This is a genomic window from Aeromonas sp. TECH754 (assembly GCF_056279295.1).
Genome location: NZ_JBWBRA010000001.1, coordinates 117,843 through 232,127, shown reverse-complemented (window position 1 = coordinate 232,127; position 114,285 = coordinate 117,843). Strand labels below are relative to the sequence as shown.

General features: G+C 62.3%; 101 protein-coding genes, 4 tRNA genes, 1 pseudogene and 1 other annotated feature (1 of these 107 cut by a window edge). Of the genes and pseudogenes, 48 read left to right on the top strand and 58 right to left on the bottom strand.

Translation table 11 applies throughout. The annotated features are described in order from the left end of the window. Positions 1-153 precede the first annotated feature (153 nt). The 13 genes from galE to ACZ9IL_RS00960 all read right to left on the bottom strand — a co-directional run bounded on the left by galE (position 154) and on the right by ACZ9IL_RS00960 (position 12,299). Complete coding sequence (gene galE, locus ACZ9IL_RS01020) at positions 154-1,179, bottom strand: UDP-glucose 4-epimerase GalE (protein ID WP_476001819.1); 1,026 nt, start codon at positions 1,177-1,179, stop codon at positions 154-156. An 83-nt stretch (positions 1,180-1,262) separates the two neighbouring features. Then, on the bottom strand, positions 1,263-2,258 hold the full coding sequence (locus tag ACZ9IL_RS01015) for an FAD-binding oxidoreductase (protein ID WP_476001818.1): 996 nt from the start codon (positions 2,256-2,258) through the stop codon (positions 1,263-1,265). Positions 2,259-2,392: 134 nt separating this feature from the next. Continuing rightward, positions 2,393-4,042 (bottom strand): hydroxylamine reductase, encoded by a 1,650-nt coding sequence (gene hcp / locus ACZ9IL_RS01010; RefSeq protein WP_476005285.1) that lies wholly within the window; start codon positions 4,040-4,042, stop codon positions 2,393-2,395. Between the two features lie 245 nt (positions 4,043-4,287). Then, positions 4,288-4,755: a Dps family protein gene (locus ACZ9IL_RS01005; RefSeq protein ID WP_021140949.1), complete on the bottom strand. Its 468-nt coding sequence runs from the start codon at positions 4,753-4,755 to the stop codon at positions 4,288-4,290. 231 nt (positions 4,756-4,986) lie between these two features. Next, the gene (locus ACZ9IL_RS01000) at positions 4,987-5,205 is read right to left on the bottom strand and encodes a TIGR02450 family Trp-rich protein (protein ID WP_476001817.1); all 219 of its coding nucleotides are present in this window, start codon (positions 5,203-5,205) and stop codon (positions 4,987-4,989) included. Between the two features lie 123 nt (positions 5,206-5,328). After that, the gene (locus ACZ9IL_RS00995; protein WP_476001816.1) at positions 5,329-5,754 is read right to left on the bottom strand and encodes a nuclear transport factor 2 family protein; all 426 of its coding nucleotides are present in this window, start codon (positions 5,752-5,754) and stop codon (positions 5,329-5,331) included. A 1-nt stretch (position 5,755) separates the two neighbouring features. Beyond that, the gene (gene phrB, locus ACZ9IL_RS00990; protein ID WP_476001815.1) at positions 5,756-7,192 is read right to left on the bottom strand and encodes a deoxyribodipyrimidine photo-lyase; all 1,437 of its coding nucleotides are present in this window, start codon (positions 7,190-7,192) and stop codon (positions 5,756-5,758) included. Then, positions 7,189-8,058, bottom strand: a complete 870-nt coding sequence (locus ACZ9IL_RS00985) for a MerR family transcriptional regulator (protein WP_476001814.1) — start codon at positions 8,056-8,058, stop codon at positions 7,189-7,191. The genes phrB and ACZ9IL_RS00985 overlap by 4 nt, the downstream gene beginning before the upstream one ends. Positions 8,059-8,142: 84 nt before the next feature. Next, a complete protein-coding gene (locus ACZ9IL_RS00980) occupies positions 8,143-9,102 on the bottom strand; it encodes a YbgA family protein (protein WP_476001813.1) in 960 nt (319 codons plus the stop codon). Positions 9,103-9,249: 147 nt separating this feature from the next. Further along, the gene (locus tag ACZ9IL_RS00975) at positions 9,250-9,879 is read right to left on the bottom strand and encodes an outer membrane beta-barrel protein (protein WP_476001812.1); all 630 of its coding nucleotides are present in this window, start codon (positions 9,877-9,879) and stop codon (positions 9,250-9,252) included. A gap of 185 nt (positions 9,880-10,064) precedes the next feature. Next, positions 10,065-10,616 (bottom strand): DUF3157 family protein, encoded by a 552-nt coding sequence (locus tag ACZ9IL_RS00970; RefSeq protein WP_476001811.1) that lies wholly within the window; start codon positions 10,614-10,616, stop codon positions 10,065-10,067. Between the two features lie 90 nt (positions 10,617-10,706). After that, positions 10,707-11,540, bottom strand: coding sequence for an adenine nucleotide alpha hydrolase family protein (locus ACZ9IL_RS00965; protein WP_476001810.1), 834 nt, complete (start codon positions 11,538-11,540; stop codon positions 10,707-10,709). A gap of 159 nt (positions 11,541-11,699) precedes the next feature. Next, the gene (locus ACZ9IL_RS00960) at positions 11,700-12,299 is read right to left on the bottom strand and encodes an HAD family hydrolase (RefSeq protein WP_476001809.1); all 600 of its coding nucleotides are present in this window, start codon (positions 12,297-12,299) and stop codon (positions 11,700-11,702) included. A 168-nt stretch (positions 12,300-12,467) separates the two neighbouring features. After that, positions 12,468-12,590, top strand: a sequence feature (Phe leader region). Positions 12,591-12,628: 38 nt separating this feature from the next. On the opposite strand from ACZ9IL_RS00960, the gene pheA reads away from it, so the two are divergent. Next, complete coding sequence (pheA, locus tag ACZ9IL_RS00955) at positions 12,629-13,801, top strand: prephenate dehydratase (RefSeq protein WP_476001808.1); 1,173 nt, start codon at positions 12,629-12,631, stop codon at positions 13,799-13,801. A gap of 283 nt (positions 13,802-14,084) precedes the next feature. Here the strand turns inward: pheA and ACZ9IL_RS00950 are convergent, their stop codons facing one another. Continuing rightward, complete coding sequence (locus ACZ9IL_RS00950) at positions 14,085-14,510, bottom strand: LPP20 family lipoprotein (RefSeq protein ID WP_476001807.1); 426 nt, start codon at positions 14,508-14,510, stop codon at positions 14,085-14,087. 13 nt (positions 14,511-14,523) lie between these two features. After that, on the bottom strand, positions 14,524-15,144 hold the full coding sequence (locus tag ACZ9IL_RS00945; protein ID WP_476001806.1) for a FlgO family outer membrane protein: 621 nt from the start codon (positions 15,142-15,144) through the stop codon (positions 14,524-14,526). Positions 15,145-15,496: 352 nt separating this feature from the next. Between ACZ9IL_RS00945 and ACZ9IL_RS00940 the strand changes: the two genes are divergently transcribed. Together ACZ9IL_RS00940 and ACZ9IL_RS00935 are read left to right on the top strand one after the other, a co-directional pair. Then, complete coding sequence (locus tag ACZ9IL_RS00940) at positions 15,497-16,651, top strand: flagellar assembly protein FlgT (RefSeq protein WP_476001805.1); 1,155 nt, start codon at positions 15,497-15,499, stop codon at positions 16,649-16,651. 50 nt (positions 16,652-16,701) lie between these two features. Then, a tRNA-Arg gene (locus tag ACZ9IL_RS00935) sits at positions 16,702-16,778 on the top strand. Positions 16,779-16,943: 165 nt separating this feature from the next. On the opposite strand, the gene ACZ9IL_RS00930 is transcribed toward ACZ9IL_RS00935, so the two are convergent. The 6 genes from ACZ9IL_RS00930 to ACZ9IL_RS00905 form a co-directional block, all read right to left on the bottom strand. Then, positions 16,944-17,897 carry a glycoside hydrolase family 43 protein gene (locus tag ACZ9IL_RS00930; RefSeq protein WP_476001804.1) on the bottom strand — a complete coding sequence of 318 codons (954 nt, stop codon included), beginning with the start codon at positions 17,895-17,897 and terminating at the stop codon, positions 16,944-16,946. A gap of 13 nt (positions 17,898-17,910) precedes the next feature. Further along, the gene (locus ACZ9IL_RS00925; protein WP_476001803.1) at positions 17,911-19,299 is read right to left on the bottom strand and encodes a glycoside-pentoside-hexuronide (GPH):cation symporter; all 1,389 of its coding nucleotides are present in this window, start codon (positions 19,297-19,299) and stop codon (positions 17,911-17,913) included. Positions 19,300-19,686: 387 nt separating this feature from the next. Beyond that, on the bottom strand, positions 19,687-20,598 hold the full coding sequence (gene araC, locus ACZ9IL_RS00920) for an arabinose operon transcriptional regulator AraC (protein ID WP_476001802.1): 912 nt from the start codon (positions 20,596-20,598) through the stop codon (positions 19,687-19,689). Positions 20,599-20,731: 133 nt separating this feature from the next. Continuing rightward, complete coding sequence (gene araH, locus ACZ9IL_RS00915; RefSeq protein WP_476001801.1) at positions 20,732-21,733, bottom strand: L-arabinose ABC transporter permease AraH; 1,002 nt, start codon at positions 21,731-21,733, stop codon at positions 20,732-20,734. A 50-nt stretch (positions 21,734-21,783) separates the two neighbouring features. After that, positions 21,784-23,283, bottom strand: a complete 1,500-nt coding sequence (gene araG / locus ACZ9IL_RS00910; protein WP_476001800.1) for an L-arabinose ABC transporter ATP-binding protein AraG — start codon at positions 23,281-23,283, stop codon at positions 21,784-21,786. Positions 23,284-23,355: 72 nt separating this feature from the next. Next, positions 23,356-24,339 carry an arabinose ABC transporter substrate-binding protein gene (locus ACZ9IL_RS00905; protein WP_476001799.1) on the bottom strand — a complete coding sequence of 328 codons (984 nt, stop codon included), beginning with the start codon at positions 24,337-24,339 and terminating at the stop codon, positions 23,356-23,358. A gap of 385 nt (positions 24,340-24,724) precedes the next feature. On the opposite strand from ACZ9IL_RS00905, the gene ACZ9IL_RS00900 reads away from it, so the two are divergent. The 4 genes from ACZ9IL_RS00900 to tal all read left to right on the top strand — a co-directional run bounded on the left by ACZ9IL_RS00900 (position 24,725) and on the right by tal (position 29,626). Beyond that, complete coding sequence (locus ACZ9IL_RS00900; protein WP_476001798.1) at positions 24,725-26,401, top strand: ribulokinase; 1,677 nt, start codon at positions 24,725-24,727, stop codon at positions 26,399-26,401. Beyond that, positions 26,398-27,096 carry an L-ribulose-5-phosphate 4-epimerase gene (locus ACZ9IL_RS00895; protein WP_476001797.1) on the top strand — a complete coding sequence of 233 codons (699 nt, stop codon included), beginning with the start codon at positions 26,398-26,400 and terminating at the stop codon, positions 27,094-27,096. The genes ACZ9IL_RS00900 and ACZ9IL_RS00895 overlap by 4 nt, the downstream gene beginning before the upstream one ends. A 15-nt stretch (positions 27,097-27,111) precedes the next feature. Beyond that, positions 27,112-28,611: an L-arabinose isomerase gene (gene araA / locus ACZ9IL_RS00890; RefSeq protein ID WP_476001796.1), complete on the top strand. Its 1,500-nt coding sequence runs from the start codon at positions 27,112-27,114 to the stop codon at positions 28,609-28,611. Positions 28,612-28,672: 61 nt separating this feature from the next. Then, positions 28,673-29,626, top strand: a complete 954-nt coding sequence (tal, locus tag ACZ9IL_RS00885) for a transaldolase (protein ID WP_476001795.1) — start codon at positions 28,673-28,675, stop codon at positions 29,624-29,626. Between the two features lie 591 nt (positions 29,627-30,217). On the opposite strand, the gene ACZ9IL_RS00880 is transcribed toward tal, so the two are convergent. Next, positions 30,218-31,501 (bottom strand): carbohydrate porin, encoded by a 1,284-nt coding sequence (locus tag ACZ9IL_RS00880; protein WP_476001794.1) that lies wholly within the window; start codon positions 31,499-31,501, stop codon positions 30,218-30,220. A gap of 1,131 nt (positions 31,502-32,632) precedes the next feature. On the opposite strand from ACZ9IL_RS00880, the gene ppk2 reads away from it, so the two are divergent. Next, positions 32,633-33,457, top strand: coding sequence for a polyphosphate kinase 2 (gene ppk2, locus ACZ9IL_RS00875; RefSeq protein ID WP_476001793.1), 825 nt, complete (start codon positions 32,633-32,635; stop codon positions 33,455-33,457). 163 nt (positions 33,458-33,620) lie between these two features. Here ppk2 and ACZ9IL_RS00870 read toward each other — a convergent pair whose 3' ends face one another. From ACZ9IL_RS00870 to rhaB, 5 genes are all read right to left on the bottom strand, one after another. Further along, positions 33,621-35,261: a SulP family inorganic anion transporter gene (locus ACZ9IL_RS00870; protein WP_476001792.1), complete on the bottom strand. Its 1,641-nt coding sequence runs from the start codon at positions 35,259-35,261 to the stop codon at positions 33,621-33,623. Between the two features lie 332 nt (positions 35,262-35,593). Further along, on the bottom strand, positions 35,594-35,908 hold the full coding sequence (rhaM, locus tag ACZ9IL_RS00865) for an L-rhamnose mutarotase (protein ID WP_476001791.1): 315 nt from the start codon (positions 35,906-35,908) through the stop codon (positions 35,594-35,596). Between the two features lie 11 nt (positions 35,909-35,919). Then, positions 35,920-36,948 carry an L-rhamnose/proton symporter RhaT gene (gene rhaT, locus ACZ9IL_RS00860; RefSeq protein WP_476001790.1) on the bottom strand — a complete coding sequence of 343 codons (1,029 nt, stop codon included), beginning with the start codon at positions 36,946-36,948 and terminating at the stop codon, positions 35,920-35,922. 133 nt (positions 36,949-37,081) lie between these two features. Continuing rightward, on the bottom strand, positions 37,082-38,341 hold the full coding sequence (locus tag ACZ9IL_RS00855) for an L-rhamnose isomerase (protein WP_476001789.1): 1,260 nt from the start codon (positions 38,339-38,341) through the stop codon (positions 37,082-37,084). Then, positions 38,338-39,822: a rhamnulokinase gene (gene rhaB, locus ACZ9IL_RS00850; RefSeq protein WP_476001788.1), complete on the bottom strand. Its 1,485-nt coding sequence runs from the start codon at positions 39,820-39,822 to the stop codon at positions 38,338-38,340. Before rhaB ends, ACZ9IL_RS00855 begins: the two co-directional genes overlap by 4 nt. Positions 39,823-40,116: 294 nt before the next feature. Here rhaB and ACZ9IL_RS00845 point away from each other — a divergent pair, with 294 nt between their 5' ends. The 9 genes from ACZ9IL_RS00845 (at position 40,117) to ACZ9IL_RS00805 (ending at position 50,751) form a co-directional block, all read left to right on the top strand. Next, positions 40,117-40,947 carry a helix-turn-helix domain-containing protein gene (locus ACZ9IL_RS00845; protein WP_476001787.1) on the top strand — a complete coding sequence of 277 codons (831 nt, stop codon included), beginning with the start codon at positions 40,117-40,119 and terminating at the stop codon, positions 40,945-40,947. Positions 40,948-41,057: 110 nt separating this feature from the next. Continuing rightward, entirely contained in the window at positions 41,058-42,209 is a 1,152-nt protein-coding gene (locus tag ACZ9IL_RS00840; protein ID WP_476001786.1) for an iron-containing alcohol dehydrogenase, read from the top strand. A gap of 194 nt (positions 42,210-42,403) precedes the next feature. Next, positions 42,404-43,234: a rhamnulose-1-phosphate aldolase gene (gene rhaD / locus ACZ9IL_RS00835; RefSeq protein ID WP_476001785.1), complete on the top strand. Its 831-nt coding sequence runs from the start codon at positions 42,404-42,406 to the stop codon at positions 43,232-43,234. A 127-nt stretch (positions 43,235-43,361) separates the two neighbouring features. After that, a complete protein-coding gene (locus ACZ9IL_RS00830; RefSeq protein ID WP_476001784.1) occupies positions 43,362-44,423 on the top strand; it encodes a PQQ-dependent sugar dehydrogenase in 1,062 nt (353 codons plus the stop codon). Between the two features lie 41 nt (positions 44,424-44,464). After that, positions 44,465-44,608 (top strand): entericidin A/B family lipoprotein, encoded by a 144-nt coding sequence (locus ACZ9IL_RS00825; RefSeq protein WP_476001783.1) that lies wholly within the window; start codon positions 44,465-44,467, stop codon positions 44,606-44,608. A gap of 134 nt (positions 44,609-44,742) precedes the next feature. Further along, a complete protein-coding gene (locus ACZ9IL_RS00820) occupies positions 44,743-45,633 on the top strand; it encodes a DMT family transporter (RefSeq protein ID WP_476001782.1) in 891 nt (296 codons plus the stop codon). Between the two features lie 61 nt (positions 45,634-45,694). Beyond that, on the top strand, positions 45,695-47,629 hold the full coding sequence (locus tag ACZ9IL_RS00815) for a methyl-accepting chemotaxis protein (protein ID WP_476001781.1): 1,935 nt from the start codon (positions 45,695-45,697) through the stop codon (positions 47,627-47,629). 784 nt (positions 47,630-48,413) lie between these two features. Further along, the gene (locus ACZ9IL_RS00810; RefSeq protein WP_476001780.1) at positions 48,414-49,814 is read left to right on the top strand and encodes an OprD family outer membrane porin; all 1,401 of its coding nucleotides are present in this window, start codon (positions 48,414-48,416) and stop codon (positions 49,812-49,814) included. A gap of 106 nt (positions 49,815-49,920) precedes the next feature. Further along, positions 49,921-50,751, top strand: coding sequence for an SDR family oxidoreductase (locus tag ACZ9IL_RS00805; RefSeq protein WP_476001779.1), 831 nt, complete (start codon positions 49,921-49,923; stop codon positions 50,749-50,751). 64 nt (positions 50,752-50,815) lie between these two features. Here the strand turns inward: ACZ9IL_RS00805 and ACZ9IL_RS00800 are convergent, their stop codons facing one another. Further along, positions 50,816-51,148: a DUF1904 family protein gene (locus ACZ9IL_RS00800; RefSeq protein WP_476001778.1), complete on the bottom strand. Its 333-nt coding sequence runs from the start codon at positions 51,146-51,148 to the stop codon at positions 50,816-50,818. Between the two features lie 70 nt (positions 51,149-51,218). On the opposite strand from ACZ9IL_RS00800, the gene ACZ9IL_RS00795 reads away from it, so the two are divergent. From ACZ9IL_RS00795 to ACZ9IL_RS00770, 6 genes are all read left to right on the top strand, one after another. Further along, positions 51,219-52,106 (top strand): TraB/GumN family protein, encoded by an 888-nt coding sequence (locus ACZ9IL_RS00795; protein WP_476001777.1) that lies wholly within the window; start codon positions 51,219-51,221, stop codon positions 52,104-52,106. Between the two features lie 181 nt (positions 52,107-52,287). Beyond that, positions 52,288-52,437 (top strand): DUF3149 domain-containing protein, encoded by a 150-nt coding sequence (locus ACZ9IL_RS00790; protein WP_476001776.1) that lies wholly within the window; start codon positions 52,288-52,290, stop codon positions 52,435-52,437. A 147-nt stretch (positions 52,438-52,584) separates the two neighbouring features. Then, complete coding sequence (gene smrA, locus ACZ9IL_RS00785; protein ID WP_476001775.1) at positions 52,585-53,166, top strand: DNA endonuclease SmrA; 582 nt, start codon at positions 52,585-52,587, stop codon at positions 53,164-53,166. A gap of 104 nt (positions 53,167-53,270) precedes the next feature. Beyond that, positions 53,271-54,749: a carboxypeptidase M32 gene (locus ACZ9IL_RS00780; protein WP_476001774.1), complete on the top strand. Its 1,479-nt coding sequence runs from the start codon at positions 53,271-53,273 to the stop codon at positions 54,747-54,749. Between the two features lie 171 nt (positions 54,750-54,920). Then, positions 54,921-56,438, top strand: coding sequence for a DNA-3-methyladenine glycosylase 2 family protein (locus tag ACZ9IL_RS00775; RefSeq protein ID WP_476001773.1), 1,518 nt, complete (start codon positions 54,921-54,923; stop codon positions 56,436-56,438). Continuing rightward, a complete protein-coding gene (locus tag ACZ9IL_RS00770; protein WP_476001772.1) occupies positions 56,435-56,911 on the top strand; it encodes a methylated-DNA--[protein]-cysteine S-methyltransferase in 477 nt (158 codons plus the stop codon). The genes ACZ9IL_RS00775 and ACZ9IL_RS00770 overlap by 4 nt, the downstream gene beginning before the upstream one ends. Before the next feature lie 66 nt (positions 56,912-56,977). Here the strand turns inward: ACZ9IL_RS00770 and ACZ9IL_RS00765 are convergent, their stop codons facing one another. Then, entirely contained in the window at positions 56,978-57,841 is an 864-nt protein-coding gene (locus ACZ9IL_RS00765) for a class I SAM-dependent methyltransferase (RefSeq protein WP_476001771.1), read from the bottom strand. A 305-nt stretch (positions 57,842-58,146) separates the two neighbouring features. Here ACZ9IL_RS00765 and ACZ9IL_RS00760 point away from each other — a divergent pair, with 305 nt between their 5' ends. Beyond that, entirely contained in the window at positions 58,147-58,566 is a 420-nt protein-coding gene (locus ACZ9IL_RS00760; protein WP_476001770.1) for a cupin domain-containing protein, read from the top strand. Between the two features lie 70 nt (positions 58,567-58,636). Here ACZ9IL_RS00760 and ACZ9IL_RS00755 read toward each other — a convergent pair whose 3' ends face one another. The 7 genes and pseudogenes from ACZ9IL_RS00755 to ACZ9IL_RS00725 form a co-directional block, all read right to left on the bottom strand. After that, a complete protein-coding gene (locus tag ACZ9IL_RS00755) occupies positions 58,637-59,329 on the bottom strand; it encodes a class I SAM-dependent methyltransferase (RefSeq protein ID WP_476001769.1) in 693 nt (230 codons plus the stop codon). A 139-nt stretch (positions 59,330-59,468) separates the two neighbouring features. After that, positions 59,469-59,729, bottom strand: coding sequence for a DUF1272 domain-containing protein (locus tag ACZ9IL_RS00750; RefSeq protein WP_476001768.1), 261 nt, complete (start codon positions 59,727-59,729; stop codon positions 59,469-59,471). Positions 59,730-59,764: 35 nt separating this feature from the next. Continuing rightward, entirely contained in the window at positions 59,765-60,094 is a 330-nt protein-coding gene (locus ACZ9IL_RS00745) for a DHCW motif cupin fold protein (protein ID WP_042644967.1), read from the bottom strand. Positions 60,095-60,243: 149 nt separating this feature from the next. After that, entirely contained in the window at positions 60,244-62,121 is a 1,878-nt protein-coding gene (locus tag ACZ9IL_RS00740) for a peptidase U32 family protein (protein WP_476001767.1), read from the bottom strand. Between the two features lie 229 nt (positions 62,122-62,350). Continuing rightward, positions 62,351-62,443, bottom strand: a pseudogene (locus tag ACZ9IL_RS00735) (LysE family translocator); the annotation flags it as partial. Between the two features lie 17 nt (positions 62,444-62,460). Next, positions 62,461-63,066 carry a LysE family translocator gene (locus ACZ9IL_RS00730; protein WP_476001766.1) on the bottom strand — a complete coding sequence of 202 codons (606 nt, stop codon included), beginning with the start codon at positions 63,064-63,066 and terminating at the stop codon, positions 62,461-62,463. 181 nt (positions 63,067-63,247) lie between these two features. Further along, positions 63,248-64,189: a LysR family transcriptional regulator gene (locus tag ACZ9IL_RS00725; RefSeq protein ID WP_476001765.1), complete on the bottom strand. Its 942-nt coding sequence runs from the start codon at positions 64,187-64,189 to the stop codon at positions 63,248-63,250. A gap of 204 nt (positions 64,190-64,393) precedes the next feature. On the opposite strand from ACZ9IL_RS00725, the gene ACZ9IL_RS00720 reads away from it, so the two are divergent. The 5 genes from ACZ9IL_RS00720 (at position 64,394) to ACZ9IL_RS00700 (ending at position 66,469) form a co-directional block, all read left to right on the top strand. After that, positions 64,394-65,476 (top strand): beta-ketoacyl-ACP synthase 3, encoded by a 1,083-nt coding sequence (locus ACZ9IL_RS00720; RefSeq protein WP_476001764.1) that lies wholly within the window; start codon positions 64,394-64,396, stop codon positions 65,474-65,476. A 234-nt stretch (positions 65,477-65,710) separates the two neighbouring features. Further along, positions 65,711-65,795: transfer RNA gene (locus ACZ9IL_RS00715), tRNA-Tyr, on the top strand. A gap of 32 nt (positions 65,796-65,827) precedes the next feature. After that, positions 65,828-65,912, top strand: a tRNA-Tyr gene (locus ACZ9IL_RS00710). A 48-nt stretch (positions 65,913-65,960) separates the two neighbouring features. Further along, positions 65,961-66,045, top strand: a tRNA-Tyr gene (locus ACZ9IL_RS00705). Between the two features lie 136 nt (positions 66,046-66,181). Continuing rightward, positions 66,182-66,469, top strand: a complete 288-nt coding sequence (locus ACZ9IL_RS00700) for a hypothetical protein (protein ID WP_476001763.1) — start codon at positions 66,182-66,184, stop codon at positions 66,467-66,469. Positions 66,470-66,478: 9 nt separating this feature from the next. Here ACZ9IL_RS00700 and ACZ9IL_RS00695 read toward each other — a convergent pair whose 3' ends face one another. Beyond that, entirely contained in the window at positions 66,479-67,348 is an 870-nt protein-coding gene (locus ACZ9IL_RS00695; RefSeq protein ID WP_476001762.1) for a patatin-like phospholipase family protein, read from the bottom strand. Positions 67,349-67,624: 276 nt separating this feature from the next. Here ACZ9IL_RS00695 and ACZ9IL_RS00690 point away from each other — a divergent pair, with 276 nt between their 5' ends. Beyond that, positions 67,625-68,992 (top strand): endonuclease/exonuclease/phosphatase family protein, encoded by a 1,368-nt coding sequence (locus ACZ9IL_RS00690; RefSeq protein ID WP_476001761.1) that lies wholly within the window; start codon positions 67,625-67,627, stop codon positions 68,990-68,992. A 60-nt stretch (positions 68,993-69,052) separates the two neighbouring features. On the opposite strand, the gene ACZ9IL_RS00685 is transcribed toward ACZ9IL_RS00690, so the two are convergent. The 3 genes from ACZ9IL_RS00685 to dsrO are packed head-to-tail and all read right to left on the bottom strand — an operon-like array spanning position 69,053 to position 74,039. Beyond that, positions 69,053-72,160, bottom strand: a complete 3,108-nt coding sequence (locus ACZ9IL_RS00685; protein ID WP_476001760.1) for a molybdopterin dinucleotide binding domain-containing protein — start codon at positions 72,158-72,160, stop codon at positions 69,053-69,055. Then, positions 72,161-73,255 (bottom strand): NrfD/PsrC family molybdoenzyme membrane anchor subunit, encoded by a 1,095-nt coding sequence (gene nrfD, locus ACZ9IL_RS00680; protein ID WP_476001759.1) that lies wholly within the window; start codon positions 73,253-73,255, stop codon positions 72,161-72,163. Then, complete coding sequence (gene dsrO, locus ACZ9IL_RS00675; protein ID WP_476001758.1) at positions 73,245-74,039, bottom strand: sulfate reduction electron transfer complex DsrMKJOP subunit DsrO; 795 nt, start codon at positions 74,037-74,039, stop codon at positions 73,245-73,247. The genes nrfD and dsrO overlap by 11 nt, the downstream gene beginning before the upstream one ends. A gap of 228 nt (positions 74,040-74,267) precedes the next feature. On the opposite strand from dsrO, the gene ACZ9IL_RS00670 reads away from it, so the two are divergent. From ACZ9IL_RS00670 to pepE, 3 genes are all read left to right on the top strand, one after another. Beyond that, the gene (locus tag ACZ9IL_RS00670) at positions 74,268-76,220 is read left to right on the top strand and encodes a sensor histidine kinase (RefSeq protein WP_476001757.1); all 1,953 of its coding nucleotides are present in this window, start codon (positions 74,268-74,270) and stop codon (positions 76,218-76,220) included. Position 76,221: 1 nt separating this feature from the next. Further along, positions 76,222-76,848 (top strand): response regulator transcription factor, encoded by a 627-nt coding sequence (locus tag ACZ9IL_RS00665; RefSeq protein WP_476001756.1) that lies wholly within the window; start codon positions 76,222-76,224, stop codon positions 76,846-76,848. 298 nt (positions 76,849-77,146) lie between these two features. Beyond that, positions 77,147-77,875 (top strand): dipeptidase PepE, encoded by a 729-nt coding sequence (pepE, locus tag ACZ9IL_RS00660; RefSeq protein ID WP_476001755.1) that lies wholly within the window; start codon positions 77,147-77,149, stop codon positions 77,873-77,875. A gap of 104 nt (positions 77,876-77,979) precedes the next feature. On the opposite strand, the gene ACZ9IL_RS00655 is transcribed toward pepE, so the two are convergent. From ACZ9IL_RS00655 to ACZ9IL_RS00645, 3 genes are read right to left on the bottom strand one after another with little or no spacing between them, the layout of a single operon-like run. Continuing rightward, a complete protein-coding gene (locus ACZ9IL_RS00655; RefSeq protein WP_476001754.1) occupies positions 77,980-79,518 on the bottom strand; it encodes a DHA2 family efflux MFS transporter permease subunit in 1,539 nt (512 codons plus the stop codon). A 7-nt stretch (positions 79,519-79,525) separates the two neighbouring features. Continuing rightward, entirely contained in the window at positions 79,526-80,617 is a 1,092-nt protein-coding gene (locus ACZ9IL_RS00650; RefSeq protein ID WP_476001753.1) for an HlyD family secretion protein, read from the bottom strand. A gap of 37 nt (positions 80,618-80,654) precedes the next feature. Next, entirely contained in the window at positions 80,655-81,083 is a 429-nt protein-coding gene (locus ACZ9IL_RS00645) for a MarR family winged helix-turn-helix transcriptional regulator (RefSeq protein ID WP_476001752.1), read from the bottom strand. A gap of 118 nt (positions 81,084-81,201) precedes the next feature. Here ACZ9IL_RS00645 and fumC point away from each other — a divergent pair, with 118 nt between their 5' ends. Beyond that, positions 81,202-82,593 (top strand): class II fumarate hydratase, encoded by a 1,392-nt coding sequence (gene fumC / locus ACZ9IL_RS00640; protein ID WP_476001751.1) that lies wholly within the window; start codon positions 81,202-81,204, stop codon positions 82,591-82,593. Positions 82,594-82,658: 65 nt separating this feature from the next. On the opposite strand, the gene ACZ9IL_RS00635 is transcribed toward fumC, so the two are convergent. Next, positions 82,659-83,096, bottom strand: a complete 438-nt coding sequence (locus tag ACZ9IL_RS00635; RefSeq protein ID WP_042645007.1) for a VOC family protein — start codon at positions 83,094-83,096, stop codon at positions 82,659-82,661. A 364-nt stretch (positions 83,097-83,460) separates the two neighbouring features. Here ACZ9IL_RS00635 and putA point away from each other — a divergent pair, with 364 nt between their 5' ends. Next, positions 83,461-87,402: a trifunctional transcriptional regulator/proline dehydrogenase/L-glutamate gamma-semialdehyde dehydrogenase gene (putA, locus tag ACZ9IL_RS00630; RefSeq protein ID WP_476001750.1), complete on the top strand. Its 3,942-nt coding sequence runs from the start codon at positions 83,461-83,463 to the stop codon at positions 87,400-87,402. A gap of 175 nt (positions 87,403-87,577) precedes the next feature. Here putA and alr read toward each other — a convergent pair whose 3' ends face one another. Together alr and dnaB are read right to left on the bottom strand one after the other, a co-directional pair. Then, a complete protein-coding gene (alr, locus tag ACZ9IL_RS00625; RefSeq protein ID WP_476001749.1) occupies positions 87,578-88,651 on the bottom strand; it encodes an alanine racemase in 1,074 nt (357 codons plus the stop codon). Between the two features lie 149 nt (positions 88,652-88,800). Continuing rightward, positions 88,801-90,195, bottom strand: a complete 1,395-nt coding sequence (gene dnaB, locus ACZ9IL_RS00620) for a replicative DNA helicase (protein WP_033130625.1) — start codon at positions 90,193-90,195, stop codon at positions 88,801-88,803. 423 nt (positions 90,196-90,618) lie between these two features. On the opposite strand from dnaB, the gene ACZ9IL_RS00615 reads away from it, so the two are divergent. Further along, positions 90,619-91,473 (top strand): Tim44 domain-containing protein, encoded by an 855-nt coding sequence (locus tag ACZ9IL_RS00615; protein WP_476001748.1) that lies wholly within the window; start codon positions 90,619-90,621, stop codon positions 91,471-91,473. Positions 91,474-91,689: 216 nt separating this feature from the next. Here ACZ9IL_RS00615 and ushA read toward each other — a convergent pair whose 3' ends face one another. Then, a complete protein-coding gene (gene ushA, locus ACZ9IL_RS00610; protein WP_476001747.1) occupies positions 91,690-93,360 on the bottom strand; it encodes a bifunctional UDP-sugar hydrolase/5'-nucleotidase UshA in 1,671 nt (556 codons plus the stop codon). Between the two features lie 258 nt (positions 93,361-93,618). Here ushA and ACZ9IL_RS00605 point away from each other — a divergent pair, with 258 nt between their 5' ends. Then, positions 93,619-93,957, top strand: a complete 339-nt coding sequence (locus tag ACZ9IL_RS00605) for a DUF2956 domain-containing protein (protein ID WP_476001746.1) — start codon at positions 93,619-93,621, stop codon at positions 93,955-93,957. A 197-nt stretch (positions 93,958-94,154) separates the two neighbouring features. Beyond that, positions 94,155-94,490: a hypothetical protein gene (locus tag ACZ9IL_RS00600; RefSeq protein WP_100858211.1), complete on the top strand. Its 336-nt coding sequence runs from the start codon at positions 94,155-94,157 to the stop codon at positions 94,488-94,490. Positions 94,491-94,728: 238 nt separating this feature from the next. On the opposite strand, the gene ACZ9IL_RS00595 is transcribed toward ACZ9IL_RS00600, so the two are convergent. After that, positions 94,729-96,135, bottom strand: a complete 1,407-nt coding sequence (locus ACZ9IL_RS00595; RefSeq protein WP_476001745.1) for a sigma-54-dependent transcriptional regulator — start codon at positions 96,133-96,135, stop codon at positions 94,729-94,731. A 150-nt stretch (positions 96,136-96,285) separates the two neighbouring features. Continuing rightward, positions 96,286-97,113 carry an FKBP-type peptidyl-prolyl cis-trans isomerase gene (gene fkpA / locus ACZ9IL_RS00590; protein ID WP_476001744.1) on the bottom strand — a complete coding sequence of 276 codons (828 nt, stop codon included), beginning with the start codon at positions 97,111-97,113 and terminating at the stop codon, positions 96,286-96,288. Positions 97,114-97,232: 119 nt separating this feature from the next. On the opposite strand from fkpA, the gene ACZ9IL_RS00585 reads away from it, so the two are divergent. Further along, positions 97,233-98,201, top strand: coding sequence for a WD40 repeat domain-containing protein (locus ACZ9IL_RS00585; protein WP_476001743.1), 969 nt, complete (start codon positions 97,233-97,235; stop codon positions 98,199-98,201). A 15-nt stretch (positions 98,202-98,216) separates the two neighbouring features. After that, a complete protein-coding gene (locus tag ACZ9IL_RS00580; protein WP_476001742.1) occupies positions 98,217-98,432 on the top strand; it encodes a SlyX family protein in 216 nt (71 codons plus the stop codon). 69 nt (positions 98,433-98,501) lie between these two features. Here ACZ9IL_RS00580 and ACZ9IL_RS00575 read toward each other — a convergent pair whose 3' ends face one another. After that, positions 98,502-99,140 (bottom strand): FKBP-type peptidyl-prolyl cis-trans isomerase, encoded by a 639-nt coding sequence (locus ACZ9IL_RS00575; protein ID WP_476001741.1) that lies wholly within the window; start codon positions 99,138-99,140, stop codon positions 98,502-98,504. A gap of 144 nt (positions 99,141-99,284) precedes the next feature. Beyond that, a complete protein-coding gene (locus ACZ9IL_RS00570; RefSeq protein ID WP_033130616.1) occupies positions 99,285-99,491 on the bottom strand; it encodes a YheV family putative zinc ribbon protein in 207 nt (68 codons plus the stop codon). A 39-nt stretch (positions 99,492-99,530) separates the two neighbouring features. On the opposite strand from ACZ9IL_RS00570, the gene ACZ9IL_RS00565 reads away from it, so the two are divergent. From ACZ9IL_RS00565 to ACZ9IL_RS00555, 3 genes are all read left to right on the top strand, one after another. Next, positions 99,531-100,199: a hypothetical protein gene (locus tag ACZ9IL_RS00565; protein WP_476001740.1), complete on the top strand. Its 669-nt coding sequence runs from the start codon at positions 99,531-99,533 to the stop codon at positions 100,197-100,199. Positions 100,200-100,342: 143 nt separating this feature from the next. Then, complete coding sequence (locus ACZ9IL_RS00560) at positions 100,343-101,242, top strand: chemotaxis protein CheV (protein ID WP_476001739.1); 900 nt, start codon at positions 100,343-100,345, stop codon at positions 101,240-101,242. Between the two features lie 59 nt (positions 101,243-101,301). Continuing rightward, on the top strand, positions 101,302-102,285 hold the full coding sequence (locus ACZ9IL_RS00555; protein ID WP_476001738.1) for a hydrolase: 984 nt from the start codon (positions 101,302-101,304) through the stop codon (positions 102,283-102,285). Here ACZ9IL_RS00555 and ACZ9IL_RS00550 read toward each other — a convergent pair. Further along, positions 102,267-103,418, bottom strand: a complete 1,152-nt coding sequence (locus tag ACZ9IL_RS00550; RefSeq protein WP_476001737.1) for a GGDEF domain-containing protein — start codon at positions 103,416-103,418, stop codon at positions 102,267-102,269. The genes ACZ9IL_RS00555 and ACZ9IL_RS00550 overlap by 19 nt on opposite strands. Before the next feature lie 83 nt (positions 103,419-103,501). Between ACZ9IL_RS00550 and ACZ9IL_RS00545 the strand changes: the two genes are divergently transcribed. From ACZ9IL_RS00545 to ACZ9IL_RS00535, 3 genes are all read left to right on the top strand, one after another. Continuing rightward, complete coding sequence (locus ACZ9IL_RS00545; RefSeq protein ID WP_476001736.1) at positions 103,502-103,744, top strand: YheU family protein; 243 nt, start codon at positions 103,502-103,504, stop codon at positions 103,742-103,744. Positions 103,745-103,999: 255 nt separating this feature from the next. Then, the gene (locus ACZ9IL_RS00540) at positions 104,000-104,869 is read left to right on the top strand and encodes a phosphoribulokinase (RefSeq protein WP_476001735.1); all 870 of its coding nucleotides are present in this window, start codon (positions 104,000-104,002) and stop codon (positions 104,867-104,869) included. Positions 104,870-104,884: 15 nt separating this feature from the next. Then, positions 104,885-105,418 carry a DUF4136 domain-containing protein gene (locus ACZ9IL_RS00535; protein ID WP_476001734.1) on the top strand — a complete coding sequence of 178 codons (534 nt, stop codon included), beginning with the start codon at positions 104,885-104,887 and terminating at the stop codon, positions 105,416-105,418. Positions 105,419-105,481: 63 nt separating this feature from the next. On the opposite strand, the gene ACZ9IL_RS00530 is transcribed toward ACZ9IL_RS00535, so the two are convergent. Next, positions 105,482-105,781 (bottom strand): hypothetical protein, encoded by a 300-nt coding sequence (locus ACZ9IL_RS00530; protein WP_476001733.1) that lies wholly within the window; start codon positions 105,779-105,781, stop codon positions 105,482-105,484. Positions 105,782-105,829: 48 nt separating this feature from the next. Further along, positions 105,830-106,234, bottom strand: a complete 405-nt coding sequence (locus tag ACZ9IL_RS00525) for an OsmC family protein (RefSeq protein ID WP_476001732.1) — start codon at positions 106,232-106,234, stop codon at positions 105,830-105,832. Between the two features lie 314 nt (positions 106,235-106,548). Between ACZ9IL_RS00525 and crp the strand changes: the two genes are divergently transcribed. Further along, positions 106,549-107,187 (top strand): cAMP-activated global transcriptional regulator CRP, encoded by a 639-nt coding sequence (gene crp, locus ACZ9IL_RS00520; RefSeq protein ID WP_025328082.1) that lies wholly within the window; start codon positions 106,549-106,551, stop codon positions 107,185-107,187. 132 nt (positions 107,188-107,319) lie between these two features. Next, the gene (locus ACZ9IL_RS00515) at positions 107,320-108,120 is read left to right on the top strand and encodes a putative RNA methyltransferase (RefSeq protein ID WP_476001731.1); all 801 of its coding nucleotides are present in this window, start codon (positions 107,320-107,322) and stop codon (positions 108,118-108,120) included. Between the two features lie 112 nt (positions 108,121-108,232). Here the strand turns inward: ACZ9IL_RS00515 and ACZ9IL_RS00510 are convergent, their stop codons facing one another. From ACZ9IL_RS00510 to ACZ9IL_RS00495, 4 genes are all read right to left on the bottom strand, one after another. Then, entirely contained in the window at positions 108,233-110,599 is a 2,367-nt protein-coding gene (locus tag ACZ9IL_RS00510) for a M66 family metalloprotease (RefSeq protein WP_476001730.1), read from the bottom strand. 142 nt (positions 110,600-110,741) lie between these two features. Beyond that, on the bottom strand, positions 110,742-110,945 hold the full coding sequence (locus ACZ9IL_RS00505; protein ID WP_476001729.1) for a hypothetical protein: 204 nt from the start codon (positions 110,943-110,945) through the stop codon (positions 110,742-110,744). A gap of 72 nt (positions 110,946-111,017) precedes the next feature. Next, on the bottom strand, positions 111,018-113,696 hold the full coding sequence (locus ACZ9IL_RS00500; protein ID WP_476001728.1) for a PKD domain-containing protein: 2,679 nt from the start codon (positions 113,694-113,696) through the stop codon (positions 111,018-111,020). A 120-nt stretch (positions 113,697-113,816) separates the two neighbouring features. After that, positions 113,817-114,285, bottom strand: partial view of a glycosyl hydrolase family 18 protein gene (locus ACZ9IL_RS00495; protein WP_476001727.1) — the 3' portion only. Its footprint extends 2,129 nt past the window's final position; only the last 469 of its 2,598 coding nucleotides appear in the window; its start codon lies beyond the right edge, outside the window; the stop codon is at positions 113,817-113,819.

The following is a 114,285-nucleotide window of genomic DNA, read 5'->3' as shown; positions in this document are numbered from 1 at the left end:
AAAACGCCCCGATTTATCGGGGCGTTTTTATTCATGCTGCAAACCACCAAGCCTGATGGACCGTCGCGAGAAGCGGTCAGCAAGGCGAAGAGCAGCGCAGGGACCGGAGTTTATATGAATAAATGAGGTTCCCGAGCAGCGCATGACCCTTGATCACGGCTTCGCAGCAGGACCATAACCGCTCGGGTTCTGGCTTTGCCAGCGCCAGGTGTCCACCATCATCTGCTCCAGCCCGCGCACCGCCTGCCAGCCCAGCTCGTCACGCGCCAGAGTGGGTTCGGCCCAGCATTCGGCGATGTCGCCGGGGCGGCGGGGCTTGATCTGATAAGGGATGGGGCGACCGCTGGCCGCCTCGAACGCACGGATCATCTCCAGCACTGAGTAACCCTGACCGGTGCCCAGGTTGTAGGTGAACACCCCGGTGTCGTTCTTGATGCGGGCCAGCGCCTTCAGGTGACCGATGGCAAGATCCACCACGTGGATGTAGTCGCGCACCCCGGTGCCATCCGACGTCGGGTAGTCGTCGCCAAACACCCCCAGCTCCTTGAGCTTGCCCACCCCGACCTGGCTGATATACGGCAGCAGGTTGTTGGGAATGCCGTTGGGATCTTCGCCAATGAGGCCGCTCTCGTGGGCGCCGACCGGGTTGAAGTAGCGCAGCAGCACGATGGCCCAGCGCGGATCGGATGTGGACAGATCCCGCAGGATCTCTTCGACCATCAGCTTGGAGCGACCGTAAGGATTGGTGGCGCCGGTGGGGAAATCTTCCCGCAGCGGCACCGAGGCCGGATCCCCGTAGACGGTGGCGGAGGAGCTGAACACCAGCCGGAACACCCCGGCTTTGGCCATCTCCTCACACAGCACCAGGGTGCCGGTCACGTTGTTCTGGTAGTAGGTGAGTGGGATCTGACCAGACTCTCCCACCGCTTTCAACCCGGCGAAGTGAATGACTGACGCGATCCGGTGCTCGGCGAACAGCGCCTGCAAGCAACCACGGTCGAGGATGTCGCCCTCGACGAAGGTGACGGCCTTACCGGTGATCCGCTCGACCCGCTTGAGGGACTCGGGGGATGAGTTGGAAAGGTTGTCCAGCACCACCACCTGCTGCCCCTCGTGGAGCAGCTCGACCAGGGTGTGGGAGCCGATATAACCGGCGCCGCCCGTGACCAGTATTGTCATTTTTTATCCCGTCTTCTATTGAAACTGGGCCAAGTGTACCCGCCCGGTTGCAGCGGGAGAAGACTGAGCTCCTCATGGCGCCATCAATAGTCGAGGCTGAGGTCCCCCTTGGCGGTGCAGGAGCAGGCCAGCGCCACCCCGCTCTCGAGATCCTGCGCGCTCAGCGTCATCACGCTCTGGCGCTCAATCTCGCCGCTAGTCGTGCAACGACAGGAGCCGCACACCCCGGCGCGGCAGGCGGCCATCACGGTCTCCCCCGCCCCTTCCAGCGCGGCCAGCAGGGTCTGCCCCGGCAGTATCTTCACCTTCTTGCCGCTCTTCTTGAGGGTCAGCCAGAAATGGTCACCTCCTGCGGCAACCGGTGCCGCAGGAGGCAGACCGAACGACTCCTGATGCAGTTGCGCAGGCGGCAGCCCCAGCTCCGCCAGCATGGCGCAGACGGCGGTCATATAAGGTGCCGGCCCGCACAGGTAGACATGGCGGCTAGCTAAGTCCGGCGCCAGCTCCTTGAGCATGTCCGGGCTGAGTCGACCCAGCCAGGGGTGAGCGGCCGGCGCCTGTTCCAGCACCAACGCATGGCGCACGCCGGGGTGGGCCTCGGCCAGGGCAGCCAGCTCCCCTGCGAAGATCACATCCTCGGGGGAGCGGGCGCTGTGAATGAAGCGAATATCCGCATCGGGTCGCTTGGCGAGCTCATCCCGCAGCATGGCCCACATGGGGGTGATGCCGGAACCCGCGCTCAGTAGCAATGGCAACTCGCAGGGGATCGCCGTCAGATTGAAGTCGCCGAAGGGACCGTCGGCCCGGATCTCGTCCCCTACCTGCAGGCTCTGGTGCAGGTGATGGGAAACCAATCCCACATCCTTGATGGTGACCTGCCAGCAGGCATCCTGCGGGCTGGAGGAGAGGGTATAGGCACGGCACTGGGGCTGACCGTCGATGTGGGTGTGCAGGGTCACGCACTGGCCCGCCAGCACGGGAGGCAGGCTGCCCGTCGAGGCGACAAACTGCCAGCTCACCACATCGTGGGTATCCGCCCGGCGCGCGACGCATCTGAGAGTAAGAGAGGTTGAGCTCATCACTAGGCTCCTCTATCTGAAAGTAAAAGGTTTGATGAACAGCCTTGTTCGAAAAAAAGGCGAGCCAATCGGCTCGCCAAAGGCTTACAACATTCTGAATTCACAGGGCCGGGCAAGCCGACCCCTTGCGTCGATCAGGCCGCCAGGATCTCGGCCAGATCCGCTTCGGCACTGGTGGTGCCCTTGAGGCCGAACTGCTCCTCCAGCACCTTGAGCAGGGCCGGGGTCAGGAAAGCCGGTGCGGTCGGGCCGGTACGGATGTCCTTCACGCCCAGCGCCAGCAGGGTGAGCAGGATGACGATGGCTTTTTGCTCGAACCAGGAGAGCACCAGGGTCAGCGGCAGATCGTTGACGCCGCACTCGAACGCCTCGGACAGCGCCAGCGCGAGCTGGATGGCGGAATAGGCATCGTTGCACTGCCCCACGTCCAGCAGGCGGGGAATGCCGCCGATGTCGCCGAAGTCGAGCTTGTTGAACTTGTACTTGCCGCAGCCCAGGGTCAGCAGCAGGCTGTCCTGCGGGATCGCCTTGGCGAATTCGGTGTAGTAGGCGCGCTCGGCGCGGTCGCCGTCACAGCCCCCCACCAGGAAGAAGTGGCTGATCTCGCCGGCCTTGACCTTGTCGATCACGGCAGGAGCGGCCTGCATCAGGGCGTTGCGGGCAAAGCCGATGGTGATAAAGTGCTCCAACTCCTCATGTTGGAACCCCTCCAGCGCCTGCGCCTTGGCCACCACGGCAGAGAAATCTTCCCCTTCCAGGTGGGTGACTCCCGGCCAGCCGACGATGGAGCGGGTGAAGATGCGATCGCTGTAGTCGCCCACGTTCGGGTCGATGATGCAGTTGGAGGTCATCACCACGGCGCCGGGGAAGTTCGCGAATTCCTTCTGCTGGTTCTGCCAGGCGGAGCCGTAGTTGCCCACCAGGTGCGGATACTGCTTGAAGAAGGGGTAGGCCAGGGCGGGCAGCATCTCGCCGTGGGTGTAAACGTTGATGCCGGTGTCTGCGGTCTGCTCCAGGATGAGCTTGAGATCCACCATGTCGTGGCCGGAGACCAGGATGCACTTGCCCGGTATCGGGGTGACGCGCGCCTGGGTCGGCTCCGGATGGCCGAAGGCGGTGGTTTCACCGAGGTCCAGCATCTCCATGATCTTGAAGTTCAGCAGGCCGATGTCCATGGCGCACTTGAACAGCGGATCCAGATCGCTCGGATCCGTGCCCAGCCAGCTCATGATGCGGTGGAATTCGGCAGCCACCTCGCGGTCTTGCTGATCCAGCACCCGGGCGTGTTCCATGTAGGCGGCGGCACCCTTGAGACCGTAGAGGCAGAGCAGACGCAGCCCCATGATGTCTTCGTTGACCTCATGCTTGCCGCGGTTGACCGCGGTTTGCGGCGCATTGGCCAGCTGGGCCAGCAGCTCGTCACCGGGTTCGAAACCGGCGGCGGCGGGCAAACCGTTGATCTGTACCGCCAGCTCGGCCAGACGAGCGGCGAGGTGGCGACGATGAGCCAGCGCCTGATTGACGTAGGCGACGATGCGATCGGAGTCGAAGTTGACGTTGGTGAGGGTGGCGAAGAACGCCTTGGGGACGAAGGCATCGATCTCGTCATCGACGATACCGTGCTCGCGGGCGGCCAACGCCCAGGCGCTGAGGCCTTGCAGCGTATAAATCAGCACATCCTGCAGATCCGAGGTTTCAGCCGTCTTGCCGCACATGCCTTGTGCATAAGCACAGCCATTGCCTGCCGGGGTACGAATTGTCTGTTCACATTGCACACAAAACATCATGCCTCTCCTAATTGGACATTTCAGTTACTTGTTTTGTGGCGATTCTATTCCCCCCGTTGGGAACTTAATAGGTATTCAATTTACCAATTAAGTATTCATTGATGCAGATCAAAAACAAAAAAGCCGCCCAAACAGGGCGGCAAAGGGGTAGATATAGGGGAAAGACGACTCGGGCCTGCAACAATATTCGATAACCCAAGGGGTCGGATCGAGGCTTGAGGACACAGCCCCGACCTTTTCTATCAGGCCAGGTAGGCCCGCAGCATCCAGACCAGTTTCTCCTGCTGCTGCACGTAGTCGGAGAGGATGGAGGCCGTGCCTTCATCACCGGCCTCGGCGGCCTGCCCCAGGATGCGGCGCTGGGCCACCAGCAGCTCGCGGAAGCTCTCCAGCAGTGACTCGACACAGGCGCGGCCGTCATGCAGCCCCTTCTGCTCGGGGATGGCAGAGACTTTCAGGTAGTCGCTGAAGCTGTGCATGGGCACCCCGTCCAGGGTGAGGATGCGCTCGGCCAGCGCATCGACCTTGAGCAGCAGATCGTTGTAGATCTCCTCGAACTTCAGGTGCAGCTCGAAGAACTGGTTGCCGCGGATGTTCCAGTGGAAGCCGCGCACGTTCATGTAGAGGATCTGGTAGCTGGCCAGCAACTTGTTCAGCTCGGCGGCCAGGGCTTGTGATTGAACGGTATCAAGACCGATGGGGCTCTTCATCATTCACCTCCAGGTGGGAAACAAAACGGGTATGGGGCAAGAATACCCCCACACAGACTCAAAGGACAATTGTTTGTGCCTTACCCATCGATAGTGAATGACTATCAAACTGTCTCCTTTCCCACTTCTGGCTATAGGAAAGGGCTGACTGCAGATGCCTGACAGCATGCGATCCACCACTGACGGGTGGTGCGAGGCGGCAATCGGCAACATGCATACCAGGGCGGCGTGCTAGCTCCAGCCCCTGTGCCAGCGAGCGGGATCCTCCAGCTCATGCCAATTCAGCTCCTGCTCCTGCAGGGTATTGATCTCCTGCATCACCACTCCGGTCAGCTGCCCTCGGGCATCTCGCTGGCAGGCAACCACCAGATAGAAGTGCTCACTCGGCGCGTGCTGACCCTCTCTGGTCCACTTGGAAAACAGCAGCGTATCGGTCGACAAGGTGCTCATCTTGGCTCACCCTCCAGCTTGACCATTACCCACAGGCACAGGGGTAACACCACATCCGGTTCAGCCGCGGCGCCGAACCCAATGCCCCATACAAGTGTACTGCTTCCATGGCCATCTTCCCCCTCACTCAGCCCCCAGCCTGCCACGAAGGCTGCGCATGAGGCGCCCGAGCAGCGGCAAGGGTTCATAGAGCAGGCTGCCGAGATCGAAGTAGTCGCGCTGCAGGCTCACCTTGCCCCAGGAGTTGAACTGCAAGCGAGTGGCACCCTCGATCCGCACCGGTCTGGCGAGCCAGGGATGGGCGCAGATCATGATCCAGCCGAGCCAGGCCTCATTGCCTTGCTGCTGCTGGCTCACCAGTTCGAAGCGGCGGTACTCCAGCCGCCGATACAGGGAGGCGAGATGCTGATGGAGCGCGGCCAGCCCTTCGACCCGGCACACCGGATCCGTGAAGATCACCTGCTCGGCGTAGATCTCCGGTAACCGGTGCAACTGTTGTCTGTCCAACTGCAGATAGAGGACCATGAAGCGGGCAAGGGGCTCGTCCATCCTATTTTCTCTCCAATTCCTGGAACATCTCGATGGCCCTCAGCCGTGCCTTGGCATGATCCACCATGGGTGCGGGATAATCCCCTAGTCCCTGCTGAGACAGCCACTCGTGAGGCTGATGCAGCCGGGCGGCAGGCACCTCCCGCAGCTCGGTCACCCAGATACGGATGAAGTCCCCATCCGGATCGAAACGCTGGCCCTGGGTGGTGGGATTGAACACCCGAAAATAGGGTGCGGCGTCGGCCCCGGTCCCCGCCGCCCACTGCCAGCCACCGTTGTTGGCCGCCAGATCGCCGTCCACCAGCTGGCTCATGAAGTAATCCTCCCCCAACCGCCAGTGCAGATGCAGATCCTTGGTCAAAAAGCTCGCCACTATCATCCGCAATCGGTTGTGCATCCAGCCGGTGGCATTGAGGCAGCGCATGGCCGCATCGACGATGGGATAACCGGTGCGCCCCTCGCACCAGGCCGCGAAAGCCACCGGATCCCAGCTCCAGGGCAGGGCACGGGTCTCGGCCTTGAACGGCAGGTTCATGGAGAGGGTCGGCACCAGCATCAGCAGGTGACGGTAAAACTCACGCCAAATGAGTTCGTTGAGCCAGACAAACCCGGGCTGAGCCTTCGACTGGGGTCGGTAACCGAGCCGCTGTTGCAAGGCTGCCACGCACTGACGCGGGCTGATGAGCCCCGCAGCAAGGTAAGGCGAGAGGGTCGAGGTGCCGGCCTGCGCCGGAAAATCCCGGGTCTCCCCATAGTTCAGCACAGCCTGCTCCAGAAAGCCGTGCAGCCGCCGCTGTGCCTCGGCCTCCCCCACCGGCCAGTGCGGATCCGGGCTTCCATCCCAAAGTTCGGGTTCGGCCAGGCCCGTCTTGCAGAGCGGTTGCCATGGCAGCGGCGCCCCTCTCGGTGCAGGGGCACGGTGGATGACGAAGCCATCCTCCTCCAGAGCCTTCAACCAGGCCCGACTGAAGGGGGTGAACACCTTGAACATCTCTCTGGCACCGGTCAGCACCCGCCCTGGAGGCAGCACGCAGCAGCCGTTGAACCAGTGGCAGGAGATATCCAACTCGCGCAGGCGCTCGCTCACCGCCCCATCCCGCCGCTGCTCGTCCAGCTCGATGGCCTGATTGGCGTAGAGCTGGCGCACCCCGAGCCGGATCGCCAGGGTCTGGATCGCATCAGGCACCTCGGCAAAGCGCTCCACCCGCAGCAGGTGCAGGCGAATGCCGAGCGCCGCCAGCGCTTTACCCAGCTCATCGACCTGGGCCAGCAGGAAGCGCTGCCTGATGGGCGCCATCTTGTGCAACCGCCACTGGGCGGGGGAGATGACGAACAGGGCCGCGACCTCGCCTCTCTCACCCTCTACATCGGCGCAAGCATGGCGCAGGGCCGGATTGTCGGCGAGGCGCAGATCGCTTCGAAACCAGACGAGTTTCATGCTTCCTCGCCCTCCGGTGCAGGCGTGCCCTCAAGCCACGGTTGACCGGCCAGCGCGGCCGCCAGGGTCGGTGACCAGGCGTGTTCCACCAGCCAGGCCGGCTCATAGAGACTACCCAGCGGGCCGAACAGCCGGACCGAGGCGAGCCAGCGCTCCGCCAGTTCCCCCTTGCAAAGTCCCGCTCCCAGCAATACCAACCAATCAGCCGGCACCCGTCCCCCTAGCAGTGCGGCGCCCTTTGGCTCGCAAGGGCCGACCAGATGTACCTCGTAGCCCTGGTTGACGAGCTCATAGGCGCACCAGAGCAGGTCCAGCGGGCCGACCTGACCCCAGCTCGCGAGGCAGAGGGGGATCCCCTTCTCCTGCCCGATGAGGTGGCGGCCGAAATGGACCTGCAGCCAGCTCAGCCAGAAGCGTTGCAGCAGCTCTCCATCGGGCCGTTCGCGCCACAGGCCGAGCAGCTGATCCTGCAAGGGTTGCAATACGCGGCGACGAACCAGCTCGAACGGATAGCTGGTGAGCAGATCCTGTAGCAGGGCCTCGGCCTTGCGCTGATTGAAGGCCAGCATGGCCTCGCCACACTGCGCCAGGCTCTGTTGCCAATGATCGCTGGCAAGGGGGCTGTCTGGCTCGCTCAGCAGCCCCTTGACCTGACCGATGCTCACCCCTCGCTCAAGCCAGCTCAGGATCTCGCCGATCTGCCGAATATCCTGCTCGCTGTAGAGCCTGTGCCCCTTCTCGGTACGGGCCGGTTGCACCAGGCCATGGCGTCGCTGCCAGGCGCGCAGGGTAACGGCATTGACGCCGGTCAGGCGTGACACTTCGCGGATGGGGTAGACCCCGGAATGACTAACTTTTTGTTGCATGGAGAATCCATCTGATCAGAGAGAGTGCCGTCACGTTCGCCTTCCTGGCGCCGATCGCACGGTCATGGAAAGAGTCGCCCTTGCTCACAGTCCATACCTGAGTCTGAGCGTTTCGGGGTGGGGATTGAGATAGACCTGCTCGGCCAGATAGGCATTGGGATGCTCGCGCAAATGGTGGCGCAGCAGGGTCAGGGGGACCAGCAGCGGAAAGATGCCGGTGCGGTACTTGTCGATGGCTTCGGTCAGTTCCTGCTTCTGGGACGGGGTCAGCACCCGTTTGAAGTAACCCTGCAGGTGCATCAGCACATTGGTGTGGCTGCGCCGATTGGCACGCAAGGCCAACGCCGCCATCAGGCCCTGGATGTAGCGATCGGCCACCTCTTGCAGCCTGGCCTTGCCCAGATTGCCGAGCAAGCTGCCGAGCGCCCGGTAGTGACCGGTGGCGTGAGAAAGCACCAGATACTTGTAGCGGGAGTGAAATGCGATCAGCCCGGCGGCGCTGAGCCCCCGGGCGAGCAGTTGCTGCCAGTCGTGATAGGCGAACACCCGCAGCACGAAGTTCTCCCGCAGCACGGGATCGCACAGGCGGCCATCCTCCTCCACCGGCAACAAGGGGTTGGCCGCCATCAGCGCCCTGGCAAACAGCCCTACCCCCTCCTTGGCACCGCCCTCACCGCCCGCCTCCTTGCTACCGGCAGAATAGACCCGCACCCGCTCCATGCCACAGCTGGGAGACTTGGCGCAGAGGATGTAACCGGAGAGAAAGTCGAGGCGGCTGGCCTGCTGCTCGCTGAAGGCGATCAGCTTTTCCGTCACGTCGAAGCTGCCGTTGCTGGCCTCGGCGCGGATCTCCCCCTCGCGCCTGACCAGACGAATGGCGGCACGCGGAGATCCCAGACCGATGGCCATCTCGGGACAGACGGGGTGGTAGTCAAAGTGAGCGCCAAGATCCCGTTCGCAGAAACTGGAGCGCTTGTGGCCTCCGTCGAAGCGCACCTTCTGACCGAGCAGACAGGCGCTGATCCCTACCCTTATCTTGTACATGATTACACCCCATGTATAACTATTGATTCAGTTATAGCAGTTGTACAAGATTAGTAAAGGTGTACAAGATTTAGCGACGGATCAGGCCAACACGAAAAAACCCATGGTCGAGACCATGGGCAAAGAGACGACGACAGGAAGGAGAGATTAGAAGCTGTACTTCACACCCAGGCTGGAGATGGAACCCTGTTGCAGGTCCCACTTGCGGTAGGTGTAGTCGGCGGTCAGGGCCAGGTTCTGGCTGACCTTGTAGGCGGCACCCACCTTGAAATCGTGCATGTCGTCAGTCATGTTGGCGTAGCGATAGCCGGTGGAGAGTTCCATCACGCCCAGGTCGTAGCGCAGACCCACCTCACCGTACAGGCTGCCGCTCTGCTTGCGGGTGATGTTGTCCCAGCCGGAGTCGTTCACGTTGTTGGCCAGTTCACGCTCCATGCTGTAGCCCATCAGGCCGGCTTCACCATACAGATTCAGGCCGGTGCTGAGGGGAGTGAACACCCCCATCCCCAGGTTGGAGATGGCCATGCTGTCGTTGCCGCTGTTGCGGGAGGTGTATTCGGAGCCGAGGCGACCGTAGTAATTGGAACCGAAGCTCTTGGACAAGTCCAGGCTCAGACCACCGAAGTCACGGTTGTTGCTGTCTTTGCCACCGACGAAGTCGGAATTGGTGTGCGCCCAGGTAGCGGCGCCCTTGGCGTAGCTGAAGGCGTCCTGCGCCATGACGGAGGTAGAAGAGAGACCGGCCAGAACCAGAACAGACAGTGCGACTTTTTGCATTTGGTTGACTCCATTGGTTGAGCTAGCGGGGCGCTAACTGGTATGGGGTCATTGTGACGGGCAAAGGGCGGGGAGCCGAGCGGCAAGCTGTTTCGAAACCATTGCAGATGTAAGCAAATATTGCTGGCGATTACCGGGTTAACAATTGAACAGGCAAACGGGCCCGGCGGCCCGTTTGCCGAGACTCAGCGAAACTCGACTTCGTCTATCTGTACCCGCACCAGCGGCTGACCGCTCAGGCCAGCGGGACGAGCCAGCTCGATGGCGCGGGAGGGACGCTGCTCCCCCTTGCGCAGATAGGAGTCGGGCAGCCGGTTTTCCCCGACCCAGAAGTGCACCTCCTGGCTCGACAACTGTGTCCCCTCGGCGCTGAACAGGGTGACAGTGCCGTTCACCCGCACCGCGTTGCGGCTGCCGGTGTTGCTCAGCATGAACTCCAACTGCAGCGGATCTTCACCCTCGATCCGGTTCAGCTTGACGGTGATGCCGTCACGCACCGCCTGGGAGAGCAGATCAGGATTCGCCCGGGCTTGCTCGGTCAGCACAGGCGCCACTGCGGCCCCCGCCACCGTCGCCTCGGCCGTGGTCGCCGGCTTGATCAGCAGATATTCCCAGGTGAAGTCATCGTTGAGTTGAACCTGGCGCCCATCCGGCAGGGCAACCTGAGTCAAAGGGGCGGCCTGGGCCAGCAGAGGGGAGAGACAGAGGGCGACCAGCAGTCGGGACAGGGGCTTCATAGGCTAGTGACTCGATAGGGATGCAAAGGAGGGCCAGTATAGAGAGTCGGATCGCCCTTGCCTATGACCCGACTCACGTTCCGACCCTCTTCAGCTGCCCACCGCCTGGGGATCCTCCGCCGCCACCATGTCCAGGGTGACCAGATCGAACTGGGAACTCTGCAGTATCTCGAGTATGGCGGTCTGCATATCGAACACCCGCGCCCGCAGCCGCTGGGGGATCCGCACTCGCGCCAGGGTCGTCGCCCTGTCCGCCAGGGTGTGGAAGTAGACGAGCGCCTCATCCAGCCCCATGTCGGAGAGCATCTGCTCGGCCATGTCCACCATTCGCAGATGGTGGCCATCCAGAGACTCCGGCTCGGAGAAGCGCCGGCTCAGGCAGACCTCTCCCCCCTTGCCCCAGAGATCCAGCCGCCGCTTGTTGAAGCCGTAGCGAAAATCCCGGCTGGTCATGCCCTGCTCGGCATAGAGCCAGAGCGTGTTAGGGGGCAGGCTATGGAAACGGCGCAGATACTCCCGCATCTCCTCGACGGAGGCCGACATCAGGATCGGTGGACCCTCTTCATGACGGTCAAGCCGCTGGCAGAGGTAACGCACCGGGTCCTTGACGTCGGCGAGATGGCCAAGATGCACGCTGAAGATCATCTCGTCGCTCTTGATCACCTGATGGGCGATGCCGTAATGCTGGCAATAACGCTTGGCCCTGGCCACCGCCTTGCGGCTGAGAGTCGGGTTATCCAGGGTGATGGCACTGAACCGCACCCCGCTGGCCCGGCACAGATCCATGCTGTAGCAGGACTCCAGTCGCCCCGAGAAGGTGACGATCAGCTCGTCATAGCCAGACAGGATCTCGATGAGCTGCTGCTCCCGATCCTGAAAGCTCTGATCGTACCCTCTGTTCAGTACAACGACATTGGCATCCATAGCATGGGCCCCGATAATGAATTGGCTGCCATTCTGCTGGCAAAAGACTGAATATACACTGAAACGAACGGCATAAATCAGTGCTTTATTTAAACAAAGACGCTAACGGCACTGTCCATGGCCTGGTATGGATCCCATGGTGACGCCACACCGCCCGGCTCAGGCGGGCAACAACCCCGACTCGATCAGCTGCCGCCGACACTGCGCCGCGTCGATGAACACCATGCCCCCGATCCCCAGCGCCTCGGCGGCCGCGACGTTGGCCGGGCTGTCGTCGATAAACAGGCACTCTTCCGCCTTGAGACTGAATGATACCAACAGGTAGCGGTAGATATCGGGCTCCGGCTTCATCATCCGCACTCGCGCCGACACCACCTTGCCGCTGAAGAAGCGCCAGAACGACTGGTGTTGCTCCAGCCAGTCGATACTGGCATGGCCCATGTTGGAGAGCGCGTAAAGGGCGTGGCCGGCACCGTGCAGTTGCTCGATCAGCGCCAGCATGGCGGGATCCGGTACCAGCGAGGCGGGCACGGCGTCGAGGATCGCGAGGTTCTGCGCCGCAGACAAACCGGTGCGTGCCTCGGCCTGGCGCGCCATGGCGTGCAGGGAGAGGGTGCCCCTGTCCACCTCCAGCCAGTCTGGGTGATTGAACAGCCGTTCCGCCAATTCCTCGGCCCTCGCCGGCCCCATCACCGAGCTCACTATGGCCACCGGATCCCAGCTCACCACCACCCGTCCCAGATCGAAGATAATCGCCATCGTTTCACTCTCCTGCTGTCCAAATCCAGGTCTCGATGGCGCCGATCCTGCACCGGATCGCCCCATCGCCTCGTGCAAATACCCTGCCTCCAACCAGACGCCCGGGCAAGTTTTACTTGCATCGAACGCCTAAATCCCTTAATGGTTATGACGTTACCTCAAGGACAACCCCATGCACGCACCGTTCTTCTTTGTTTTCTCGTTTATCCGGCCCACATGAGGGAAGGCCCTGTCGTCGCATGAACAGAAAGCAAAGACGAATCGAGCCTCCCCTAGCGGAGGCTTTTTTTTGCACTCACCACCACAGACAAGTTGGATAGGGAATCACAATGGCAACGCTCGACGAGATCAGACACGACATTACCCAGTTGGATCAGGAGCTGCTCGCCCTGCTGGCCAAACGCAAGACCCTCAGCATCGAGGTCGCCCGGGCCAAGCAGGCCAACCCGCGTCCCATCCGCGACACCCAGCGTGAGCAGGATCTGCTGGTCGCCCTGATCCAGAAGGGCCGTCTGCTCGGGCTCGATGCCCAGTACATCACCCGCCTCTACCACACCATCATCGAAGACTCGGTGCTCTCCCAGCAGGCCTATCTGCAGAGCCTGCTCAACCCGGAGCAGCAGGAGCCCATGACCAGCGTCGCCTATCTGGGCCCGCGCGGCTCTTACTCCAGTCTGGCGGCGCGCAAGTACCTGGCTCGCTACAAGGATCAGGTGATCGAGGTGAACTGCCAGAATTTCCGCGAGGTACTGGATTCGGTGGAATCGGGCCGTGCCGCCTTCGGAGTCTTGCCCATCGAGAACACCAGCTCGGGCTCCATCAACGAGGTGTACGACGTGATGCAGCACACCACCCTCTCCATCGTCGGTGAGCTGACCTACCCCATCGAGCACTGCATCCTCACCGCGGTGCCGACCGAACTCACCCGCATCAAGACCTTCTACGCCCATCCGCAGGTGTTCCAGCAGTGCTCCCACTACCTGAGCAAACTGGAAGGCGCCCGCCACGAGATCTGCGACTCCTCCTCCAGCGCCATGATGAAGGTCAAGGAGCTGGCGAGCCCGGAGGCGGCAGCCATCGGCAGCGCGGCGGGTGGCGAGCTCTATGGGCTGGATGTGCTGGCCGAGCAGCTCGCGAACCAGAAAGAGAACTACAGCCGCTTCATCGTGGTGGCCCGCAAACCCATCGACGTGGCGCCGCAGATCCCGGCCAAGACGACCCTCATCATGTCCACCTCCCAGCGTCCCGGCTCCCTGGTCGAGGCGCTGCTGGTGCTGCGCAGCCACGACATCAACATGACCAAGCTGGAATCCCGGCCGGTGCAGGGCAACCCCTGGGAGGAGATGTTCTATCTGGATGTTTCCGCCAACCTGCAGACCCCCGACATGCAGGCCGCCCTGCTGGAGCTGACCAAGATCACCCGCTACGTCAAGGTGCTGGGCTGCTACCCGAGCGAAGACGTCAAGCCCACCACGGTGCCGCCGGTGCTGATGGGTAAATAGGCCGCCCCGACCGCAAGAGGCGAGCATCCTGCTCGCCTCTTTTTTTCTCTCCCTGACCCCGCCCGTCCCCTCCCCCACAGCCATCCCCCTCGACTGCACGTTTAATCAAATTGAACGACAGGCACCGAGCATTCACTTTATTGATACGCGCCAGGCCGCCAGCGAGACCCTTTTTCCAGACTTATGGGGCGACAATACCCCTGCTACACCCGGCAGATCCGGATCCCGGGCAACAAAAAGGCGAGCCCCTGGCTCGCCTTGTTCACACGGGTGCCGGCGGCCCCTAGAACTGGCCCGCCATCAGCTGGTTGAGGTGATAGAGGTTGCGGGTATCGAGTTCGAGCTCGGTGGCATAGGTGTTGCCACGGGGATAGGTTGCCACCACCCGGGCGCCACGCACCATGCCGGCCACCGACACATCCAGGGTGTTGGCGGTCTGGGTCAGGTCCTTGTAGCTGCTGCGGCCGCTCACCTGCTGGCCGTTGAGCTGTTCTGCCAGCTCCCGGTAGGCATCCATCTTGGAGGCGCGAATGGCCTGCAGCATCTTCTCCGACTGGGACGGCCCCGGCTGGATGTCGATCACCGCGTAGCCGACCGCCTTGAGCACCGGGAAATCATCCGGTTTGCCCCCGCCGTCGTAATTCACGACTCTATTCCCGCTGCAGGCAGTCAATAGCATCGCCATCAGGAAACCCAGTAGAATCTTCATCTGTTGCTCCTTGTCAGGGGGTCAGGTTGACCAGATGGCCGGACGGGCTCTGGCCGCCCCGCATCAGGTAACCCCGGTTGACGGATGCCCGGCCAAACGAATTGCTGGCGCCGGACAGATATTGTTGCGGGATCAGGCTCTGGGCCGTGGTCTCCACCATCTTGGTGCGCAGATCGATGATGCGGGCGTTGACCAGGATCCCCTGCGAGTTGCGACTGAAGGTGCCGGTCAGGATGCGGGAAATGGGCAGACGGGCCGAGAGATCCCGGTAGTTGCGGCTCATCACGAAGTCACCACCGGGAGTCACCTGAATGCTACCCGTGGTCTTGAAGTCCACCACCACTTCCCCGCGCCGGTTGAGCTCATAGATGAAGCTCTCCTCGATCTGCAGCCCCATCCAGTTGGTGTCCTTGAGGGTATCGAGATCGACGAAGGAGGCGACGGCGATGGGCTCGGCCAGGGTGGTGAGGGATTTGCGCTCCATCAGCTGATCGGTCATGCGCGCCACCAGCCAGTTGAGCTCCATCCCCTTCGCCGCCTGACGAGGATCCCCTTGATCCCGGTTGATGGGATCGGCGGCCCCGCAGCCGGCCAACGCCAGCGCGAGAGCCAGCGCCGTGATAAATCTGTTCATGGATACCTTTCCTGTATCTACACCTGACTTGTTATCGGTCGAAACAGCCAACACTTGAGGCGGGAATGCAGGAAGGATCTCGCAGTCGTTCATCCGCAGGCAGGGCGGCGAGACAACACAGACTGCCACTCACCAGGCTTGCGGCAAGACAGGATCCTGCCTGCCGGGCAGGCCGGACGGGATCCGCCGCGACGATCCCCAGCTCCGGACACGCCGGTGGTCAGGAATGAGGCATGGATCTTGCTTTTATTTGCAGCAAAAGTGCAAACCGGCAAGTGTTCATGCTCAGTCCCGGCCCTGGCCGTCGTCTCGACAGCCGGCCGCCGGTGTCTGCTTATTCAAGGTGTCTGTTATGAAAGTTGTGCTGCTGTTAACCCTGCTGCTGGCCAGCCTGTCGGCCCGGGCCGAGCTCATCGAGGCCCAGGGCAGCGCCGCCATTCTGGACGGCGATGAAGCCTATGCTCGCGAGCAGGCGACCCGGGATGCCCTGCGCCAAGCCCTGCTGGCGAGCGGCGCGGCCGTCTCCAGCATCCAGCGTCTGGAGAACGGCAGCCTGCGCTCCGAGCAGATCCAGATCCGCTCGGGGGGCGACATCCGCCAGTACCGGCTCAAGCGGGAGGAGGTGCGCAACGGCCGCATGTACATCACGGTGCAGGCCGATATCCTGGCACAGCGCCAGATCTGCCAGACCCAGCAGTACGCCAAGGATTTGACGCTGGTTCGGCTGCGGATGCGTTACCCGGATCAGGCCAGCACCGGTGCCCTCGACGACATGCCGGCCGATCTCTCCCGTCGTCTGTTCGAAACCCTGGTGGGCGCGCCACAAGGGGTGCTCGCCCGCCAGTGGCTGGATGAGAACCTGCGCATCGATCCGCTCCATCTGCAGCAGGGAGACCGCAGCGTCCTTGAGGAGATCAAGGCCCTCAGCCTGCGCACCGACAGCCAGTATCTGGTGCTCGGCAGCATCGACGATCTCTCCCTCGAGCCTCAGGGCAACCAGCTGACCAGCTGGTACCGGGACCCCATCCGCAATTTCCGCATGCAGCTCTACCTGTTCGACGGCATCAACGGCAGCCTGCTCGGCCGCAAGGAGTATCAGGGCCGCGCCAACTGGACCTTCTCCAAGCGGGAGCAGGTCGGCAGCAGCAGCGGCCAGTTCTGGCAGTCGAGTTACGGCCAGGAGGTGAACTACCAGTTGCAAGAGGCGGCGCAGGACATCATCGCCGAGCTGACTTGTGCCCAGGTCACCGCCCGCATCGTCGGCCAGCACGAGCACGGCCCTCATATCAATTTGGGACGGCGTAACGGCGTCAAACTCGGGGATCAGTTCCGCATTCAGCACAGCGCCGACTTCGTCGATCCTTATGGCAAGTCCCGCGTGATGCGCAACCCGGCCGATGGCCTGTTCGAGGTGGTGCAGGTGTTCGAGGATGGCGCCGTCATCAGCAGTCAGAACAAATATTCGCCGTTTAACGTCCAAGTCGGTGATTTGGCCGTATTGGAATAGGAATCAAGGGTTTAAAAGGCGGTGGCTTCTTGTATAATGCCCGCCACAAGGTTCCCGTAGCTCAGTTGGATAGAGCGGTCCCCTCCTAAGGGACAGGCCACTGGTTCGACTCCAGTCGGGAACACCATACAAGACAAGGGGTTGGCATCATCAGATGCCAACCCCTTGGTCGTTTATGGCTCTAGGGAACTCGCTTCGCCAGCCACGTCGATGCCTGTACGCCTGACCGCACCATCAAGCGTCACCTGCCAAGATCATCCCCAGGCAGCACAGCAACCCGGGGCAGCCGGCTTTAACCATGATCCGCCGGTGGTATGCCAAATAGAGGCATCCCCTCATCATTCCAGGCGATCATTTTCAGACGGGTATGACGATTGGGGTCATACAACGGATCGCCTTCGATCTCCGTGTAATTTCGCCCGTGATAAACCAGTACATCATCGCCTTCATGCGTTTTAGTGAAACTATTGTGGCCCGGCCCAAACTGCCTGTTTTTATAACTGGTAGTAAAGACGGGATGCGGGAATTTATGCCAATTTTCGACATCAATTGGGTCTGAATTTATATCGATCCACAATAGCCCAAGGCAATAGTTTTCATCCGTGGCGCTGGCCGAATAACTCACAAAGAGTCTCTCCCCATGCACCACCACGGCGGGCCCTTCGTTCACCAGGAATCCTCGGCATTCCCAGGGTAATTCGGGTTTGCTAAGCAACACTGGCTCACCCTTAATTGACCATGGTGTCTCCATCTCCGCCAGATAGATATTCGAGTTGCCAGGAATATCAGGGGCTTTTTGTGCCCAGAGATACCATTGTTTGCCCTGATGATGGAAGCTGGTGGCATCCAGGCTGAAGGTATCGAACTGCGTCTTTATTTTCCCTATTGCCCGCCATTGACCCATCAGCGGATCCCTATCCGCGCATTCCAGCACAAACATTCGATGCTGGAACATATTAAGGCTATCAAGAGCCTGGGTGTGAGCCGCCGCGAAATAGATATACCATTTACCATCAATATGGTGCAGCTCTGGCGCCCAAATAAGGTTGCTCATGGGGCCTATGTCAGGCTTGCGCCATACCACAACGGCTATTGCATTGGCCAAACCATCGATAGTGGCAGCACATCGAATTTCGATCCTGTCATATTCCGGCACAGAGGCAATAAAATAATAAAATCCTTCATGGCACAGAATAAATGGATCTGCACGTTGTTCGATAAATGGATTAGGCCAGGATTGATGCATAACTTAGTGTTCCTTATATTCCGGCGTCAACAGGTTTGCTATTGAGTTCCTGATAGTTGGTACGGCGTTTCTTCAGATCTTCTTGAATCTGCCTCATCAATTTCGTGTCGACTTTAAGCAGGCGCACGACACCGGCGGTGATCAGGTATCCAATCCCTGGAATGATGGTGAACAGCATGACGATGCCATGGACCGCATCCGGATTTTGCTGCTGTGCGCTCGCGTCATAGCCATACCAGGAAAGCAGGAAACCAACCATGGCACCCGCTATCGCTAGGCCAAGTTTCAGGAAGAACAGGTTTCCGGAGAAGCTGATACCTGTGATGCGTTTACCGGTTTTCCATTCGCCATAGTCATCCACATCGGCCATCAGCGACCAGTGCAGCGGAGAAGGGATCTGATGCAGAATATTGAGCAAGAAATACATCACAACGATCAGCACAGTGGCATTTGGATCGAGGAAGTAGAAGCCGCAGGAGAAGAGGGCCAGCGCGATGTTCGTCCAGAAAAATACCTTCAGCTTGCAGAACCGGTCGGTCAAGGTTTTGGCAAGCATGCTGCCACCCATCATGCCGACTACCCCAAGACTGATGAACATAGTGGCAAAGCCGGTGCTTTGTTGCATGACCCAGAGGACGTAATACATGGTGGCGGCCATGCGAATAAAGCCAGGGCAGACATTGCACAACGTCAGCAATAAAATTCGCACCCACTGATCATTCTTCCAGATATCTATCAAATCTGATTTGATATCGCTGGTGGTTGGCACCGCCGGATGAATACGCTCGCGGACTGTCGCGAAGCAGAATAAATACATGCACATGGCGAGTACCGCGAGCACCGCCATGGCCATTTGATAGCCCTTCGCCTTATCCCCATTACCAAACCACGCTACCATTGGCAACAGCGTCAGCGACAGGATCAGGGTTGCTATCCCCACCATGACAAAGCGATAGGATTGGCAGGAGACACGCTCCTTCGGATCGTTGGTGATCACGCTGCCCAGCGAGCAATAAGGCACGCCGACGGCAGTGTAGGCAAGCGAGCACAGGAAATAGGTTGCAAAGGCATAGATAACCTTGCTTTCATAACTCCAGTCGGGAGTCGTGAACATCAAAATGCTGCAGATGGCAAATGGCAGGGCCATCCATAATAGCCATGGGCGAAAACGGCCCCAGCGGCTCTGCGTTCTATCGGCGATGGCCCCCATAATGGGATCCGTTATTGCGTCGATGATTCTCACCGAGAGTAACAGCACCCCCACCAAGGCCGGCGCAAGACCAAATACGTCGGTATAAAAATAATTAACAAAGAGCATTATGGTACCAAACAGAATATTGCATCCGGCATCGCCCATCCCATAACCGATTTTTTCTCTCACCGATAGTCGATTGCTTTCCATCGTCAGCTCTCCCGAGCAATAAGTTCGTGAACAACATTATTCATCCCTGATGAAAGTCTTACCTGCCAAGAATTTGCTGAGAATATGGATAATGTTGTCATGGGCAGTAAAGTGTGACGCTCGCTGGATCCGGATGAAATAATTGAGAGAATGGCTAATATAGTATCATTTAAATCTAGCCAGACATGTATTGCTTTTAATTGCAACCCTGACTGGATATAAATTATCAACCCACCTGAACTGCCCCTGACTCACCAGAGGGTATTCCAATCATCCTGCAATAATATCATCACCCCGTCATGCTCCGGGACAGGGTGGCAATACCGATATTTTATAACTGGGGTCATCCGGGCACTCTGAATTGGATGTCATGGGGCAGCGAAACCATCAGAGCGGGGCGGCACACTTGCGATATTCGGTCGGGCTGACCCCGACCCGCTTCTTGAACACCCGGGAGAAGTAGAGCTGATCGTCATAGCCGACTTGCTGGCCGATGACGGCCACCGCCAGGGGGGTGGTTTGCAGCAGCAGCTTGGCACGCATGATCCTTTGATCCTCACGCCAGCGCACGATACTCACCCCGACCTGATCCCGGAACAGATGAGCGAGGCGTGAGGGGGAGAGAAAAACTCTTTCAGCCAGCGCCTCAATAGAGATTTCCGCCGAGAGCGACTCGCTCAGGATCTGGCAGGCCTCATGAACGCGGTGATCGATAGGGGAATATTCCGTCAGGGAGGTGACCTCATGACAACGGATCAGCAGGCGCTCCAGCAGGTTCATCGCCAGCTGTTCAGACATGGGGCGGATCTGCTTGTGGGTCTCCGCGATATCGATAAAGAGATCATCGAACTCCTGGAGCAACTGCTCATCGGCCAGGTTCAATCGCCCCACCTTCTCGACCACATGCGGCCACTTGAGCCAGTCGGCCCAATAGGCCCTTGGCCTGAAATAGACCCAGCGGTGATGCCACTCCTGTGCATCCTGCGCCCGACCGTAACAGTGCACCGCCGCGGGCGGGAACAGCAACAGATCCCCAGGCTCGACCGTAAAAGCCTGATCGCCCTGAAAGATCTGCCCCTTTCCCTTGATGGTCAGATTGACGATGAAGCCCTTCATCCCGCTCGGGCGATCGATGATGAAGTCGAGCGCGCTCCCCTTCTCGATGGGGGTCATGTCGGATACGAGGAACACATTGAATGCGTACCCCGGCAACAGGGGATTGAGTTGTTTTGGCTTGTCTTTCTGTATCGAGGACATGGCAGAGAAAAGCGTTTCAGTAAAAAAATCAGCGTCAGCCATTGTAGAGATTCATCCTCCGAATACGCTATCTGGCGGCCAGCCCGATGCGGGATAATTGAGCTGGATCACACTCATTGACATGAAACACAGTGTAAACAACCAGGCCAGCGGGGGGCTGGCCTGGTCTGCGGCGTCAGATACGAGCCTTGCGCACCTGCTTGTAGCGGTCAAACAGCACGGCGGCCAACAGGATCAAGCCCCGTACCACATACTGGGCAAACGGCGAGATGTTGAGCAGGTTCATGGCGTTCTCCATCAACCCCAGGATCAATACCCCCGCGATGACGTAAGAGATCTTGCCGATCCCCCCCTTCATGGAGACCCCGCCCAGCACGCAGGCCGAGATGACCACCAGCTCGAAACCGATGGAGGTCATGGGCTGCCCCGAGGTCATGCGGGACGCGAGTATGATGCCCGCGATCGAGGCGATGAGACCGGTCATGGTGAAGATGATGATCTTGGTGCGCACCACGTTGACCCCGGCCAGTCGCGCCGCCTCTTCATTCCCCCCCATCGCCAGGGTATTGCGACCGAAGGTGGTTTTGTTCAGCAGCAGACCAAACAGGATGAAGCAGAGTGCGGTCAGCCAGACTGGCGTCGGAATGCCCAGCAAGGCGGAGTTGCCCAGATCGAAGAAGCCCTCTTCGACGATACCGACCGCCTTGCCGTCCGAGATGATGTAACCCACCCCGCGCGCCATCTGCATGGTCGCCAGCGTGGTGATCAGGGCATTGATCTTGAATTTGGCCACCACGATGCCGTTGATGAGACCAAACAACACCCCGACCGCCATCCCGGCAAAGATGCCGACGGTGATGCTCTCGGTCGCGTTGATCGCCACGGCGCAGGCCACGCCGGAACAAGCCACGACAGAGCCGACCGACATGTCAAACTCGCCGGAAGCCAGGCAAAACAGCATGCCGCACGCCACCATGCCAGACATGGAGACGGCAAGGCCAAGCCCGCGCATGTTGATCAGGCTGGCAAAGTTGGGCACCAGGGCACAGGCCAGCAGAAACAGGATGGCGAAGACCACGAGCATGCCGTATTGATCCCAGATACGGGCCAGTTGCAGTCGGGGGCTGTTTGCCGTGGACAGGCTCGATTGCTGTCCGGTTGAGGTGGTGGTAGTCATGGTATTGCTCCTTGTTATTCTGGGTCGCTGTCGAATGGGGTGATAAGGGATTACCGCGCAGGCATCGCCAGATTCAGTGCCTTTATTTCGTCGGCTTCATCATGGGATAGCTCCCCCGCGATCAGCCCTTCCCGCATGACCATGATGCGGTCCGCCACGCCCAGCACTTCCGGCAGTTCGCTCGACACCACCACCACGGCAATGCCGACCTTGGCCAGATCGTAAATCACGTTGTAGATCTCGTTCTTTGCCCCGACGTCGATGCCCCGGGTCGGTTCGTCGAGCAGGATCACCTTCATGTCTTCCGAGAGCCAGCGCCCCAGAATGGCCTTCTGCTGGTTGCCGCCGGAGAGGTTCATGATGGCCTGCTGGGGTGACGGGGTCTTGACCCGCATGTCGCGGATCCGCAGCCTGGCGTTCTCATCCTCCCACTTCTGGTTGATCCAGAAGCCTCCCCACGCCTTGTGGCGGCGCGCACTGATGTTGATATTTTCCTGTACCGAGTGGATGGGAATGATGCCGAGCGCCTTGCGGTCTTCGGTGCAGAGCATGATCCCGCTGCGGATGGCGTCGATAGGGCCACGAATCGTCACCGGCTTACCGAAGATGGATATGTCGCCGGACACCATCTTGTCGGCGCCGAAGATGAGCTTCATCAGCTCGCTACGACCGGCGCCGACCAGTCCGAAGATGCCGAGGATCTCCCCGCGCCTGACCTCGAATGAGACGGGCGCCTTCAACCCTGACCCCATCAGCTCACGGACCTGCAAGCCCACCTCACCCAGCGGGCGCGGGCTATAGCCGTAGATATCGGTCAGCTCGCGCCCCACCATGGTCTTGACCAGCAGGTCGCGGTTGACCTCGGCCATGGAGGCGAAGGTGCGCACGAACTGGCCATCCTTGAAGACGGTGATGGCGTCGCACAGCTCGAAGATCTCGTCCATGCGGTGGGAGACGTAGAGGATCACCTTGCCTTCGTCGCGCAGTTGGCGAATGACCCGGAACAGCTGTTCGATCTCGCGGGCGGAGAGGCTGCTGGTCGGCTCATCGAAGGCGATGATGCTGGCATCACGGGTCAGCGCCTTGGCGATTTCCACCATCTGCCACTGACCGAGCGACAGGTATTTGAGTGGCGTCTCTGGTGCCACGTCCATCCCCAGCCGGGTCAGCTGTTTCGCCGCATCCTGATAGAGTTTTTCCCGGTCTATGACCCCGCGCCGGGTCGGCAGCTGGCCGAGATAGATGTTCTCGGCCACCGTCATCTCAGGCACCAGATGCAGCTCCTGATAGATGATGGCGATCCCGCTCTCCAGGGCATCGACCGTGCTCTGGAAGACCTGATCCTGACCGGCCAGCTTGACGACCCCGGTGGTCGGCGCCTGAAAGCCACTCAGGATCTTGAGCAGGGTGGATTTTCCGGCTCCATTCTCTCCCATCAGCGCATGGACCGTGCCCTGATGGCAGGAAAAGGAGACATTTTGCAGCGCCTTGACACCAGGAAACTCCTTGCTGATGCCGCAAAACTCCAAATAAGGAACTGACTGATTCATGTGTTCACTCCAAGCAACCGGCATGGCGGCTCTGCGCCATGCCGGTATCAATGCCAGTACTAATGACGACTATTACAGGCCTTTCTTCTGCAGCTCTTCCTTGAAGTTGTTGCGGGTGATCAGCACCACATCGGTCACTTCGGTGAACTTGGCCGGCTCGACATCATTGGTGACCCAGTCGTGCAGCATCTGGATGCTCTTGTAGCCATGCACGTCCGGGCTTGGCAGCAGGGAACCGAAGAAGCCGGTCGCCTTCGATTTGGACAGCTCATTCACCGCATCCACCCCGTTGATGCCGATGCCGATGACGCTCTCGGCCTTGAAGCCCTGCCCTTCGGTGGCACGGACGCCGCCCAGCACCGTGTTGTCATTCATGCCGACGATGAGCCAGTTCTTCACCTCCGGGTGCTGCACCAGCATGGAGTTCGCCGCATCCAGGGCACCAGGAATGTCGTTGGCCTTGGTCGGGGCGCGATAGATCTGGGCATCGGGGAAGCCTGCGGCCTGCAAGGCACTCAGGGAGCCTTCGACGCGGCGGCGGGCGGTATCCAGCTCATCGGCGGTGATCGCCAACACGGCCGATGCCTTCAGATCCCACTGGCGATTCTGCATCTCTTTGTGCAGCTCCTGGCCCTGACGCTCACCGATCTTGGTGGCGGCCATCATCACCAGCGGCACATCCGACATCGGCTGGCCCTTGGCATTGACGAACTGGTCATCCACAGTGATGACTTTCAGATCCATGCTCTTGGCCTTGGCCATGATGGCCGCCCCGAGCTTGGGATCAGGAGTACAAATAACGAATCCTTTGGCCCCGTTTGCCGCCAGGCTGTCGATCGCATTCAGCGTCTTCTCACCATCCGGCACGGCGATCTTGATGACGTCAAAGCCGAGGTCTTTACCCGCCTTGTCGGCGAAGTTCCACTCGGTCTGGAACCAGGGTTCTTCCGGCTGCTTGACCAGATAACCCAGCTTCAATTGTTCGGCAGAAAAAGCAGTATTTGCTATGCCAAGTGCCAATCCGACAGCAATCATGCTTTTAACTATTTTGTTCATGCCATTGTCTCCAATCGTTCAATCAATCCATGTATCTAAGAGGAGCTGCTTATTGATTCATTTGCTTCACTCAATTCACAGCGAGCATAAAAACATTTCAAAACATAATGTTATTCTTGTTTCGTTATTCAGTGCCTATGAGCGAGCTTAGTTTTAGTAGTTTTTCAGGTGGGAGTTTGAGAGCAGGATCACGCCATGGGATCGTAGCTATTTAGTCTATATCTTTAGCTAAATCGTCATATATCGGATTTAAGTACCCGGTCACACCCTTACATTAACAGCTTAAATATCCATATTTTTAGCAGCCTATTGATAACTCCCTCCTCGTCTCATCTCCTATGGTTGCTCCCCAGTCACCCCATTCATTAATGGTCAGGAGCACAGCATGCTTGAGCACATCGTCATCGGACTCGACTTCGGTAGCGACTCGGTCAGGGCACTCGCCGTTCGTTGTCACGACGGCGCCGAACTCGCCACTCACGTTGTCTACTACCCGCGCTGGCAGGCCGGCAAATACTGCCAGCCGATCCAGAACCAGTTCCGCCACCACCCCCTCGACTACATGGAATCGATGGAGCACGCCGTGGTCAATGTGGTCGGTCAGCTGTCCGCTGCACAACGCGCCGCCGTCCGTGGCATCGGGGTCGACAGCACGGGCTCGACGCCCGCCCCCATCGATGACGAAGGCCGAGTGCTGGCACTGCGCCCCGAATTTGCCGACAACCCCAATGCCATGTTCGTGTTGTGGAAGGATCACACCGCCATCGAGGAGGCGGAGGCCATCACCGCCCTCTGCCACGGTGGCCAGTTTGCCGACTACAGCCGCTATATCGGCGGTATCTATTCCTCCGAGTGGTTCTGGGCCAAGATCCTGCACGTCTCCCGCAGCGACGCGGCGGTGCGTGCGGCCGCCTGCAACTGGGTTGAACTCTGTGACTGGGTGCCTGCCATCCTGAGCGGCACCCAGGCCCCGGCCGACCTCAAGCGCGGCCGCTGCGCCGCCGGCCACAAGTCCCTGTGGCACCCGAGCTGGGGTGGCTTGCCCCCCGCCGAGTTTCTCAATGCCCTGGATCCGCTGCTGACCCAGGCGCTCGACTTCCCGCTGTTTAGCGATACCTGGACCGCCGATGTGCCGGTGGGCAGGCTGACGCCTGAGTGGGCCGAACGGTTCAATCTGAGCTGTGATGTGGTCATCGCCGGCGGCGCCTTCGATTGCCACATGGGGGCGGTTGGGGCGGGGGCCAGCAAGAATGCGCTGGTAAAAGTCATCGGTACCTCCACCTGCGACATCCTGATCGCCGACACCGAGACCATCGGCGATCGCGCGATCAAAGGGATCTGTGGTCAGGTCGATGGCAGCGTGGTGCCCGGCATGATCGGGCTGGAGGCGGGACAGTCCGCCTTCGGCGATATCTATGCCTGGTATCAACGGCTGCTGAGCTGGCCACTGGATCAGCTGGCAGAGCAATATCCCGAGCTGCACACCGCCATCGACACCCAGAAACAGCAGTTGCTGCCCAGCCTGGCCGCGACCTGGGACCAGCAACTCGACCTGCAGCATCTGCCGGTGGTGCTCGACTGGTTCAACGGCCGCCGTACTCCCTACGCCAACCAACGCCTGCAAGGCACCATCACGGGTCTGAACCTGGGCTCCAACACCGCCGATCTGTTTGGCGCCCTGGTGGCGGCCACCGCGTTCGGGGCTCGCAGCATCATGGAGTGCATGACCCGCCAGCAGGTGCCGGTTGAGCAGGTGATCGCCCTCGGCGGCATCGCCCGCAAATCCAGCAGCGTCATGCAGACCTGTGCCGACGTGATGAATCGCCCCATCCAGGTAGTGGCCTCGGATCAGTGCTGCGCCCTCGGCGCCGCCATCTTTGCCGCCGTCGCCGCCGGGATCTACCCCAACGTCGCCGATGCCCAGGTGGACATGGCCAGCGGCATTGAACGCACCCACCAGCCCCGGGCCGACAGGGTGGCCGAGTACGAAGTGCTGTATCAGCGCTATCTTCGCTGGAGCGCCGCCGCCGAGCCCCTCTACAACGAAGGAGCCCTGGCATGAACCTCAAACGACTCAAGGAGCAAGTGCTCACCGCCAATCTCGACCTGCCGAGGCACGGTCTGGTGACCTTCACCTGGGGCAATGTGAGCGGCATCGATCGCGAGCAGGGCCTGGTGGTCATCAAGCCGAGCGGTGTCAGCTACGACAAGATGCTGTTGGAGGATCTGGTGGTGCTGGATCTGGCGGGCAGGCAGATCGAGGGAGTGCTGCGTCCCTCCTCCGACACCGCCACCCATCTGGTGCTCTATCGCACCTACCCCGAGCTTGGCGGCGTCGTGCATACCCACTCCACCCACGCCACCGCCTGGGCCCAGGCCGGTCGCGCCATTCCTGTGTTTGGCACCACCCAGGCCGACTATTTCAACGGCGCCGTGCCCTGCTCCCGCCTGCTGACCCCGACTGAGGTCAGCGAGGACTACGAGGGGCTCACCGGCCACCTCATCGTCGAGACCTTGCAACAGACCCCCATCCTCACCATGCCGGGGGTTCTGGTGGCAAACCACGGCCCCTTCAGCTGGGGCAAGGATGCCAATGAAGCGGTGCACAACGCCGTGGTGCTGGAAGAGGTGGCGCGCATGGCCTGGCTCACCCATCAAATCAATCCGCAGGCAAACAACCTGCCCGACTACATGCTGGAAAAACACTACCAGCGCAAGCATGGCAAACACGCCTACTACGGTCAGACAAAAGCGTAAGCAGAGGACAAGAACATGGAATTTATGAAGCAGCTGGAAGTGTGGTTCCTGGTCGGCAGCCAACATCTGTATGGCGCCAGCACCCTGAAGCAGGTCGCCGATCACGCCGACACCATCACCAGACAACTCAACGAGCACGCCGGTCTCCCCCTCAAGATCGTGCTCAAGCCCACCGGCACCACCCTCGATGAGATCAGCAGCGTCGCCCGCGATGCCAATCACAGCGCGCACTGCGCGGGGCTGATGGTGTGGATGCACACCTTCTCCCCGGCCAAGATGTGGATCCCGGCTCTGAGCCAGTTGCAGAAACCCCTGCTGCAATTTCACACCCAGTTCAACCGCGATCTGCCTTGGGGCGAGATCGACATGGACTTCATGAACCTGAACCAGACCGCCCACGGTGGCCGCGAGTTTGGTTTCATGGGGGCCCGCCTGCGCCTGCCGCGCACCATAGTGGTCGGCCACTGGCAGGATGAGGAGACCCACAGCAAGATCGGCAACTGGATGCGGATCGCCGCCGCCATTCATGACAGCCGCAAGCTGAAAGTCGCCCGCTTTGGCGACAACATGCGCAACGTCGCCGTCACCGAAGGGGACAAGATCGAGGCTCAGATCCAATTCGGCTATCAGGTGAACTATCACCCGGTCGGCGATCTGGTCAAGGTGATCAACGCCGTGCCTGCAAGCGATATCGAGGCGCTGCTGGAAGAGTACGAGCAGAGCTACACCCTGACCGAGGCGGTGCAAGCGGGCGGCGCCCAGCGCGAATCCCTGTATGAGGCGGCTCGCCAGGAGCTGGGGATGAAGAAATTCCTCACCGATGGCAACTTCGGCGCCTTCACCACCACCTTCGAAGATCTCTACGGCATGCACCAGTTGCCGGGACTGGCCTGTCAGCGCCTGATGCAACAAGGTTTCGGCTTTGGCGCAGAGGGTGACTGGAAAACCGCGGCCTTGCTGCGCACCATCAAGATCATGGGCTATGGCCTGCCGGGCGGCACCTCCTTCATGGAGGACTACACCTACCATCTCGAGGCGGGCAACAACCTGGTGCTGGGCTCTCACATGCTGGAGGTCTGCCCCTCCATCGCCGCCGAGAAACCGGTGCTCGATGCCCAGCATCTGGGGATCGGCAAGAAAGCCGATCCGGCGCGCCTGCTGTTCTCGGCACCTGCCGGCAAGGCCATCAACGCCAGTTTGATCGACATGGGCAATCGCTTCCGCCTGGTGGTCAACCAGCTCGAAGTGGTGGATCTGCCGGAATCCATGCCGAACCTGCCGGTGGCGAGCGCACTGTGGAACCCCATGCCAAATCTGCAAACCAGCGCCGAAGCCTGGATCCTGGCCGGCGGCGCCCACCACTCGGTCTTCAGCCAGGCGGTGGACATCGAGCAGTTGCGTACCTTCGCCGACATCATGGGCATCGAGTTCCTGGTGATCGATGAAACCACCCGGATCCCCGCCTTCAAGCAAGAGATCCGCTGGAACGAGGTCTACTACAAGATCTGCCAGTGACCCCTCGCAAGCCCCCACTCCCGGGGGCTTTTTGTTGCCCCATTTTGCCAAGGACAATGTTATGACCAGTCTGCTGGCGCAGCTTAGCGCCGTCACCACAGTGGTTGCCGATACGGGTGAACTCACGGCCATCAAGGCATTCCAGCCACAGGATGCCACCACCAACCCCTCCCTGATCCTCAAGGCGGTGACTCATCCGGACTATGCCCCCTTGCTGGCAAGCGTCATAGAACAGGCCAGACAACACGGCAGTCAGTTGACGGAGCGGGTGATTGAGGCCGCCGATCACCTGATCGTCGCCATCGGCTGCGAGGTGCTGAGCCATATTCCGGGCCGCATCTCCACCGAGGTGGATGCCCGCCTCTCCTTTGATACCGAGGCGACCATCGCCAAGGCACGCAAACTGATCGCGCTCTATGGGGCGCAAGGCATCGGCAAGGAGCGGGTGCTCATCAAGATGGCCGCCACCTGGGAAGGGATCCGCGCCGCCGAACGGCTGGAGCAAGAAGGGATCAACTGCAACCTGACCCTGCTGTTCAGCTTCGCCCAGGCTCGCGCCTGTGCCGAGGCCGGCGTCCATCTCATCTCGCCATTCGTCGGCCGCATCCTCGACTGGCACAAGGCCAAAACCGGCCAGGACTATGAGGCCGACACAGATCCTGGCGTTATCTCGGTGCGCGACATTTACCGCCATTACAAGGAGCACGGCTACGAGACAGTGGTGATGGGCGCCAGTTTCCGCAATCTGGGCGAAGTGCTCGCCCTGGCGGGTTGCGATCGCCTCACCATCAGCCCGGCGCTGCTCGACGAGCTGGCCAGCCAGCAAGGCGTTGTGATCCGTCAGCTGGTCGATGACGGCGAGCGCCGCAAGCGGCCCGCCCCCTTGTGTGAAGCGGCCTTCCGCTGGCAGCACAACGAAGATGCGATGGCGACCGAAAAACTGGCCGAAGGGATCCGGGCCTTTGCGGTCGATCAACAGAAGCTGGAGCAGTTGCTGGCCGCCAGGCTAACCTGATCCCACGAGCGACTGACTCCCCGGGGCGGCCATGCAGCGTGACCGCCCTGCGGCAAAGCCCCGTTTTGCCACTTCAATGAAGCACTCGCGGGAGATACAGATGCCTTCTCGTAAAACGCTGCCAATGCCATCGCCGACGACGGGTGTAAGTAGGTGGGCTTGGCGGCAAGGCTGTCGGCATGACCCCTTTCGGCGAGTCCGCGTCGGCCGAGCGCTTGTTCCAGGAATTTGGCTTTGCCGTGGAGGGCGTGGTCGCGACCGCCGCCCCCCTGCACCTGTCATCGCTGGCCCAATAGCCAGAACTATAAAACGCCTCCCTCGCAAGAGGGGGGCGTTTTCCTACTGCCGGGGATGGCGCATCAACATCACCCGATGCTCTCATCGCAACACCTCATCGAACATACGAAGGCCCTGGCAGCCCGCTGATCTCTCCAGCCCGAGGGGAGGAACCACGGGGCGACATGGGTCGCCATACAGCACAGGGGGTTGGCATCCCTATGATGCCAACCCCCTGCTACTTCAGCTTTTTAGCGTCCCCCTTCTCTGTACACCGGGCAGAGGAGGCGTCAGCCATTGCTTCCGGCTATGTCATTACCACCAGACGTTGGCTTGCAGGCCGACGGTCCAGGTGTCATCGGCGGTGCCGTTGTCGAAGGCGTGGGAACCATCCCAGTCGGAGTTGTCGCTATCGAGGTAGCTGGCGAAGACGCGCAGCTCCGGCTCGCCACGACCGAAGGAGAACGCCTGGGCGATGGTGGTCTTGGAACCACTGCGGGACTCCACATCACCGTTTTCGGTCTTCTCGTCATCGAAGTAACCGGCTTCCACATAGGTGCGGGTGATATCGGTCCAGTGGTAGGTCACCTTGGCGCTCACCGCGAAGGCGCTTGCGTCACCTTCTTTACCATCCCACAGCTTGATGTCGTTCGCTTCGGCGTAGTTGATGGCGTGGCTCAGCTCCCAATCGGCGGCCAGCGGGATGATACCGTGGTTGCGGATGGCGAAGCCGTTACCGCTCTCGACGGTACCGTTCAGGGTGTCGGCAGCACCGAAGGTGACGCCTTGCAGGGCGGAGCCGTCTGCATAGTACTGGAGGGTCGTCTTGTTCCAACCGGTTCCCAGGAGGGACTGGTTCAGCTCCAGCATCACCGCATGACCATCGGCGAAGTCATGTTTATGAAGGACATCAGTTTGCTCGGTGGTCGCATCGGCGTTCAGGAATTTGTATCCCATGGCCAGGGTTGCGCCGTTCCACACAGGCAGGCTGTCGTAGGTCAGCTCCAACTGATTGGCGTCGATCATGTCCTCAACATTCTGCGCATCATCATTGATATAGGAGTCCGCGATATCACGATGCAGTGCTGCCACGGAGAGCTTGCCCTGGCCCAGCTTCATGCCTTCGATACCGCCGCCGATGTTGGTCTGGTTCCAATAGTCGTAATCGTTAGAGCCAATGCTATAGCTCTTGTTGTACTGACGAATACCAACCCAGGAGGTCTCCCCCAGCCCCATGAAGTTGCGAAGCTGCATGTTCAGGTTTTCCCAACCGAAGTTGGAATCATCCATCTTGCTGTTGGTATCGCCGTCGTACATGTTGAACATGGTCTGGATATAGACAGACTTGGTGTCATCGCTCTTCAGCTCTTTGCCAAAGCCGACTTCGGCATAGGTATCGAACTCGTTACCCAGACGACCCAGCTTTTTCTTCTCGAAGCTGCCACCCACGGCGTCTTGCATGGAGCCACCGTCACCAGTGCCCATGCCGGAGCGGAAATAACCGTAGTAGTCAAAACCGGCAGCCTCGGCAGAGACGGCGGCTTGAGCGGAGAGTGCCGATACGACAGCGACAGCAATTGGGAGCCACTTGGTTTTCATTATTTATTCCTTATTACAGCGATTGATTGGGAAGCACCGATGATCAATGCCTCACTGAGTCAACTCCCTGACTGATTTAAACCTCTGCACGTCGTTGTACAGCGGGTTGAAAGCGTTAATCATTGGCATGGCAAATTTTGGAACCATCATCCCAGATGAGAATGTCACGCAGCCCTTCATTCTGCTGGGCGAGTTCGCCCCTCTCCTCAATGAAGAGATATTGATAATTCGAGCTCTGCTTGCACTTATTTAAAATAATCCACACTGAAAACACCAACATACTAATTGTTGATATCAATGTGTTATTCACCAGGATCAGGAGGCAATCGACGAGCCTCGTTAAAATATCAAGTCATCATAGAAAACTAATAGCTGCCGAGTAAAAGGCAGACTACCTACATAGATTTAATTATCACAACGGCTTCATTCAGCACGCCTCAATCATCGAAGACGACCATGCACACAACCAACCTGCGAGCCAGCTGGAACGGCACATCCCCGTTGAAACTGACGCACGAACAGTGACCGATGCCACGTGCAGGGTTGCATGGCCACGCATCTTTGCGGTGAGTCGATAGACGCACATTTCAACCGCACAGAATAGATAGTTATCATTGTTAACATATCAATATTCCATTCGGTCGACAGCCACTAATGAGTTTTTGTTTCTAAGGAGGACAACTATAACAAAGGCATTTGACGATGACAGAAACCGACTACTGTTTTGCTGTAAGGTTCACACAAATTTCATTTATTATGAATTTAATGGACTCATATTGACATCCGGAAGCGAATTAACGAGCTCATCATACATCCAAGCTGTATTAGCGCTGAATTAAAACTCTTTATTAAAACTGAACCCAGGCTTAATTTAACTGGAGCTGAACATAAGAGATTCAGGGCCTGTTTCATTGCTTGTCCATATTGACAATGAGCACCCTCATCATTACATGAGAGTGGTGTGGCGGCATCGGCCGAGGTTTCCTCGGTTCGACAGGATTCAGCTGACTCATATGAGCCCTCTTTATTTGTTTTACGACTGTTATCAAATATGTCGTCATGTACACTCAAGGGGTAACCGTCAAGGGTGACGGCCGATCTTCACCAGTTTGAGACATAGAGAAGGACATCATGGGTAACAAGAAGAAAGCCAAGGTCGAGCAAGTCACAGAGGCACCCGAGCACAAGTCGCTCGGCACCAAGGAGTACGAAAAAGAGCTGCGCCGCCTGCATGTGGAGCTCGTCAAGCTGCAACAGTGGGTGGTACACAAAGGGCTCAAGGTCTGCATCGTGTTCGAGGGACGCGACGGTGCCGGCAAGGGCGGTACCATCAAGGCGCTCACCGAACGGGTCAGCCCGCGGGTGTTTCGGGTCGTGGCGCTGCCCGCCCCCACCGAGCGGCAGAAGAGCCAGCTCTATATGCAGCGCTATGTTCCCCATCTGCCCGCCGCCGGCGAAATCGTCATCTTCGATCGCAGCTGGTACAACAGAGCCGGTGTGGAGCGGATCATGGGATTCTGTACCCCGGAGGCGAGCGACAAATTCCTGGTCAGCACGCCACAGATGGAGTGGTCCATGGTCGATGCCGGCATCATCCTGTTGAAATACTGGCTGGAGGTGAGCCCGGAGGAGCAGGAGCGCCGGTTGCGGGATCGCATCGACGACGGTCGCAAGACCTGGAAACTCTCGCCGATGGACATCAAGTCGTTCAATCGTTGGGATGACTACACCGAGGCGCGGGACGCCATGTTCGCCGCCACCGACACCAGCTGGGCACCCTGGTTCGTGGCTCGTTCAGAGGACAAGAAGAAGGTGCGGCTCAACATCATCTCCCATCTGCTGGCCCACATCCCCTACGAAGAATTGCCGGTCGAACAGGTCAAGCTGCCCAAGCGCAAGATTGGCAAGGCCAAGCCCACCGACCATCCGTTCCGCTTCATCCCGGAACTCTTCTGAGTGCCATCACGGGAGAGCCTGAGGCTCCCCCGTGCCTCGCCCATAAACCCCTCGGGTACGGATCCCGGGCCCGGGGGGACAGCCTGAGGCTTATCTCTCGCCCCACCCATTCTGACGAAAGCCCCTAGGCCATGGATCTCGGGCCCGAGGGGAAAGTGATGACCTATCCCTTGCGTTGCTGATATTGACGGATAGCCGCCCTGGCATTGAAGAGCATGCGATCCTGGCCGAGTTGCCCGGCCAGGCCGCTGCGGCGCACGTTTTCTAGCACCCCGGGGTTGAGGCCGGCCAGCCAGAGCTCGACTCCCCTGGCACGCACCTGGAGCTCCCCCTCCATCAGCATCATCAGCGCCGAGTACTCCACATCCAGCACCCGACTCATGTCCAGCACCACCACCTCGGGTTGGTGGGTCTCGATCAGTTGCCGCAACTGGGCCGCCACGTGCTGGACGTTGATGAAGAAGAGCCGCCCTTCCGGCCGCAGGATCAGCAGCCCCGGGATCGTCTCATCCTCGGGATGGCGAGCGGAGAGCGGACGCAGCACATCCTCCCCCGGCTTGCGGCCGATCACATACACCCGGGGCTGCGCCGTCTGACTCGCCAGCCCCAGCAGGGAGGCCAGGATCGCCACCACTATCCCCTGCAGGGTGCCAAACAGCAGCACCCCCAGGCAGGCGACGGCGGCCCAGCGAAACTCCATCATGCGGATCCGCCCAATCTTGAGAAACTCACCCGGCTGGATGAGCCCCACCGAGTAGACGATGACCACCACCGCCAGGGTGGCGTTCGGCAGCCAGGACAACAGCGGTGCGAGGAAGATCATGGTTGCCAGCGCCATCGCCGCCGTGACGACGGAGGCGCGCTGACTGAGCCCGCCAACGGAACGGACCACCGCGGTCTGGGAGGTGCCGCCCCCCGCCGGCATGCTGCCGCAGAAGGCGCCCCCCAGATTGGCCAGCCCGGTGGCCACCAGCTCGCGGTTCGGATTGATCTCGGGATCCCCCTCCCCCATGAAGGCACGGCCGGCGGCGATGGTCTCGGTAAAGCTCATCAGCGCTATCCCCGCCGCCCCCGGCAGCAACCGCAACACCAGTTCCAGATCCGGCATCGTCAGGCTGGGCAGGCCGGTGGGGATGGTACCGACGATGGTCACTCCCGCCTCGTTCAGCCCCCCACCCCACACCAGCGCTATGCCGAGGCCCACCCCCAACAGGGGGGCGGGCGAGTGCGGGAAGCGCCACTCCATCAGCACCAGCACCACCAGGGTGGCGAGGGCCACCGCCAGGGTCGCCCAGGAGGTCTCGGGCAGCGCCTGTCCCAGATGGTAGAGATCCACGAAGAAGTTCTCTTTCTGCAGGTGTACCCCAAACAGCTTGGGCAACTGATCGAGAATGATGACCAGCCCGATGCCGCTCTTGAATCCCACCAGCACCGGCAGGGAGATGAAGTTGGCCACGAACCCGAGCCGCAGTACCGCCGCCAGCATCAGCATGGCCCCCACCAGCAGGGTCAGGGTGGCCGTCACCGTGATCAGCTGGCCGGGATCCCCATCCGGCACCACCACCCCGAGCTGAGTCGCGGTCAGGATGGCCAGGGTGCTGGTGGAGCTGACGTTGAGCACCCGGGATGAGCCCAGCAGGGCGTAAATCAGCATGGGCACGAAGGCGGTATAGAGGCCGATCGCCACCGGCAGACCGGCCACGGTGGCGTAGGCCATGGCCTTGGGCAATACGACCGCCGCCGCAGTGACACCGGCCAGCAGATCGGGCAGAAGGCGCCTGGGCGCCGCGGTGAGTGATGACATGCTCTCCTCCATACATGCTGGCCTGAGCGGGCCCAGATGCCGTCATCTGGGCGATCGGCTCCTGTGGTTGTCAACCGTCCGCTGCGTGAAACGGTCCCCCCCTCCGATCCCACGCTGGCCGATGACCCGAGGGAACGTCTCCACAAAGCCAGAAGATCGGAACGCCACTGCTGAAAGTGTATGCTTCCACCGCCCATAGAGCCGGGCGGCAGGCAACAGAATGGATGAAAACTGATGGGTCGAGCGGGGCGGCGATCTGCCGATCGCGCCATTACGCAACACGGGACGCTCCCACGTCCCGTTCAAACCAGACTGATTCGCTGCCGGCAGCGTCACGGCAAGCAGAAGACGGAGACCAGCTCCCGGCTGACTGGGCTGTCATCCGGGTTGGAGGGCATGATCTCCTTCATATAGGCCCACCACCTCCGGCAGATGGCGGTATCGGCCACCTGGTTCCAGTGCACCTCATCCTCTATTTCGACATAAGCAAACAGCTGACAAGTCTCCGGGTGGAGAAAGATGTTGTAGTTGCTGGCACCGTGTACCCTCAGCACCTCGGCCAGTTCGGGCCAGAGTTCATCGTGGCGACGACGATATTCCGCCTCGCAACCCGGGTGAACCGACATGACAAACGCCTTTCGAATCATTTTCTATCTCCTTACGCCATGCCCATGCCGACCAGATTGGCGGCACCGACGATCACCAGCATGCCGACGCAGAGAATACGCACCGGACGGGTACCAACCCCTTTCCATTCCGCCATCAGCAGCCCAACGATGCCACCACAGAGCACATAACCGCTCATGTGCAGCATCCAGTTCACGAAGGAGAGATGGTCTGGAATGCTGGCTTCACCCCAGGCATAGAAGAAGAATTGCAGATACCACATGATGCCACCGGCCGCAGCCAGCAAGCCATTGAGCAACAGACTCCTGGCTGGTTGGGCCAGATCATTGCGCAGTGACAGCTCGGGACGTGTTGCGAGCCGGATGAAGCAGTAGGCCATGTTGACGATGGCACCGCCGCCCATGATGATGCCGTAGCTAGGCAGTACGGCATAGAGCGGGTTGATACCCAGTGCCAGTGACGCCTCCCTGATGGGGGCAGCGGCTTCCAGGCCGAAAGCAAATCCCGAAGAGAAGATGCCGCACATCACCGCCAGCAGCAGCCCTTTCTTCAGATTGAATTCCCGGGTGGTCGTGCCCAGGGCGATCTCCTTCTGATGCCCGGCCCAGGTGACGATACCTATGCCAATCAACGCGACGAACACGCCAAGCAGGGTGAGCTGGCCACTGCCAGTGGTGAGCAGATGACCAAACTCCCCTCGCAATATGGGTGGCATCAGGGTTCCGACCACCAGCGTCACACCAATGGCGATCCCGATGCCGAGAGACATCCCCAGATAGCGCATGGTCAGGCCATAGTTAACGTTCCCTATGCCCCACATGGCCCCAAACAAGAACATCCCCCAGAATGCCTTGCTGTCGACCACGCTGTAGAAGGCGCCGAAGTCATCGATCAGCGTCGAGGTAACCAGCCAGGGCAGCAGGATCCATGAAAACAGACCGGCGAAAGCCCAGGTGGTTTCCCACGACCAGCGCTTGACCTTGCTGAGAGGCGCATAGAATGAAGCCGCCGAGGCGGCGCCAACCAGGTGCCAACCGATTCCCGATACGATTGCAGACATGAGATGTTCCTTGCATGAGGTTTGATTGTGTTTTTGCTTCCCAATCCAGGGAAGCGTCCTTGATAACAACCGTGCTTTTTTTATTATTTTCCTGACGCCCGCCACAGATGGCGGGCGTCAGATGACACGCCACTCAGCGGCGAGTCATCAATTCCTTCTCCTCGTATGCCTTGACGACAGCGAGCCATTCAACACCTACCGCAACCCCTTCACGGGCGCAGGCATAATCCCAGACCGCCTGCCATGGCAGGCTGCGGGTCTCCTCCATCAGCGCCAGGCGGGTAGCGTAATCCCCCTCCTGTTCGGCCTGACGCAGGCTCTCGATGGGCTCGAGCAAAGCCCGCAGCAGCGCTTTCTTCATGTTGCGGGTACCGATGACCCAGGCGGCGATGCGGTTGATGGAGGCATCGAAGAAGTCGAGACCGATGTGCACCCGTTCCAGCAGCGCGTTGCGGATGATCTCGTTGGCGATGGCCTGGGTTTCGTCATCCAGCAGCACCACGTGATCGCTGTCCCAACGCACCGGGCGGCTGACGTGCAGCAACAGGTGGCGGACAAACAGGGAGGCGGCGCTGATCTTGTCGCTGATGACCTCGGTGGGATGGAAGTGGCCGGCATCCAGACAGAGCGCGATATCGCGTGAGCTGGCATAACCCAGATAGAACTCGTTCGAACCGACGGTGTAGGACTCGGCACCGATACCGAACAGCTTGCTCTCCACCGCGTCGATGTGATGCGCCTCGTCGATCCGCTCGGCCAGCACCTCGTCCAGAGCGGCCATCAGCCGTTGCCGCGGCCCCAGCCGATCGGCGGGCAGATCCTTCATGCCATCCGGGATCCAGATATTCATCACCGATGGCGTGCCGAGCGCTTCACCGAAGGAGGCGGAGATGCGGCGGCTCGCCTTGCAGTGATCGATCCAGAAGCGGCGGATTTCAGGGTCCGGGTGCGACAGCGTCATGCCATCGGCACTCAACGGGTGAGAGAAGCAGCTGGGGTTGAAATCGAGGCCTATCCCTTTCTCCCTTGCCCAGCTCACCCAGTTGGCGAAGTGCTTGGGTTCGATCTTGTCCCGCGCGACCGAGCTCTCCGACTCCAGGTAGATGGCGTGCAGGTTGAGGCGCTTGGCCCCCGGGATCAGCGACATCGCCAGATCCAGGTCACGACGCAGCTCGGTGGCGTTGCGCGCCTTGCCCGGATAGTTGCCGGTTGCCTGGATGCCGCCGGTCAGGGCACCGGCATCCGCCTCGAAGCCCCCAACATCGTCCCCTTGCCAGCAGTGCATGGAGACGGGGATGGTGGTCAGAGTCTCGAGCGCCTGCTCGACATCGACGCCGAGGGCGGCGTACTGCTGCTTGGCCAGGGCAAAAGCGGTCTCAATGTTCGGGTTCATACTGCTTCCTCGATTAAATGATCTGAATGGGTGTGCGCGCAGAGCGCGGCAAAGCGCGTCCGATAGCGCTCCAGTTGCGGGAGCTCACGCGGATGCAGGGTGTCGATTCGGGTGTTGTGGCGGATCAGGCGACGCACGTCTGCCAGATCCTGCAAGAGGCCCAGCCCCTTGAGCTGCCAGCCGATGTTGCCGAGTGCCGAGGCCTCCACCGGTCCGCTCAGCACTGTGCATTGGCAGATGTCGGCGCAGAGCCGGTTGAGCAATTGATTCCGGGAGCCACCACCGACGATATGCAGTCTGGTGATGGGCTCGCCGGTGACGGACTCCAGCTCTCTGAGCACCCGGTCGTAACAGAGCGCCAGGCTGTCCAGCACGCAGCGCACCAGCTCACCCGGGGTCTGCGGAGTGCCTTGTCCCGTCTCCTGGCAAAAGTGCTGGATGGCGCTGCGCATGCAGGCGGGATTGAGAAAGCGTTCGTCATTGGGATGGATGAGGTAGGCAAAGGGCTCGGCCCGCTCGGCCTGCGCCACCAGCGCCGCAAAGCTCTGCTGCGGCCACAGCGCCTGCAGCCCTTGTACCAGCCACAGCCCCATGACGTTCTTGAGCAGGCGCCAGGTTCCCTCCACCCCCCCCTCGTTGGTCAGATTTGCCGCCTGCGCCGCGCTGCCTGTCAGCGGTGCGTGGCGCTCGACACCGACCAGTGACCAGGTGCCCGAACTGATGTAGGCGGCACCCGGCCCGCTCAGTGGGGTGGCAACGATGGCCGAGCCGGTGTCGTGGGTGGCGGGCAGAATGACGCTGACCCTATGGCCGGAGGGGCTGGTCCAGTGGCCCAGTCGGGTGCCTGGCGCGACTATGGGTTGCAGCCATTTGCCGCCGTCACCGAGCAGCGCGACCAGCTCGGGATCCCAGTTCCGGCTGCGGGCATTGACCAGCTGGCTGGTGGAGGCGTTGGTGAACTCGCAGCTGAACTCGCCAGTCAGGCGGTAGTGCAGGTAATCGGGGATCAGCAGCAGGCGGGCGACGCTATCCAGCCAGACCGGCTTTTCATCGAGCAAGGCCCGGATCTGGTACAGGCTGTTGAACTTGAGGAACTGGATGCCAGTACGGCGATAGATCTCATCACGCGGCAGTTGCTGCCAAACTTGCTCCGGCACGCCGTCGGTGCGGGCATCGCGATAGGCTACTGCCTCACCGAGCATCTGGCCGGCCGCATCCAGCAACACGAAGTCGACCCCCCAGGAATCGATGCCTACCGCATCGAGCACAATGCCGGCGGCATCTATTTTCTCCAGCCCGAGCAGGATATTGGAAAAGAGACGCTCGGGTTCCCAGCAGTCATGCCCATTGCGATGCACCATGCCATTGGTGAAGCGATGCATCTCCTGCATGGTGATACTTTCGTTGACCGGATCATACTGAGCCCATATTACCCGTCCGCTGGACGCGCCCAAATCCACTGCCGCAATATTGACTGACATCGAACCCACTCCGTAATTTTCGATGTCGCCACTTTAGGTGCCAATATGATCGACAACCTTGCTGTTACGGCCAAGGGGAGGGTTCTGGTTGGCATAAAAATCGAGAAACAGAGCTCTCTTCACAAATATGTGAGTGAGTTCAAATAATCCCGACGAACAAACGGAAGCAATCGAAGCCAGCTGATAAATAAATACAATATAACTGTGAAAGCCTTCACGGAACCCGGTTTATTCGTTTGACCCAGACGGGAAGCTGCCCATATTCACAGGCAATTACCTCATAAGAGCCTGCTCATGTTTCGCCTGCCGCAGACAGATTTTTTTGATCACAACAAGGTCATCAGCGTGGTGCCACGCGTGCCTCAGGAGCCCTTCCCGGAGCACTGCCACTCGTTCCATGAGCTGGTGTTGATCAAATCCGGTTGCGCCATCCACATCACGGATGGCAGCGCGGTGCATATCAGCCGTGGCAGCGTATTCTATCTGCGAGAAGACGATGCCCATCTGTTCGACCAGATGAAAGGTCTCTGTCTGGTCAATGTGTTGTTCAGACCGGAGGGATTCCACCTCGCAGGCGAGCTGCAAGCCATGTTGCACGCCAGCTGCCACCCTGCCAGCGGTGGGCTGCGGCTGCCCTCAGCCCTGCAACAACAAAGCGAGCTGCTGCTTGGCCAGATAGTCGAGGAGGAGAGCCGACAGGATGACAGCTCTCGCCTGATGATCGAAGCCTTGTTCTCCCAACTGGCCGTGCTGCTCTGGCGCACGCGCAAGCAGAAGGGACTGTCAGCCAGGGACGGCGAGAGTGATCAGGAGCGGCTGTTCGCGCTCATCCATTACCTTGATGAACATTACCAGGACGAGATCGACTGGAGCGAGTTGTCCGAACGGTTTGCCATTTCCCCACGCACGCTGAATCGCAAGCTGCAGGAACATACCGGCCTGACCCCCAATAATTATCTCGGACGAGTTCGGCTCTGCCACGCCTCCTGGTTATTAAGCCATACCAATCATTCGGTGACTGATATTGCATTCGAAAGTGGATTCAACGATGGCAATTATTTCTCGAGCAAATTTCACAATGTGTTCGATATGACACCACTGCAATATAGAAAACGCTACAAATAATCTTAATTTCATGGCCAGGGTATTATTTATACTGGCCAGGCATTAAAGGTATCCTCCTTCAATAAGCCTAATATCCCCCTTAGTTTCATCTGAAGAAGAGGGATATCCTGATGGCCTTTGCATTGTGTTTACCCCAGATCAGCCTGTCGGGCCGTGGAGCCATCCACGATCTGGTGCAATTGATGTGCAATCAACCCGCTCGTCGCCCGCTGATCGTGACAGAGCAGGCCCTGCTCTCGTTCGGCCTGCTGGACGGCCTGCTCGGCGCACTGCGCGATCACGGCTTCAGTCCGGTGATCTACGATGGCGTACAACCCAACCCGACCGATCTGGTAGCCAATGCGGCGCTGGCCAGCTGGCAGACCGGGCTGTGCGATGCACTCATCGGCTTTGGCGGAGGCAGCGCCATGGATACGGCCAAGGCGGTTCGCGCCCTGGTCGCCAACCCGGGCAAGCAAATCCATGAGTTTGAGGGCATCGGCAAGGTCGTTCATCCCGGTCCCTTCATGGCCTGCATCAGCACGACCTCGGGTACGGCTGCCGAAGTGACCAGCAATGCCGTGATCACCGATACCCGGCGCAGGGTCAAGATGGTCATCATAGACTCCGCGCTGATCCCGACGGTGGCAGTCAACGATCCGAGTCTGATGGTGGGCTTGCCTGCAGCCGTCACCGCCGCCACCGGCATGGACGCCCTGACTCACGCCATCGAGGCCTATGTCTCCATCGGTGCCCACGTGCTGACCGATCACTCGGCGCTTGCCGCCATCCGGATGATCGCCGAATACCTGCCGCAAGCGGTGGCGAACGGCAAAGATCTGAGCGCTCGCGAGATGATGGCCCACGGCCAGTTCCTCGCCGGCATGGCATTCAACAGTGCAGGCCTTGGCTATGTTCACTCTCTCGCCCACCAGCCGGGTGCCACCCACAATCTGCCACACGGGGTCTGCAACGCCATCCTGCTGCCAGTGGTCTGCGAATTCAATCTGGCCGTCAGGGAGGAACGTTTCGCCGACATCGCCGCCGCCATGGGGGTGGACACCCGGACCATGAGCCAGCGCGATGCGGCCAGGGCAGCCATCCAGGCCATCCGGACACTCTCCGCCCGGGTAGGTATTCCGGCCGGCCTGCATGAATTGGGCATCCAGTCGGACGATCTCGCAGGCTGGGTCGATGCCGCCGCGGCAGATCCCTGCTCCGGCTGTGCCCCCCGGGTAGCCAGCAAGGCAGAGCTGCTGGCCCTCTATCAGGCCGCACTTTGAGTCGGTATCAGGCATGATGCCGAAGCCGTCCACTCTGGACGGCTTCTTTTTGGGCGGTCAATCCTTGTGGTCATGCACTTCTTGAAAATCCAGCCAACTCCACCCTCGGCGTGGCGCCTCCGTTGAGGCTCATCCCATCGGCGCCCGTTACAGTGGGTGTCATTAACAGGGCTCTTCAACGCAAGGTAGAGGGAATGATGCAGCAGATTGAATTCAATGCGGCCGTGCTGGCTGAAATAGAGAAGGTCGTCGAGGTCTCCGCCTACTTGTGGCAACGGGAGTGGGCCGAGCGCAATGGCGGCAACATCTCCGTCGATCTCACCGACATCTTTGGGCCGGCCCCCGCCGATCTGAGTGCCTTTCCCCACTGCCCGCTCTCCATGGTCGGTGGAGCAGGCGTCTTCCCGGCCGACAGCGCCGGCCACATCTTCTTCGTCAAGGGTACGGGGGAGCGCATCCGCGAGTTGCGCCGCCCAGAGCTCGCGGGCTGCGTCCTGCGGATCGATGACGAGGCACGGGGTTACCATATCCTGTGGGGGGGGCGTGAGCGCTCCGATTATCAGCCCACCAGCGAGTTCATCTCCCACGTGGAGATCGTCATGGACAAGCAGCGGCGGGGCACAGCCGATCGCTGCGTGGTGCATACCCACCCCCTTGAGCTCATCGCGCTCTCTCATCACCCACGTTATGCCCGCGACAGTGCAGCCTACACCAACGCTTGCTGGAAGATGCTGCCAGAAGTACGGGCCTTCGTGCCACGTGGTATCGGCGTGGTGCCCTACTGCATGCCCGGCAGCCAGACCATGGCACAGGGCACCACCGACGCCCTGCGTCAACACGATGTGGCCATCTGGGAAAAACACGGCGCCGTGGCAACCGGAACGGATGCGCTGATGGCCTTCGACTTTGTCGATGTGGCAAACAAGGGTGCCAAGCTTCATCTCATGTGCCTCGCCAGCGGCTTCGAACCGGAAGGGGTCAGCGCACGGGACATGCAAGAACTGCAAGAGACCTTCGGCCTGTAATCCCGCTAACCCAACAAGCCCCTGCCCATGCAGGGGCTTGTTGTTTCTGACTTTTCTTCCTCACCCCCCTCTATACTTCAGCGACGACGGCTCACGCCAGACCCGATACAACATGGAGGTTCCCAGCTTGCGTCCCCTGTTCATCCTGTTGCTGCTCTGTCTGCTGGCGCCGGCCAGGGCGCTGACATTGGTCCCTCTGGTGGACGGGCTCACCCACCCCTGGGGGCTGGTCTTCCTGCCAGATGGGGAGCTGCTGGTCGGCGAGCGCCCCGGCCGTTTGCTGCGCATCGATGTCGGGGGGAAGCGCCATCCGGTCTCAGGTCTGCCGCCCATTGCCAACCAGGGACAGGGCGGCCTGCTCGATCTCGCGCTGGACAAGGAAGGCTGGCTCTACTTGAGCTACAGCGAGCCCGGTGAAGGAGGGGCCGGCACCGCGGTGGCCAGAGCGCGTCTGCAAAAAGACGCCCTGACGGACTGGCAACTGCTGTTTCGCCAGCAGCCCAAGGTGGCCGGCGGCGCTCACTTCGGCTCCCGCCTGTTGCTGACGGACGATGGCTACCTCTATGTCACCCTCGGCGATCGCTTCACCGAACGGGAGCGGGCCCAGAGTCTGGACAACCACCTCGGCAAGACGGTGCGCCTGCACAAGGATGGCCGGATCCCCGCCGACAATCCTTTCGTCGAGACGGCCAACGCCCTGCCCGAGATCTGGAGCCTGGGCCACCGCAACATGCAGGGCGCCGCGCTGCGCCCCGGCAGCCAGCAATTCTGGGCCCACGAGCACGGCCCTCAGGGTGGGGACGAGGTCAATCTCATCCTGCCCGGCCACAACTATGGCTGGCCCAGGGTGACCTTCGGTGAGGAGTATGGAGGCGGCAAGATAGGCTCGGGCACGACGGCGCCGGAGATGACCCCACCGCGGTGGATCTGGGTGCCCTCCATCGCCCCCTCGGGCATGACATTTTATCGAGGCGAGCTGTTCCAGCAGTGGCGGGGGGATCTGTTCGTCGGCGCTCTGCGCGGCCAGGCCCTGTTGCATCTGCGGCTGTCAGGGGACAAGATTGTGTCTGAGGAGCGGCTGCTGACCGAGGTGGGAGAGCGGATCCGCACCGTCAAGGAGGGGCCGGACGGTGCCCTCTACCTGTTGACCGATGCCGATAACGGGCGCCTGCTCAAGCTGCTCCCCTGAGGGGACCATGGATCATGGACAACGCCGCCATAGGAGAAAGAATGATGACCACATTGCGATGCCTGTTGATGCTGGGTGCCTGCCTGTTGCTGCTGGGCTGCAACACCATCCATGGCATGGGCAGGGATGTCGAGAAGGCGGGGGAAGTGATCCAGAAATCGACCAATCTCTCAGACGATAAATAGTCGAACACCCCAGCGGAGCTGCCCCCCTTCTCCCCGTACCTAGCCTCGCAAAGAAGCACTCGTACTCACTGTCTCACGAGGGCCAGTCTGATAGACTGGCCCTCGTTTTTGTTCATCTTGCAAAGGAGTGTTGGATGTCTGCTGTTTCCTGGTGGGACAAGTCCACCGGTCTGGCCCTGCTCACCATCTTGCTGTGGGCCTCGCTCGCGGCGCTCACCTCCAGAATCACCAGCGTCTCGCCGCTGGTGCTGGTGGGGCTGGTGCTGTTCTTCTGTGGCGCCGGGGCCCTGCCGTTCTGGCGCAAGTGGCGGGCTCGCCCCGTCACCTGGCTGGTGACCATCACGGCCCTGCTGCTCTATCACCTGCTGTTGTTCATGAGCTTTCGCCACGCTCCCGTGCTCGAGGCGAACCTCATCAACTATCTGTGGCCCCTGTGCATCATCTTGTTCACGCCGCTGCTGCTGCCAAACCACCCGCTGCACCTGCATCACCTGCTGGCCGGGGCGCTCGGCCTCGCCGGCTCCGTGCTGGTGATGGTCGATGGCGAGCTGCAACTGCAGCAGGCCTATCTGCCCGGCTACCTGCTGGCCCTTGGTGCCGCCATCATCTGGGGAGCCTATTCGGTACTCTCCCGTCGCCTGCCGCCCGCCCCCGCCGTGGTCACCGCCGCCGCCTGCCTGCCCGCCGGCTTGCTGGCGCTGCTGCTCGCCTGGATGCTGGAGGGGCCACTGCCCCTCGCCCAGATCCCGACGGCTGACTGGCTGCTCATCGCGGGGCTCGCGCTCGGCCCCATGGGGGCGGCCTTCGTCACCTGGTATCTGGCACTGCGAGACGGGGATCCGCGCCGCATCGGGGCGCTCGCCTATCTGACCCCCCTGCTGAGTACCCTGCTGCTGGTCTGGCTCAACGGCGAGCAGCTCACCCCGCGCCACCTGCTGGCGGGCGCCCTCATCATGGGCGGCGCTCTGCTTGGCCTGCTGGTACGCGCCCCCAAGACTCGCAAAACGAGCACACCGCTGTCATAAAAACGCCATCACTCCTGCTTTAAGCTCCAGCCCATTGCGTGGTTCAAGCAGGAATGATGATGTGAAAATTGCCCATTTTGCCGCCCTCTCCTCCCTCGTGTTGCTGCTGGTCGCAGGCATCCAGGTCACCGCCCTGTTTCATGGCTGGCAACGACTGGATCAGGCGGAACAGACCCTGCGTCAGAACGAACGCCTGCAGCAGCGGCTGAATGGCCCGCTGCAAGGGGCGCTTCGCGACTACCTCGGCAGCGGCGATCCCCTGCGGCTGACCGAAGCCCAGGGGATCCGCAAGCAGGCGCTCGGCCAGCTGGAGCAGCAGGATCCCAGCCTGAGCACGCCGCTGCGCACCTTGCTCGAACAGATGGGTGAGCGCATCGACAGCGATTATCTGGCGGCGGGCAAACTCTCCGGCAACAGCCAGTGGCTGCTGCAAAATGCCGAGAACGAGTTGACCGCCCACGCCAAGGCGCTGCTGCGCTACGGCCAGCAAGGGGCGACGGGAACGGATCCGTTGAGTGCCGATCAGTACCGTCTTGGCGCCGCCGACCTGCTGGCGACCCTGCCGGGGCTCGGTCATCTGCGCCAGAACTACATGGAGCAGGCCAGTCCCAAGCTGCTGGAAGGCTTGCAATTCGAACTGGCAGCCCTGCAGAAACAGGCAGACAAGCTGGCGGCCCTGCCAGCACTCGGGATCGTTGAAGAGGCTCCCGCCGACGAATTCACTCTTGGCGAACCCGAGCGCAGGGAACTCGGGGAGCTGCCCAAAGCCGAGCTGGTCTCCCTGTTCAAGCGCTACCCGCAGGAACTGGACAACAGCCGCAAGGCGTTGCAACAGCAACTGGTGGCTCGCCAGATGGTGCAGCAAGACATAGCGCAATTGCAGCAGGCAAGCGATCAACTGGGGGAACAACTCGCCAGCGCGCGTCAGGATGTGAACAAGGAGCTCGCCACTATTCTCGGCTCCCTGGCGCTTTGTCTGGTGGTGGTTGCCCTGCTGTTTGCGCTGGTGCAACGACGCTGGCTGGTCAAGCCACTGCTGCAATTGCGCGGCGCCTTCGCGCAACTCGATACCACGGGTCAGGCCCAGTTGCTGCCGGCAAGGTCCGAGCACAACGAACTCGCCGACATAGTCGCGAGTTACAACCGCCTCATCCTGCGGCTGCAACAGGATCAGCAACAGAAGGCGGGACAGCTCTCCAGCGTATCCTCGAGCCTGCAGCAGATGGTGCAGCAGGTACAGGAGATCCATCACAGCACCCGCACCACCGAGCTGGTGGTGGATGAGAGCGATCAAATGATGCACGAGCTGAACCAGCTCGCCAGCGAGGTGCATCAGGTCGCCGCCGACATCGCCAAACACGCCCAGCACAACGAGCACTCCATGAGCCAGAGCGAACAGTTGGTGGGCGGCATGCTGGCCGCTACCGCCCAGACCGGCCTGGCCATCGACGAGAGCAGCGGCGCCCTGACGCAGCTCAAACGTTCGGTGGAGGACGTCACCGCCATCGTCGATGTCATCGGTCACATCTCCCAGCAGACCAACCTGCTGGCACTCAATGCCGCCATCGAGGCCGCCCGCGCTGGCGAACAGGGCCGCGGCTTCGCGGTCGTCGCCGACGAGGTGCGGCATCTATCGGCCGATACCCAGCGCTCTCTCGGCCAGATCACCGAGATCCTCGCCAGCCTCACCCTGGCGGGGGATCAGCTCGCCACCGTGCTGGCCCGCATCACCGCGGAGGCTGCCGAACAGCGCCAGCAGGCCGAGCAGTTGCGCCAAACGACCCAGACAGTGCGGGAGATGGCCCGCAGCACCGCCGTCATCGCCCTGCAGGGGGCCGACAATGCCAGGAGCCAGGAACACCGGCTGGCCAGCTTCGCCACCCTGATCGGCCGCATCAGCCAGCATGCTCACCAGGGCAGCCAGCTCTCTGTCCAGGTCTCGCAACATATCCACCACCAGGCCCAGCAGATCCCCCGGATTCTTGGTCAGACCTGATCCCATCCCTGCAGTAGCCATTGCTTATTCATTCCCTGACCCGGCGGATCTCCATCTCGATCTCTCCGGGTCAGACCTGATCCCATCCCTGCAATAGCCATTGCTTATTCATTCCCTGACCCGGTGGATCCCCATCTCTCCGGGTCAGACCTGACCCTTTCCCGATGCCGTGGCTTATCCAGCCCCTGACGCCGCACATCAGCCATCTCAAGTCGAGGCCTGGCCCCCCGATAGGCTGCCACGACCCGCCCATCACCCAGCCATAAAGCCTCTGCACACACGGATCAAATCGGGCCCCTTCCTGGAGGGGGAGTACTCTCCTGTGGAATCCTTATCTTTTTTTGTGACACAAAATTATCTGTTGCCACGAGGTTAATGGCGAAAGTTCCGCATCCTGTGCGAGATCCGCCCGCTGTGACGAAGAATTTCACCTGAAAGCGCTGTCATCGCCGATATAAGCGGGCTGGGAGTGCCCACACCAAGAATCATGATTATTTGCACTCGGTCATATTTTTGAAACTTCAAGGGAACTTTCCGTTGATATTTCGCACCGCGAACGTACTCTTGGTGTTATCCGATCGCCAAGGGTCGGTACCCAAAAAATAAAGACTGTAAAAATACAGACTGCCCTTCAGCGATGCGCCAAGGCATCCGCGGATACAGGGCACAGATAGACCAAAATTTTGCCCTTCGGGGTATTCATTGCAATGCCAATACCGAGCGGCGGGCCTTTGCCTGACTGCCGGAAAAAAAGCTAAGTCCATAAAATCAGGAGCAATACAAAATGGAAAAAGTGATCTTCAAGCGTGCCGCGTTAAGCGCCGCCGTGGTTGCAGCGCTGGTCGCCCCCGGTATGGCATTGGCCGCTCAGGACATGATGAGCCCGGAATACGGCAAGTCCTACGAAGCGTTCACCGATGACGCAAAACTGTCCGGCGGCCTGTTCTACTTCCAGCGCGAGCGTGACCGCGTACAAGCCGGTCCCGGCCAGGACGGCAAATACCACTCCAACCTGAGCCATGCCACCACCCAAGCCGCCCTCAACTTCAACTCCGGTTACGCCTGGGATGTGGTCGGTATCGACGTGGGCGGCTTCGGTGCCTATGATCTCGCGGTTGACGAGAGCAACGGCGTCAACGAAGAGAACGAATTCTCCTTCTGGGGTGACCAGTGGGGTTCCGGTGGTGACGGTGTTCCCGAGAATGGCTTCAGCCTCTCCACCGCCGCCCTGAAATTCAAGTTTGGTGACAAGGTGACCGCCAAGGGCGGCTACACCCAGCTGTATGTCCCCGGCATCCTGGGCGTGAACTGGTCCTATCAACCCGGTACCTACCGTGGTGGCCAGATCGAGGGTAACTTCGGCAATCTTTACCTGACCTACGCCATCGCCGATGAGTACAAGGCGCCCTGGTTCAAGAACACCGCCGGCTTCTCCAAGAGCAGCCCCTACGCCAGCGACCCCTTCACCGATGCGAACAAGATCGACTACATCCATGGTCTGGCCGCTCGTTACACCTTCGAGAACGGCACCGCCGTCACCGGTGGCTTCGGTCAGTCCGAAGGCTACATGGACAGCTACCACTTCAAACTGGCACACAAGTTTGACGTGCTGGGTGGCCTGAACACCAGCTACCAGTTCTATGGCTCCAACACCGACAACGAAGACTATGACGGCCTGGCCTGGCAACAAGCCCTGACCGCGAGCTGGGCATCGGGTCCTTACGGCTTCCGTCTGGAAGGCCTGTACACCAAGGCTGAAGGGGATCTGGGCAACTACCTGCCCCGTCTGACCCGTGGCTACGGCAACTCCCAGGGTGCGAACGAGATCTGGTGGGATTCCCGCTCAGACTGGAACCATAACGAAGAGAAGGCAGTGTTCTTCGGTGTGACCCGTTCCCTGGATGATCTGGTGGGAGCACCTGGCTGGTCCACCGGTATCTCCGGTGCCTACGGTTGGGATGCCAACAACGGCGACGGTACTCTGGAAGGCGGTAAAGAGTGGGCTGCGAACTTCGACGTCATGTACACAGTACAAGACGGCAAGCTGAAGGGCACCCTGTTCAAGCTGCACTACACCGACTACAACAACGAGCAGGACGACAAGGGCAGCTGGTACTACCCGAACATGTTCAGCTCCGAGCATGACGTCAAGTTCCACATCATCATGCCGTTCACCTTCCTGTAATCAGGGGGTAGCAGATGAGCAAACCGGGCCCTTGGGCCCGGTTTTGTTTTTGGGGCGCTCGGGCTACCATGCCCTCAGCCATTCCGACCCCGCCAAGGACAACGCCATGCCCCACCCCTTCGTACTCATCACCGGCTGCTCCAGCGGCATCGGCCTCGCCGCCGCCAGGGCGCTCGGGGCCCACGGCTTCACCGTCATCGCCTCCGCCCGCAAGGAGGACGATGTCGCCTCGCTGCGCCAGCAGGGGCTGCTGGCGGTGCGGCTGGATCTCGCCGACGAGGCCAGCATAGAGCAGGGCGCCGCGCAGGCGCTGGCGCTGGCGGGGGGTCGCCTCTATGGGCTGTTCAACAACGGTGCCTACGGTCAGCCCGGCGCACTGGAAGACTTGCCCACGGCCGCGCTGCGGGAGCAGTTCAATACCAACCTGTTTGGCTGGCATCACCTCATTCGTCAGGTGCTGCCGACCATGCTGGCGGCGGGAGAGGGCCGGATAGTGCAGAACAGCTCTGTGCTCGGGCTGGTGGCCATGAAGTATCGCGGCGCCTACAACGCCAGCAAGTTCGCGCTGGAAGGCTACACCGATACCCTGCGTCTGGAGCTCAGCGGCAGTGGCGTGCAACTGAGCCTGATCGAGCCCGGCCCCATCGATACCCGCTTTCGCGCCAATGCCCGCGCCGCCTTCCTGCGCCACATCGATCCCGAGACGAGCCGCCATCGGGCCGCCTATGGGCAGACCCTGAGCCGGCTGGAACGGGAGGGGGGCGCCCGTGGCTTCACCCTGCCGAGCGAGGCCTGCATAGCGCCGCTGCTCCATGCGCTCAAGAGCAGGCGGCCGAAACACCGCTACCCGGTCACCTTCCCGACCAAGCTGTTCACCGTGCTGCGCCGCCTGCTGCCGAGCCGCTGGCTCGACAGGCTGCTGATCAAATCGGCCTGAACCGGTTCGCTCACAAGCGCGCAGGGTACGACGGCGCCCAGCACGCTGCGGCCATCAGGACGCCCTAGTAATGTTCGCCGTTGCTGTAGTAGTGGGATTTCACTATGGGCAGCACCTGCACCACCACATAGGTCTGCTCCCCCAGCACCGCCTTCAGGTGGCGGGTGATGAGGGCGGCGGCGGCATCTTGCAATTCCTGAGGCCGCTCGAACCAGACCAGCTCCACGAACGGGAAACCGGCCTCGATGGCGCCGTCGCGCACCCGGGTGCTGTCGACACACTCCAGGGTGACAAACTCCGGCTTGCCGCCGGTCAGGGTGCAGAGCTCCGCCAGCAGAGGGGTGCTTATCCGCTGAAGAGTGTCGACAGAAACTGCCCGAAAACGAAGGTGGGGCATGGGAAACCTCTTGGCTGTGACAAATGAGGACTTATCATAGAGAAGTCATCCCGCTCGCATAAGGTACCTCATGAGATTTCATCACCCCCTGTTCTCCCTGCTGCTGTGCCTGCTGCTGCCGCTGCCGGCCATCGCCGATCCGGCCTTCTATCGCATCGAGAAAGACAACGAACAACACTGGCTGCTGGGCTCCATCCATGCGGGCAAACCTTCGCTCTATCCCCTGCCCGATCCCGTCGAGCGCGCCTGGCAACAGAGCAGCACCCTGGTGATGGAGGTCGACATGACCCACATCAGCCAGGCGCAGTGGCAGGAGATGGGCGCCATCACCCGGCTGGTGGATGGCAAGACCCTCAAGGATCACGTGCCACTCGATCTGTATCGCCGCACCCTGATCGCCGCCGGTCAGAGCGGTCTCACCGAAGCCATGCTGGCCCCGCTGCGGCCCTGGTTCGCGGCCATCACCCTGACCCAGGCGGCGCTGGAGCGCACCGGCTACAGCGGTGAGTACGGGGTGGATCAGCACTTCGCCAAGCGGGCAAACGAGGGAGGCAAACCCATCGTCGGGCTGGAGACCCTGCTCGAGCAGCTCGGCTACCTCGCCAGCGTCGGCGACAACCAGACCCTGATGCTGGAAAGCACCCTGGACGAGCTGCCCGAGCTCGAGAAAGGCTTCGGCGAGGTGATGAACGCCTGGCAGAGCGGGGATCAGGCCACCCTCATCAACCTGCTCAAGGAGGAGATGGCGCCGCCCAAGCTGCAAGCCTGGCTGGAGCAGACCCTGCTGGCACAGCGCAATCGCAACTGGATCGCGAAGTGGCCGACACTGCCGAACGAGAGCTTTATCGTGGTAGGTGCGCTGCACCTTTACGGCGATCAGGGCCTGCTCGCGCTGCTGGAGCAGCAAGGCTGGCGCATCCAGGCGCTCACCGAGCCCACGCCGCAGACCGCCCATTGATGGCCTGAACGGCCACGCAGAGCAGCCGGTGCCCTCCCTTCGCCATGGCGCCGGTGCGAGGCAGCTCACAGAACTGACTGACGTTTAAATAACCACGAGGGGACTTGATCGGGATCATCTCTTCACTCCCAAAGAGGTATCTATCATGCCTGTCATCGAGAGGACGACAGGAGTGAACGAGATGGAATTTTGGATGAACCTGATGTTTGGCAACAGCGTGGGCCTGATGTCCATGCTGGTGATTATCGGCACCTTCCTGCTGATCAGTTCCTACGCGGTCTACTTCATCTACAAGGTGATGCACGCCGAGCCGCCCACCGAGGAGCAATAAAGCGGCGGGGCGCCAGACCAGGTGAGATCTGAGCCGCCGACCAGGCAGCAATAAGCCGGCGGGTGAGCCGGCCGACCGCGAGCCGCCATTCTAAGCAAGGCCCTGCCCCGCTATAATGCCCGCTCATTCTCATGCGGGGAGCCTGCCGTGTCCCATGACGACGAACTCTCACTGTTCCTGCAGGAAGTGGCCGGTGTGCGGCCCCTTCGCAGCGACCATCTAGCCCCTCCTGCGGGCAACAACCCTCCGACCGAGGCGCAACTCGCACGCCGTCAGGCCGCCAGTGCCGACCCGTTATCCCAAGATCCGCTCAGCATGGAAGGGATCGAGATGCTCGATCCCCACGACATCGTCGGCTTCAAGCGCGACGGAGTACAGGAGGGGGTCTACAAGAAGCTGCGACTCGGCAAGTACGAGCTGCAGGGTAGCCTGGACCTGCATCAGAAGACGCTGAACGAGGCGCGGGTTGCCCTGGTGCAATTCATCCGGGAGTGCGAGCAGCGGGACATCCGCTGCCTGCTGATCCTGCACGGCAAGGGAGAGCGCAGCACGCCGCGCGCCATGCTCAAGAGCCACGTCAGCGCCTGGTTGCCACAACTGCCCGAGGTCATGGCCATCCACAGTGCCGAGCGTCGCCACGGTGGCAGCGGCGCGCTCTACGTGTTGCTGCGCAAGAGCGAGCGCCAGAAGGCGGAAAACCGCGAACGCCATCAGAAGCGTCTCGATTGAGCATCGGGAGTGGAAAAACGCCTGACGGCGGTGCTAGCATCGAGGCGTCCCGATCACGCCAGGTACGGGACCGATTCTCTCAGGGCGATAACAAGGACAATTCCATGTCATATCAGAAGCTCGAACAACACCAGCAACAGCTGCACCGTCTCAGCCACCTCAGCGCCATCTGCGGCTGGGATCAGGCCGCCATGATGCCGGAGGGTGGCAACGAGGCGCGCGCCGAGGCCATGGCCGAGCTCGGCGTGCTCATTCACGAGAAGCGCACCGCCCCGGAACTTGGCGACTGGATAGCGAAGGCCGAAGGCGAGAGCCTGGATGCGACCCAGCGCGCGAACCTGGGCGAGATCAAGCGCCACTGGCAGGATGCAAGCCTGCTGCCCAGCGAGCTGGTGGAGGCGCTGTCGCTCGCCGGCAGCAAGTGCGAACACGCCTGGCGTCGCCAGCGCAAGGAGAACGACTGGGCTGGCTTCGCGCCGAACCTGGAAGAGGTGGTGCGACTGTCGCGGGAAGTGGCGCGCCTGCGCGCCGAGGCGCTGAACGTGCGCCCCTACGACGCCATGCTGGCGCTGTACGAGCCCGGCATGACAACAGCACGACTGGACGAGATCTTCGGCGATCTCGCGAGCTGGCTGCCCGGCCTTATCCAGACGGTGAGCGAGCAACAGAAGCGCGACGCCATCCTGCTCCCCCAGGGCCCCTTCCCGATCGCGACGCAACAGGCGCTCGGTCAGGAGGTGATGGGGCTGCTCGGCTTCGATTTCGCCCACGGCCGGCTCGACGTGAGCAGCCACCCGTTCTGCGGCGGCGTGCCGACGGACGTGCGCATCACCACGCGCTACAACGAGGACGAATTCGTCTCCAGCCTGATGGGCATAGTGCACGAGACGGGTCACGCCCGTTACGAGCAGGGGCTGCCGCGCCATCTGCTCGGCCAGCCGGTCGCCGAGGCGCGCTCCATGGGCATTCACGAGAGCCAGAGCCTGTTCTGCGAGATGCAGCTCGGCCACTCCCCGGCGTTCCTGGCCCTGCTTGCGCCGCGCATCCGCGCACACTTCGGCACCCAGCCCGCGCTGGAGCCGGCGAACCTCGCGAAGCTGTACAACCGCGTCGAACCGGGCTTCATCCGCGTCGATGCGGACGAGGTGACCTACCCGGCGCACGTGATCCTGCGCTACGAGCTTGAGCGGGATCTCATCGAGGGACGCATCGAGGTCGCTGACATCCCCGCGCTGTGGGATGCGAAGATGCAGCAGTGGCTCGGCCTGTCGACGAAGGACAACTACCGCAACGGCTGCATGCAGGACATCCACTGGACGGACGGCTCGTTCGGTTACTTCCCGAGTTACACGCTCGGCGCCATGTACGCGGCGCAGCTGCGCTTCGCGCTGGAGAAAGACCTGGGCGACATGGGCCAGCTGATCGAGGCGGGCCGCCTGCCGGAGATCCTCGGCTGGCTCGGCCGAAACATCTGGTCCCAGGGCAGCCGGCACGATACCGATACGCTTATCCGCAACGCGACTGGCGAGGCGCTGAATCCGCAGTGGCTGCGCAAACACCTTGAGCAGCGTTATCTGAAGTAACCTCTGGCTTGATGCAACAAACGGCGCCCTGACCGAGGGCGCTTTTTTATCCCTCTTTTCCATTAAATGCCTGCCCCGACTATTTTTCCTATCCCTGTCCGTTTTTGGCTAGTCAGCCCCCTCGTCCCCGCTTAGTCTCAGGACATGAACAGCATCTGCGGAGTCGTCCCCATGAATATCGAGCAGCCCGGATCCCAGGATGAGATCATTCCCGGCCTCACCCGGGAGCAGTGTCACGCCGCCCGGCTCGCCCGGGATGCGCGCTTCGACGGCCGCTTCTTCACCGGCGTGCTGTCCACCGGCATCTATTGCCGTCCCATCTGCCCGGCGCGCGCGCCGCACGAGCACAATGTGCAATATTTTCGCGTCGCGGCCGCAGCCGAACAGCACGGACTGCGCCCCTGCCTGCGTTGTCGACCGGAGCTCGCACCGTCCCCCGGCGGCGAGCTGCCTGCGTTGGTCGGCCAGGTGCTGGCACGCATCGAGCGCGGTGAACTCGCGGACAACACGCTCGACGTGCTCGCCCTGCAGGCCGGCATCACCGAGCGCACGCTGCGGCGCCAGTTCGAGCAACACCTCGGCGCCTCGCCGAAACAGGTGGAGCAGACGCGCCGCCTGTTGCTCGCGAAACGGCTGCTGACGGAGACCGCGCTGCCCATCACCGAGATAGCGTTTGCGGCGGGCTTTGCGAGCATCCGCCGCTTCAACGATGCGTGGCAGCACGCCTATGGTCTCGCCCCGAGCGCGCTGCGCAAGCGGGACGGCATACGGCAAGAGGGCGGCGCAGTGGCGACAGCCCAGCCGAGCCTGACACTGCAGCTGACGTATCGCCCGCCCTATGACATTGAGGCCATGCTCGCGTTCTACCGGCTGCGCGCGATCCCGGGGCTGGAGCGCGTCGACGAGCACGGTTACGAGCGGCGTCACAAGGTCGGCGATCAGGAAGGCTGGATCCGCATCGAGCCAGGTGAGGGGCGCCATCTCAAACTGACGCTGCGGGATCTGCCGCCGAGTGCGCTGCCGGATCTCCTGTATCGCGTGCGCCGCATGTGGGATCTCGACGCAGACATGCAACGCATCGGTGAGCGGCTCGGCCAGGATCCGCTGCTCGCACGGATACAGGCGCACTGGCCCGGGGTACGGTTGCCGGGGGGCTGGGATGAGTACGAGGTGCTGCTGCGCGCCATCGTCGGCCAGCAGGTGTCGGTCAAGGGGGCCATCACCATCATGGGGCGGCTGGTGGCACGCACGCTGGCGCAGTTTGGCGTGACCGCACTGCCGACCCCGGCACAGTTGTGCGCGCTCAATCTGGACGGCATCGGCATGCCGGGCAGCCGGATCATAACCTTGCAGGGGATAGCCGCCGCGCTCGCGAGCGGTGAGCTCACCCTCGCCACCGCGAGCGACGAGCAACTGCTGGCACTGCCGGGCATAGGCCCCTGGACCATCGCGTACTGGCGGCTGCGCACCGGCCAGGATCCGGATGCCTTCCCCGCCTCCGATCTGGTGCTGCAAAAAGCGCTCGGCGGCGGCATCAAGCTGCCGGTCAAGGAGGTGGAAGCCTTGAGCACCGCCTGGCAACCCTGGCGCGCCTACGCCGCGAGCTGGCTGTGGCACGCCATGAGCGAGCAACCAGCACTGCTGACCGAGGCGGTGACGTCACAAGAGAACGAGGAGACAACATCATGATCCGTTATGACTTTCTGGATACCGCCTGCGGCGCGCTGCTGGTCGCCATCGACGAGGCAGGCCTGCGCCACGTGGACTTCGTGGACGGCCTGCGCCCCCTGCCCGATCAGCAAGCGTGGCAGCAAGAAAGCGACGCGCTGGCGCCCTATCTCGCGCAATTTCGGGCGTACTTCGCGGGCCGGCTGCAACGCTTCACCCTGCCGCTCGCGGCCCAGGGCACGCCATTTCAGCAGGCGGTGTGGCAGGCGCTGTGCGACATCCCCTATGGCGAGACGCGCAGCTACCGCGACATCGCGCTCGCCATCGGCAAGCCGACCGCCATGCGCGCGGTGGGGGCCGCGAATGGCCGCAATCCGCTGTCGATCATCGTTCCCTGCCACCGCGTGATCGGCCGGGATGGCAGCCTGATCGGTTACGCCGGCGGCCTGCCCATCAAGCAGGCGCTGCTGAAACTCGAAGGCATAGAGCGCTGAGTGCAAGGGCTGAAGTGGGTCTGATCCCATGAGCCGTCCTCAGCCGGCATGCACGGCTGGCCAGACTCACTTGCTCGCCGCCACTAGCAGGCATTCCCCCCCGACCTCGAACCCGTCCGGCGATTCGAAGCGGCCCATCGCGGCCACGACTTCGTTCCAGATGGACTCGCGCTCCGGCGCGGGCAGATGCGCCATCATGGCGTTGAGCCCGCCGAAGGCCTCCCGGGCGACCCGCACGTACTCCTTTGCGCTGCCCATGCGATGGGGCACGGGCAGAGCCTGCACTTCGAGATTCGCGAATCCCGCCTGCCGGAAGATGCCTTCGAGCACCCCGGGCGCCCCCAGACTGAAGGGCCCGGGTTGCCCCGCAGCGGGAGCCGGTAGCCGTGCGCGGCGGCGGATGATGGACGCGGGCACAGCCCCCCAGTCGTTGCGATCCGCCGTGGAGAACACCAGGACGGCGACACGGCCGCCGGGTTTCAGCACCCGCCGCCATTCCCGCAGCGCGATCAGCGGCCGCGGCATGTACATCAGGCCGAGCCGGCACAGGACGGCGTCGAAGGCATCGGCGGGCAGCGTCAGTTGCTCGCCATCCATGACCCGCGTCTCCAGCTGGCTGAGCCCAAGCGCATCGGCGACCTGGCGCGCCTGCTCCATGATCCCCTCAGAAATGTCCGTCGCCAGCACATAGCCTCCGGGCCCTACCCGGGCGGCGGCACTGACCGCCGGCTCACCGGCGCCGGCGGCCACGTCCAGGATCCGCTGGCCGGGAGCAATGTGCGCCAGTTCGAGCATCTGACAGGTCGCCTCGCCATACCAGGCGTCCAGCGTCGGATTCCAGCGTCGCCAGGCCGCGCCATCCTTGTTCCACTGCGCCCGCTGCGCGTCCTTGTATTGTTCGGCATCGAACGGGGATTCTTGCTCGGCCATCTTATGCCTCCTCTGGACGGGATCCCGCTGCCACTTGGCCTCCTGACGGGATGAGCCGCCCACCGTGGCCGCTCTTCTGATCCTCTAGTCCATGTCGGCGGCACTTGCCAAGCCCTGCGCGCTCCAATCCCGAGTGGACCCGTCTCTCCCCAGGCACAGACATCTTCACCACTGCGCGAGCGGCGCGTCCGGCCCTCGCAACGGCGACCCGTGCAGGCGGCCCCAGGCTCTATGATTGAAGAGGCGAGGCGCCGATGGCCTCGCCGCAAATGGAAGCATTTTTCAACTCGCAAAGGAGAGAGCAGATGAAATTCTTGCATGCAGTCGTCCTCTCGCTGTCGGCGCTGCTGATGGTCGGCGTCCCCTCCTGGGTCGCCGCCGAGACCATGGTAATGACTCAGGCCGATCTCAAGTGGAAGGAGATGGGCAACGGCATCGCGGCCGCCCCGGTGTCCGGTGACATGGCCAGCGGGCCGAGCCGGTTCTTCCTGAGGTATCCGGCGGGACTGGTGACGCCAAACCACCATCACGATGCGGATCACTATGTGACCCTGGTGTCCGGCGCCATCACCCTGACGGTAGGAGGCAAGGCATATCATCTCGGCCCCGGCGCCTACTTCGCCCTGACCGACAAGGTGCCCCATGTGGCCAAGGTGGAGGGCTCTGAGCCGGCGCTGTTCTTTATCCAGGCGGATGGCCCCTGGAATGTGGTGATGGAGAAATAGGTGGTGTGATCTGCGGCGGGTGCCTGCGGGCCCCGCCGGATCGGCTGGCTGCATTCCTTCCTTCTGGATCTCATCTGCACTGACCCCCATCCACCCGACTCAACACCGCAGCGCCAACCAGCCGTGAAAGCCCAGCGCCTGAAAGTAGCGCTGCCCCGCCTCGAAGCCCGAGTCTTACAACAGTTGCTGAAGTTGCCCTTCCTCGAGGGGGATAAAGTCTTGTTCGAGTCGCTGCACCATGTGCTCGCTGGCTGACCGGGACAGACCCGCCAGCCGGGCCTGTTGCCCCATCACGGCACGCTCCATGGGATGCTGCCGTCATGAGATCCGCCAGCAGCAGCGGGGAGCCAGCCTTGAGCTGGCGTGAAATATCGGCAAGCAAGACCGCCTTGGTGTCTTTATCCAAAAAATGCAGCACCAGCAGACAGAGTACCCCATCACAGCGCAACGAGGCAGTGGGTAAGTCTCCCAGCAGCCAGCTGATCCGCGCTCCCATCCCCGCCTCCTCGGCGCTATGGCGCGCTAGCGCCAGCATGTCCGCCGAGATGTCCTGGGCGACAAACTGCCAGTCGGGGCAGAGCCTGCCGAGCAGCACCAGCTCGTTGCCTGTGCCGACCCCCACCAGCAGCACCCGCGCGCCGGGGCCGAGGCGCGTCATCAACTGGGCCGCGCTGAGTTGATGCAACAACTCATAACCCGGCACCTGCAAGGGAATGCGCTCGTCATAGGCCTGCGCCCCCTCTCCTGCAAACCGCTCCGTCATCTCGTTCTCTCCTCTGGTTGGAGTCCCTTGATAGGGGCTACCGCCGGGAGAAGGTAAAGCACAATCTGAAAGAACGCCGTTCAGATCAGGGCCGGGGCGAGGAAGGTCCGGACATGGCGGCCCGGACCCGAAAGGCTGCTTATCTTGCCTTGTGTCCCAGGGCCGTTTTCAGGGCAGGATTGAAGACGCGCTTCAGGGAGGCGGGATTGGCCGTCAACTTGGCGGTGGGGCGGCGGGGGCGACTGACCAGCTCGCCGCCGCAGTTCGGGCAGACATGATGCAGCAGTTGCTCGGTGCAATCGGCGCAGAAGGTGCACTCGAAGGAGCAGATATAGGCGTGGCCGGTGTCGGCGGGCAGGTCTGTGTCACAACATTCACAGCCGGGTCTGAGTTCAAGCATGGGCAACCTCTTGGGGAACGGAAGAAAAGCGCGGCTCAATCGACTATAAAGAGCCGAGCACCGGCTTGGGTGGAAGACCTATGGGGCTCGGCGTTGTCGGCCACCTGATAGCTCATGCCCGCCGTCAGGGTGAAGACGCGGCCATCCTGCAGCTCGGTGTGCAGCTCCCCTTCAATGCAGAACAGGACGTGGCCCTTGCTGCACCAGTGATCCGCCAGATAGCCGGCGGAATACTCCACCAACCGTACCCGCAACTCCCCAAAGTGCTGGGTGTGCCAGAAGGCCACCCCGGTTTCTCCCTTGTGCTCGGTGGGCGCTATCTCGGCCCAGTTCGTCGTACAAAATGGCAATTCATTGATTTTCATGACAGATCCTTTGTCTACTCACGGAGATCCCGAGAGTGCTCGCCGAGCACGGCGGAAAATCCGTGGCAGGGCAGGCGCCCTCTCGAGCCTCCCTATACTGCCATTGAATCCGCTCCTGCCCTATGCCCAGAGGGTGGCTGGATAGGCCATTAACGCTTGAGGCTGCCCATCACCTGCATCTCGCAGCGCTTGCAGTCGAAGCGCAGGCGGAAGCTGTCCTTGCCCATCTTGAGTTCGAGGGGTTCTGGCTTGAGGCCGGGCACCTCCTTGGGGCAGAGGTTCTGGCTGTAGCGGATGCAGTGCTTGGTGATCATCAGCATCACCTCCCCCTCCTCCTTGTTCGCCTCATAGGCAGGGGCTATGCGCTCCACCCCGTGCTCCCGAAAGAAGTCCTCGGCGGCCTTGTTCAGCACGTTGCCAAGGTAGGAGAGCCGGTGCTGGGGATAGCTGACGTCCGCCAAGGGAACCCGCCGCTCGGGGCGTCGGTAGCTCGCGAGGCGGGCCGCCTCCAGCGCCGCTATGCCGTCCCGGCGCAGGCCGTTGAGCTGGGAGGCGGCGATAAACAGCGGAGAAGTGAGCGCCAGCTCAATCTTGCGCGCCACGAACAGGCTGTTGCCGAGCTTGGCGAGCTGATCCCGCGCCTGCTGCAGCGCCCGCTCGGGATTGTCGGCGGGGACCCTGTCGCACGCCAGGGTGACGCCGGCCTCGACTCCCTGCTCGTCGCAGAGCGCGAGCCGCAACCCCCCTTCGCATTCCGATAGCCGCATGTCGACCCGAATGCGGCGATCGCTGCTCGGCTTTTCCAGCAGCTTGCTGAAGGCCTGATCGTGGTTGCGGTAGACTTCGGTGCCGATCTTGAGCCCGGGCACGGGTTCAGAAAGCAGTAACTGCCTGCCTTCCACCTTGTTGAGCCGCATCCCCACCAGCTCGTCGTTCGGCTTGAAGAAGCCGAGGCCATCGCCGTTGTTGAGGATCACGGGTTTGCCTTCTATCTCGATGCCATCCCGGCTGATCTTGCTGACCCGGCCAAGAGGCTCTCCCAGGTATTTCGGGCTGCGGGGGGAGTCGATCCCCTGCTGGCGACCGTGCAGGAAGTAGTCGGTGCCGCCGCGGTTGAAGCTCTTCTTCGGATCCGGTGTGAAGCCATAGGTGCAGCGGCCGGCCGAGCCGGCCACCAGATCCGGGCGCCTCTCCAGGATGGCGTCCAGCTTCTGGCGATACCAGGCGGTGACGTTTTTGACGTAATCCAGCCCCTTGAGCCGCCCCTCGATCTTGAAGGAGCGGATCCCCGCCTCGATCAACGCCTCCAGGTTCGCGCTCTGATCCATGTCTTTAAGCGACAGCAGATGGCCGCTCTCCACCAGCACCTCGCCGTCCGGCTTTTGCAGCGAGCAGGGTAAGCGGCACAGTTGGGCACACTCACCCCGGTTTGCGCTGCGGCCGGTGCGGGCATAGCTGATGTTGCACTGGCCGCTGTAGGAGACGCACAGCGCGCCGTGGATGAAGAACTCCAGCTGCACCGAGGTCTGCGCACTGATGGCGCGAATCTGCTCGAGGGACAATTCCCGGGCCAGCACCACCTGGGAGAAGCCCACGTCCTGCAGAAACGTCACCTTCTGTGGCGTGCGGTTGTCGGTCTGGGTGCTGGCGTGCAGCGCTATGGGGGGCAAGTCGAGTGCCAGCAGCCCCATGTCCTGCACGATCAGCGCATCGGCACCGGCTTCGTAAATCTGGTGGGTCAGGCGTCTGGCCTGCTCCAGCTCGTGCTCGTGCAGCAGGGTGTTGAAGGCGATGAACACCTGGGCGCCGAAGCGGTGGGCATGGCGCGCCAGCGCTTCTATGTCTTCGAGGGTGTTGCCGGCGGCGCTGCGGGCACCGAAGGCGGGGCCGCCCATGTAGACGGCATCGGCGCCATGGTTGATGGCTTCGATGCCGTAGGCGAGGTTCTTGGCCGGGGCCAGCAGTTCGAGGCGATTCTGTTCGAGACGATGACGTTCGAAGCGGCGAGTCTGGGTCTGATCGTGCATAGGGTCGGGTTCGCAGGGGGCAGCAAAGGCGCCACTCTAGCGAGGCCGACGCCTCCCTGCCTTGATCCCGCTTAAGATCACCGCCAAATACAGGATTGGATCATAGGCCCCAGGCAGAGGGCGTTGTTCTCGTGAGGTGCTGCTGTTGCCCCCTCATCCCCACCCCTTCTCCCACGAGGGGAGAAGGGGGCAGAGAGATTGCGCGGCTACCCTGGCGCCAAACGCGGGTTTAGATCACCACCTTGAGCGCCAGGTCGATCAACATCAGACCACTGACTTTATCGATGACGAAGGATTTTTCCTTGAGCCAGGCGAGCCATGGACAGACCGCGGGAGAGCTCAGATCACCACCTTGAGCGCCAGCCCCAACAGCACCAGGCCGCTTATCTTGTCGATGACGAAGGACTTCGCCTTGAGCCAGGCGAGCACGGGGCCGCGAGAGAGTACCAGCGCCACCAGCACGTACCAGACAGCGTCGATGCCGCCCGCGGTGAGCATCATGATCAGCCCCTCGCGCCAACCTGTGTCCGCGTGGACGAACTGGCTGAACAGCGCGATGAAGAAGATGGCGAGCTGGGGATTCAAGAAGGCCACCATAAAGCCCTCGAATGCCCCCTGGCGACCGCGCACGCCATGGCCCTCTTCCACCCCGCCAGTTGCGGGTTTGGCCAGCAGCGCCTTGATGCCGAGCCAGGCGAGGAAGGCGGCACCACCGTAGCGGATGATGTCAAACAGTAGCGGCGTCTGGGTGATCAGCAGCGAGAGGCCGAACGCCGTGATCAGTGCATAGATGCCGACCCCCAGGCCATGGCCGAGCGCCGTCACCACCCCGTGCCCCTGCCCGCCCTGCACCGTATTGCGGATGATCAACGCCAGACTGGGTCCCGGGCTGATGGCCCCCATCACACAGATTGCGGCCAGTGCCAGCCAACTCGTCAGTTCCATTACTGCCTCTATCTCGAATGAATATGAATACCGGTCGTCAGGTTAAATGGGCCGGATACATGCAAGAAGTGAAAGTTATGAATAGATCCCATAGCCAATGGTGATGAAGCAGCGTAATCAACTGCTCAATGCCGACCCAATGGTCTGTAGTCCGGATCATTCAGAGCCAGGATCCACTGGCCTATGGCTTGCGCCCGAGCTGCTTGCGGCTCTCGCCGAGGGTGCGCTGCAGGTGATCCCGCAGGAAGGGATAGGCCAGCTCCCGAAACCAGCGGTGGGCCGGGTCCTGGTGATGGCGCTGGTGCCACAGCAGATGATACTGCTGGGAACGGGTGGCGAAGGGCAGATCGCAGAAACTCAGTTCATGTTCCCGGGAGAGCTGCCAGGCGATGTGAGCCGGGGTGGTCATCAGGCAGTCGGTGCGCAGCAACACCTCCACCGCCGCCTGGAAGAAGGGCACCCGGGCAAACCAGCGCCGACTCAGGCCTTGCGGCGCCAGCACCCGCTCCACCGGGCTGTCCTTGTCGCCGCCGCCGCTCACCTGCAGGTGGGGCCAGGCGAGGTAGTCGTCCAGCGAGGGGACCGCGCCCGAGAGCGGATGGTGGCGCCCCATCAGCATCACCAGTCGGTCCTCCCCCTGATGCAGGCCCCGGATCTGATCCGGCACCAGATCCGTGATGGTGGAGACCAGATCCAGCTCGGATTGCCACAGCTGCGGCAGCTGGCGTTTGTCCCACAGGCTGTATTCCAGCGCCGCCAGCGGCGCGGCCCTGGCCAGCGCCGCGCAGATGTCCGGCAGTATGTGCTGGGCCACGTAGTCCGAGGAGGCGAGCCGGAACACCCGCTCGCAGCGACCGGGCTCGAACTGCGGCGCCTCGTAGAGCCGGTCCAGCGCACCGAGGGAGTCGGCAAGCTGGGCCGCCAGACTCTCGGCTCGCGGGGTCAGCAACCAGCGTTGCCCCTCCCGCACCAGCAACTCGTCGTCAAATTCGCTGCGCAGCTGGGTCAGCTGCTTGCTGATGGAGGGCTGACTGAGGTGCAGCAGCTCGGCCGCCCGGCTGATGTTGCGGGTCTCCAGCAAGACCTTGAGGGTCGGCAGCAGGTTGAGATTCGCTTTGTGCACTAACATCACCTCGGGGAAGAGAGCCGGTTCTGGGCCCATCTTAGGCCATGGTAGGGCAGGATCTTAAGCAAAATCACCGCCTTGCTCACCATCCCGCTCACCCCCTTGCGGTAATATGACCACCAGATGACACTGGTTGACCCGTGCGGCATAATTGCCCGATTGCCCGCCCACGGGCGACTCATAACGAGAAGCGACCACAAGATGAAATACGCCAATATCACCGGCTGGGGCAAATGCCTGCCCCCCAGCGTGCTGACCAACGATGATCTCAGCACCATCATGGACACCTCGGATGAGTGGATCTATCCGCGTACCGGCATCAAGGCACGCCGGGTTTCCCACGTCAGCACCCAGGCGCTGGCCACCCTGGCCGGTCGCCGTGCCCTGGCCTGCGCCGGACTCGATGCCAGCGCCCTCGATGGCATCATCCTGGCCACCGCCACCCCCGGTACCCTGGTGCCCAACGGCGCCTCCGCGGTGCAACAAGCCCTCGGCGCCCACCAGGCGGCGGTCTTCGATCTCAATGCCGCCTGCACCGGCTTCGTCTACGCCCTCTCGGTCGCCACCTCCCTGGTTCAGACCGGCATGATGAGCAAGGTGCTGGTGATCGGCGCCGAGCGTCTCACCCAGTTGCTGGACTGGGCCAAGCGCGACACCGCCGTGCTGTTTGGCGACGGCGCCGGCGCCGTGGTGATCGAGGCGACCGACGTGGCATCCGGCCTGGTCGCGAGCAAGCTCGGCTGTGACAGCGAGGCCCGCGAGATCCTGCACGTGCCGAATTTTGGTACCGATCGGGTGCGCTTCGCCGACATCGACGGCCTGTTCACCTTCAACTTCGAGGGGCAGGAGATCTTCAAGCGCGCCGTGCGTGGCATGGGCGAAGCCACCGGCGCCGTGCTGGCGCAGGCAGGCATCACGCCGGAGCAGGTCGAACTCATCGTCCCGCACCAGGCCAACATGCGCATCATCGAGACCCTGGCCAAGCGCATGAACGCCCCCATGGACAAGGTGATGGTCAACATAGAGCACTACGGCAACACCTCGGCCGCCACCGTCCCCATCGCCCTGTGCGAGGCGCTGGAGCAGGGCCGGGTCAAGCCGAACAGCTATCTGCTGAGCGCCGCCTTCGGCGCCGGCCTGACCTGGGGCGCCGCCCTGCTCAAATGGGGCGACCGGGTCACCCCGCTCGGCCAGTGTGACGAGGAGCTGCCCCCCTGCGAGCAGAGCGCGCTGGCACTCATCGCCCATGCGGTCGAAGGTTGCCAGCAGGCCCGCGACGCCTGAGTCGTATCTCAGATCCCTGCTTGAGAGGAGCCCCTGGCTCCTCTTTTCGTTGGCTGACCCACCTCCCCGGCCAGGCATGCCAACCAGCCTTCCCTCGGGATGAAAGTCATTGAAAAGCGTGATTTTTGAGCGATAGATATCAAAAAATGACCAAACGATACTTTTTTCTCGTCAGAATGGAGCTGAGGGGTTCACAACCCCACGGGATCTGATAGTATGCGGCCTCGCACTTGGGGAGGGGTTCCCGAGCGGCCAAAGGGATCAGACTGTAAATCTGACGGCTCTGCCTTCGAAGGTTCGAATCCTTCTCCCTCCACCATTCAAGTGCGAACAATCAGGAAAATACCCCGTGGAGGGGTTCCCGAGCGGCCAAAGGGATCAGACTGTAAATCTGACGGCTCTGCCTTCGAAGGTTCGAATCCTTCTCCCTCCACCATCTTCCTGAGTGATGAAAGCAGGCCAGTAGTACAAAGTAGTACCCCGTGGAGGGGTTCCCGAGCGGCCAAAGGGATCAGACTGTAAATCTGACGGCTCTGCCTTCGAAGGTTCGAATCCTTCTCCCTCCACCATTCTTCAGAAAACCCGGCCTTGTGCCGGGTTTTCGCATTTCTGGCCGAACTCCATTTGGCACTGTCAAATCTGACAATTGCCCTCCCCCGGTTTTTTCGAAACAGTGGACTCCTTCATGGCAAGGAGCCGCCACACATGTTTGAGATCTGGGATGAAACGGGCCAGGAGCACGGATTGACGCTGCCCGAGTTGCAACAACGCCTCTGTACCTATCGAGGGGACGTCATGGTGCGCTATCTCAATCGGCTCGGCCTGCCGGCGACCCTGTTCCTGACCGTGCACCAGGGGCTAGCCTATCAGCGTTTCAAGGCCGGCACCCCACCACTGGACTGGGGCTGGCTGGCACAGTCCATTCATACGGTGCATACCCGCGACACTGGCATTCACCGGCTGAATAATATCCTGCGCCCGCAGGCCAATTAAGGCTCAACCTCACCGCCAGGCCCCGGCTCCCTGGCTGGTCGACTCTGTCTCGGCCAGATAGGCCAAGCCCGCCTGCCAACCCATCTGATAACCCTGCTCCAGCCTGTCTCTGTCCGTGGTCATGCGCCCGACCCGAAAGCCCGCGGGCGGTACTATGACCCGAATGCGGCAATCCGCCGGCGGCTGACGAATGAAATCGATGGCGTCGTTGTAGCTGCGATGACGGGCGAGACTAGCCTCGGCCAGCGCCGGGGTGTGGCGCAGCAGGTGACGCTGCAGGGCCGGCAGGCGCGGCGCACTCTTGCGGTAGCCGAGCGGACGGGACAGCACCACGGTGATGTCGCGCGCGCCCTGCTCGTAGGCGTGGCGCACCGGGATGGAATCCGCCACCCCGCCGTCCGTCATGGCCTCCCCCCCGATCCGCACGAAGTCGCGATAGGCCAGCGGCACCGAGCAGGAGGCCTTGATCTGCTGCTCCAGCTCGGCGGCACTCCCCTCGAGGTAGGCGGCCCGTCCGTCCGAGACCCGGGTGGTCACCACGGTCAGTGGCACCGGATTGGCGGCAAAATGCGCGAGATCCAGCCTGATCTCGCGGATGGTGATCTCCCACAGCCAGTCGAGATCCAGCCAGTGACCGCCGCGCAGAAACTTGGCCAGGCTGATGAACTCGGGGCGACAGGAATAATCCGTGATGACCCTGTGGTTGCGCCCCTGCTGACCGGCCAGATAGGCCGCCAGATTCACTGCCCCCGCCGATACCCCGACGCAGCGATCGAAGCCGGTGGCCCCCCGCGCCAGAAAGGCATCCAGCACCCCGGCGGCAAAGATGCCGCGCATGGCGCCCCCCTCGACCACCAGGACCGTTTGCTGCCGACTCATCCCGCCTCCCTCTCATTTCAATGGTGGATAGATTCATATCCTGATTCATTCGCAGCAGGATGGACTGCCGTCTCTGGGGGGCCGCATGCTCCGACGCTGGCTGCCCATTTTCCTGGCACTTTTTATGGCACTTTTTATGGCGCTTTTCACGGCACTTTGTGAATGGACACACAGTTTGGCTCATTCAGAACCCCATCCCCGACCGGGATCCCTATAATGTCCGCGCCTCACTTGACCCTACAGAGGCATAACATCTTGATGCTACGGAATATTACAATGAAAAACATCAACAAAACCCTGGTCGCCGCTGCCATTTCCCTCGGAATGCTGGCAGGCTGTAACAGCCAAAACGACTCAGAGACCCCGACCCCCATGGTTCGCTTCGCTACCTTCAACCTCTCCTTCGACCGCACCGCCGCCGGTATGCTGAGCGCCGAGCTGGCGCTGGATCGCGTCGCTCAGGATGCCCTGCTGGCCCGCCTCGCCGACGGCACCTTGAACGGCGCAGAGAAGACCAAAGCCCTCGACGTGCAGCAGATCCGCAATATCGCCGAAATCATCCAGCGCACCCGTCCGGACGTCTTCCTGCTGAACGAGTTCGACAACGATGGCAAGGGCGAGAGCAGCGCCGATCTGCTGGCGTTCAACAGCAACTACCTGGCCCACCCGCAGCACGCCGAGGTGCAAGCCATCAGCTACCCGGTGATGCAGAACTTTGCCACCAATACCGGCCTGATGAGCGGCCAGGATCTCAACCTGGACGGCAAGGTCAGCAGCGGGCCGGACGACGCCTGGGGCTTTGGCAACTACCACGGCCAGTACGCCTTCGCGGTGATGTCGAAATATCCCATCGACACCAAGGGGATTCGCACCTTCCAGCACTTCAAGTGGAAGGACATGCCCGGCGAAGCCAACCCCGTCATCGACGACTGCAACAACCCCAAGGCGCCGATCCCGGCCGGCCGCCAGTGTGGCGAGCCCTGGTATGACGCCGCGGCCTGGGCCCAGTTCCCGCTCTCCTCCAAAAACCACGCGGATGTGCCGGTGCGGGTCAAGACCAATGACGGCGAGCAGGTGATCCACTTCCTCATCTCCCACCCGACCCCGCCCATCTTCGGTAACGCGGCGCGCCACAACGTCAAGCACAACAGGGCCGAGGTCGCCTTCTGGCAGGACTATGTGGAAGCGGCCAGCTACATGGTGGATGACGCGGGCAAGGCCGGTGGTCTGCCGGCGGGCGCCAAGTTCATCATCGCCGGGGATCTCAACGCCGATCCCCAACTCGGGGATGGGGATCTGACCGCCATCCAGGATCTGCACAACCATGTGCTGGTCAATCAGGCGGTCACCAACGGCGCCCTGATCCCGATGAGCCAGGGGGGCCCGGAGTGCCTCGCGAGCCAGCCGGATCAGTGCAAGCGCAACAACAACCGCCCGACCCCCGAGCGCATCACCAGCAGCAGCGGCCTGCAACTCGACCACCTGCTCCCCTCCGCCAACCTCAATGCGGTGGCCTCGGGGGTGTTCTGGCCCGCCAGCTTCGAGCCCGGCTACCACCTGGTGTATGACGCACAGCGAGGCATCGCCAAGGGGGTGAGCTCGGATCACCGCCTGGTGTGGGTGGACTTCGAACTGGACAAGTGATCCTCAGGATCGCCGAACATAACGCGGGGCCATCATGGCCCCGCTTTTTTGCATCCGGCGTCACACCAGCTTCTCGACCCTGGCCGGCAGACCCTGCCGCGCCGAGGAGCCGATGGCCCAGTCCACCAGGGGGTAGCGCCCATGGCGACTGGGATCCAGCACCGCCAGATCGTTGAGGTTGACCCCGGCCCCGCGCAGAGGGCTGGCGGCTATCTGCTGGCCGTCGACCCAGTGCGCCCTTGCCCCCAGCTCCTTGTGGCCGAAGCCGTGCTCGATGGCGATAGCATCGGCCTGCACCCCGGCCACGCACTCGGCCACCCCGATCACACTGCCATCCGGGGTGCTGACCCGCACCCTGTCCCCACTTTCGATGCCGAGGCGCGCCGCCGTCTCGCTGTTGAGCCGCACCCGGTTGCTGGGGTGTACCTGGCGCAGGCGATCCGAGCCGATGCTCATGGAACTCATGGTGTGGGACTTGTAGCTGGTGAGCAGCAGGGGCCACTGGGCCGGCTTGAACGCCTCGCTGAGCGGCGTGCCATCCGCCAGCTGGGGGCGGAAGAAGCGCGGTGTCCCGCTCAGGAACTGGCCGCTCTGGCTGTGACGCCGGCTACCCACCTCGGGGTTCCACAGCATCAGCGGCTTGGGCCAGCGCTTGCTCGGCTGACCGGCCTCGTCGCGCCCCTTGGCGGCCGGCTCGAAGCGCCCGCCCCGGGCGAAGAGATAGGCGGCGCGGCTCGCCTCCTCCGCGCTCAGGGTCGCGCTCAGCACCGGCATGATGCGCGCCACTCCGGACCAGGCGAGATCCTCGGGGCCGATGGCGGGCACCGGCTCGCCGAGATAGGCCACGTTGGCCGCGCCATAGAGGGAGAAGTCCGCCGCCTTGTTCAGGGCATGCAACTTGCCGTCCGCTCCCTCGACCACCCCCTCGCCGAAGCCCGGCAACTCCAGCCGTTTGGCCAACGCGATGAGGAAGGACTCCATGCAGACGGGATCCCCCGAGGCCGTCTTGGCGACTCTTGGCTCCACCACGGGCCAGCGGCCGGTGGAGACCTTGGTCATGACCCCGTGCCAGGCGGTAGCCCAGCCCCAGGACTCGTAGGTGAGGGTGTCCGGCACTAGGTAATCCGACAGCGCCGAGGATTCGTTGATGAAGCTGTCGATGCTGATAAAGAGCGGCAACACACTCGGATCTTTGAGCTGCGGGCCTATGGCCTTGGCGAGCCCGGCCTGACCGTAGAGGGGGTTGCCCATGTGGTTGATCCAGGCCTTGAGCCGGTAGGGATAGCCGTTCACCGCCGCGGTCAGGTGCTCGCCGAGCAAGGGCCCCGAGATGGGGAACCAGGGCTCCCGCGCCGGATAGGGGTTCTGCCCCGCCTCCCGCTTGCGCCTATATTCCGAAGTCTTCTCGTAGGGGAACTTGGAGCGGGACAGGAAGACCCCGGCGGGCTTGACCATGCCCGGGAAGCTCGCCAGATCGTAGCGCGGCCCGGCGCCGAAGGGATCGAACTTGCCGCCGCCCGCCACGGCGCCGCCTCGGGCGTTGAGGTTTCCTATCATGGCGTTGAGCATCATGATGGCCCAGGCCGAGTAGAAGCCGTTGGCGCTCATGGTGCCGCCGTGGGAGACCACAGCCGCCCGGGTGCCATGGCTGGTGAACTCCCGCGCCAGCTCGACGATGTCGTTCACCGGCACGGCGCACTCGGCGCTGTACTGCTCCATAGTGTGCTCCCGGCACGATTCGGCCAGCAGCTGGAAGCTGCTCTTGACCGCCAGCTCGCCCTTGGGGCCCAGGATCTTGCGATCCACCCAGAGGTTGGCCCGCTCGCACTGGCCAGCGGGCAACAGGGCGCCACTGCCCGCATCGGCCACCAGCATGGCGTCCCCTTCCCCATAGGCTTCTCCCTCAAAGGGCAGCCCGAGATCGCTTGAACGCAGCATCTGACCGAAGCGCGGGTGGGATTGCTCGCAGACCACCAGATGACTGGCATTGCTGAAGCCACGATAAGCGGCCCGCTCGGCGGCTTCTGCGTTGGGGGCCGCCAGGAAGGGCTCGGCGTAGCGGTCGTTGTCGATGATCCAGCGCAGCATGGCCAGGGCCAGCGCCGAGTCGGTGGCGGGCCTGATGGGCAGCCAACGGTTGGCGGGGGCGGACGGCATATTCACCGTGTTCGGCAGGCTGGGGGCCACCACCACGTAGGAGAACGGCTTGCCCTCCCGCGCCCGGTTCGCCGCCAGCTGGCGGGACTGACGCTTGAAGGGGTTGCCGGATTGCTGGGGTGAGGTGCCCATAAACAGCAGGAAGTCGCTCTCGTCCCAGTCCGGCTTGAGGTGGGCATTCTTCTCCAAGTCGTCCAGCAAAGCGCCGGCCCCGACCCGGAAAGACAGGCCGCAGTAGGCGCCGTGGTTCGCGAAGTTACGGGTACCAAAACTGTTGAAGGTGAAGCGCTTGATGAAGTGATCCCGGCCCTCGTCCGAGGCGTTGCTCACCAGCAGCTGGTTCGCCCTGGGGCCGTATTCCGGGTTGGCCGGATCCAGCGGCTCCGCGAGGTTGCGGATGGCCCTCAGCCCCTCGATCTGGCCCTCGCCGAACAGATCGCCCCCCTCCACCACCTCATCGATCAACTGCTCGAAGGGGATGCTCTGCCAGCGACCACTGCCGCGCGGCCCCACCCGCTTGAGGCAGCGGGTGACTCTGTGCGGGCTGTCGAGCTGCTCGAGCATGGCGTTGCCCCGGGCGCAGGCGGTGGAGCGGCCCTCCAGCCCACCCTCCTGATAGCCGCTGGTGCCGAGCAGCGCCTGCTTGATCGGGGTCTTGAAGTCGATGTGGTGGCGGGCGGATAGCGGGTGATAGGGGTTGCCGAGGATCCGCACTATCTTGTCGCTCTCGTTGTCGATGCGGGCCCGCACCCCGCACAGGGTCCAGCAGCCCAGACACATGGTGTTGGCGAGGCGCTGGGCCGGGTTGGGGTGCAGCTCCCCCTGCGCATCGACATGGTATTCCACCGGGAGCGAGTTGCCGTGGATGGGATCCCGGGTCGGCTTGCCGGCGCTGCCGGTCGTCACCCCGTTCACCACCTGCTTGAGGGTGTCGCTGTAACCCGCCACGAAGAGCCCTGTGCCCCCGGCGATGGCGGCGCCCTTGAGAAACTTGCGTTTGCTGTGATCCATCTAGCGTGCCTCGTCTGTGTTGGGATGGGGATAAGGGGTGAGCACCAGCTCACTGAGCGCCACCAGCAACGCCAGCAGCAGGCCGAAGGTGCCGAGGATGCCGAGCACGCCCTCTGGGCCCCAGGCTATCTGGTAGAGATAGACGCCGGCCCCGTACTTGGGGGCGAGCTGCCCCTGGATCAGCACCAGCCAGCGCAGCCCCCAGACCAGGTGCAGAGAGAGCAGCGCCAGCCCCCACAGCCGCCAGGGCTGCGCGCGGCTGGTTATTTTCCCCACCAGCATCAGGGCGCCGAGCAAGCAGAGGGTCAGCAGCAGCCAACGGGCAGCTAACCGCCAGCTGGGATCGAGCCGATAGAGCGCGCTCGCCTCCGCCGCCGAGGCGCCCCCAAACAGGGCCCAACCCAGCAGGGAGAGGGCGAGCAGGGCCAGGGTCCAGCGGCTCTGGCGCAGCAGGGTCGACTCTGTCTTCTCACTCCAGCCCGCCAGCAAGCGGTTGAGCAGCAGCAAGGCGCTCTGGGCCCCCAACAAGGCGCTGAGGGTCAGCAGCCAGGGCAGCCAGGGCGTGTGCCAGAGCGGGCGCGCCGCCACCACCATGGTCTCGAGGCCGGTGTAGAGGGCGATGCTAAGGCCACTCAGGGCCGCCAGCAGGGAGAGCGGCTTAAGCCAGGCTTGCCCCGACCATTCCCCCAGGCAGAGCAGGCGGGCCAGCCGGGCGACCTTGTCATCGGCCGCGCCGCGCCGGGCCAGGGCTGGCCTTATCAGCAGCCAGCCGAGCAGCATGGAGAGCAGGCTGAACAGCGGTAGCAGATAGGCGCCGTACCACATGATGGAGCCGAAGCGCGTCTGGGCGTAGAAGTGCCAGGCTCGGGCGGGTTGGTGCAGGTCTGCGGTCAGGGCGATGGGGGCCACCAGACCCGCCCCCATCATCAGCACGGCCGCCAGGGTCTGCAGCCGACTGTCCGGCGCCTTGCGCCACAGATCGGCGGCACCGAGCCAGAGGGCCCCATAGGCGAGGCCGATGAGGAAGAAATACTGCACCGCCCAGGGCAGCCAGGTGATGGGCTGATCCGGGGCCAGCAGTTCGTTAATGACCATGGGCTATCTCCTTGCCATCGCTATCGAGCAGAGTTCGCAGGGCCGGGTTGCCGTCGACCTTGCTGACGAAGGCCTCGTCCATGCCCAGATAAAAGACCCGCGGCTGGGTATTGGCCTCGGGTTTGAGCACCTTGAGCGCCGGCTCGTGCTCGCGCAGCAGTCGGCTTATCTGGCTCGATGGATCGTTGAGATCCCCGATGATGCGCGCCTCGCCGACGCAGCTCTCCACGCAGGCGGGCAGGAGCCCCGCCTCCAGCCGATGGGCGCAGAAGGTGCACTTGTCGGCGGCGTGGGTCTCGTGGTTGATGAAGCGGGCGTCGTAGGGGCAGGCCTGCACGCAGTAGCCGCAGGCGACACACCAGTCGTTGTTGACCACGACGATGCCATCGTCGCGCTGGAAGGTGGCACCGGTCGGGCAGACCTCGAGGCAGGCTGGCTCGGCGCAGTGGTTGCACAGCCTCGGCAGCATGAAGAGGGAGGCGGGGGCATCGAGGGCCGCCACCTCGCCCACCTCGTACTGGCTGACCGTGGTGCGAAACTGGCCGAGGGGGGGCTGGTTCTCGACGGTGCAGGCGACGGTGCAGGCCTGACAGCCGACGCAGCGACGCAAGTCGATCAGCATGCCGTAGCGCTTGCGGTTGTCGCCCCGACTGATGGCCGCGCCTCGGTGCGAAGCGTTGACCCCTGGCCGGACCTGAACTTGGGCCTGGGTCACGGGGATCAGGGCCGCCCCGGCGGTAATGGCGGCAATGCCGGATAACAGTCGGCGCTTGCTGGGCTCCATGGACTCTTCCTTCTGCTGGCTCGCCCGAGGGCAAGCGTGGGGATGCGCCCATTGTCCCCAGCACAAAAATCCGTCTCTATTGTGGTTTTCCACATAGCGAAGGCCCCCTTGATCCAGCGCAATAAAATCCGCGCGCCAAAGACCGAACTGTGACGAGTCCCCCATTCACCGCTCGGCAGGGAGCCAAGCCGGCCCCTGATGGCCCTCCCGGTGATAGACTGGCCGCCTATGTTCGCGCCCCTGTTCCTCCAACCCTCGCCATCGTTCCGGTGCCGGCGGCTGAGCTGGCTGCTGTCCGGCCTGCTGCTCTGGCTGATGGCCTGGCCCGCCTTGGCCATGCCGCAGCCGAACCCGCCCCTGTTCCCGTCACGCCAGACGGCGCCGGTGCCGGGCCAGACACCGCCCGACTCGGCCCAGGCAGCGCCGGTGCGGGTCGGCGTGCTGGCGACTCGTGGCCTCCCCCTCACTCGCCAGCAGTGGCAGCCGCTGATGAGCTGGCTGGCACAGAGGGTGCCGGGCCAGCACTTCAAACTGGTGCCGCTGGAACTCGACGGGCTGGCCGAGGCCGTCGCCGGGGAGCATTTGGACTTCGTCATCACCAACCCGGGGCAACTGGTCAGCCTGTCACGCCAGTATCCCCTCGCCTGGCTCGCGACCCTGAGGAGCCCGGACGGCGGGGACAATCTCGCCATCGGCGCCGCCCTGGTGGTGCGCGCCGACGCCCCCTTCCGGCGCTGGCAGGATCTCAAGGGAGAGGCGGTTGCCGCCGTGTCCCAGGAGGCCTTCGGGGGTTATCTCGCCTACCGTTTCGAGGCATATCAGCAAGGTGTGCGGATAGATGACTTCTTTTCAGCGATAAACTTCACCGGATTCCCGCTGGATAAACTGATCTCCCAGCTACAGAGCAAGGCGGTAGCTGCCGCCATAGTGCCGGTCTGCCAGCTGGAGCGCATGGTGCGGGAGGGCAAGATCCTCCATTCGGATTTCCGGGTGCTGGACAAGCAGGCCGCCACCGGCCTCGGCTGCCAGAGCTCGACCCGGCTCTACCCGAACTGGTCCCTCGCGAGCACGGAGCGGGTCTCCCCCGCGCTGGCGCTGGCAGTCACCCGCGCCCTGTTCGCCCTGCCCCCGGACTCTGAGGCCGCTCTGGCCGCCGACTCGGCGGGCTGGACCGTGCCCACCAGCCCGCTGGCCATCGACCGCCTGCTCAAGGAGCTGGATCGCCACCCCTTGCAGAGCCCCTGGTGGCAAGAGGCCTGGCATTGGCTGCGCCAGCATCGACAGTGGGGCTGGGGCGCCCTGCTGGTGCTGGCACTGCTCGGCGGCCACCACCTGCTGCTGCAATATCTGTTCAACCGCAGCCAGCGGCGACTGCTCAAAGCCCGCCGCCGGCTCGATGAGCAGGGGCGCCAGCTCGAGCAGGCCCGGCGCCTCGCGGAGCTCGGCGAGCTCGGCGCCAACATGGCCCACGAGATCAACCAGCCCCTGACCGCCATCGCTGGCTACAGCCAGGGGGCCCTGCGACGCCTCGCCAAATGCGAGCAGGAAGGCCGGGAACAAACAGGGCCGGATCCGGCCCTGACCTTGGCCCTGGAGCAGATAGGTCAGCAGGTAGAGCGCATCAGCCAGACCATAGGGCGGCTGCGATCCCGCTGGCGAAAGCAGCCTCGCAGTCCCGAGCCCACGGATCTGGTGGCGCTGATGGGGCGGCTGACGCCGCTGCTTGAACAGATGCTGGCGCCGCTTGGCGTCCACCTGACCGTCGGCTGGCAGGGCCAGCCACGCCGGCTGCTGCTGGATGGCACCGGGATAGAGCAGTTGCTGGTGAATCTCGTCAAGAACGGCGCCGAGAGTGCGGCGCAGACAGACATGGCCGCAACGCAAGCGGCAGGGGCAGAGCCCGGGGTCGAGCTGCGGCTAGCCTTCGAGCCGGACCGGCTGCGGCTGGAGGTGCAAGACAATGGCCCCGGCCTCGCGGCTTCCCAGGCGCAGCTGCGGCAGGCATTTTACAGCAGCAAGGCCGATGGCATGGGGCTCGGCCTCGCCATCTGTCGGGACGTGGTGGAATTTCACCACGGCCGTTTCAGCCTGACGAACGTCCCGACCCGGGGCTGCCTCGCCCGGGTCGAACTCCCCATGGATCCCCCGCAGGCCAACGCCGCCCCCGGCACAAGGAACTGACATGCCGACCACAAACCGACTCCCGCTCTACCTGGTCGACGACGATCAGGCCGTGCTCGACTCCCTCGGCTTCATGCTGGAGAGCTGCGATCTCCCGGCGCACGGCTTCGCCGATGGCGAGCGCTTCCTCGCCGAGGTGGACCTGGGTCTGCCCGCCTGTCTCATCCTGGATTGCCGCATGCCGGGGCTGTCGGGCCCCGAGTTGCAGCAACGGCTCAAGGAGGCCCAGAGCCCCATCGCCATCCTCTTTCTCACCGGCCACGGGGATGTGCCCCTGGCGGTGGAATCCCTCAAACAGGGGGCCGTCGACTTCCTGCAAAAACCGGTGCAGCTCGCCCCCCTGCTCGCCGCCATCGAGCGCGCATGGCAGGCGACCCAAACAGCGGCGACGCGCCTCGCGAACCAACAGGCCTATCGGCGCCTCACCCCCCGCGAGCACCAGTTGCTGCAGCTCATCGCCCTGGGCCACAAGAACCAGCAAATCGCGAGCACGCTCTGCATCTCGGTGCGCACCGTCGAGGTGTGCCGCGCCAGCCTGATGCGGCGGCTCGAGGTCGACTCCCTGGCCGAGCTGATGCTGCTCTATGCCGATGTCCACTCGGCGCCCTGGTGCGGCAACCCTGACTGACCAAAAAACGCGCACTTCGTCGGCCGCCGGGCACAAAACGCGATGAGATCACACACTTGGCAGCGCTATGGGGGTATGGTGCCCTCCTGCTTTTCTCAGAACCTGTTCACGCTCTGTGACCAGAGGTCGTCAGCAAGGTAACGCGCAGCGCCGGAACCGGTGTGCATGTGAATACACGAGCACTCTTGGTTACAAACAGGCGAGCTGCACATGCGCCTTGATCACGGCCTCACAACAAGAACGTGAGCAGGTTCTCAGGGTCAGTTGACCCTGTGCCTTTCGATATCGAGGAGTCACTATGGAACTGCTTCTTCTGAGCAACGGTAAAGCCGCCGAACACCCCGGCCTGCTGGGTTGGGCCCGCGAGCGGGTACAGGACCTGCTCGCCCGCAAACAGGTCAAGCGCATCCTGCTCATCCCCTATGCGGTGATCCGCAGCGACTGGGATGCCCGCGCCAATGAACTCGGCGAGAGCCTGGGAGTGGAAGCCATCAGCCTCCACCAGTTCGACGATCCGGTGGAGGCCATCAATCAGGCCGATGCCATCTTCATCAGCGGCGGCAACACCTGGCGCCTGAACCAGCTGTTGCACGAATACGGCCTGGTGGTGCCAATCCAGCGCGCGGTGCGCGAGCGTGGCGTGCCCTATGTGGGCTGGAGCGCCGGTTGCAACGTGGCGACCCCGAGCATCCGCACCACCAATGACATGCCAGTGTGCAACGCCGCCGTACTGCCGGCCTTGGGCCTGTTCCCCCAGCAGATCAATCCCCACTATCTGGATGCCAGCATCAGCGGCCACATGGGGGAGACCCGCGACGAGCGCCTCGCCGAGTTCTGTGCCATCAACCCGAGCGAGCACGTGGTGGCCCTGCGCGAGGCCAGCCTGCTGCAGATCAGTGGCGAGTCCATCGAGTACTGGAGCGCCCGTGGCGAGGGCTTCAAGATCTTCAAGCACGGCGAGACACCCCAGGAATTTATGGACGCGGCTCCCCTTGCCGGACTGACCCCCTTCACCCCCAGGGTCTGATGCGGTTGGCATAATCCAAGCGATGCAAAAATGAGAAGAGGGATGGCCCGGGCCATCCCTCTTTTTTATCCCATTTCTTATCCCAAACGCGCCCGGACAAGATCTTATTCCAGGATTGCCAGCTCCTCCTGCTTGCCGCCGCCCTTGGGGGTCTTGAGCAACAGCACCAGCGGGATGGCGCACAGGGTCACCCACATCATCAGCCGGAAGTCCTGCAGATAGGCGAGCAGGCTGGCCTGACGGGTCACCTCGCCGTTGAGCATGGCGAGTCCCTTGGGGGTCATCAGCGCCGCCGCCCCCATCCCCTGCTGCAATCCGGTGTTGAAGGGGGTGATGTAGGAGGCGAACACCTCGTGGTTCATCTGGGTGCGCTGGGCCAGGTAGGTGATCACCACCGAGATACCGATGCTGCTGCCGATGTTGCGCACCAGGCTGAACAGCGCCGTGCCCTCGTTGCGATAGCGCGGCGCCAGGGTCGCGAAGGTGATGGTGGAGAGCGGCACGAAGATGAAGCCAAGCCCCAGCCCCTGCACGATCCCGGTACGCACTATGTCCCAGCTGCTGATGTCGGTGTTGAACAGGGTCATCTCCCACATGGAGAAGCTGGTGAGCAGCAACCCCGTCAGGATGAGGTAGCGCACGTCTACCCGCCCCGACAGCCGTCCCACCAGCATCATGGCGAACATGGTGCCCACCCCGCGCGGGGCCAGCAGGTAGCCCACGTCGATCACCGGGTAGCCCATCAGTCCCTGCATGAAGGGGGGCAACAGGGTCATGGTCGCCAGCAGTATGATGCCGACGATGAAGATGAACACCAGCCCCACGCTGAAGTTGCGATCCTTGAACAGGGCCGGCTCTATGTAGGGGTGCTTGTGGGTGAAGATGTGCACCACGAACAGATAGAACGCCATCACCATCAGGATGGTCTCGATGACGATCTCGGGGCTCGCGAACCAGTTCTGGGACTCCCCTCTGTCCAGCGCCATCTGCAGCGCCCCTATGCCCAGGCTGAGCAGGGCGAAGCCCAGCAGATCGAAGCGGCGGCTCGCATCGAGCTTGGTCTCCTCGATGAAGGCGGCGAGCCCGAACCAGGCCAGCAGGCCGAACGGCAGGTTGATGTAGAACACCCAGCGCCAGTTGTAGTACTCGGTGAGCCAACCGCCCAGCGAAGGCCCGAGGATGGGGCCGACCATGACCCCGATTCCCCAGAGCGCCATGGCTGAGCCGTGTTTCTCGGGCGGGTAGGTATCGAGCAGTACGGCCTGGGAGAGCGGCACCAGGCTGGCGCCGAAGATCCCCTGCAGCAGGCGGAACAGGACGATTTGATCCAGGCTCTGGGCCGCGCCGCAGAGCATGGAGGCGACGGTGAAGCCCGCCACCGACCACATGAACAGCCGCTTGCGGCCAATTCTCGCCGAGATGAAACCGGTCAGCGGCATGAAGATGGCGGCAGCCACTATGTAGGAGGTGAGCACCCAGGAGATCTGATCCTGGGTCGCGCCCATGGCGCCCTGCATATGGGGCAGGGCCACGTTGGCGATGGTGGTATCCAGCGCCTGCATGATGGTGGCCAACATCACCGACAGGGTGATGAAGCCACGCTGGGAACGTTGATCGGCTCCCTGATGGCTTTGCGTTGTCATATCAACCTCAGAATGACCAGCCCAGCAGGCTGCGTTTGTGGCCGGTGTCGATCTTGGTCATGGCGCTCAGGCCCGCCCGCAGCACGGGCTGATCGGTCACCTCGTCGAGCTTGATCCGCACCGCCACCCGCTGGGCGATCTTGACCCAGTTGCCGGTGGCATTCTGGGCCGGGATCACCGAGAACTCGGAGCCGGTGGCCGGACTCAGGCTCTGTACCACCCCGTGCCATTGGGCGTCCGGGTAGGTATCCACACTGATGTCGACCCGCTGTCCCGGCTGGACATGGGTCAGCTCGGTCTCGGTGAAGTTCGCCTCGACCCAGGGGCTGTCCGTCTCCACCAGCATCATGGCGGTCATGCCCACCAGGCTGTACTGGCCCGGCTTGGGCAGCTGGCTGGCGATGCCGTTGGCGGGGGCATAAATCTTGGTGCGGGCGAGATCCAGCTTGGCCTTGGCGAGGCCGGCGGCGGCTTCCTGATAGGCGGGTTGCTGCTCCACCGGCAGGTTGACGTCCCCGTTCAGGGAGGCCTCTATCTGCTTGAGCCCCTCCTCCAACGCCACCTGTTGCTGGGCGGTCTGGATGGTGAGCTGACGCGCATCGTCATAGTTGGCGGTGGAGGTGAAGTGCTTGGCCACCAGATCCGCCTGACGGTGCTCTTCCTTCAGGGCATAGGCATGGCGGGTGCGGGCCACGTCGATCTCCGCCTGCTGACCGCGATAACTGGTCTGCAGCGCCACCAGATCGGTGCGCACCTTGGCAAGCTCGGCCTCGGCCTTGGTCACGGCCACCAGGAAGGATTCCGGATCCAGCTCGAACATCAGCTGGCCGGCCTTGACCTGTTCATTCTCGCCGACGAGCACCTTGGCCACCCGGCCCAGCACCTCGGTACTGATGGGTACCTTGTCGGCCTTCACATAGGCGTTGTCGGTCTCGACGTAACGGCCACCCAGCATGTAGATGGCACCGATGCCGAGCAGGGCCAGCGCGGGCACAACCACCAGCAACAGCAGTCTGGTCCGGCGGCGGTTGGCACCGGGGCTCGGGGCAACGGGGCTCGGCGTGACGAGGCCCTGGGAGGAGGGAGAAGTGGCATTCATAAAAACGCTCCGCTAATGGTGCTTGAAGGAGAAAGAGTCAGGAGTGGGAAAGGTTGGTGCGCAGGGTCTTGAGGGAGTCGCACAGCGCGCGTGTCGCCTCCTCCCCCAGCTCGCCGATGGCGCGCTGATGCACCGCCGCCGAGGCTTGCTTGATCATCGCCAGATAAGGGGTCGCGGCCTCGGTCAGATAGAGCTGATAGGCCCGCCGATCGCTGGGATCGTTGCGCCGCTCCACCAGGCCGTTCTCGGCCAGCTGATCGAGCTGACGCGCGAGCGTAATGGGCTGAATATCCAACCGCTCGGCCAGCTCCACCTGGCGGATCCCCTCATCGCGGGCGATGTGGACCAGGGCGCGCGCCTGAGCCAGGGTCAGGCAGCTGCCTTCCAGCTGCTGCTGGAACTGGCGGCGCATCAGGCGCTGCACGTCGCCGAGCAGGAAGCCGAGGGAATCGGATTGTTTGTTCATGATAGCCAACCTATATAATAAGCTTTACTTATTATATGTAAGGCGCAGGAATAAGCAAGCTGGCCTCGGCCACCCTTTATGGTCATGCTAGGGAATACCCAACGGCAGGAGAGCGCAGATGAACATCAGGATGGAAAGAGACAGCCTGGGGGAGATAGCCGTCCCGGCGGACAGACTCTGGGGTGCCCAGACCCAGCGTTCCCTGCACCATTTCAACATCTCGGGGGAGCGGCAGCCGCTGGAGATCATCCACGCCCTCGCCCGCATCAAGTCGGCCTGTGCCCGGGTCAACCATGGCCTTGGCCTGCTACCCGCACGCAAGGCCCAGGCCATCATGGCCGCCGCCGACGAGATCCTGTGCGGCCAGCACGGGGAGGAATTTCCGCTGATGGTGTGGCAGACCGGCTCCGGCACCCAGACCAACATGAACCTCAACGAGGTGCTGGCGAACCGCGCCAGCGAACTGCTCGGCGGTGCCCGGGGCGAGGCGCGGCTGGTGCATCCCAACGACGAGGTCAACAAGAGCCAGTCCAGCAACGACGTCTTCCCGAGCGCCATGAACCTGGCCGCCGTCACCGCCATCACGGGCCAGCTGCTGCCGGCGCTTGTCGCCCTGAAAGAGACCCTCGCCAGCAAGGCCGCCGCCTTCGATGACATCGTCAAGATTGGCCGCACCCACCTGCAAGATGCCACCCCCCTCACCCTGGGACAGGAGATCTCCGGCTGGGTCGCCCAGCTCGGTCAGGGAGAACGCCACCTGCGCGCCACCCTGCCCCATCTGTATGAGCTGGCCCTCGGCGGCACAGCCGTCGGCACAGGCCTGAACTGTCCCCCCGGCTTCGCCGAAGCGGTGGCCAAGACCCTGGCCGAGCAGACGGGCCTGCCGCTGGTCAGCGCCCCCAACAAGTTCGAGGCGCTGGCGGCGAGCGATGCCCAGGTCTTTGCCCATGGCGCCCTCAAGACGCTGGCGGCTTCCTTGATGAAGATCGCCAACGACGTGCGCTGGCTCGCGAGCGGCCCCCGCAGCGGCCTCGGCGAGTTGCTCATCCCCGAGAACGAGCCCGGCTCCTCCATCATGCCGGGCAAGGTCAACCCGACCCAGAGCGAGGCGCTCACCATGCTGTGCGCCCAGGTGATGGGCAACGACGTGGCCATCAACATCGGCGGCGCCAGCGGCAACTTCGAGCTCAACGTGTTCAGGCCCATGATCGCCCACAACTTTTTGCAGAGCGTGCGGCTGCTGGCGGACGGCATGAAGAGCTTCAACGAGCACTGTGCCCGCGGCATCAGCCCGAACCGGGCCCGCATCGACGCGCTACTGGCCAGCTCCCTGATGCTGGTGACGGCGCTCAATCCCCACATCGGCTACGACAAGGCGGCCGAGATCGCCAAGCGCGCTCACCACGAGGGCTCCAGTTTGCGGGAGGCAGCCATCGCCTCCGGCCACCTCACGGCCCAGCAGTTCGATGCCTGGGTGGTGCCCGCCGACATGGTGGGGCACAGCAAATAAGGTTTTGGTCAGAACAAACAGACAAAAAGGGCGCCGAGGCGCCCTTTTTCATGACAAAACCGCTATCAGGTCTTGCTCTGGCAGTTGAACATCCAGTGGGTACCGAACTTGTCCACCAGGGATCCGAAGTAGTCGCCCCAGAACATCTCCTGCAGCGCCATCTCCACCTTGCCCCCCGCCCCCAGGGCCGCAAACAGCCTGTCGGTCTCGGCGCGGCTGTCCGGCTCCAGATTGAGGTAGCTGTTGTTGCCCTGCACCAGGGTGAAGCCCATGCTGGCGGGGGCATCCGTGCCCATCAACACATGGCCGCCGAGGATGGCGAGCTCCACGTGCATCACCAGCTCCCCGTCCGCCTCGGACAGGGCCGGCTGGCCCGGGCAACCGGGGGAGTCCTTGAATCGGTGGATGGGGCCGTTGAAGTCGCCGCCAAACACCTCCCGGTAGAACAGGAAGGCGGCCTCCGTCTCCCGGGCGAAGTTGAGATAGGTACTGACACGCGCCATGGCTTTCTCCTTGTCACTGAGGGATGTGATCTGCAAACCCGCTATCAGCATAGAAGAGTCGGCCGCTGACGCTCCCTCACCTGATGGCGGAGGTCAGACGAGCAAAGAGCAACCTCACATCATTCTGGGTTGCACCTTTTTCCAAGACCGAGGGAGACAAGCCACCAAGTCCCTCATCTCCCGGCAAAAAATGCCGGTGGCAACGCCTCGCCCGGCCCTATCCCCAGCCCAACAGGCACGGCTTAATTCAGCAATGTAGCGCAGGCATTAAAATTTATAACTTGCGGGTTGCACCTAGTTGCACCATTATCGCCAAAATTTAACCGTCCGGTAATATTGTTACCTTCTCGACACAGGAAGTCCCATGGCCACCACTACCCTTGGCGTTAAACTCGATGATGCGACCCGCGACCGACTCAAGCAGGCCGCCCAGACCCTGGATCGCACCCCCCACTGGCTGATCAAGCAGGCGATCTTCACCTATCTGGAGCAGCTGGAGCAGGGCCTGACCCCGGCCGAGCAGTCCGGCCTGGCCGCTGCCGCTGGTGAAGAAGCCGTCGAGGCGCTGACCGAGCAGGGCATCCAGGTCTTCCTCGAGTTCGCCGAGAGCATCTTGCCGCAGTCCGTGCTGCGCGCCGCCATCACCTCCGCCTACCGCCGTCCCGAAACGGAGGCCGTGCCCATGCTGCTGGAGCAGGCCCGCCTGCCCAAGGACAAGGCCGAGGCGACCCAGAAGCTCGCCATGAGCATCGCCGAGAAGCTGCGCAACCAGAAGGGGGCCAGCGGCCGCCAAGGCTTGGTGCAGGGGTTGCTGCAGGAGTTCTCCCTCTCCTCCCAGGAAGGGGTGGCGCTGATGTGTCTGGCGGAGGCGCTGCTGCGCATCCCGGACAAGGCGACTCGCGATGCCCTCATCCGCGACAAGATCAGTGGCGGCAACTGGAGCCAGCATCTGGGCAACAGCACCTCGCTGTTCGTCAATGCCGCCTCCTGGGGCCTGCTCATCACCGGCAAGCTGGTGGCCACCCATAACGAGGCCGGCCTCAACACCTCCCTCAAGGGGTTGATCGGCAAGGGCGGCGAGCCGCTGATCCGCAAGGGCGTCGACATGGCCATGCGGCTGATGGGTGAGCAGTTCGTCACCGGCGAGACCATAGCCGAGGCACTGGCGAACGCCGGCAGCACCGAGAGCAAGGGCTTCCGTTACTCCTACGACATGCTGGGGGAGGCGGCCCTGACCGAGGAGGACGCCAAGCGTTATCTCGCCTCCTACGAGCAGGCCATCCACGCCATCGGCAAGGCCTCCCACGGCCGCGGCATCTACGAGGGCCCGGGCATCTCCATCAAGCTCTCCGCCCTGCACCCGCGCTACAGCCGCGCCCAGTACGATCGGGTGATGGAGGAGCTCTACCCCACCCTGCTCTCCCTGACCCAGTTGGCAAAACAGTACGACATCGGCATCAATATCGACGCCGAGGAAGCTGATCGGCTGGAGATCTCGCTGGATCTGCTGGAGCGGCTCTGCTTCGATCCGAGCCTTGCCGATTGGAACGGCATCGGCTTCGTCATCCAGGCCTACCAGAAGCGCTGCCCCTATGCGATCGACTACGTCATCGACTTGGCCAAGCGCAGCCGTCACCGCCTGATGATCCGGCTGGTGAAGGGCGCCTACTGGGACAGCGAGATCAAGCGCGCCCAACAGGACGGCCTGGAAGGCTATCCGGTCTACACCCGCAAGCCCTATACCGACCTCTCCTATCTGGCCTGCGCCCGCAAGCTGCTGGCGGTGCCTGAGGCCATCTATCCCCAGTTTGCCACCCACAACGCCCACTCCCTGTCGGCCATTTATCAGCTGGCTGGGCAGAACTACTACCCGGGCCAGTACGAGTTCCAGTGCCTGCACGGCATGGGTGAACCGCTGTACGAACAGGTGGTTGGCAAGGTCGCCGACGGCAAGCTGGGCCGCCCCTGCCGCATCTATGCGCCGGTCGGCAGCCACGAGACCCTGCTCGCCTATCTGGTGCGCCGCCTGCTGGAGAACGGGGCCAACACCTCCTTCGTCAACCGCATCGCGGACAACAACATCTCCCTCTCGGATCTGGTGCAGGATCCGGTGCAGCAGATCGAGCAGATGGCCGCCCGCGAAGGCACCCTGGGCCTGCCGCACCCGCGTATTCCCCTGCCGCGCGATCTGTACGGCGACGCGCGCCCGAACTCCGAAGGGCTGGATCTCGCCAACGAACATCGCTTGGGGTCTCTGTCCGCCGCCCTGCTTGGCAGCACCAATACCCGCTATCAGGCGCTGCCCATGTTGGGCGCTGATATGCCAGCACCGACCGAGTTCCAGAATGTGGTCAACCCGGCAGATCACCGCGACATCGTCGGTCAGGTGAGCGAAGCCAGCCCTGAGCTTGTCGATCAGGCCCTCGCCTGCGCCCTGGCCAGCGGCCAGATCTGGCAATCGACTCCGCCGGCCGAGCGTGCCGCCGTGCTGGAGCGCGCTGCCAATCTGATGGAATCCGAGCTGCAACCCCTGATGGGCCTGCTGGTGCGTGAATCCGGCAAGACCTTTAGCAACGCCATCGCCGAGGTGCGCGAGGCGGTGGACTTCCTGCGCTACTACGCCGCCCAGGCCCGCAACCACTTCGCGAACGACAGCCACAGGCCGCTGGGCCCCGTGGTCTGCATCAGCCCCTGGAACTTCCCGCTGGCCATCTTCAGCGGCCAAGTCTGCGCCGCGCTCGCCGCCGGCAACACTGTGCTGGCCAAGCCTGCCGAACAGACCCCGCTCATCGCAGCGCAAGCGGTGCGCATCCTGCTGGAAGCCGGTGTCCCGGCCGGCGCTGTACAACTGCTGCCGGGCCGCGGTGAAACCGTGGGTGCGGCGCTTATCGCGGATGAGCGGGTACGCGGCGTCATGTTCACCGGCTCCACCGAGGTGGCGGGCATCATCTCCCGCAACCTGGCCGGTCGCCTCGACGCCCAGGGTCGCACCATCCCCCTCATCGCCGAGACCGGTGGCCAGAACGCCATGATCGTCGACTCCTCCGCCCTGACCGAGCAGGTGGTGATGGACGTCATCTCCTCCGCGTTCGACAGTGCCGGCCAGCGCTGCTCCGCCCTGCGGGTGCTGTGCGTGCAGGAAGACGTGGCGGATCGGGTGATCCGCATGCTCAAGGGCGCCATGGCCGAGTACAAGGTCGGCAACCCCGAGCACCTCTCCACCGACATAGGTCCGGTGATCGATGCCGAGGCCAAGGCCAACATCGAGCAGCACATCAAGGCCATGAGCGACAAGGGCCGCAAGGTGCATCAGATAGCCCGTGCCCAAGGCGCCGATTACAGCCGCGGCACCTTCGTGCTGCCGACGCTCATCGAGCTAGACAGCCTGGATGAGCTCGGCCGCGAGGTGTTTGGCCCCGTGCTGCACCTGGTGCGCTACCCGCGCGCCAAGCTCGGCGAGCTGCTAACCCAGATCAACGACAGCGGCTACGGCCTGACGCTCGGGGTCCACACCCGGATCGACGAGACCATCGCCCAGGTGGTGAACACCGCCAAGGTCGGCAACCTCTACGTGAACCGCAACATCGTCGGTGCCGTGGTCGGGGTGCAACCCTTCGGTGGCGAAGGCCTCTCCGGCACCGGCCCCAAGGCGGGCGGCCCGCTCTACATGTACCGCCTGCTGGCGACCCGCCCGCAGGATGCGCTGGCCAGCCAGCTGCGTCAGGAATCCGGTGCAACCCAGCGCACCGAGGCGACCAAGCCGGCCCTGCAAGCCCTGCGCAACTGGGCAGCCAAGCAGGAGAAAGCGCTGGTCACCCTGTGCGACCAGTATGGCGAGCTGGCCCAGAGCGGCCTGACCCAGGTGCTGGTCGGCCCTACCGGTGAGCGCAACACCTACAGCCTGCTGCCCAGGGAGCGGGTGCTCTGTCTGGCCGAAGATAAAGCGGATCTGCTGGCCCAGCTGGCAGCCTGTCTGGCGGTCGGAACCGAGGTGCTGTGGCAGGACAACGCCCAGAACCGTACCCTGCAGTCCGGCCTGCCGGCCGAGGTGCGCGGCCGTATCCAGCTGGTGGCGGACTGGGCCAACGGCGACATCGGCTTCGATGCCCTGCTGCACCACGGTGACTCGGATCAGCTGATCGAGGTGAGCAAGCTCGCTGCAGCACGCCCTGGCGCCATCGTCGGCGTGCACGGCCTGCACCGCGGCGAGACCGACATCCCGCTGGAGCGCCTGCTGATCGAACACGCCCTCTCGGTCAACACAGCTGCCGCCGGTGGCAACGCCAGCCTGATGACGATCGGCTAAGCGCCACATAATCACAGAGACTCAAGCCCCGCCGATGCGGGGCTTTTTATGCCCGCATCGCGCTCACCAGCGCATAAAAAAGGCCGCCCCGATAAGGGCGGCCTTTTTGTTGGTGCATTCAGCAGGGGAACATATTGGGTTATGACAGCGGCCGATTACGCTTCGCTAATCGACCCTACAGGTACTCCATAAAGACTCTGGAGGTGAGCTTGGTGATCAGCTCATAGGGAATGGTGCCAATCTCCTCGGCCACCCGCTCCACCGGCAGGCCTTCGCCCCAGAGCACGGCCTCGTCGCCGGCCTTGTCGGTGGCGCCGGGGCCGAGATCCACCGTGGTCATGTCCATGGAGACCCGACCCACCAAGGGCACTATGCGGCCGTTGACCAGCACGGATGTACCGTTGGGCGCCATGCGCGGGTAACCGTCACCGTAGCCGATGGCGATGACCCCGAGACGGGTATCGCGCTCCGATACCCAGTTCGCCCCATAGCCCACCGGCTCGCCCGCCTTGTGATCCCGCACCGCGATCAGCTGGGTCTTGAGGGTCATCACCGGCTTGAGGTCGTAATCCGCCGCCACCGTGTTAGGGAAGGGCGACACACCGTACAGGATGACGCCGGGGCGCACCCAGTCGCAGTGGGAGTCCGGCCAGGCCAGGATACCCGCCGAGTTTGCCATGGCACGCTCGCCCGCCAGAGGGGCAGTCAACTTGCTGAACAGGTCGATCTGTTCGCGGGTAGTGGCCTGTTCCAGCTCATCGGAGCGGCTGAAGTGGGTCATGATGTTGAACGGCTGCACCACGTTCTTGCATTTGGCGAGGCGTTCGATAAAGGCGGGCATCTCGTCGGCCCGCACCCCGAGCCGGTGCATACCGGTATCGAGCTTGAGCCAGGCCACCACGGGGGCCGGCAGCTCGGCCTGCTCCAGGGCTTCCAGCTGCTCCCAGGTGTGTACCGCAGTCTGCAGGTTGTTGGCCGCCAGCACCGGCAGATCCGCGCTCGAGAAGAAGCCTTCCAGCAGCACTATGGGTTTGACCACGGCGCAGGAGCGCAGCATCAGCGCCTCCTCGATGCGGGCCACCGCGTAGGCGTCCGCATCCACCAGGGTGCGGGCGACCGGCAGCAGACCATGGCCATAGGCGTTGGCCTTGACCACGGCGATGATCTTGCAAGAAGGGGCGTGGCGTTTGACCACGGCGAGGTTGTGGCGCAGGGCCGCTGTATCGATTTGGGCAATAGCCGCTTTCATCTGTTTTCCCTTACGAGGGCATGATGGCGCTTGCATGCGCCAGGCACCGGAGGGTGTCAGCCCTTAATTGTCATCGTCTAAGGCCGGACCGGCAGAATTGTCGAACCGGGAAAACTGTGTCTTGTCATCCGGGAGCTGTTAACTCCCGCTTAGTAATCGTCATCAAAGGCCGGGCCGGCGTAGTTGTCGAACCGGGAGAACTGGCCCTGGAAGGTGAGGCGCACCCGACCGATGGGACCGTTACGCTGCTTGCCGATGATGATCTCGGCGATCCCCTTGTCGGGGCTGTCGTCGTGATAGACCTCATCGCGGTAGATGAACATGATCAAATCCGCATCCTGCTCGATGGAGCCGGATTCCCGCAGATCCGAGTTGACCGGGCGCTTGTCGGCGCGCTGCTCCAGGCTTCGGTTCAGCTGGGAGAGCGCCACCACCGGGCATTGCAGCTCTTTCGCCAGCGCCTTGAGGGAGCGGGAGATTTCACCGATTTCCAGGGTTCGGTTGTCGGACAGGGCCGGCACCCGCATCAGCTGCAGGTAGTCGATCATGATCATGGAGAGCCCACCGTGCTCGCGGGCGATCCGCCGCGCACGGGAGCGCACATCGGTCGGAGTCAGGCCGGAGGCGTCGTCTATGTACATCTTGCCCTTCTCGAGCAAGAGCCCCATGGTGGAAGAGAGCCGCGCCCAATCCTCGTCGTCGAGCTGGCCGGTCCGCACCTTGGTCTGATCGATGCGCCCGACGGAGGCGAGCATACGCATGATGATCTGCTCGGAGGGCATCTCGAGGGAGAAGATCAGCACCGGCTTATCGGCGGTGAGGGCCGCGTGTTCGCACAGGTTCATGGCAAACGTCGTCTTGCCCATGGAGGGACGGGCCGCGACTATGATGAGATCCGAGCGCTGCAGACCGGCGGTCATCTTGTCGAGATCCCCGTAACCGCTGGAGACCCCGGTCACCCCGTTGTGGGGGGTCTTGAACAGCTCTTCAATCTTGTCGACCGTCTGTTCCAGGATGAGCTTCAGGGGCTGTGGGCCCTCGTTGGCGCTGGTGCGCTGCTCGGCGATCTGGAACACCTTGCTCTCGGCCAAGTCCAGCAGATCGCCGGAGGTACGACCCTGAGGCTCGTAACCCGCCTCGACTATCTCGTTGGCGACCGAGATCATCTCCCGCACCACGGCCCGCTCACGCACGATTTCGGCGTAGGCGTTGATGTTGGCGGCGCTCGGGGTGTTCTTGGCGATCTCCACCAGATAGGCAAAACCACCGGACTCTTCCAGCTGCTCGGAGCGTTCCAGCTCCTCTTGCAAGGTGATGAGATCGATGGGGTTGCCCGCGTTGGAGAGGCGGGTCATGGCCTGGAAGATGAGGCGGTGGGGACGGCTGTAGAAATCCTTGTCGATCACCCGCTCGGCGACCCTGTCCCAGGCCTCGTTATCCAGCATCAGGCCGCCCAGAACGGACTGCTCGGCCTCAAAGGAGTGGGGGGGAACTTTCAGCTGTTGTGTCTTGGCGTCTTTTTTCGCCGTCACTTGCTCTGCCATACACATAAAAACCGCAGCGGGAAGGGGACGGGAATTTTACAAAAGAAACCCCGCCACCGCGAGCGCTAATGCTCGCCATTCACGTCACCCTCCACTTGGTGGTTGCTGGCGAAGCCTGCGCTCATCGTGCTTCGGGACTATGGGGCGGCCTCACAACACGAGGAAGGGCCACACCAGCACCGGATCCTGTGCCTTGGCTCGCGCCTTGTTACGTTGTCTGCGCACCGTCCGACTCGGTCGTCTGTTTTTCATAGCGCTTCTCCTGCAAAGCCCCTGGATGGGGCACAATCTGTTCATGAATAATTCATGCCAAACATGTTAATCATAGTCGCAAGCTGCACCACAAAAAGGGACTGGCAGCCTGCCATGCGCCTCGTACAAGCAGAGCATGCCCCCATCCACATGAGAGTGAAAAGAGTCAAAATGAAAAAGATGCTGACCCTGTTTGCCGTGATCCTGGCCATTGGCCTCGGGGCACCCATCGCCGAAGCCAAGAAGTTTGGTGGCGGCAAATCCTTTGGCAAGAGCTACAAGACGGCGCCGGCCCAACCGGCTCCGGCCGCAGCACCAGTGAATGGCAAGAACCCGACCCTGGCCGCAGCTCCCAAGAAGAGCGGCATGATGGGCGGCCTGCTCGGCGGCCTGCTGGCCGGCGGCCTGTTCGCCTACCTGCTGGGTAGCGGCGCCTTCGAAGGTCTGCAGGGCATGGACATGCTGCTGATCGCCATGTTGGCCCTGGGTGCCGTCTTCCTGTTCCGTGCCATGCGCAAGAACAAGGCGGCGACAGCCCAGCCACAGGCTGCCTATGCGGGTTATCAGCCGCCATCGGCCGCGCCGCAGCAGTTCGAGCAGAGCCACAGCGCCCCCCAGGCCACCGGTTTTGCCGACAGTGACGTGCCCTTCCGTCTGCCCCCGGGCTTTGACATGAATGGTTTCCTGTCCGGTGCCCGCGATCACTATCGCACCCTGCAAGAGGCCTGGAACAAGAACGATCTGGAAAAGGTACGCGAGTACGTGAGCCCTGAGCTGTTCGAACAGCTCAAGACCGAGCGCGCCGAGCTGACCGGCGAGCAGCATACCGAAGTGATGTATGTGGACACCCAGCTGGTCCGCGCCGACTACGGCAGCGACTGGGCCCAGGTCAGCGTGCGCTTCAGCGGTCGCTACATGGACCGTCAGGAGCAGGTCGAGGAGGACATCAAAGAGGTGTGGCACCTCGAGCGCAACCTGGCCAAGGACAATGCGCCCTGGCACATCGCCGGTATCGAGCAGCTGTAATAGCCTCCCTCCGGTAAATACCAAAAAGGCGACCTCAGGGTCGCCTTTTTATTTGCAGCCTGGCTGCTGGGCCATTTCACTTGGCCCTGGTGACCGCGCACAATGCGCCAATCATTAATAACAACATCGTCAATGTAATGAGGTGCCATGAATAATACTCGAATAAAAAAGGCAGCCATGGCTGCCTTTTTTAATTAGTACGAGGGTGCCTGAATATTATTGGCAGCCCGCAGTCGAGGGGGAATTCAAATAACTGACTTCACCATTGGGCTGATAATCGGCCACCTGGATGGTCTTCTTCAGCTCGATGAACTCCTTCAATACGGCGGCATCGACCAGACCGGCATTGATGGTGTTGATCTTCGGATAACCGTCGCCACCCGCCGCGCTGAAGCTCGGGATGGCGAAGCTGTAGGTCGCCGCCGGATCGAACGTCTTGCCACCAATGCTGGTGATGGTCACGCTCTTGGCCTGGCAATCCACCGCCATGTTGATGCCACCGAACTGGGCATAGCCACCCGTGGTACGGGTCTTGGTCGCTACCTGACCCAGGTAGGTCGCCAGCTCGCTGCCCTTCATCTCGGCCTTGTTCACCGTATTGCCGAAGGGGTGCACCAGCAGCACGCTGCGGTAGCTGATGTCGCCGGCAACGATGGAGTCACGCACCCCGCCGGAGTTGACGATGGCAAAGTCGGCGTTCAGCTTCTGCGCCGTGGCGGTGGTGATGAGACGGCCCAGGTTGGTCTGCTGGCTGCGCACCACGGCCCTGTCCCCTTCCAGCTTGCCGTCGGTGGAGCCGATCACCACGCCGAGTTCCTGCTGCCCTTTCTCTTGGTAAGAGAGCAATGTGTTGTACAGCTCGGGATCCTTGGTGATCTCTTCCTGAATGAAGGCACCCTTGCTGTCTTTCAGGTTGACCGGGATCAGGTCGTAGCTCGTCAGGGTCAACTTGCCATTCTGGTAGTCAAACTGGGCACGGCCCACATACTTGCCCCACTCGTGGGCCTGCATGATCCAGGTGCCATTCTGCTGATCCGGCTGGCAGTCGTCCCCCGGCTGGAAGTTGGCGTACTTGTCGGGGGTACCCGGCTCCATGCAGACCGGATTCTGGGAGTGGCCACCAATGATGGCGTCCAGGGTGCCGGCCGGCAGCGCGCGCGCCATCTCGACATCACCAGGGGCATTGCTGCCGTGCTGACCATTCTCGTAGTGGCCCATGTGGGTGATGGCGAAGACCAGATTCGCCTCTTTGTCGCTGCGGATCTGCTGGCCCAGCTTGGCCGCCTCCGTGGTCGGATCGCGGAACTCCAGGGTCTGGACGTTGTTGGGATCCACCAGCTGGGCGGTGTCTTCGGTGGTCAGGCCCAGCACGGCGACCTTGAGGCCGCTCTCCAGCTTGAACACCTTGTAGGGGTCGAAGTAGCGCTTGCCGCTGGCCTTGTCGTAGATGTTGGCAGAGATCATGGGGAACTTGGCCCACTCACGCTGTTTTTCCAGGATAGTCAAAGGGTTGTCAAATTCGTGGTTGCCCACGGCCATGGCATCGTAACGAATGCTGTTCATGGCCATGAAGTCCGGCTCGGCATCCTGCAGATCCGACTCGGGCACCCCGGTGTTCACGTCACCACCGGAGAGCACCAGCACCTCGCTGCCTGCCGCCTTGGCCTCGGCACGCAGCCGCTCGACCAGGGTCTTCTGGGCCGCCATACCGTATTCACCCTTGTCGTTGTGCCAGAAACGGCCATGGGTATCGTTGGTGTGCAGGACGGTCAGTTTGCAGACATTCTCGGTACAGGGGGCGACACTTTCATTCTTGGAGGAATTACAACCACTCAGCGCGGCGAGTACAGCCAGTGCGACACTTCCTTTGATAAATTTATAATTCATTTCCATATCACCTTGTTATTTTGTTATTGGACGACCCAGCCTCGGGTCGGGCGGTAATATAACAAACAACATGTGACGATTTTTCATCGACGACTCACAAATTCCGCTAAATGTGATCACCCGCGCAACCTGATTTGGCGTTCTGATATCCAGACCCTTTTTCGGCGGAGCACCGGGTTATTTCGTCGGCCCAAATGGCAGTCTGCGGGCAGCAGTTATGGCATAATTCCCGCCAACCGACGCCAAGGAGCGCCTCGAATGGCAAAGTACGACAAGATTTCCCCCGAGACCCAGCAAGAGGCGATGAAGATCGCCCGCGCCAACCAGAAACCGGGCCAGACCAAGGAGCAGACCCAGCTGATCGCGCAAGGGATCCAGAAAGGCATAGATGAATACAAGAAGCAGATGAAGGCGCGGGCACGGGAGGCCAATCGCCAGAAGAAACTGCAAGCCAAGGCGAAGTCTCTGCCGCAAGGTGAACAGGAAGAAGAGAACGAGCTCGAGGTCATCGAGGTCTCCCGCCAGCATCCCTTGCCCTGGGTGCTGCTGGTATTGAGCTGGTTGTCTTTCGCCGCTGCCTGGTTCTGGCTGCGTTAAGCCAGGCTGGGGCAAACCTTTGCCCTGGGATCGGCTTCACAGGCCGGGGCCGAGATGCTGGTCATCTCCTCCCCTGGCTGATTAAATTCGCCCCCCATCGTCGGGTGTCAGTCGGCAGCCAGCCTTGCCGCCGTCGCCCGCAGGATGCCGACGAACCCGGCCTCCTTCAACCTGCCATCATCTGGAGAACTTCCGTCATGAATCCGGCCCCGCTCTATCTGTTGGCCCCCCTGGTGCTGTTCATCGTGACCCTGGTGCTATATCGCATCTCGCCGCTGCGGGCCGTCGCCTCCGGCAGCGCCCGCTGGTTTATCCTGCCCGCCTTCACCCTGTTCATCCTGCTCATCGTCATCAACGGCGCCGCCGACCCTGCCCAGCGCAGTCCGGGCTTTCATTGGCTGATGCCGGGGCTTGGCTTTGCGCTTAGCCTGTTCCCCGCACTGCCCAAGGCGCTGGTACCGCGGCTCGCCATCAAGGAGGGCGCCTTCGCCGCCCTCGGCCTGATGCTGATGAGTCTGGCCATGGTCTATTAGGCCAGGAGAGCACCGGCCTCTCGCCCTGTGATAATGAAATAGGAGATGAGAGGGCTGATGTTCAGCCCTCTTTCAACGCTGGCTCGCCTCTTTCCTGCCCTGCTGCTTGCGGTAGATAGACAGAAGATAGGAGGAAGGGCTGATGTTCAGCCCTCATTCAACGCTGGCTCGCCTCTTTCCTGCCCTGCTGCTTGCGGTAGATGGACAGAAGATGGGAGGGCTGATGTTCAGCCCTCATTCAACGCTGGCTCGCCTCTTCCCAGCCCTGCTTCTTGCGGTAAATAGTGGAGGGGCTGATTTCCAGCAGCGCCGCGGCCTTGGGAATATTGCCATCACAGCTGGCGATGGCCTGCTCTATGGTCTCCTTCTCCACCAGCCAGAGCGGGCGGATCGGGGCACTCGGCCGCGCCGGGGAGGACACCACATCCGGCTCAGCCAAGGCCGACACCGGCACGACACCGGCGCGGGCACCGTTGAGGGGGGGCGGCAGTATATCCGGGCTCACCAGCTCCCTGTCGTTGAGCACCACGATATTGCGCACCACGTTCTGCAGCTCGCGCACGTTGCCGGGCCAGGGGTAATCGAGCAGCACCCGCGCCGTCTCGGCATCGAAATCCCTGAAACGCTTGTTCTCCTCCTTGGCATATCGCAGCAAGAGATCCCGCGCCAGCAGCAGTATGTCTTCGCCGCGCTCACGCAGGGGCGGCAGGCCGAGCGGGATCACGTGCAGACGATAGTAGAGATCCTCCCGAAAACGTCCCGCCTTCACCTCCACCAGGGGATCCCGGTTGGTGGCGCAGACGAAGCGCACGTCCACCGTCTCCAGCTTGCCGCTGCCGACCCGCTGCAGGGTGCCGGTCTGGATGAAGCGCAGCAGCTTGCTCTGCAGATCGAGATCCATCTCGCAGATCTCGTCGAGGAATAGGGTACCGCCATCCGCCAGGCTGGCCGCCCCCTTGCGATCCCCCTGGGCACCGGTGAAGGAGCCCTTCACGTGACCGAAGATCTCGCTCTCCATCAGGTCATGGGGAATGGCGGCGCAGTTGAGCGCGATGAAGGGCTGCTCCCGGCGCGGACTGCACTGATGAATGGCCTCGGCACATACCTCCTTGCCGGTACCGCTCTCGCCGGTGATGAACACCGTCGCCTTGCTCGGCGCCGCGCTCTCTATGATGCGATACACCGCCTGCATCGGCATGGAGGCACCGATGAAGCCGGCGAAGGAGCTGCGCTCGAAGTTCTCCCGATACTGGGCCACCAGCGAGCTCAGTTGCTGGTGGGTCAGGGCATTGCGCGCGGTGGCGCACAGCCGCTTGCCATCGAACGGTTTGGTCAGGAAGTCGAAGGCACCGTGGCGCATCGCCTCCACCGCCACATCGACCGAGCCGTGGGCGGTGATCACCACCACGGAACAGGGCAGTTGTTGCTCGGTGATCTGCTGCAGGATGTCCATGCCAGACATGTCGGGCAGCTCGAGATCCAGCAACACCACCGGCGGCGGGCTCGCCAGCAGTTGCGCCAGCGCCTGCTGGCCACAGTCGGCCAGCAACACCTCATAGCCATCCTGGGTCAGGTACTGCTCATAGACGACCGCCAGACTGCGGGTGTCTTCCACCAACAGGACGCGAGGTTTGCTTTCAGCCACGGGATCCATCCTTGCGATTGATTTTGTTGTCTATTCTGGGGGTTAGCCGTCACACACTCAAGCCGTGACGCCCCTCTTTTATTGCACCGGCCATCGGCCGAGCCAAGTAAAAACGGCTCCCAAGGGAGCCGTTTTTGAGCAGTTTCCTGCTTATTTCTTGGCGTCTTCAGCGCCTTTCTTGGTGCCTTCGGCCTCGGCAGCCGGCTTCTCGATAGCCAGCAGCTCGACGTCGAACACCAGCACGGCATTGGCCGGGATGGAGCCTGCACCGTGCTCGCCATAGGCCAGCTTGGACGGCAGGAAGAACTTGAACTTGGAACCAACCGGCATCAGTTGCACGCCTTCGGTCCAGCCCGGGATCACCTGGTTGAGCGGGAAGGTCGCCGGCTCGCCACGATCGACAGAGCTGTCGAACTTGGTGCCATCGGTCAGGGTACCGGTGTAGTGAACCTTGACGATATCGGTGGCCTTGGGCTTGGCGCCCTCACCGAGCTTCTCGACCTGGTATTGCAGGCCCGATTCGGTGCTCTTCACGCCCTCTTTCTTGGCGTTGGCGGCCAGGTACTCTTCACCCTTCTTCAGGTTGTCCACGGCATCTTTGTCAGCCTTGGCCTTGGTCAACTCGTTGATCTTGGCATCGTACTGTTGCAGAACCTTCTGGATTTCCTCATCGGTCATGCTGGCTTCTTTGCCCAGACCGTCGGTCACCCCTTTGAGGATGACGGTGTTATCCAGCTTGATACCCAACTCCTGCTGACGTTCCAGGGTGTTGGCGATATAACGACCCATGGAGAGGCCGATAGCGTAGCCAGACTGCTCTTCAAAGCTCTTGGCTTCAGCCTTGGGGGCCTCTGCCGGCTTGCTGGCTTCTGCCTTGACCTCTGCGGTATTGGCAGCAGGCTTCTCATCTTTTTGGCAACCAGTCAGACCGACGGCAACGGCCGCAGCCAGCAGGGACACCTTCAGAAAATTGTTCATCAGTTTCTCCAAAACTCTAAATACCGCTCTCGGTTCCTTCGTGAAATGAGAGGTTTATCGTGATAAGCGCCTTATACTAACGCCCTGATCGCAGGTAACGAAAGCATGAGACAGGAAAAATGATCAAAAGTGCCATTTATCTCATTGCTATCTGCCTGACGCTGGCAGGCTGCGAACAGAGCTCGTTGCCGAACCAGCAGATCCCCCTCGCCGAACGAGGCTTGCTGAGCGCAGATCTGAGCCGTGACGGCAAGCAGGCCATCGTCTCCAGCCTGAGCCAGGGCACAGTGGTGTGGGATCTGGCACAGGGCAAAGAACGCTGGCACTGGCGTCAATCCGATGACAACAACGACTTCGTCACCCTCACCCGTTTTTCCCCGGACGACAGCCACGCCATCACCGCCACTTCGCACAACTTTGCCATCTGGCGCCTGCAAGATGGCCAGTCCCAAGGCTACTATTCACTTCCTGAATCCAGCCTGAGGGACGCAGCATTATCAGCCGATGGTCGCCAGGTGCTGATCGGCCGCGAAGATGGCAAGGCGGAACTGGTGGATACCCGAAGCGGGCGCCGCATCCAGTTTCTCGGCCACACCGAGCAGGTCAACACCGTGGATCTCTCCGCCAATGGCCGCTACGCCCTCACCGGGGGCAACGATTACAGCGCCTACCTGTGGGACACCCGTAACGGCCAGGCGGTGTGGCGCTTCAACCACGGCGGCAGGGTAGTGCTGGCCAGGCTCGACCCGATGGGACGCTTCGCCTTCACCGCCGACAGCCGCCAGGCCAGCGTCTGGGATCTCAAGACCGGCAAGGAGCTGAGCAGGTTGCAGTTTGACCACCGCTTCGAGATCTATACCAGCGCCCGCTTCGCCAATGACGGCAATTGGCTCATCACCGGCGCCCCTTCCCGTCAGCTCTCCCTGTGGCGGGTGAGCGATGGCAGCCTGCTGCAGCGCTGGCGCGTCTCCCCCCATCCCAAGGTGAAACCGCCGAGCGCTGTGGTCTACGGCGTGGCTTTGCGCGACAATAGTCACCTCGTCAGTGCCAGTTCCAGTGGCCTGGCCGAAATCTGGACTATCAAGTAAAGGACCAAAAGGCCCATGAGTCAGCAACTTAACGATCGCCTCGAGACCCTGGAAAGTCGTCTCGCCTATGCGGAATACACGGTGGAGCAGCTCAACGAGGAGGTGACCACCCAGGGCCGTGAGCTCGATCGGCTCAAACATCAGATCCAGCTGCTGGTCGACAAGCTGCAGGGCGTGCAACCGAGTCACATCGCCAGCATGGCCGAAGAGACGCCGCCACCGCACTACTGAGCGCAGCCGCACTGAACCATAAAAAAACCCGCGTCAGACGCGGGTTTTTTTATCAAGCCTTGGGGCAGATCAGTGCTGGTGACCCTTGCCACCGCAACCGCCACCGCCACAGCAACCGCCGTGGCCATGGTCATCACCGTGGTCATGGCCGTGGTCGTGAGCGTGACCGCCGCCACCGCAGCAACCGCCGTGCTCATGGCCGTGGTCGTGATCATGGTCGTGGCCATGATCGTGACCGCAACCACCGGCACCGTGGACGTGGCCATGGGCCAGCTCTTCGGCAGTGGCGGCGCGTACGTCCTTGATCTCGACCTTGAAGCCCAGGGTCACACCGGCCAGCGGATGGTTGCCATCCACCTTGATGAACTCTTCGGACACTTCAACCACGGTCACCGGACGGTGGCCATCGTCGGTCTCGGCAACGAAAGTATCGCCTTCGGACACTTCCATGCCATCGAACAGCTCACCAGGCACTTCCTGCACCAGAGTCTCGTCGTACTCGCCATAAGCCTGGCCTGGCGTCAGGGTGACGTCGAACGCCTCGCCCACGCTGCGACCTTCCAGCTCGGCTTCGAGGCCGGCGACCAGATAACGGGTACCGTGCAGATACACCAGAGGCTCTTTACCGACAGTGGTGTCGATGACTTCACCGTGTTCGTCGGTGACCGTGTATTCCAGCGTAACCACGCTCAGGGGAGCTACTTTCATGTCAGGGATCCTGCGGATAGAAAAAAACGGGCCCAGAATACCTTAAAAAGGTGGCCAAGCATATGGCAGGGCCCCCTCCCATATGCTGAAAAACTCATCAGTCCGGCGCCAGGCTGGCTTTCTTTTGAACCTCTGAGGTTGCCCCTATTCCGGCCTGAACACCCCGATGACCTGTTCGGCCTCGCGGGTCGCCTTGTCCACCTCGGCCTGGGTCTGCACCTGGGTATCCCCGCAGTCGACACAGGTCACCTTCTCGACTCCATGCTCCATATACAGCATCATGGTGTCCATCTTGCCGCACGCCGGGCAAACCGCACCGGCAATGAAGCGTTTTTTACGTCTGGTTTCCATTTTTGTTACCTCCAGGCAGCATCATATCAGGGTTTCACCATGCATCACGCCATCGAATATCAGCATTTTTCCACTCCTCATCTGCAGGTCGGTGCCCGCAAGCGTGTCCCCATGGGGCAACTGCTGCGCGTCACCCAGGGAGCGGCACTGCTCAGACTCGGCGCCCATGAACTGCTGCTGACGGCGGGCAGCCACTTCTGGCTCTGCGCCGATGCCCTCGCCGCCTTCACCCCTCTGGCTGGCTGCCATTATGATCGGCTGATCTGCTCGGTGCGCGTGGCGCAACCCGCGCAGGCGGGCTGGGTGCAACCGACCCCCTTGTTGCCGGCCTTGCTGGACAGCCTGGCCAGCTGGAACAGGGAACATGACTGGCAAGGGGCCTATGGCCACCGCCTGCAGGTAATCCAGGACGAGTTGCAAGGCTGCACCATCAAGCCACAGGCGGACCTGTCGTTGCAAAGCGCCTGGCGTGCGCTGCAGGGAGGTGACCTCGCCGCCGGGCAAAGGCTCGTGGCCGCCGGACTGGATCCCGAGGCCCTCGCGGCCCAATGGCAACTGCTGCAGGCGGTGCGCCTGCTCAAAAGCGGCAGCAAGCCGGCGCAGGTGATGGCAAAACTCGGGTTCAGAGATGAAACTGCACTGGCTGAGGCTTGCCTGCACTGGCTCGGCTCGACCCTCGATTCTCTGTTGCAGTCCCCCTCGGCCTGAACCTGTTGAGGAAAGAATTAATGGTGAAAGGGATCCAGTTTTGCGGCCCACGGTCGTTAACAGCAGACGGATCATCGCTATCATCATCTTCTATGCTGAACACCGAACTGACCGCCACCGTTTAGATCAACAGGACATCCGCCATGACGAGCAAGGCCAACCAATCCCAGGGCATGTTGCTGTTTCACCTCTCCGCTAGGCAATCCTTCGCCATCGGTACCCTCAAGGTGAAGGAGATAGTCCCCTACACCCAGCTCACCGCCCTGCCCCATTCACACCCGACCGTGCTCGGTGCCGCCAACATGCGCGGCACCACCATTCCGGTGATCGACATGGCCATGGCGGTGGGGTACAGACGCATCACCCGGGAAGAGATGGCCCGGTGCTTCATCATCATCACCGACTGCCGCCGAACCCTGGTGGGCTTCCTGGTGCGCGGCATCGACAAGATCACCGAGTGCAACTGGCGTGACATCGAGCCGCCCCCGCCCTCCCTCGGCCAAAACGTGTTCGTGACCGGGGTGACCAAGGTGGGCGAGCAGTTGATCCAGCTGCTGGATGTGGAGCTGATCCTGTCCCGGGTCTATCCGGACGATCCCAGTCACCTCTACCCGGTGCTGACCGATGTGCAGCGTGAACGGCTTAAACCTATGCGGATCCTGCTGGTGGACGACTCCTCGGTCGCCCGCCGCCAGCTGATGGCGGCGCTGGACTACATCAACATTCCGTACGAGGTGTGCACCAACGGGCGCGATGCCCTCAGCCTGATGCAGGGGAAGGTCGGTCAGGGCAGCCGCATCGACATCCTGGTGAGCGACATCGAGATGCCGGGACTGGACGGCTACGAGCTGGCCTTCGAGGTGCAGAGCGATCCCAGGCTGGCGGAGGCCTACATCATCTTGCACACCTCGCTCTCCAGCGAGATCAGCGTGGAGCGCGCCCATCAGGTCGGTGCCCACGAGGCGCTGACCAAGTTCGAGGCCAACGAACTGATCCAGGCCATGCTGCGCGGGGCCGAACACCACGACCGCCTGCCCGCCTGATCCATGCGGCGAGCCAGCCTCGCCGCCCCCTTGACCGCCCCGCAACCCCGAGCCGCTTCATGTTGACAGAGAGCCACTTTCACGCCCCCTGGTGGGCCCGCAATCCCCACCTGCAAACCATCTTGCCCAAGTGGCTGCGCCGCACGCCGGCCCGCTTCACCCCGGAGCGGTTTGAACTGGCGGACGGGGATTTCGTCGATCTCGCCTGGAGCGGTCCGATCAGTCAGAATGAAAAGCCGCTGCTGGTGCTGTTTCACGGTCTGGAGGGGAGCATCCACTCCCACTATGCCAAAGGCCTGTTTGCCCACCTGCAGCGGCAGGGAGATGAGGCGGTACTGATGCATTTTCGCGGCTGCAGCGGCGAGCCGAACCGGCTGCTGCGGGCCTACCACTCCGGCGCCATCGAGGACGCGCAGGCCCTGATCGCCGAACTCGGCCGCCGTTTCCCCGGCAAGCCCATGGTCGCCATCGGCTATTCCCTCGGCGGCAACATGCTGGTGAATCTGCTGGCTCGCGGCTGCCCGCCTGAGCTGACCGCCGCCGTGGTGATCTCGGCGCCACTGCAACTGGCGAGCTGCGCCGATAGGGTCAATCGGGGATTTTCACGGGTCTATCAGCGCTATCTGCTGCGCACCATGCGCGCCAATCTGCAGAGCAAGATCCGCCATCAGCCGGCGGCCCGGTCTCGCTGGCAACCGGAGCAGGTCGAGCACATCGCCACCCTGCGCGACTTCGACGAGCAGGTCACGGCGCCGCTGCACGGGTTCGACAGCGCCAATCACTACTATCAGAGCTGTTCCGGCCTCGATCTCTTGGCCCGGATCCCCATCCCGACCCTGGTGATCCACGCGGCCGACGATCCCTTCATGACCCAGGCGGTGATCCCGACGCCGGAACAGCTCTCCCCCCTGGTGCGCTACGAGCTGAGCCGCCGTGGCGGCCATGTGGGCTTCCTGCACGGCACCCCCTGGCGCCCCCGCTTCTGGCTGGAGGAGCGGATCAGCCAGTGGCTGAAAGAGCAGGCTCAGGGCGCGAGTCGATAACCGTTGCGTCCCTCGTCCTTGGCTCGATACAGCGCCTCATCCGCCCGTGCCAGCAGCTCGGCGATCGTCTCCCCCTCGCGCCACAGCGCGGCCCCCTGACTGACGGTCACCCAGTCAGACACGCTGGAGGCGTCGTGAGGAATGGCGCAGGCGAGCAGCTCGCTGGCGATTCGCCTCGCCACCATCTCGGCTGAGGCGCCATCGGCACCATGGAGCAGGATCACGAACTCCTCCCCACCATAGCGGGCCACCACATCCGTGGGCTGACGCAGGGAGAGGCGCAAGCAATCGGCCACCGCGATCAGGCACTCATCCCCCTGCTGATGACCATAGCGATCGTTGAACAGCTTGAAGAAGTCCACATCCAGCAGGATCAGGGCAAGTGCTTCTTGCCGACTCTGTACCTCTTTCAGGATCTGCTCGCTGACGGTCGAGAAATAGCGCCGGTTTGCCACCCCGGTCAGGGGATCGCTGTTGGCCATGGCATCCATCCTGCGTGCCAGCACCAGGTTGTCATGCTCACGTGACACCGCCAGTTCGAACCAGCCGTTAAGCATCCGTCGCCCTGTCTCCAGCACGATCAGCAGACAACCCACCGCCAGCCAATGCACACTGAGCGAAGGGACCAACACCCAGTGCCCCTCGAGTGACAGGAAGATCATGGGCGGGCCTATCAGGCAGTAGAACAGCCGCCATTCGCAATAGAAGGCGATCAGCGCCGTCAGCAGCAACAGGCTGACCATGTTGAACGCCAGACTGAAACCGACCTTGAGTTCGATTGTGACGATGGCGTAACTGATCAGTGCCCAGGCAGAGCCCCACAACAGGGCGCCGGCCCACAACCAGGGCAGCCAGATGGAGGGTCTCTGACGCGAGAGCCAGCGCCACCCCAGGGGCATCAGCAGACAGGAGACGGCCATCAGGCCGAGCTGCCACTCATAGGTCCAGGGCAGCGCGTCGAGGGCCACCAGCCGGGCGTCGCTATAGACGTGGAAACGGGCGAGCAGATAGAGGAGGGACAACAGGTTGATGACCCAGAACCAGCGCAATCCGGCGCTCAGCGCCCGGCGACGGGCATCGTTCAGGTGGTGATCGAGATGGCTGGCGAGACGGCGCTGTTCAACGGACAACATGCACGCACTCCCCCAGACAAACCCCTTGCGCTTGGCGGCCAGACGCAGACAATGTGCGCATATCAATGAACGAAGATGAAACCATGATAATCCCCTGGCAAGAGCTTGATCCGGATACCCTCAACAATCTGCTCGAACACTTCGTCCTGCAGGAAGGCACCGAATACGGTGAACAAGATGTCAGTCTGGCCGACAAGGTCGAGGCTGTCAGACAACAACTGCGCCAAGGCAGCGCGGTGATCGTCTACAGCGAACTGCACGAGAGTATCAATATAGTGTCCAAAGAGTCCTTAAGTCGCGCTACCACCGAGGATTTTCCGGAATAATACCCTTCAGCCGCGGTGGCCGTGGAGTACCCGGTCAGCCTGGGTGTCCCACGGCTCGCTCTCGCCCATGATTCACCGCCAAGGGTCCGCACGGGTCGCCGGCTACGACAGCCGCTGACGCCAATGCCGGCGCGAGGCAGGAGCAGGCCTTCCCCTCTCATTTGCCACGGCAGAACGCCGCCTGACATCGAAGGCGCACTTGACCGCGCTTTGAACATCCCCTTATAACGGAACTCCCAAGGAAGAGAGAATTCTATGTCGGCAAAGCATCCCATCATTGCGGTTACCGGTTCGTCCGGTGCCGGCACCTCCACCTCCACCAACGCCTTCCGATCGATGTTTCATCAACTCGGTTATCAAGCGGCGGTAGTCGAGGGGGACAGTTTTCACCGCTACACCCGGCCCGAAATGGACGTGGCGATCCGCAAGGCCCGCGAGCAGGGTCGCCACATCAGCTACTTCGGGCCCGAGGCCAACGACTTCGGCCTGCTGGAGTCTTTCTTCCAGGAGTACGGCCAGAACGGCAACGGCCAGTACCGGCGCTACCTGCACAGCTTCGACGAGGCGGTGCCCTTCAACCAGATGCCGGGCACCTTCACTCCCTGGCAGGATCTGCCGGGGGAGACGGATCTGCTGTTCTACGAGGGGTTGCACGGCGGCGTGGTCACCGGCGAGCACAACGTGGCCCGCCACGTGGACTTTCTCATCGGGGTGGTGCCCATCGTCAACCTGGAGTGGATCCAGAAGCTCATTCGCGACACCTCCGAGCGCGGTCACTCCCGCGAGGCGGTCACCGACTCCATCGTGCGCTCCATGGATGACTACATCAACTTCATCACCCCGCAGTTCTCCCGCACCCACATCAACTTCCAGCGGGTACCGACCGTCGACACCTCCAACCCCTTCAGCGCCAAGGTGATACCCAGCCTGGACGAGAGTATGCTGGTGATCCGGTTTCGCGGCATCAAGCAGGTGGACTTCCCCTACCTGCTGTCGATGATCGATGGCGCCTTCATGTCCAGAATGAACACCATAGTGGTGCCGGGCGGCAAGATGGGTTTCGCGATGGAGCTGATCCTGCGCCCCCTGATCCAGCAACTGATCGAAACCGGCAAGATCACCTGAGCCAAGGAGCTTATGATGCGCGGTGCACTTCTCTCATTAACACTGGCGGCCCTGCTGGGGGGTTGCAGCACGGGCCCAGCCGCCCCCACCGTCGAAACCGGCACCATGGTGGTACGTCCGGCAGATAACTGGACTTATGGCGCCACGCCACGCTACGCGCTGGCCGAGCAGTTCCAGTATGCGAGCAACAGCGCCGCCGGCTGGCTGGAGCCGGTACAGCAGGCCGTCAACCGGGATCTCAATGGCAAGGGATGGCAGAGCGTGCCGCTCGATGAGGCCGATGTCTGGGTCGCCATCGGAGTGGCAGGCAGCAAGGACATGAGCGATGGCGAGATCTTTGCACGCCTCGGCATGACCCCGGGCCTGCAGGCTGGCGCCGATGCCCGCAAGGGTACCCTCGCCATCATGCTGCTCGACCGCAAGACCCAGCAGACGGTGTGGAGCAGCGCCATCCAGCTCGCCAGCGACGTGCCCATCGACGACAGAGCCCGCAGCCAGCTGAGCCAGCAACTGGCCGAGCAGCTGCTGGGCGCCCTGCCCACGCGCTAACCCCCATAACACAACGGCCCGCTTGAAGCGGGCCGTTTGTTGATACACCAGACTGACAGCGGGTTATTTGAGCTCGCAGGTGAGCAGGGTCACGCCACTCTTGACCAGGGTGGCCTTCTTGTCCTGACGGGAGAAGGTGGTGACCCCATCGGAATAGCTGGCTGTATCCTTGGGCGACTCGATGCGACCCAGCTTGTTATACACGCCCGCATAGGGGAACTGCACCATGTCGGCCTGAGCGTCATAGGTGATGGCCAACAACTCTTCCCCACACTGATACTGACTGTACTGATACTGGGTCGGCTGCGGCATGCTGCAGGCAGCCAGCCCGAACAGGGGAAGCAACATTATCGTCTTTTTCATCGCACTTTCCTTATGTCATGGCGTTATCGACGGGACAAACTACAACTATCAAGCTTCAACAATTTGATAACTATGGGTAATTTCTACCGCTTTTTCCAACATCAGGGAAACCGAACAATACTTTTCCATCGACAAGTCGACCGCACGGGCCACCTGCTTCTCGGCCAGCCCCTTGCCGGTCACGACGAAATTGAGATGGATTTTTTCAAACACACGGGGGACGGAATCGGCCCGCTCCCCTTCCAGCTCCACGTGACAGGCGGTCACGGATTGACGCGCCTTCTCCAGGATGGAGACCACGTCGATGGAGCTGCAACCACCGACCGCCAGCAGGATCATCTCCATCGGGCTGGCACCTTCGCCCGGGTTGGCGCCGTCCAGCGTCACTTGATGACCGGACTCGCTCTCGCCCACAAACTTCATGCCTTCCACCCAGCTGACCTTGGCTTTCATCTCACATTTCCTCTCAATGACGACGGTTCTGACGCCCATAGCATACCTCAAGCAGGGGCCGAGTGGCACATGCCCATTATCTTGCGCACTTCCAGCGTAAATAGATCGAAATCAACATCTTCAGAGCTCTTCTTGCCTAGAATGGCCGGGATGGCGCAGCAGATCGATGCACAGAGATGGACGGCACAGTCCCAAAGCCTTGTCAGCACAGACAAAGGCTCTTATTCTACTGCGACCAAAGACGAAGGAATGGCAGGCTTGGCAACTTGCCCGGACGCACGAGTCCATAAAAAAGACACTACAGAGGAAGTCTCATGATCATTGGCAAACCGCAAAGCGATCCCACCCTTGAGTGGTTCTTGTCGCATTGCCACATCCATAAGTATCCCGCCAAGAGCACCCTGATCCACGCCGGCGAGAAGGCAGAAACCCTCTACTACATCGTCAAGGGCACCGTCGCCGTCCTGATCAAGGATGACGAGGGCAAGGAGATGATCCTCTCCTACCTGAATCAGGGGGATTTCCTGGGCGAGATGGGGATGTTCGAAGAGAACGAGAACCCGGAACGTTCCGCCTGGGTGCGAGCCAAAGGCGCCTGTGAAGTCGCCGAGATTTCCTACAAGAAATTCCGCCAGCTGATCCAGGTCAACCCGGACATCCTGCTGCGCCTCTCCGGCCAGATGGCCAAGCGCCTGCAGCACACCAGCCAGAAGGTCGGCAACCTCGCCTTCCTGGACGTAACCGGCCGGATCGCCCAGACCCTGCTGAACCTGGCCAAGCAGCCGGATGCCATGACCCACCCGGATGGCATGCAGATCAAGATCACCCGTCAGGAGATAGGCCAGATCGTCGGCTGCTCCCGTGAAACCGTTGGCCGCATCCTCAAGATGCTGGAAGAGCAAGAGCTCATCTCCGCCCACGGCAAGACCATAGTGGTGTTTGGTACCCGCTGACCGGGGGTCCGACGGCCTCGCACAAGCCGTTGAAGACCTCCGCCTGATAAAAAGGCTGCCACGGCAGCCTTTTTCGATCGTCTCCCTTATAATCCCGAACGCCCTTCCCTGGCTTCAACCAAGCGAGTAGCTATGCATCTTCAATGCCCCCTGTGCCGCAGCCCCCTGCATCTTCATGAAGCCTCCCGCGGGGTCTATTGCGACAACAAGCACCATTTCGATCCCGCCCCTGAAGGCTATCTTGACCTCATTCCCGGCAAGAAAGATCCCAAGGACAGCGACAGTCGCATGCTGATGCGCGCCAAGCGTCACTTCCTTGAGCAAGGTCACCAGCTGCCGCTGGTCGAGGCCATGGCGGCGCTGCTGGCACCGCTCGACACCCATGAGCTGATCCACCTCGGCTGCGGCGAGGGCTACTACTGCCGCGCCCTGAGCGAGCGCCTGCCCGGCTGGCGCGTCGGCGGCTTTGATCTGGCCAAGAACGCCATCTTCGCCGCCAACAAGGCGCAGCCGGAAGGCCACTTCGTCATCGCCGACCCGGCCAAGGCCCCGCTGCTGCCGGGTACCGCCCAGGTACTGCTGGTCAACGATCTCAAGATCAAGACCGAGCAGCTGGTCAGCTGGCTGGCACCGGGCGGTTATCTGCTGCTGCTGCAACCGGGCCCGCGCCACCAGTGGCAACTGCGCGTCAGCCTCAACCCGGTGAGCATGGAGCACCCCTTGAGCTGGCCGGCCCTGGCCGGTCTCAACCCGGTTGAGCGCCAGCGTTGCCAGTTCTCCATGACCATGGATCAGAGTCTGCGCAGCCACGTGCTGGAGACCAGTCGCCTCGGCTGGCGGGCCGGTGGTGAGCAGCGCCACGCCTTCACCCACCAGGGGCCGGATGAGATGGAGCAGGATATGTTGCTGAGTCTGTGGCAAAAGCCGCTCTGATGACGCATGTCCTTCCATGAAAAAAGGCCCCGAGGGGCCTTTTTTATTGCACAGTCAACTGTGCTTTTGCTCTATTTCACACCACTAAAACCTATTATGTCAGCATGAGTCACTACTGAAGCGGGCGTCCGTTGACGGTATAAGTCAGCATCACGCCCGGCGCCGAAACAGCCTGCTGAGCCAGCGTCCGCGCGGCGCAAATCACGCTGGCGCTGCGCGGCTCGCTCGCCGTCGGCACATTGACGTGGAACTTGTTCATCACGCCGGTGCTCAGCCGGTGGTTCGCCAGTTTGAAACGCAACAGACCATCGCGGGTCTCCACCTGCAGCTGGCAATCGCTGGCCGCCAGTCGGCCCGCATCATCGCCGTAGCCAAAACCGTAGGCACCGTGCAGCGCCGGGTAGAGGTAGCTCTGCAGTGACCCTGTGGGATCGTAATAACCGACCAGGGTGGTGATCGGCACCCCGAAGGCCTGCGGCTTGCGCGGGGTACTCAGATCCGCCGGCGGCCCTTCGTTCCAGCGGTTGCCGTCCGAGGTGTAGCTCTTCTTGAAGCCGCGGGAGACGGTGATCTGCTGGCCATTGATGAACAGGGTGCTGTTGTAGGCGGCCCCGTGATCCAGAGAGACGATCCGACCACGGTTCGCCGCCGACGCCGACGGCAGCTGGATGTTGCGCGCCCAGTTGCCGTCCCACATGGCGATCTTGACCAGATCGTATTCCGCCAGCAGCGCCGCCAGTTTCAACTCGCCCAGATCGCTGACCGGGGCGCTGACTTGCTCGGCCAGATTGACCCTGTGCTGATAGGGCTCCATGGCGGCGGTCGCGTCATTCCATTTGCTAAAACCGGTCGGCGACGCGGCATCAAACACCGCTTTGCTCTCGAGGAAGCGCTGAATGATGGCGGCCGAGTTGGGCGTATAGAGGGTGAAACGGTTGAAGCTGGAGAGAGGCGCGCCGCCGGCCATGGCATCGAAGCCGAATGGATGGCCCTCGAAAGGGGCCTGGCACTGGCCATCGAGACAGGCGCTCTGACCGCTGCGGTTGACGCCGAAGCTGGGGATGAAGCGGTTGCGATCCCCGTCCCAGCCCCAGGTCGAATTGACCGCCTCCGCGCTGTGGTGCACCGAGCCGGCGAAGCCGCCGACGTAGTGCCCCAGACCATAGTTGTGGCCCACCTCGTGGCTGAACTCGTTGCCAAGAGAATCATCGAGGGTGACGATGCCACCGCCGCCGGAGCCGCCGTGCACCTGGATGCCGTTGGCATACTTGCCGCGGCTGTTGTGGGCCGCCAGCTGGGCCACCACGTAGGGATGGCTGTTCTCCCCCTCGCCGGCGGTGCTGTTGATGCCGTAGTTTGCATTGTCGATGCCAAGGGAGATCAGCTCCTTGCCGATGCGCTGGCGCATGGTGCCCTCATGCCAGCCGCCCTGGCTCGGGTCAAAGTCGGTGAGCAGGGTACCGTCCGGCAGCATCACCTCCGCCAGCGACAGGGGCGCATACTGGCTGACGATCAGCCGGCTGGTGGGCACCGTCTGGAAGTATTCGCGATGGGCCTCGGGATCCCCGGCGAAGTCGAACTCGCCGCGGGGGCTGGTGAGCATGCCGAGGTCGATGGTGTGAATGAGCAGCTCGCTCGGGGCGCCGACCTTGAGCGCCGTCAGTTCACCACTGAGGGCCCCCTGACTGAACAACAGGCTGATGCCGGGCCGGATCCAGTCTGCCGGCAGCACGGTGCTCCAGGCGTCGGTCGCATAACGCAAGCCATTGTTCTCAAGCTCCCCGTCGCGGATCCACTGGCCATCGACGAACTTGAACTGCAGGCTCTGGCCGCGGGAGAGCGTCACCTGCCGGTCGCTGTAGCGCACCGTCGAGTTGTAACCGGCATTGGAGCTGGTGCGCACCATCTTGCCTTCCAGGCCGGCGCCGCTCGGCAGCTGAATGTCTCTGACCCACTGACCATCGGCGGTCTGGATCGCGACCAGGGCGTGCTGCTGCAGCCGTTCGCGCAGGAAGGCGGCGGCCGGATCGCTCAACCGGGCCAGTTCACTGCTGCTGCGAATGACATTGGTGGTCCCGGCACCCGGCGTGAAATCGACCCCCTCCTCCGGCGATCCATCGAGGTAATAGGCGGTTTTCGGGAGCTGATCTGGCGGATTGAGGGCCAGCGTCCCCAAGGTTTGCCCCGCGCTGTCTTGCACCCTCACCTGCATCGGCACAGCGCTGTCGGCTTGCAAGGGTCTGACCAGCAGCAGGCTCTTGCGCTGGGCCGTGAGCCGGGGCTGGTTGTCCCCCTCGGCCACCCGTGCCGGCAGGATCTGGCTCTGGGCAAACTGTATCTGGGCCGCCAGCGAGCCTTGCAGATCGTTGATCGGTGTCTGGGTATTGAACGGTAACGGAGTGGGAGCCTGAACGGTGGCCAGCAAGGGGCCGCTCGCCAACGTGGCCATGACAAGCGTGGCCAGGTGCGTTTTTTTCATTGTGATGATCCTCATCGTGTTGGGCATCTCCAGATACCCTGTTGCAAGCCTGATAAAGCGGGCGCCGGCTCCTCGCTCCCGCGCCCATGAAGAGGTTGATTGTCGATGCCGGAGTACAGCATGCCAGCCGTACTCCGGCGGTTTAGCGCTGCGCCGTTCCCTCGCTCACCCCGGGATCCCCCGCGTCGATGCGGCTGCTCAGGGTCTGGTGGATCGGCCGCCACTGGTATGCAAGGAAGATCCTCTCCTTGCGACCGGCGGTCATGAGGTTGCTGTTGCGATAGGGATCCGCGTTGCCCGTGTGCCACAGTCCCAGGTTGTGGCCCAGCTCATGGGCCAGGGCCAACGACTGACCCAGTTCGGTGGCGTTGCCGGGGCAGGGGGTGGCGCATCGCTTGACCCTATCCCTGATGGCTCGTCAGTGACAGCTTGCGACCCCCTGATCGACCCAGACTGCGGCCTTGCCGGGCTCATCGCCCCTGGTCCAGTACTGAGCCTTCCACTTGCGGCCGTTATAGGCGGTGGTCTCACCCCCGTTGTAGGCGACGCCGGCATTCCAGCCCAGCTGTACCTGGCTGAGCAGCTTCCACTGCTCGGCGGTCGGTCCTGGCTCGTTGCCCTGAGTCCAATACTTGGCCTCCCAAACCAGCTGCTTGTGGCTCACCAACGCCTTGCCGACGTAGGTTTTGCTCGCCTGCCAGGCGGGGTACTTGGCCGCCTCGGGATCCGTGCTGGCACAGGCCGTCGCAGATGCAGGCTGCACGGTGAGGCGGGTGCTCGCCTGGCTGTCCAGCCCGCCGTCGGTGACGGTCACGGTCAGGTCATAACCCTGCTCGGTGGCCACCTCGGGCGCCGTGATGCTCAGGCTGGCGGAGTGCTGGCCGCTGGCCACCACACCGGCTGGCACCTGCCACTGATAAGTCAGGGCATCGCCATCGGGATCCGATCCTTGCGCGCTGATGGTCAGCGACTCCCCCGCCTTGGCGGAGAAGGTGGCGGGGAGGCGGATAACCGGCGCCTGATTGACCGGCATGGCGCCGTTGTGAACCAGCACCTTGTCTGTCGCCTGCACGCCCTGCTCATCGGTCACCGTCAGCTCGAACTCCAGCTGACTCTCTTGCTGGGTGGCGGGCACATCGATCCTGATCTGCGCCTCGTTGGCAGCGGCGAGGCTGAGTGGTGTACCACTCAGTTGACGCCATTGATAACGCAGTGGCTGCCCTTCCGGATCGCGGGAGGCGCTGCCATCGAGCACCATCGAGGCCGGGCCTGTGACATTCAGATCGCTACCGGCATTGGCCAGCGGTGGTTGGTTGAGCGGGGGCACGGGAGCCGGCTCCCGGTCATCGCTCACACGCACCCCCTGATCGCCCGCGGCGAGGCGTGCGTTAAGGGTCTGGTGGATAGTCCGCCACTGGTACGCGAAGAAGACGCCTTCCTTGCGACCCGAGGTCATGAGGTTGCTGGCACGGTAGCTGTCGGTGCTGAGCGTATGCAGCAATCCCAGGTTATGACCCAGCTCGTGGGCCAGGGTCAGCCCCTGACCCAGTTCGGTGAAGTTGCCGGGACAGGCACCGCGATAACCGATACGCGGCGGCGCATCGGTGCCTCCCATGCCGATGGACGAGCCACTGCCCGACGCACTGCACTCTCGGGACGCATCCTTGTAGTTCCTGATGACATAGAGGTTGGAGAAGACCTGGCTCGCATGAGGAAGCCAGCCATCCTTGAGCGGGGCTTGCTGTTCGGTACGACTGGCTTCGCCATTGCCGCTCTTGTCCCACTCATGGATCAGCACACCGTTATCCACCCACTTGAGCTGGATGTTGTAGGGGGCGTAACGACGGGTAAGCTCGCTCTGGATCAGTGGGCCATCGTCCCACAGGTGGGTCTTGACCTCACCGGGGTAGGCGATATAGCTGTAGGAGAGGGTCACCTCTTTGGGGGTGGTCACGAGCAGCCGCACCTGATCGACCGTCTTGCCGTTGGCACGGATCTCCAGATTGGTTTCCCCCGCCTTCAGGCCACTCAGCAGCAGCCTGTCCTGCTGTGCGCCGGCCTGCATTTGCAGGGTGGCCAGCGTCGGGTCGGCGATGACATAGGTCAGATCCTGCGAGTCGGCGGCGGCGAGCTTCTGGATATAGAGCACCTCCTGGCCACCCTGGCTGCTCAGCAGCTTCTCTTTGAGCGGGCGGCTCAGGCCGGGGTCGTATGCCAATTGGTTGGCGGGATCGGCCAGCACCTGGGCATAGGGATAGATCGCCTGCGTCTGCTGACCTACCCCCACCAGCCAAGCTTCGCCATCCTGATTGCTTCTAAAGCCCTGTGGTTGTATGCCTGCGAGATAACGCAGGGTGAAGCGATACTCTTTATCGACTTGCAGCGAGACGGGTTTGGAGAGGGTGAATTGCCCATCGACATAGGCGGCAGGCTCCTCGAGGATTGGGGTGTCGCTCTCGGGATCGGTCAGGACCAGGATAAACTGGCGGCTGTCACCCCCCCACTTGCTCTCTGCGAGTTTAAAGGCGGTGAGCTCCACCCTGTCATCCAGCAGGGGCAGCGACGCACCATCGATCTGGAAGCTGCGGCTCAGTTGCTGTCCTATCGCCGTCAATATGCTGGAATCCTTGACGACCTCCTCCTGCCAGAGCGCCCCCAGTTGGACGTTGTTTTCGGGCTGCTCAACCGCCGGATCATAGACAGTCACCGGCAGTGAGAAGGTGGTGGTGGAGCCGTACCACCCCAGGAATCCATCCACCATCGGCAGGCCATCGTCCTTGACCTGATATTGGGCCACATAGTGACCCGGCTGCTGAGTATTGACCCCGCTCGCCTGAGTGAGACGGGCGGTCAGATCGCCATCCTGGGCATCCCAGGCGGTCAGCAACGGGGCGAAGGTCGCGCCCACCGGCAGCGTTTGGGCGAAGTTATCGACCAGCCCCTCCTGGCTATAGACCTTGGGTTCGCTGTTGTCCTTGCGAAACTCCCCCGTGGTGCTGCTCTGCTGGGCCATCGCCAGCGGGGCCAGTCCCAGGATGGCCAGTGCCACCAGGGAGCGGCGTGGCCAGCTCGGGTTGTTCATACTACGTTGTTTCATTTTTATCATCCTTGTTATCTAGCCTCAGGGCTGCGCCATGCATGGCGATATGGCGCAGCCGTGAAGAGACATCATCCAAAAAAATGGGGCACCTCGGCCCCATTTCACCTGTGATGGCAATCAGTTGCAGCTGGCTGCCCCTATATCGACCCAGACATTGCTCTTGCCGGGCTCATCGCCCTGAGTCCAGTACTGGGCCTTCCAGCGGCGATCGTTATGGTTGGTTTCATCGTTGCCGTTGTAGGCGACCTCGGCACTCCAGCCAAATTCGACATCGCTCACCAGAGCCCACTGATCCGCGGTCTGGCTCGGCTCGTTGCCCTGGGTCCAGTACTTGGCCTGCCACACCAGCTGGCTGTGGCTCACCTTGTTAGGCGAGTTGTAGACGGTGCTGGCGTTCCAGGCCGGATAGTTGGCCGCATCCGGATCGGTTGCCTCACAGCCGCCACCCGTGCTGGCTGGCTTGACGGTCAGACGAGTAGCCGCACTGGCGTCCAGCGCCCCGTCGGTCACGGTCAGCGTCAGATCATAGAGGGTGTCGCTGGTCACACTTGGGCCTGTGACCACCAGGGTCGCACTGTTCTGGCCG

Coding starts and splice junctions, on each gene's coding strand:
- galE (WP_476001819.1), bottom strand. CDS start 1,179: ATGACAATACTGGTCACGGGCGGCGCCGGTTATATCGGCTCCCACACC.
- ACZ9IL_RS01015 (WP_476001818.1), bottom strand. CDS start 2,258: ATGAGCTCAACCTCTCTTACTCTCAGATGCGTCGCGCGCCGGGCGGAT.
- hcp (WP_476005285.1), bottom strand. CDS start 4,042: ATGTTTTGTGTGCAATGTGAACAGACAATTCGTACCCCGGCAGGCAAT.
- ACZ9IL_RS01005 (WP_021140949.1), bottom strand. CDS start 4,755: ATGAAGAGCCCCATCGGTCTTGATACCGTTCAATCACAAGCCCTGGCC.
- ACZ9IL_RS01000 (WP_476001817.1), bottom strand. CDS start 5,205: ATGAGCACCTTGTCGACCGATACGCTGCTGTTTTCCAAGTGGACCAGA.
- ACZ9IL_RS00995 (WP_476001816.1), bottom strand. CDS start 5,754: ATGGACGAGCCCCTTGCCCGCTTCATGGTCCTCTATCTGCAGTTGGAC.
- phrB (WP_476001815.1), bottom strand. CDS start 7,192: ATGAAACTCGTCTGGTTTCGAAGCGATCTGCGCCTCGCCGACAATCCG.
- ACZ9IL_RS00985 (WP_476001814.1), bottom strand. CDS start 8,058: ATGCAACAAAAAGTTAGTCATTCCGGGGTCTACCCCATCCGCGAAGTG.
- ACZ9IL_RS00980 (WP_476001813.1), bottom strand. CDS start 9,102: ATGTACAAGATAAGGGTAGGGATCAGCGCCTGTCTGCTCGGTCAGAAG.
- ACZ9IL_RS00975 (WP_476001812.1), bottom strand. CDS start 9,879: ATGCAAAAAGTCGCACTGTCTGTTCTGGTTCTGGCCGGTCTCTCTTCT.
- ACZ9IL_RS00970 (WP_476001811.1), bottom strand. CDS start 10,616: ATGAAGCCCCTGTCCCGACTGCTGGTCGCCCTCTGTCTCTCCCCTCTG.
- ACZ9IL_RS00965 (WP_476001810.1), bottom strand. CDS start 11,540: ATGGATGCCAATGTCGTTGTACTGAACAGAGGGTACGATCAGAGCTTT.
- ACZ9IL_RS00960 (WP_476001809.1), bottom strand. CDS start 12,299: ATGGCGATTATCTTCGATCTGGGACGGGTGGTGGTGAGCTGGGATCCG.
- pheA (WP_476001808.1), top strand. CDS start 12,629: ATGGCAACGCTCGACGAGATCAGACACGACATTACCCAGTTGGATCAG.
- ACZ9IL_RS00950 (WP_476001807.1), bottom strand. CDS start 14,510: ATGAAGATTCTACTGGGTTTCCTGATGGCGATGCTATTGACTGCCTGC.
- ACZ9IL_RS00945 (WP_476001806.1), bottom strand. CDS start 15,144: ATGAACAGATTTATCACGGCGCTGGCTCTCGCGCTGGCGTTGGCCGGC.
- ACZ9IL_RS00940 (WP_476001805.1), top strand. CDS start 15,497: ATGAAAGTTGTGCTGCTGTTAACCCTGCTGCTGGCCAGCCTGTCGGCC.
- ACZ9IL_RS00930 (WP_476001804.1), bottom strand. CDS start 17,897: ATGCATCAATCCTGGCCTAATCCATTTATCGAACAACGTGCAGATCCA.
- ACZ9IL_RS00925 (WP_476001803.1), bottom strand. CDS start 19,299: ATGGAAAGCAATCGACTATCGGTGAGAGAAAAAATCGGTTATGGGATG.
- araC (WP_476001802.1), bottom strand. CDS start 20,598: ATGGCTGACGCTGATTTTTTTACTGAAACGCTTTTCTCTGCCATGTCC.
- araH (WP_476001801.1), bottom strand. CDS start 21,733: ATGACTACCACCACCTCAACCGGACAGCAATCGAGCCTGTCCACGGCA.
- araG (WP_476001800.1), bottom strand. CDS start 23,283: ATGAATCAGTCAGTTCCTTATTTGGAGTTTTGCGGCATCAGCAAGGAG.
- ACZ9IL_RS00905 (WP_476001799.1), bottom strand. CDS start 24,339: ATGAACAAAATAGTTAAAAGCATGATTGCTGTCGGATTGGCACTTGGC.
- ACZ9IL_RS00900 (WP_476001798.1), top strand. CDS start 24,725: ATGCTTGAGCACATCGTCATCGGACTCGACTTCGGTAGCGACTCGGTC.
- ACZ9IL_RS00895 (WP_476001797.1), top strand. CDS start 26,398: ATGAACCTCAAACGACTCAAGGAGCAAGTGCTCACCGCCAATCTCGAC.
- araA (WP_476001796.1), top strand. CDS start 27,112: ATGGAATTTATGAAGCAGCTGGAAGTGTGGTTCCTGGTCGGCAGCCAA.
- tal (WP_476001795.1), top strand. CDS start 28,673: ATGACCAGTCTGCTGGCGCAGCTTAGCGCCGTCACCACAGTGGTTGCC.
- ACZ9IL_RS00880 (WP_476001794.1), bottom strand. CDS start 31,501: ATGAAAACCAAGTGGCTCCCAATTGCTGTCGCTGTCGTATCGGCACTC.
- ppk2 (WP_476001793.1), top strand. CDS start 32,633: ATGGGTAACAAGAAGAAAGCCAAGGTCGAGCAAGTCACAGAGGCACCC.
- ACZ9IL_RS00870 (WP_476001792.1), bottom strand. CDS start 35,261: ATGTCATCACTCACCGCGGCGCCCAGGCGCCTTCTGCCCGATCTGCTG.
- rhaM (WP_476001791.1), bottom strand. CDS start 35,908: ATGATTCGAAAGGCGTTTGTCATGTCGGTTCACCCGGGTTGCGAGGCG.
- rhaT (WP_476001790.1), bottom strand. CDS start 36,948: ATGTCTGCAATCGTATCGGGAATCGGTTGGCACCTGGTTGGCGCCGCC.
- ACZ9IL_RS00855 (WP_476001789.1), bottom strand. CDS start 38,341: ATGAACCCGAACATTGAGACCGCTTTTGCCCTGGCCAAGCAGCAGTAC.
- rhaB (WP_476001788.1), bottom strand. CDS start 39,822: ATGTCAGTCAATATTGCGGCAGTGGATTTGGGCGCGTCCAGCGGACGG.
- ACZ9IL_RS00845 (WP_476001787.1), top strand. CDS start 40,117: ATGTTTCGCCTGCCGCAGACAGATTTTTTTGATCACAACAAGGTCATC.
- ACZ9IL_RS00840 (WP_476001786.1), top strand. CDS start 41,058: ATGGCCTTTGCATTGTGTTTACCCCAGATCAGCCTGTCGGGCCGTGGA.
- rhaD (WP_476001785.1), top strand. CDS start 42,404: ATGATGCAGCAGATTGAATTCAATGCGGCCGTGCTGGCTGAAATAGAG.
- ACZ9IL_RS00825 (WP_476001783.1), top strand. CDS start 44,465: ATGATGACCACATTGCGATGCCTGTTGATGCTGGGTGCCTGCCTGTTG.
- ACZ9IL_RS00820 (WP_476001782.1), top strand. CDS start 44,743: ATGTCTGCTGTTTCCTGGTGGGACAAGTCCACCGGTCTGGCCCTGCTC.
- ACZ9IL_RS00810 (WP_476001780.1), top strand. CDS start 48,414: ATGGAAAAAGTGATCTTCAAGCGTGCCGCGTTAAGCGCCGCCGTGGTT.
- ACZ9IL_RS00805 (WP_476001779.1), top strand. CDS start 49,921: ATGCCCCACCCCTTCGTACTCATCACCGGCTGCTCCAGCGGCATCGGC.
- ACZ9IL_RS00800 (WP_476001778.1), bottom strand. CDS start 51,148: ATGCCCCACCTTCGTTTTCGGGCAGTTTCTGTCGACACTCTTCAGCGG.
- ACZ9IL_RS00795 (WP_476001777.1), top strand. CDS start 51,219: ATGAGATTTCATCACCCCCTGTTCTCCCTGCTGCTGTGCCTGCTGCTG.
- ACZ9IL_RS00790 (WP_476001776.1), top strand. CDS start 52,288: ATGGAATTTTGGATGAACCTGATGTTTGGCAACAGCGTGGGCCTGATG.
- ACZ9IL_RS00780 (WP_476001774.1), top strand. CDS start 53,271: ATGTCATATCAGAAGCTCGAACAACACCAGCAACAGCTGCACCGTCTC.
- ACZ9IL_RS00775 (WP_476001773.1), top strand. CDS start 54,921: ATGAATATCGAGCAGCCCGGATCCCAGGATGAGATCATTCCCGGCCTC.
- ACZ9IL_RS00770 (WP_476001772.1), top strand. CDS start 56,435: ATGATCCGTTATGACTTTCTGGATACCGCCTGCGGCGCGCTGCTGGTC.
- ACZ9IL_RS00765 (WP_476001771.1), bottom strand. CDS start 57,841: ATGGCCGAGCAAGAATCCCCGTTCGATGCCGAACAATACAAGGACGCG.
- ACZ9IL_RS00760 (WP_476001770.1), top strand. CDS start 58,147: ATGAAATTCTTGCATGCAGTCGTCCTCTCGCTGTCGGCGCTGCTGATG.
- ACZ9IL_RS00755 (WP_476001769.1), bottom strand. CDS start 59,329: ATGACGGAGCGGTTTGCAGGAGAGGGGGCGCAGGCCTATGACGAGCGC.
- ACZ9IL_RS00750 (WP_476001768.1), bottom strand. CDS start 59,729: ATGCTTGAACTCAGACCCGGCTGTGAATGTTGTGACACAGACCTGCCC.
- ACZ9IL_RS00745 (WP_042644967.1), bottom strand. CDS start 60,094: ATGAAAATCAATGAATTGCCATTTTGTACGACGAACTGGGCCGAGATA.
- ACZ9IL_RS00740 (WP_476001767.1), bottom strand. CDS start 62,121: ATGCACGATCAGACCCAGACTCGCCGCTTCGAACGTCATCGTCTCGAA.
- ACZ9IL_RS00730 (WP_476001766.1), bottom strand. CDS start 63,066: ATGGAACTGACGAGTTGGCTGGCACTGGCCGCAATCTGTGTGATGGGG.
- ACZ9IL_RS00720 (WP_476001764.1), top strand. CDS start 64,394: ATGAAATACGCCAATATCACCGGCTGGGGCAAATGCCTGCCCCCCAGC.
- ACZ9IL_RS00700 (WP_476001763.1), top strand. CDS start 66,182: ATGTTTGAGATCTGGGATGAAACGGGCCAGGAGCACGGATTGACGCTG.
- ACZ9IL_RS00695 (WP_476001762.1), bottom strand. CDS start 67,348: ATGAGTCGGCAGCAAACGGTCCTGGTGGTCGAGGGGGGCGCCATGCGC.
- ACZ9IL_RS00690 (WP_476001761.1), top strand. CDS start 67,625: ATGAAAAACATCAACAAAACCCTGGTCGCCGCTGCCATTTCCCTCGGA.
- ACZ9IL_RS00685 (WP_476001760.1), bottom strand. CDS start 72,160: ATGGATCACAGCAAACGCAAGTTTCTCAAGGGCGCCGCCATCGCCGGG.
- nrfD (WP_476001759.1), bottom strand. CDS start 73,255: ATGGTCATTAACGAACTGCTGGCCCCGGATCAGCCCATCACCTGGCTG.
- dsrO (WP_476001758.1), bottom strand. CDS start 74,039: ATGGAGCCCAGCAAGCGCCGACTGTTATCCGGCATTGCCGCCATTACC.
- ACZ9IL_RS00670 (WP_476001757.1), top strand. CDS start 74,268: ATGTTCGCGCCCCTGTTCCTCCAACCCTCGCCATCGTTCCGGTGCCGG.
- ACZ9IL_RS00665 (WP_476001756.1), top strand. CDS start 76,222: ATGCCGACCACAAACCGACTCCCGCTCTACCTGGTCGACGACGATCAG.
- pepE (WP_476001755.1), top strand. CDS start 77,147: ATGGAACTGCTTCTTCTGAGCAACGGTAAAGCCGCCGAACACCCCGGC.
- ACZ9IL_RS00655 (WP_476001754.1), bottom strand. CDS start 79,518: ATGACAACGCAAAGCCATCAGGGAGCCGATCAACGTTCCCAGCGTGGC.
- ACZ9IL_RS00650 (WP_476001753.1), bottom strand. CDS start 80,617: ATGAATGCCACTTCTCCCTCCTCCCAGGGCCTCGTCACGCCGAGCCCC.
- ACZ9IL_RS00645 (WP_476001752.1), bottom strand. CDS start 81,083: ATGAACAAACAATCCGATTCCCTCGGCTTCCTGCTCGGCGACGTGCAG.
- fumC (WP_476001751.1), top strand. CDS start 81,202: ATGAACATCAGGATGGAAAGAGACAGCCTGGGGGAGATAGCCGTCCCG.
- ACZ9IL_RS00635 (WP_042645007.1), bottom strand. CDS start 83,096: ATGGCGCGTGTCAGTACCTATCTCAACTTCGCCCGGGAGACGGAGGCC.
- putA (WP_476001750.1), top strand. CDS start 83,461: ATGGCCACCACTACCCTTGGCGTTAAACTCGATGATGCGACCCGCGAC.
- alr (WP_476001749.1), bottom strand. CDS start 88,651: ATGAAAGCGGCTATTGCCCAAATCGATACAGCGGCCCTGCGCCACAAC.
- dnaB (WP_033130625.1), bottom strand. CDS start 90,195: ATGGCAGAGCAAGTGACGGCGAAAAAAGACGCCAAGACACAACAGCTG.
- ACZ9IL_RS00615 (WP_476001748.1), top strand. CDS start 90,619: ATGAAAAAGATGCTGACCCTGTTTGCCGTGATCCTGGCCATTGGCCTC.
- ushA (WP_476001747.1), bottom strand. CDS start 93,360: ATGAATTATAAATTTATCAAAGGAAGTGTCGCACTGGCTGTACTCGCC.
- ACZ9IL_RS00605 (WP_476001746.1), top strand. CDS start 93,619: ATGGCAAAGTACGACAAGATTTCCCCCGAGACCCAGCAAGAGGCGATG.
- ACZ9IL_RS00600 (WP_100858211.1), top strand. CDS start 94,155: ATGAATCCGGCCCCGCTCTATCTGTTGGCCCCCCTGGTGCTGTTCATC.
- fkpA (WP_476001744.1), bottom strand. CDS start 97,113: ATGAACAATTTTCTGAAGGTGTCCCTGCTGGCTGCGGCCGTTGCCGTC.
- ACZ9IL_RS00585 (WP_476001743.1), top strand. CDS start 97,233: ATGATCAAAAGTGCCATTTATCTCATTGCTATCTGCCTGACGCTGGCA.
- ACZ9IL_RS00580 (WP_476001742.1), top strand. CDS start 98,217: ATGAGTCAGCAACTTAACGATCGCCTCGAGACCCTGGAAAGTCGTCTC.
- ACZ9IL_RS00575 (WP_476001741.1), bottom strand. CDS start 99,140: ATGAAAGTAGCTCCCCTGAGCGTGGTTACGCTGGAATACACGGTCACC.
- ACZ9IL_RS00570 (WP_033130616.1), bottom strand. CDS start 99,491: ATGGAAACCAGACGTAAAAAACGCTTCATTGCCGGTGCGGTTTGCCCG.
- ACZ9IL_RS00565 (WP_476001740.1), top strand. CDS start 99,531: ATGCATCACGCCATCGAATATCAGCATTTTTCCACTCCTCATCTGCAG.
- ACZ9IL_RS00560 (WP_476001739.1), top strand. CDS start 100,343: ATGACGAGCAAGGCCAACCAATCCCAGGGCATGTTGCTGTTTCACCTC.
- ACZ9IL_RS00555 (WP_476001738.1), top strand. CDS start 101,302: ATGTTGACAGAGAGCCACTTTCACGCCCCCTGGTGGGCCCGCAATCCC.
- ACZ9IL_RS00550 (WP_476001737.1), bottom strand. CDS start 103,418: ATGTTGTCCGTTGAACAGCGCCGTCTCGCCAGCCATCTCGATCACCAC.
- ACZ9IL_RS00545 (WP_476001736.1), top strand. CDS start 103,502: ATGATAATCCCCTGGCAAGAGCTTGATCCGGATACCCTCAACAATCTG.
- ACZ9IL_RS00540 (WP_476001735.1), top strand. CDS start 104,000: ATGTCGGCAAAGCATCCCATCATTGCGGTTACCGGTTCGTCCGGTGCC.
- ACZ9IL_RS00535 (WP_476001734.1), top strand. CDS start 104,885: ATGCGCGGTGCACTTCTCTCATTAACACTGGCGGCCCTGCTGGGGGGT.
- ACZ9IL_RS00530 (WP_476001733.1), bottom strand. CDS start 105,781: ATGAAAAAGACGATAATGTTGCTTCCCCTGTTCGGGCTGGCTGCCTGC.
- ACZ9IL_RS00525 (WP_476001732.1), bottom strand. CDS start 106,234: ATGAAAGCCAAGGTCAGCTGGGTGGAAGGCATGAAGTTTGTGGGCGAG.
- crp (WP_025328082.1), top strand. CDS start 106,549: ATGATCATTGGCAAACCGCAAAGCGATCCCACCCTTGAGTGGTTCTTG.
- ACZ9IL_RS00515 (WP_476001731.1), top strand. CDS start 107,320: ATGCATCTTCAATGCCCCCTGTGCCGCAGCCCCCTGCATCTTCATGAA.
- ACZ9IL_RS00510 (WP_476001730.1), bottom strand. CDS start 110,599: ATGAAAAAAACGCACCTGGCCACGCTTGTCATGGCCACGTTGGCGAGC.
- ACZ9IL_RS00500 (WP_476001728.1), bottom strand. CDS start 113,696: ATGAAACAACGTAGTATGAACAACCCGAGCTGGCCACGCCGCTCCCTG.